Source organism: Thermomonospora catenispora, assembly GCF_006363815.1.
In the GTDB taxonomy this organism is placed as follows: Bacteria; Actinomycetota; Actinomycetes; order Streptosporangiales; family Streptosporangiaceae; genus Thermomonospora; species Thermomonospora catenispora.
This window is the reverse complement of sequence record NZ_RRYT01000023.1, coordinates 1-82826: the sequence shown is the minus strand read 5'-3', so window position 1 is coordinate 82826 and position 82826 is coordinate 1. Positions and strand designations below refer to the sequence as shown.

General features: G+C 72.8%; 62 protein-coding genes, 3 rRNA genes and 1 pseudogene. 27 read left to right on the top strand and 39 right to left on the bottom strand.

The window, feature by feature from the left end; translation table 11 throughout:
• The 3 genes and pseudogenes from EIO00_RS17755 to EIO00_RS17745 all read right to left on the bottom strand — a co-directional run.
• A pseudogene (locus EIO00_RS17755) lies at positions 1 to 348 on the bottom strand (hypothetical protein); the annotation flags it as partial.
• A 65-nt stretch (positions 349 to 413) separates the two neighbouring features.
• Positions 414 to 1793: a serine/threonine-protein kinase gene (locus EIO00_RS17750; protein WP_140180400.1), complete on the bottom strand. Its 1380-nt coding sequence runs from the start codon at positions 1791 to 1793 to the stop codon at positions 414 to 416.
• Positions 1794 to 1899: 106 nt separating this feature from the next.
• Complete coding sequence (locus EIO00_RS17745; protein ID WP_206664170.1) at positions 1900 to 3729, bottom strand: N-6 DNA methylase; 1830 nt, start codon at positions 3727 to 3729, stop codon at positions 1900 to 1902.
• A 618-nt stretch (positions 3730 to 4347) separates the two neighbouring features.
• On the opposite strand from EIO00_RS17745, the gene EIO00_RS17740 reads away from it, so the two are divergent.
• The 4 genes from EIO00_RS17740 (at position 4348) to EIO00_RS17725 (ending at position 8405) form a co-directional block, all read left to right on the top strand.
• Entirely contained in the window at positions 4348 to 4920 is a 573-nt protein-coding gene (locus EIO00_RS17740; protein WP_140180396.1) for a sigma-70 family RNA polymerase sigma factor, read from the top strand.
• Positions 4921 to 4988: 68 nt separating this feature from the next.
• Positions 4989 to 5375: an SSI family serine proteinase inhibitor gene (locus tag EIO00_RS17735; RefSeq protein ID WP_140180395.1), complete on the top strand. Its 387-nt coding sequence runs from the start codon at positions 4989 to 4991 to the stop codon at positions 5373 to 5375.
• Positions 5376 to 5528: 153 nt separating this feature from the next.
• A complete protein-coding gene (locus tag EIO00_RS17730; protein ID WP_241661435.1) occupies positions 5529 to 6356 on the top strand; it encodes a GAF and ANTAR domain-containing protein in 828 nt (275 codons plus the stop codon).
• Positions 6357 to 6506: 150 nt separating this feature from the next.
• Positions 6507 to 8405: a SpoIIE family protein phosphatase gene (locus tag EIO00_RS17725; RefSeq protein WP_140180393.1), complete on the top strand. Its 1899-nt coding sequence runs from the start codon at positions 6507 to 6509 to the stop codon at positions 8403 to 8405.
• A 64-nt stretch (positions 8406 to 8469) separates the two neighbouring features.
• Here the strand turns inward: EIO00_RS17725 and proS are convergent, their stop codons facing one another.
• From proS to EIO00_RS17710, 3 genes are all read right to left on the bottom strand, one after another.
• On the bottom strand, positions 8470 to 9918 hold the full coding sequence (gene proS, locus EIO00_RS17720; RefSeq protein WP_241661434.1) for a proline--tRNA ligase: 1449 nt from the start codon (positions 9916 to 9918) through the stop codon (positions 8470 to 8472).
• Between the two features lie 337 nt (positions 9919 to 10255).
• A complete protein-coding gene (locus EIO00_RS17715) occupies positions 10256 to 10669 on the bottom strand; it encodes a DUF2795 domain-containing protein (protein WP_140180391.1) in 414 nt (137 codons plus the stop codon).
• Positions 10670 to 10708: 39 nt separating this feature from the next.
• The gene (locus EIO00_RS17710) at positions 10709 to 10930 is read right to left on the bottom strand and encodes a DUF6158 family protein (RefSeq protein WP_140180389.1); all 222 of its coding nucleotides are present in this window, start codon (positions 10928 to 10930) and stop codon (positions 10709 to 10711) included.
• Between the two features lie 305 nt (positions 10931 to 11235).
• Between EIO00_RS17710 and EIO00_RS17705 the strand changes: the two genes are divergently transcribed.
• The 3 genes from EIO00_RS17705 (at position 11236) to EIO00_RS17695 (ending at position 13676) form a co-directional block, all read left to right on the top strand.
• On the top strand, positions 11236 to 12210 hold the full coding sequence (locus tag EIO00_RS17705; RefSeq protein ID WP_140180387.1) for an ABC transporter permease: 975 nt from the start codon (positions 11236 to 11238) through the stop codon (positions 12208 to 12210).
• Between the two features lie 10 nt (positions 12211 to 12220).
• On the top strand, positions 12221 to 13018 hold the full coding sequence (locus tag EIO00_RS17700) for an ABC transporter ATP-binding protein (RefSeq protein WP_175596265.1): 798 nt from the start codon (positions 12221 to 12223) through the stop codon (positions 13016 to 13018).
• Between the two features lie 133 nt (positions 13019 to 13151).
• Entirely contained in the window at positions 13152 to 13676 is a 525-nt protein-coding gene (locus tag EIO00_RS17695) for a YbhB/YbcL family Raf kinase inhibitor-like protein (RefSeq protein WP_140180385.1), read from the top strand.
• Positions 13677 to 13755: 79 nt separating this feature from the next.
• Here the strand turns inward: EIO00_RS17695 and EIO00_RS17690 are convergent, their stop codons facing one another.
• On the bottom strand, positions 13756 to 15096 hold the full coding sequence (locus EIO00_RS17690; RefSeq protein WP_140180383.1) for a KamA family radical SAM protein: 1341 nt from the start codon (positions 15094 to 15096) through the stop codon (positions 13756 to 13758).
• Positions 15097 to 15533: 437 nt separating this feature from the next.
• Between EIO00_RS17690 and EIO00_RS17685 the strand changes: the two genes are divergently transcribed.
• Together EIO00_RS17685 and plsX are read left to right on the top strand one after the other, a co-directional pair.
• On the top strand, positions 15534 to 15923 hold the full coding sequence (locus EIO00_RS17685; protein WP_140180381.1) for a hypothetical protein: 390 nt from the start codon (positions 15534 to 15536) through the stop codon (positions 15921 to 15923).
• 119 nt (positions 15924 to 16042) lie between these two features.
• The gene (gene plsX / locus EIO00_RS17680; protein WP_241661433.1) at positions 16043 to 17161 is read left to right on the top strand and encodes a phosphate acyltransferase PlsX; all 1119 of its coding nucleotides are present in this window, start codon (positions 16043 to 16045) and stop codon (positions 17159 to 17161) included.
• 24 nt (positions 17162 to 17185) lie between these two features.
• On the opposite strand, the gene EIO00_RS17675 is transcribed toward plsX, so the two are convergent.
• The 5 genes from EIO00_RS17675 to deoC all read right to left on the bottom strand — a co-directional run bounded on the left by EIO00_RS17675 (position 17186) and on the right by deoC (position 21230).
• On the bottom strand, positions 17186 to 17431 hold the full coding sequence (locus EIO00_RS17675) for a DUF2630 family protein (protein WP_140180380.1): 246 nt from the start codon (positions 17429 to 17431) through the stop codon (positions 17186 to 17188).
• Between the two features lie 39 nt (positions 17432 to 17470).
• Positions 17471 to 17833 carry a hypothetical protein gene (locus EIO00_RS24590; RefSeq protein WP_175596263.1) on the bottom strand — a complete coding sequence of 121 codons (363 nt, stop codon included), beginning with the start codon at positions 17831 to 17833 and terminating at the stop codon, positions 17471 to 17473.
• A 154-nt stretch (positions 17834 to 17987) separates the two neighbouring features.
• Positions 17988 to 18848 (bottom strand): aldehyde dehydrogenase family protein, encoded by an 861-nt coding sequence (locus tag EIO00_RS17665; protein ID WP_140180378.1) that lies wholly within the window; start codon positions 18846 to 18848, stop codon positions 17988 to 17990.
• Positions 18841 to 20283, bottom strand: coding sequence for an aldehyde dehydrogenase family protein (locus EIO00_RS17660; protein WP_206664169.1), 1443 nt, complete (start codon positions 20281 to 20283; stop codon positions 18841 to 18843). The genes EIO00_RS17665 and EIO00_RS17660 overlap by 8 nt, the downstream gene beginning before the upstream one ends.
• 5 nt (positions 20284 to 20288) lie before the next feature.
• Positions 20289 to 21230 (bottom strand): deoxyribose-phosphate aldolase, encoded by a 942-nt coding sequence (gene deoC / locus EIO00_RS17655; protein WP_140180376.1) that lies wholly within the window; start codon positions 21228 to 21230, stop codon positions 20289 to 20291.
• A gap of 165 nt (positions 21231 to 21395) precedes the next feature.
• On the opposite strand from deoC, the gene EIO00_RS17650 reads away from it, so the two are divergent.
• Together EIO00_RS17650 and EIO00_RS25670 are read left to right on the top strand one after the other, a co-directional pair.
• The gene (locus EIO00_RS17650) at positions 21396 to 22202 is read left to right on the top strand and encodes an SAM-dependent methyltransferase (RefSeq protein ID WP_140180373.1); all 807 of its coding nucleotides are present in this window, start codon (positions 21396 to 21398) and stop codon (positions 22200 to 22202) included.
• A gap of 1694 nt (positions 22203 to 23896) precedes the next feature.
• Positions 23897 to 26758, top strand: a complete 2862-nt coding sequence (locus EIO00_RS25670; protein ID WP_140180371.1) for a helix-turn-helix transcriptional regulator — start codon at positions 23897 to 23899, stop codon at positions 26756 to 26758.
• Between the two features lie 366 nt (positions 26759 to 27124).
• Here the strand turns inward: EIO00_RS25670 and EIO00_RS17640 are convergent, their stop codons facing one another.
• Positions 27125 to 27937 (bottom strand): class I SAM-dependent methyltransferase, encoded by an 813-nt coding sequence (locus EIO00_RS17640; RefSeq protein ID WP_140180369.1) that lies wholly within the window; start codon positions 27935 to 27937, stop codon positions 27125 to 27127.
• A gap of 242 nt (positions 27938 to 28179) precedes the next feature.
• Entirely contained in the window at positions 28180 to 28938 is a 759-nt protein-coding gene (locus EIO00_RS17635) for an IclR family transcriptional regulator (protein WP_140180367.1), read from the bottom strand.
• Between the two features lie 267 nt (positions 28939 to 29205).
• Here EIO00_RS17635 and EIO00_RS17630 point away from each other — a divergent pair, with 267 nt between their 5' ends.
• Positions 29206 to 31143: an acyl-CoA dehydrogenase family protein gene (locus tag EIO00_RS17630; RefSeq protein ID WP_140180365.1), complete on the top strand. Its 1938-nt coding sequence runs from the start codon at positions 29206 to 29208 to the stop codon at positions 31141 to 31143.
• On the opposite strand, the gene EIO00_RS17625 is transcribed toward EIO00_RS17630, so the two are convergent.
• From EIO00_RS17625 to EIO00_RS17605, 5 genes are all read right to left on the bottom strand, one after another.
• On the bottom strand, positions 31140 to 31502 hold the full coding sequence (locus EIO00_RS17625; RefSeq protein WP_140180363.1) for a MerR family transcriptional regulator: 363 nt from the start codon (positions 31500 to 31502) through the stop codon (positions 31140 to 31142). The genes EIO00_RS17630 and EIO00_RS17625 overlap by 4 nt on opposite strands.
• Before the next feature lie 104 nt (positions 31503 to 31606).
• The gene (locus EIO00_RS17620; RefSeq protein WP_140180361.1) at positions 31607 to 32044 is read right to left on the bottom strand and encodes an Hsp20/alpha crystallin family protein; all 438 of its coding nucleotides are present in this window, start codon (positions 32042 to 32044) and stop codon (positions 31607 to 31609) included.
• 182 nt (positions 32045 to 32226) lie between these two features.
• On the bottom strand, positions 32227 to 33375 hold the full coding sequence (locus EIO00_RS17615; protein ID WP_140180359.1) for an acetyl-CoA C-acetyltransferase: 1149 nt from the start codon (positions 33373 to 33375) through the stop codon (positions 32227 to 32229).
• Positions 33376 to 33601: 226 nt separating this feature from the next.
• Positions 33602 to 35635: an MFS transporter gene (locus tag EIO00_RS17610; RefSeq protein WP_140180357.1), complete on the bottom strand. Its 2034-nt coding sequence runs from the start codon at positions 35633 to 35635 to the stop codon at positions 33602 to 33604.
• A gap of 158 nt (positions 35636 to 35793) precedes the next feature.
• Positions 35794 to 36207, bottom strand: a complete 414-nt coding sequence (locus tag EIO00_RS17605; protein WP_241661432.1) for a hypothetical protein — start codon at positions 36205 to 36207, stop codon at positions 35794 to 35796.
• Positions 36208 to 36313: 106 nt separating this feature from the next.
• On the opposite strand from EIO00_RS17605, the gene EIO00_RS24585 reads away from it, so the two are divergent.
• Together EIO00_RS24585 and EIO00_RS25665 are read left to right on the top strand one after the other, a co-directional pair.
• Positions 36314 to 36478 carry a hypothetical protein gene (locus EIO00_RS24585; RefSeq protein ID WP_175596262.1) on the top strand — a complete coding sequence of 55 codons (165 nt, stop codon included), beginning with the start codon at positions 36314 to 36316 and terminating at the stop codon, positions 36476 to 36478.
• Positions 36479 to 36557: 79 nt separating this feature from the next.
• Entirely contained in the window at positions 36558 to 37358 is an 801-nt protein-coding gene (locus EIO00_RS25665; RefSeq protein ID WP_140180355.1) for a class I SAM-dependent methyltransferase, read from the top strand.
• Positions 37359 to 37364: 6 nt separating this feature from the next.
• Here the strand turns inward: EIO00_RS25665 and EIO00_RS17595 are convergent, their stop codons facing one another.
• Entirely contained in the window at positions 37365 to 39593 is a 2229-nt protein-coding gene (locus tag EIO00_RS17595) for an ATP-binding SpoIIE family protein phosphatase (RefSeq protein WP_140180353.1), read from the bottom strand.
• A gap of 159 nt (positions 39594 to 39752) precedes the next feature.
• A complete protein-coding gene (locus tag EIO00_RS17590; RefSeq protein WP_140180351.1) occupies positions 39753 to 40451 on the bottom strand; it encodes an iron-dependent transcriptional repressor DtxR in 699 nt (232 codons plus the stop codon).
• 119 nt (positions 40452 to 40570) lie between these two features.
• Here EIO00_RS17590 and EIO00_RS17585 point away from each other — a divergent pair, with 119 nt between their 5' ends.
• Positions 40571 to 41266 carry a UdgX family uracil-DNA binding protein gene (locus tag EIO00_RS17585; RefSeq protein WP_140180349.1) on the top strand — a complete coding sequence of 232 codons (696 nt, stop codon included), beginning with the start codon at positions 40571 to 40573 and terminating at the stop codon, positions 41264 to 41266.
• A 53-nt stretch (positions 41267 to 41319) separates the two neighbouring features.
• Here EIO00_RS17585 and EIO00_RS17580 read toward each other — a convergent pair whose 3' ends face one another.
• A complete protein-coding gene (locus EIO00_RS17580; RefSeq protein ID WP_140180347.1) occupies positions 41320 to 42657 on the bottom strand; it encodes an MFS transporter in 1338 nt (445 codons plus the stop codon).
• Entirely contained in the window at positions 42654 to 43325 is a 672-nt protein-coding gene (pdxH, locus tag EIO00_RS17575; RefSeq protein ID WP_140180345.1) for a pyridoxamine 5'-phosphate oxidase, read from the bottom strand. Before pdxH ends, EIO00_RS17580 begins: the two co-directional genes overlap by 4 nt.
• A 126-nt stretch (positions 43326 to 43451) precedes the next feature.
• Here pdxH and EIO00_RS17570 point away from each other — a divergent pair, with 126 nt between their 5' ends.
• On the top strand, positions 43452 to 44564 hold the full coding sequence (locus tag EIO00_RS17570; protein ID WP_140180343.1) for a citrate synthase 2: 1113 nt from the start codon (positions 43452 to 43454) through the stop codon (positions 44562 to 44564).
• Between the two features lie 294 nt (positions 44565 to 44858).
• On the opposite strand, the gene EIO00_RS17565 is transcribed toward EIO00_RS17570, so the two are convergent.
• A complete protein-coding gene (locus EIO00_RS17565) occupies positions 44859 to 47747 on the bottom strand; it encodes a type 1 periplasmic-binding domain-containing protein (RefSeq protein ID WP_140180341.1) in 2889 nt (962 codons plus the stop codon).
• Between the two features lie 148 nt (positions 47748 to 47895).
• Between EIO00_RS17565 and EIO00_RS17560 the strand changes: the two genes are divergently transcribed.
• The gene (locus EIO00_RS17560) at positions 47896 to 48189 is read left to right on the top strand and encodes a hypothetical protein (RefSeq protein WP_140180339.1); all 294 of its coding nucleotides are present in this window, start codon (positions 47896 to 47898) and stop codon (positions 48187 to 48189) included.
• A 65-nt stretch (positions 48190 to 48254) separates the two neighbouring features.
• Positions 48255 to 49376 (top strand): phosphoserine transaminase, encoded by a 1122-nt coding sequence (gene serC / locus EIO00_RS17555; RefSeq protein WP_140180337.1) that lies wholly within the window; start codon positions 48255 to 48257, stop codon positions 49374 to 49376.
• 21 nt (positions 49377 to 49397) lie between these two features.
• Here serC and EIO00_RS17550 read toward each other — a convergent pair whose 3' ends face one another.
• Entirely contained in the window at positions 49398 to 50330 is a 933-nt protein-coding gene (locus EIO00_RS17550) for a class II glutamine amidotransferase domain-containing protein (RefSeq protein WP_161602747.1), read from the bottom strand.
• A gap of 297 nt (positions 50331 to 50627) precedes the next feature.
• On the opposite strand from EIO00_RS17550, the gene EIO00_RS17545 reads away from it, so the two are divergent.
• Positions 50628 to 51620, top strand: a complete 993-nt coding sequence (locus EIO00_RS17545; RefSeq protein ID WP_140180333.1) for a TolB-like translocation protein — start codon at positions 50628 to 50630, stop codon at positions 51618 to 51620.
• A 189-nt stretch (positions 51621 to 51809) separates the two neighbouring features.
• Positions 51810 to 53663: a hypothetical protein gene (locus EIO00_RS17540; RefSeq protein ID WP_140180332.1), complete on the top strand. Its 1854-nt coding sequence runs from the start codon at positions 51810 to 51812 to the stop codon at positions 53661 to 53663.
• Positions 53664 to 54051: 388 nt separating this feature from the next.
• Here EIO00_RS17540 and EIO00_RS17535 read toward each other — a convergent pair whose 3' ends face one another.
• From EIO00_RS17535 to EIO00_RS17510, 6 genes are all read right to left on the bottom strand, one after another.
• Positions 54052 to 54483 (bottom strand): hypothetical protein, encoded by a 432-nt coding sequence (locus tag EIO00_RS17535; protein ID WP_206664167.1) that lies wholly within the window; start codon positions 54481 to 54483, stop codon positions 54052 to 54054.
• A gap of 77 nt (positions 54484 to 54560) precedes the next feature.
• Positions 54561 to 55121, bottom strand: coding sequence for an RNA 2',3'-cyclic phosphodiesterase (thpR, locus tag EIO00_RS17530; protein WP_140180328.1), 561 nt, complete (start codon positions 55119 to 55121; stop codon positions 54561 to 54563).
• Between the two features lie 75 nt (positions 55122 to 55196).
• Positions 55197 to 56825, bottom strand: coding sequence for a TerD family protein (locus EIO00_RS17525; protein WP_140180326.1), 1629 nt, complete (start codon positions 56823 to 56825; stop codon positions 55197 to 55199).
• 21 nt (positions 56826 to 56846) lie between these two features.
• Positions 56847 to 57422 (bottom strand): TerD family protein, encoded by a 576-nt coding sequence (locus EIO00_RS17520; RefSeq protein ID WP_140180324.1) that lies wholly within the window; start codon positions 57420 to 57422, stop codon positions 56847 to 56849.
• A 373-nt stretch (positions 57423 to 57795) separates the two neighbouring features.
• Positions 57796 to 59070, bottom strand: a complete 1275-nt coding sequence (locus EIO00_RS17515) for an MFS transporter (protein ID WP_140180322.1) — start codon at positions 59068 to 59070, stop codon at positions 57796 to 57798.
• Positions 59071 to 59126: 56 nt separating this feature from the next.
• On the bottom strand, positions 59127 to 59609 hold the full coding sequence (locus EIO00_RS17510) for a MarR family winged helix-turn-helix transcriptional regulator (RefSeq protein ID WP_140180320.1): 483 nt from the start codon (positions 59607 to 59609) through the stop codon (positions 59127 to 59129).
• Between the two features lie 165 nt (positions 59610 to 59774).
• Here EIO00_RS17510 and EIO00_RS17505 point away from each other — a divergent pair, with 165 nt between their 5' ends.
• Positions 59775 to 60110, top strand: a complete 336-nt coding sequence (locus EIO00_RS17505; RefSeq protein ID WP_140180318.1) for a DUF2530 domain-containing protein — start codon at positions 59775 to 59777, stop codon at positions 60108 to 60110.
• A 58-nt stretch (positions 60111 to 60168) separates the two neighbouring features.
• On the opposite strand, the gene EIO00_RS17500 is transcribed toward EIO00_RS17505, so the two are convergent.
• Both EIO00_RS17500 and EIO00_RS17495 read right to left on the bottom strand, forming a co-directional pair.
• Positions 60169 to 63168 (bottom strand): sacsin N-terminal ATP-binding-like domain-containing protein, encoded by a 3000-nt coding sequence (locus EIO00_RS17500; protein WP_140180316.1) that lies wholly within the window; start codon positions 63166 to 63168, stop codon positions 60169 to 60171.
• Between the two features lies 1 nt (position 63169).
• Positions 63170 to 63904 (bottom strand): DUF3027 domain-containing protein, encoded by a 735-nt coding sequence (locus EIO00_RS17495; RefSeq protein ID WP_241661429.1) that lies wholly within the window; start codon positions 63902 to 63904, stop codon positions 63170 to 63172.
• Positions 63905 to 64095: 191 nt separating this feature from the next.
• On the opposite strand from EIO00_RS17495, the gene EIO00_RS17490 reads away from it, so the two are divergent.
• Positions 64096 to 65451 (top strand): MFS transporter, encoded by a 1356-nt coding sequence (locus EIO00_RS17490; RefSeq protein WP_140180312.1) that lies wholly within the window; start codon positions 64096 to 64098, stop codon positions 65449 to 65451.
• A gap of 13 nt (positions 65452 to 65464) precedes the next feature.
• Here EIO00_RS17490 and EIO00_RS25660 read toward each other — a convergent pair whose 3' ends face one another.
• The 3 genes from EIO00_RS25660 to EIO00_RS17475 all read right to left on the bottom strand — a co-directional run bounded on the left by EIO00_RS25660 (position 65465) and on the right by EIO00_RS17475 (position 67283).
• Positions 65465 to 65860: a cold-shock protein gene (locus tag EIO00_RS25660; protein ID WP_140180310.1), complete on the bottom strand. Its 396-nt coding sequence runs from the start codon at positions 65858 to 65860 to the stop codon at positions 65465 to 65467.
• A gap of 72 nt (positions 65861 to 65932) precedes the next feature.
• Complete coding sequence (locus tag EIO00_RS17480) at positions 65933 to 66583, bottom strand: HAD family hydrolase (protein WP_241661428.1); 651 nt, start codon at positions 66581 to 66583, stop codon at positions 65933 to 65935.
• A 199-nt stretch (positions 66584 to 66782) separates the two neighbouring features.
• On the bottom strand, positions 66783 to 67283 hold the full coding sequence (locus tag EIO00_RS17475; protein ID WP_140180306.1) for a GNAT family N-acetyltransferase: 501 nt from the start codon (positions 67281 to 67283) through the stop codon (positions 66783 to 66785).
• Between the two features lie 166 nt (positions 67284 to 67449).
• Between EIO00_RS17475 and EIO00_RS17470 the strand changes: the two genes are divergently transcribed.
• From EIO00_RS17470 to EIO00_RS17450, 5 genes are all read left to right on the top strand, one after another.
• Complete coding sequence (locus tag EIO00_RS17470) at positions 67450 to 68067, top strand: TetR/AcrR family transcriptional regulator (protein ID WP_140180304.1); 618 nt, start codon at positions 67450 to 67452, stop codon at positions 68065 to 68067.
• A 45-nt stretch (positions 68068 to 68112) separates the two neighbouring features.
• A complete protein-coding gene (locus tag EIO00_RS17465) occupies positions 68113 to 70491 on the top strand; it encodes a helicase-associated domain-containing protein (protein WP_140180302.1) in 2379 nt (792 codons plus the stop codon).
• 670 nt (positions 70492 to 71161) lie between these two features.
• Positions 71162 to 72718, top strand: a complete 1557-nt coding sequence (locus EIO00_RS17460; protein ID WP_140180300.1) for a TROVE domain-containing protein — start codon at positions 71162 to 71164, stop codon at positions 72716 to 72718.
• 369 nt (positions 72719 to 73087) lie between these two features.
• Complete coding sequence (locus EIO00_RS17455) at positions 73088 to 74614, top strand: class I adenylate-forming enzyme family protein (protein WP_140180298.1); 1527 nt, start codon at positions 73088 to 73090, stop codon at positions 74612 to 74614.
• Between the two features lie 605 nt (positions 74615 to 75219).
• Positions 75220 to 76872, top strand: coding sequence for a DNA repair helicase XPB (locus tag EIO00_RS17450; RefSeq protein WP_140180296.1), 1653 nt, complete (start codon positions 75220 to 75222; stop codon positions 76870 to 76872).
• Between the two features lie 289 nt (positions 76873 to 77161).
• On the opposite strand, the gene rrf is transcribed toward EIO00_RS17450, so the two are convergent.
• The 3 genes from rrf to EIO00_RS17435 all read right to left on the bottom strand — a co-directional run bounded on the left by rrf (position 77162) and on the right by EIO00_RS17435 (position 82820).
• Positions 77162 to 77278, bottom strand: a 5S ribosomal RNA gene (rrf, locus tag EIO00_RS17445).
• 159 nt (positions 77279 to 77437) lie between these two features.
• Positions 77438 to 80624, bottom strand: a 23S ribosomal RNA gene (locus EIO00_RS17440).
• 668 nt (positions 80625 to 81292) lie between these two features.
• Positions 81293 to 82820: ribosomal RNA gene (locus EIO00_RS17435) — 16S ribosomal RNA — on the bottom strand.
• The 16S, 23S and 5S rRNA genes sit together here, the layout of an rRNA operon.
• Positions 82821 to 82826: the final 6 nt, after the last annotated feature.

Here is an 82826-nt window from a genome sequence, read left to right as displayed (position 1 = left end):
GTCCGCCGGGCGGGGCGAGGGCGGCGCGGTGGTCAGCGGGCGGGGGTCCCGCTCCGGCGGCGCGGTGTCCGCCGCCGAGGGCGCACCGGCCTGCGGGGCGGGTCCGGGCGGTCCGGGGGGCGGGGCGTGCGGTTCCCGCCGCGGGGTGCGGTGGGCGCCGCCGGACGGCCGGGCCGGTGCGGCGGCCGGGTCCAGCGGGGCGACCTTGACGTCGTCCGGGAGGCTCGTGGCCGGCGAGCGGCGCGGCGGGGGGTCGTCGTCGGTGACCGGGGCCCAGTCCTGCGCCGGTTCGTCGGGCGCGGAAGGCCGGTCGGCTGGGTCCGGGGTCGGGGGGCCGCCCATGTTCATGAAGTCGATCGTCGGTTCCGGTCGACGGGAGCGCAAGTCCACGTCCACAGGCGGCCGGCGGCCCGTCACCGGTACATCGGGTAGGGGGCGGGCGGCGGCTCGGGATCCAGCAGCCTCAGCCGCTGCACCGCCGTCACCACCGAGTGGAAGAACCCGCCGAACCACAGCATCATCATGAAGGCGGCGGCGACCCCGTCCAGCGGGTGCTGACCCTCGGGGATCGAGACGATCAGGCCGATCAGGGCGGCGGACAGCAGCATGTAGATCACGGAGAACGCCATCCAGGACCGCTTCTGGTGCCGGGCGCCCACGTACAGGAAGCCGACCCAGGTGAGCATCCCCAGGCTGAGCGCGCCCGGCAGCGTCCACAGCAGGTGCCGCAGCAGCCGGCCGGAGCCGCGGTGCGGCCGCGGCACGGGCGCGGGCGCCGTCCCGGGGGCGTACTGCGGGAGCCCTCCGCCGACGTCGGGCGTCGCCACGGGGACGGCGTAGGGGTTCTGCGGGGCGGGCGTCGGCGGGACCGTGCCCACCAGCTGGGCCAGGATCCGCGCATAGCCGTGGATGGCGCTGGAGGACCTGCCCACCGGGTCGATGTCGCCCAGCGGCGTCGCCTGCCCCACGTGGGGCAGCAGCCGCTCGTAGACCTCCCGGGCCGAGCCGGGCCGCTGGGCGGGGTCCTTGGCCAGCAGCTGCCGCACCAGCCAGTGCAGCTCGGAGGGGAGGTCGGTGCGCTGCAGGGGGGCCGGGGTCTCCTGCAGATGCTTGGCGATGATGGCGGGCGCGGTGGTCGCGGTGAACACCGGACCGCCGGACAGCATCTCATACAGCACGCAGCCGAGGGCGTACAGGTCGGTGCGCGGGCTGGTCTGCTCCCCGCGCAGCTGCTCGGGCGCCATGTAGGCGGGGGTGCCGATCGCCGCGCCGGTGTGGGTGATGCGGGTGAGGCCGGGGCCGCCCTCCAGCACCGTCGCCACCCCGAAGTCCAGGACCTTGACGGTGCCGTCGCGGGTGAGCATGAGGTTCTGCGGCTTGATGTCGCGGTGCACCAGCCCGCGCTCGTGCGCGATGGCCAGCACCGCGCAGACCTGGGCGGCGATCGCGGCGGACCAGCCGACCGGCAGCGGGCCGTGCGTCTTGACCAGGGCGTCCAGGGAGCGCCCCTCCACCAGCTCCATCGCCAGGTAGAGCCCGCCGGAGTAGGAGCCGACGTCGTGCACGGCGGGCACTCCGGGATGCTGCAGCCCCGCGGTCACCGACGCCTCCCGGGTGAACCGGCGCAGCAGCTCGGTGGAGTCGCCGTGCGCGGCCATCTGGTCGTCGGTGAGCAGCTTGACCGCGACCCGGCGGCCGCCGAGCCTGCGATCCTGCGCCTCCCACACCTGGCCCATGCCGCCCCGGCCCAGCGGAGCGACCAATTCGTACCGGTCGGCGAGCACCTCGCCCACGACAATCCCTTCGGCGTCACTGAACTCGCATATCGAGTCGAACTGAGCTCAGTGTGGCCGAACCGGCGGCCGGGGGCGACCGATCGGTCGGTTCCGGCCAGGGCCTTCAGCTCCGGTCGGGGCCCAGGGTGCCCGCGGTGACGCCGTCGGCCAGCAGCCGCGCCAGTTCCCCGCCCAGGTCCGCGCTCGCGCGCAGCGCCGCCGCCAGCTCGTCCATGCGGCGGAACAGCGCTCCGATCCGGCGCTGCTCCGCGATGGGCAGGCGGGGCACCATGGCCCGGCGGATGCCCAACCGGCTGCCGGAGGAGACGGCGGTGGACCGCCGGACGTTGGCCGAGCTGCGCAGCACGCCCGCCAGATAGTGCGGGTCGAGCAGGTCGGGCTCGACGCGGATCAGCACCAGGGAGGGGCCGAGGGCCGCGCCGCCCCGCTCCACCACCCGGACGGCGAGGCCGCGGTCGGCGGCGGTGACGACGACGTCCCCCGCCTCGGTGAGGATCCACCGTCCCGCCTCCGTCGGCTCCGCCGCGACACGGGCGGACGGCTCCCGGCCCTCGATCACGTCCTGCGCGGTGAGCAGCGGAACGCCGGCGTCGGCGGTGGCGGGCTCGCGGCGCAGCGGCGTCTGCCGCACGGTCAGCGCGCCGGCGCGGGCCAGCTCCGACAGCGGGACGACCGGGACGTCCGAGGCGCGTTCCGCGGGCCGGGCGGCGGGCAGCAGCGTCGTCATCCGCTCCAGGGTGTCGGCCAGGCGGGAGCGGGTCTGCAGGAAGCGTTCGGCGGTCTGCTCGGTGCCGCCCACCGCCAGATGCCGGCCGGGGGTGACGTCGACGTCCTCGTCCAGCAGCTCGATCAGCGGCACCGCACGGCCCACTCCGGGGCGGTGGAGCCCGGGGTCGTCGTGAAAGTCCCGCCAGATCGCCGTGAGCTGCGCCGGGTCGTCTCCTTCGGCCATCAGCACGGTGCTCGGGGCGGATTCGGCGCCCGGGCGGCGCAGCAGCCAGAGCTGGACCGAGCCCGGCAGCGCGAGGACCGCCCGCAGCGCGCCGCGCCGCAGCAGCTGGGCCCGGATGCGGCGGCCGGAGCGGCGGCCCGCGGCGGCCGGCGGCATCACGACCACGGCGAGGCCGCCGGGCTCCAGATGGGCCAGGGAGTGCTGCACCCAGGCCAGCTCCGGCTCCATCCGGGGCGGCAGCCCGTACTCCCAGCGGACGTCGGCGGTCAGCTCCTCATAGCCCCAGTGCCGTTCGTTGAACGGCGGATCGCAGAGCACGGCGTCCACGGTGGTGTCGGCGAAGCGGTCGACGCGCAGCGAGTCCCCGGCGGCGATCTCGGCGTCGGAGGTGCGCAGCGCCAGGCGGATCCGGGCCAGGCGGGCCAGCGTCTCGTCCCGCTCCTGCCCCAGCAGCCGTCGTGGGGAGCCCTGCCGCAGGGCCTGGACCAGCAGCGTGCCCGTCCCGCAGGCCGGGTCGAGCACCGAGGCCGTCCCCGGGTCGAGCAGGCCGGCCATCAGCTCGGCGACCGTCGCCGGGGTGGGTCCGACGCGGCGCGGCTGGACCTCCAGGAAGCGGCCGAGCAGGAACTCGTAGGTCTCGATGGGGCCGCGTTCGGCGGCCAGCTCGGCCACCGCCGTGAACGCCGGGTCGGAGGTCCGGGCGAGCAGCATCTCGCCGGCCCGGGCCAGGGTGTCGCCGAGTCCGGTGTCGTCGGCGCGCGAGCGGATCTGCTGCCAGGCGCGTTCGGCGGGCGGCACCTGGCGTAGCTTGCCCTGGGCGCGCAGCCAGGCCTCGACCTCGTGCAGCGCGAACTGCGGGCTGGTCGCCGTTCCCCCGACCGGCCGGGGGAAGTCGGGGTGGCGGCGGCGCCAGTTGCTCACCGCGGCCCTGCCCACGCCCGCCAGCCGAGCGATGTCCGCCGCGGTCACGGTGTCCGGCACGTCTGTCAGGCCTCCTATCACCCCCACCATGGGCGAGCCTAATGGCCGGTGTTCAGATGTGTCGACATCACCACTCTGTGAAGTGGATTCACTTGATCGCGGTCGACGGTGCGCCGCCGGCGCGGGCGCGCCCCGGGCCGGGGCGCGCCGGAGCGTCCGCCCTGGCACGTCCGGCCGCTCGAGCCGGCGCGGCCGGTCACCCGCTCCGGCGACCGGTCGCCGGGGCCTCGTCCGGACCGGGCGCGGCCGTCGACCACGGCCCGCCGGCGGCGGCCGCACCCGGTCGCGGCACGGGTTTTCCCTCATGTGACAAACGGCACGCAACCCTTTTACCCTGGTCAAGCGTCTTATTACGCGAGAGCGCATCCGGGTGGCGGGCCCGACCCGGCCCGTCGCGCCGGGCTCCGACTCAGGCGGCCGCCACCTGAAAGACATCCCTCCATCTCACCCGTCCACGACCGCGATCGACGCCGGAACCGGTTTCGAACCCGTGGGCCGGGCACGACGTACCTCATCACCAAGGACGACGTATTCCAGGGAACCTCACGAGTTCCCCAGGACGGCCGCGGCCACGGACCGCGGACCGCCCGGACGCTGAACCACACCACCAGGAGAGCGATGATGACTGTCGCCGCGCCGCGCACCGATCACCGCGCGCGATACGAACGCGACGTCCTTCCCTACACCGAGCCGCTCTACGCCACCGCCGTGCGGATGACCCGCAACCCCGCCGACGCCGAGGACCTGGTCCAGGAGACCCTGGCCAAGGCGTACGTGAACTTCCACCAGTTCCAAGAGGGCACCAACCTCAAGGCCTGGCTGCACCGCATCCTCACCAACAACTTCATCAACTCCTACCGCAAGCGGCAACGCGAGCCGCAGCGCGCCGGGCAGGAGGAGCTGGAGGAGTGGCAGCTGGCGCACAGCTCATCGGCGTCGGCCGGGTTCCGGTCCGCCGAGGCCGAGGCGCTGGACCGGATCCCCGACTCCCAGGTGATCGCCGCCCTCCGCGCCCTGCCCCGCGACTTCCGCGACGCGGTGTACCTCGCCGACGTCGAGGGCTACTCCTACAAGGAGATCGCCGAGATGATGGGCACCCCGCTCGGCACCGTGATGTCGCGGCTGCACCGCGGCCGCAAGCAGCTCCGCGAGGCGCTGACCGCCGACCGCGGACACGCCCTGGCCGCCTGAGCCGCGCGCCCCTTCCCTCCCGATACGGTGGGCGACGTTCCGATCACGATGAGTCCCAAGGAGCGTCGATGCCCCACCTCGCCGTCCGCATCCTCACCGGAGCGGCGCTGACCATCGCCCTGCTGCCGTCCCTGCCCGCCGCCGCGGCGACCGGGACCGATCTGCGGCTGACCCTCACCCATCCCGCGCCCGACACCTCCAGCACCCGCACGGTCACCCTGACCTGCGAGCCGCCGGGAGGCACCCACCCCCGTCCCGTGCGGGCGTGCGCGGATCTGGCCCGGTCCAAGGGCCGCTTCACCCTCCCCGCGCCGCACACGGTCTGCACGCTGGAGCACCGGCCCGTGACGGCCGCGGCGACGGGCCGGTGGCGGGGCCGCCCCGTGCAGTGGAGCGCCGCGTTCCCCAACCCCTGCGTGCTGCACGCCCGCACCGGCGCGATCTTCCGCTTCTGACCCGGCGGCGCGCCCCGGGACGGAACGTGCATGGGAACGGGCCCGGCGGGTACAGCCGGAACACGCCACGACGATGTGGACATCGGCATCGGCGCCGGCCGCTCCGCAGGGCGCCCCGACGCCGATGCCCCGGCCGGCCAAGGAACGCACGCCATGACCCACCTCGATCCGCCCTGCCGTTCCCGGCCCCCCGTGCGCCGGGCGAGCCGTCCGGCCGCGGACGCCGTGGGGCCCGTGCCCGCCTCGGACGCCGTCATCACCGACGAGCTGGCGGTGGAGATCGCCCGGCTGGGCATGGTCCGCGAGTCCTCCGACCTGGCCACCCTGCACCGGCTCACCCAGCTGGCCGCCCGCGCGGTGAGCGGCTGCGCCGGCGCCGCCGCGATGCGCTGGACGCTGGAGGAGCCGCCCGAGCCGCTGGCCTCCGCCAGCAGCCATCCCGATCTGGCCGAGCTGGTCGACCTGCAGATCGAGCGGGGCGAGGGGCCGATCTTCGACGCGGTGCGCGACCGCCGTCCCGTCCGCTGCGACGACACCCTCGCCGAGACCCGCTGGCCCGGCCATGTCGCCGCCATGCTGCGCCGCGGCGTCCGCTGCTTCACCACCACCGTGCACGAGTACGAGCAGGTGCTGGTCACGCTGACGGTGTACGGGGTGGTGCCCGGCGCGCTGGACCCCCGCCAGCAGGCCCTGGCCTCGCTGCTGCTCGCCCAGGGCGGGACCGCGGTGTCCAACACCCGCGAGTTCGACGACGTGCACCGCACCGCCGTGCAGCTGCAGCAGGCGGTGGAGACCCGCGCGGTGGTCGATCAGGCCAAGGGAATCCTGATGCACGCGCTGGGCTGCGACGCCGACCGGGCGTTCGCCGAGCTGCGCCGCATCTCCCAGACCCGGCACGTCAAGCTGACCGCCATCGCCCAGCGGATCGTCTCCGGGCAGATCCCCGACGCCGCGCTGCGCCGTCGGAATGGGTACCTATGACGATGCGGTGAACCGTGCGGCGGCGCAGCTCGCCCCCCGGCTGCCCGCCCATGACACCGCATGAGGCGGCACAAACCGCGCTGCAACGACCCGCGGCGGCGGGAGGCGGCGCCCGGTTCTTCGGGTATGGACGGTCGCGAGGGGGCACGCATGCCGGAACAGCTGGAACCGGACGTCCTGATGCGCGAGATCAACGATCTCGAGGGACGGATCGGAGAACTGCGCCAGGCCGCGGCGATGCCCGACCCGGACCTGCGGGCGACCCTGGACGCGGCGCTGGTGGAACTGGAACTGGCGCTGGCCGCGTTGCGCACCATGGGAACGGCGCAGGCCGGCGGGGAGGGCCGGACCGCCGCCGCCGAGTCCGAGCGCCGGGTGCTGCGCACGGTGTTCCAGGACGCGCCGGTGCCGCTGTTCCTGCTGGACCGGGACGCCAGCGTGCGGCGGGTCAACCGGCAGGCCGCCGCCCTGCTGGGCACCTCCCCCGGCTATGTGTCCGGCAAGCCGTTCATCGTCCTGTGCGACCTGTCCACCCGGGCGGCGCTGCGCTCGCAGCTGGCCGCGGTGGTGCGCACCGGCCGCCGGCGGCGCGCCCAGGTCCGCTTCCTCAGTCGCGACAAGCCGGTCGAGGCCGTGGTGACGCTGGCCCGGGTGTGGATCCGCGGCGAGCCCGACCCCATGGTGGTGGTCGCCGCCACCCCGGCCGCCGGTCAGCCGCCCGCGCCGGAGATCCCTCGGGGCCGGCAGGCCGAGGACGAGGCCGTGGCCACCGTCGTGCACCGGATGGACGTCCTGGCCACCGCCAGCGAGATGCTGCTGGAGGAGCCGGTGTTCAACGAGCCGGTGGCGCTGCGCCGGTGCGCCCGGCTGCTGGCCGCCGAGCTGGCCGACTGGGTCTTCGTCGACGTGGTCCCCGACCCCTCCGTCTCCGGCGACCCGGCGGGCGAGCTGCACCGCCGGGTGGTCATGGGGCCGGACGGCGAACGCACCGAGAAGCTCACCCGCCTGCTGCAGGAGCTGGATCCCGCGCCCGGCACGCTGCCCCGGTCGGTGTACGCGAGCCGTCAGGGCACCCTGCACCCTCACATCGCCGAGCCGGGCATTCTGGGCTCGCTGCCCGACGGCGGCCCGGTGTGCGGCGCGATCGGCGCCACGTCCGTGTTGTGCGTGCCCATCGAGGACGGGCGGACCTGCATGGGCACCATCACCATCACCGGCAGCGGCGAGCACGGCCCGTTCGACCTGATGGACCTGGGGGTGGTGCAGCGGCTCGGCCGCTACCTGGCCCTGGTCATGCGGGCCGCCCGGCTGTACCGGAGGCGTGCCGAGGTCGCCGACTCCCTGCAGGCCAGCCTGCTGCCGCGGACGCTGCCCGCCATCCCCGGCATCGAGGTGGACGCCCGCTACCTGGCCGCGGCGCACGGCGTGGAGGTCGGCGGCGACTTCTACGACGCGTTCGAGACCGCCGCCGGGTGGGGCTTCGTGCTGGGCGACGTGTGCGGCAAGGGCGAGGAGGCCGCCGCGGTCACCGCCGCCGCCCGGCACGGCATCCGGATGCTGTCGCGGTGGAAGGGCGATCCCGCCGAGGTCCTCACCATGGTCAACGCCGCCCTGCTCAGCGAGAACCGCTTCGTCACCGCGGTGCTGGCCGGCATGGAGGACCTCGGCGACGGGGTGCGCATCACCGTGGCGACCGCTGGCCATCCCCCGGCGATCGTCATCCGCGCCGACGGCACCATCCGCACCACCAGCGGCGGCGGCGTGCCGCTGGGCCTGTTCGAGGACTTCGAACCCGCCGTGGAGTCCATCGAGCTGAACGAGGGCGACACCCTGTTCCTGCACTCCGACGGCGTGCTGGACGCCTGCGACGCGTCGCGCACGCGGTTCGGCCCCGAGCGGCTGGCCGAGATCCTCGCCGCCGGGGCCTCGATGCCCGTCCGCGACCTGCTGATGTCGGTGGAACGCGCCCTCATCGACTTCTGCGACGGCGGCCTCACCGACGACATCTCCATCCTGGCCCTGCGCGTCCTCCCGCAGGCGTTGGACTGAGCCGGTCGCCTCGGAGACGGCCGCGGGAAGGCCGGCGCGGGGCCGTGCGGCCGCCCGGCGCCGCTCAGTACGCCTTGCCGAAGATGATCCGCTTGCCGTACGGGGAAGGACGGCCGCACTTGACGCAGACGCCCTCCTCGGCCGGTCCCTCGGCGGGGATGCAGCGGGGGGTGGCGGCGGTGTCGGCCTTGATGTCGTCCTCGCACTCGGTGCGGCCGCAGTGGAACGCCAGCGCCCAGCCGCCGGAGACCTGGGCGCCGAAGTCGTCCCAGGAGTCGACGGCGCGGGTGTGGTCGTCGCGGAACTTCTCGGCGCGGGCCAGCAGGAACGCCTGGAAGTCGGCCAGGATCTGCGGCAGGACCTCCGGGACCCGCTCCAGCGGGACGGTCTCCTTGCCCTGCCCCTCGACGGTGGGCAGCCGGCGGGCCAGCGTGGCGACGCCGTCGGCCAGGTCGCGCGGGCCGATCTCGAGGCGGACCGGGACGCCGCGCATCTCCCAGTCGTTGAACTTGAAGCCGGGCGACAGCTGCGGGCGGTTGTCGTCGACGTGGACGCGGATGCCCATGGCCTTGATGGCGGCGCCCAGCCGGCGGGCCTCGGCGGTGGTGGCCTCGCCCTGCTCCTTGCGCCCGATCGGGACGATGACGACCTGGTAGGGGGCAAGACGCGGAGGCAGCACCAGCCCGGAGTCGTCGCCGTGGGTCATGATCACCCCGCCGATCATGCGGGTGCTCATGCCCCAGGAGGTGGTGTGGGCGTACTGGAGCCTGCCCTCCTCGTCCTGGTACTGGATCTCGAACGCCTTGGCGAAATTGGTGCCCAGGTAATGGGACGTGCCGGCCTGCAGCGCCCGGCCGTCGCGCATCATGCCCTCGATCGTGTAGGTGCGCACCGCGCCGGCGAAGCGCTCGCCGGCGGTCTTCTCCCCGGCGACGACCGGCATGGCGGCCAACTCCCGGGCGACGGCGGCGTAGGTGTCCAGCGCCCACATCGTCTCGCGCATCGCGTCGGCCTCGTCGATGTGCGCGGTGTGGCCCTCCTGCCACAGGAACTCGGTGGTGCGCAGGAACATCCGCGGGCGCAGCTCCCAGCGGACCACGTTCGCCCACTGGTTGAGCAGCAGCGGCAGGTCGCGGTGCGAGTCGATCCACTTGGCCATGTACTCGCCGATGACCGTCTCGGAGGTGGGCCGCACCACCAGCGGCTCCTCCAGCTCCTTGCCGCCGGCGTGGGTGACCACCGCCAGCTCCGGGGAGAAGCCCTCGACGTGCTCGGCCTCGCGCCGCAGATACGACTCGGGGATGAAGACCGGGAAGCAGGCGTTGTCGTGCCCGGCCTCCTTGATCCGCCGGTCCAGGTCGGCCTGGAGCAGCTCCCAGATCCGGTAGCCGTACGGGCGGATGACCATGGTCCCCCGCACCGGCCCGCGATCCACGAGCTGAGCCCGGACGACCAGCTCGTTGTACCAGGCGGAGAAATCTTCGCTCTGCGGCGTCACACCTTCACGACTCACGCTCAAGAGGGTACTGAACCTCGGCGGCGGCGCCGGGTCCCGCCGGAACGTCGGGACGGCGGAGGCCTCGCCCGGGCGCGCCCCGAACGCGATCGGACGCGCTCCGGCCCCGCTCCGGGGGCGCGTGGGACGCGCTCTGAACGCGCCTCGGACGCGGCCTCGGCGCGGGGGCCTGAGCCAGGAGCGGATGCGCCCCGGACGCGCCGCGGGCGCGGTCCGGGGCGTGAGCGGCGCCGGCGTCCGCGCCGGCCCGGGCCGACCGCGCGGTCGGCCCGGGGCCCGGAGGGGCCCGGGAGGCGCGCCGGAACGCACCGGACGTCGCGCCAGATGTCGCGCGCTAGATGCGGTGCCGTTCGGTGTGGATGCCGATGGCGCGGGCGATCTCCCCCACGTTGTGGAACCGGCGGTCCTTCGGCAGCCCCAGCATCGCGGTGATGAGGGGGTCCGGGGCGTGTTCGCGCTCCAGGAGCGTCAGGATCCGGCCGCGGTCGGCCGGGTAGTCCAGCGACGCCAGCGCCTGGGCGATCCGCGAGCGCCACGCCACCTCCCCGGCGCTCATGTCGACCCCGCCGGCCTGCCGCTCCGGCGGCATCTGCACGGCGGAGCCGGGGGACTCCTCAAGCGGCTCGGGCCGCTCCCGCTCCTCGGCCTCCTCGGCGCGGGCGGGGCCCCCGCCGCGGACCATCCCTTCGGTCTCGCGCTTGAGCTCATCGTCTGTGCGCGGACCGCGTTCAGCGCTGTCTCGGGGCATGGTGCGTGCTCCCTTCGTGGGATCCCCTCGGCGCCGGAGTCACCTCGCCCGCGCGCCCTCGCGCAGCCGCTGCGGGCTCACCTCGCGGTCGGGGTGCCGCCGGATGTACTCGGCCTCCAGCTCGGCCGTGCGCCGGGTGTGCTCGGCGAGCGCGCGGTCGGAGCCGTGCCGCAGGGTGTCCATCCGGGTGTCGTACAGGCTGGACAGCTCGCGCAGCAGGTCGGTCTCGCTGAGCGCCGCGGGCTCGACACCGATCGCCATCGACTTCCCCTTTCGGCCGGAATGTTCGTGTCTGCGGACTCGGCTGAGCCCTACCCGGTCGCCGCCCGGCAAACATCGCGGGGCGGTCGCCGGCGGGCGGAGCGCCGCCCCGGCCCCGCGGGGAGGACGTCGTCGCCGCGTCCGCCCACCGCCGGCGAGGCGGATCGGAGGGCATCCGTCCGTCGAACGGCGCCGATGCCCCACAGATGACGAAACGTCCGAAGATCACAAAGAAGATCACGAATCGGTGGCCACTCACGGGCGAACGTCCCCTGCTCGTTCGCACCTGCAATAGGCTTCCGCACATGAGTCACCCGGAACGGGCCCGTCCGTCGGGTGGCGAGTCGGTAGACACGATCGCGGAGCCCCCTGCCTTGGCTGAGAAGCGCGCCGAGTCCCTGGCCGAATTCGCCGCCCGCCACGGACTGACGCAGAGCGCGGCACGCCCCCCGCTGCGCGCCTATGTCCGACAGCTGTGGCAGCGACGCGTGTTCATCTGGAACTTCGCGTCGGCCAAGAGCATGTCGATGTACACCTCGTCCCGGCTGGGCCAGGTCTGGCAGGTCCTCACGCCGCTGCTGAACGCCGGCGTGTACTTCCTGGTCTTCGGCGTGCTGCTGGGCACCAACAAGGGCGTCACCAACTACACGGCCTTCCTGATCACCGGGGTGTTCGTGTTCACGTTCACCCAGCGGTCGCTGACCGCCGGCGCCAAGTCGATCGGCAACCACCTGTCGCTGATCAGGGCGCTGCACTTCCCCCGGGCGTCGCTGCCGTTCGCCTACGTGATCGTCGAGCTGCAGCAGCTGCTGATCTCGATGGTCGTGCTGGCGGTGCTGGTGCTGGTCACCGGGGAGCCGCTGAGCCCGCGCTGGCTGCTGGTGGTGCCGGCGCTGGCGCTGCAGCTGGTGTTCAACATCGGGATCAGCCTGGTGGTCGCCCGGATGGGCGCGTTCGTGCGCGACATCCAGCAGCTGCTGCCGTTCGTGACCCGCGCCTGGCTGTACTTCTCGGGGATCTTCTTCATGATCGCCACCCTGCCCGAGCGGGAGGGGTTGCGGGACTACCCGTGGATCGGCGACCTGCTGCAGGCCAACCCGGCCTCGGTCTACATCGAGCTGGTGCGCACCGCGCTGATCGACAGCTACCGCGATGATCTGGCCGCCTACTCGTGGGGTTACGCTCACTTGTGGTGGTACGCCCTGGCCTGGGCGCTGGTGGCCTTCGTCGGCGGGTTCTGGTACTTCTACCGCGCGGAGGACAGGTACGGCCGTGGCTAAGGTCAAGGAGATGGCTCGGGTGTCGGACGCGCCCGAGGTGGTGATCGACCCGACCCGCGAGCCCATCGTGGTGGTCGACGACCTGCACATCATCTACCGCGTGTACGGCAGCGCCGGCGGCGGCAAGGGCACCGCCGCCAGCGCCCTGCTGCGGATCCTGCGTCGCCAGAACCGGCCGCAGATGAAGGAGGTCCACGCCATCAAGGGCATCTCCTTCGTGGCCTACCGGGGCGACGCGATCGGCGTGATCGGCACCAACGGGTCGGGCAAGTCGACGCTGCTGAAGGCGATCGCCGGGCTGCTGCCGCCGCACAGCGGCGGGGTCTACACCCAGGGGCAGCCGTCGCTGCTGGGCGTGAACGCGGCGCTGATGCGGGACCTGTCCGGCGACCGCAACATCGTCCTGGGCTGCCTGGCGATGGGCCTGACCCCGGAGGAGACCCGGGCCAAGTACGACGAGATCGTCAAGTTCGCCGATCTCAAGCCCGGGTTCATCCACTACCCGATGTCGACCTACTCCTCGGGCATGGGCGCGCGGCTGCGGTTCGCCATCGCGGCGGCGCGCACCCACGACATCCTGCTCATCGACGAGGCGCTGGCCACCGGCGACGCCAAGTTCAAGCGGCGCAGCAAGGCCAAGATCGATGAGCTGCGCAAGGACGCCGGCGCGGTGTTCCTGGTGGCGCACAACCTCGACGTGATCGAGGAGACCTGCAACCGGGTGATCTGGATGGACGACGGCCGGCTCCGCATGGACGGCGACCCCCGCGAGGTGATCGCCGCCTACACCGAGGCGACCGGCAAGTAGCCGCTCGCCGCCGGACCGCGCTCGGGCTCCTCGGGCGGGTCTTTCCCGGCGTCCGGCGGTACCGGTGGCGGTACTGGTAGTGGTAAGCCGACAGCAGTGTCCATGAAAGCCGCACGCAGACAGGGAGAGCGCCATGGCCGAGCAGCCGCCGCTTCCGCATGAGTTCCTGCCCCAGGTCCCCACGTTCACCGTGGAGAGCGACGACATCACCGACGGGGAGCCGCTGGACGAGCGGCACGTGTTCAACGACTGGGGGTTCAGCGGCGGGAACCTCTCGCCGCACCTGCGCTGGTCGGGCTTCCCCGCCGAGACCAAGAGCTTCGCGGTGACCTGCTATGACCCCGACGCCCCGACCGGCAGCGGGTTCTGGCACTGGGTGAAGTTCGACATCCCGGCGACCGTGACCGAGCTGCCGCGCGGGGCGGGCGCCGAGGACTCCACGATCGGGATCCAGTGCCGCAACGACTACGGGATCAAGGCGTTCGGCGGGGCCGCCCCGCCGCCCGGCAAGCCGCACCGGTACGTGTTCACCGTGCACGCGCTGGATGTGGAGTCGCTGGGGATCGACTCGTCGGTGATGCCGGCGGTGGCCGGGTTCAACATCACCGCGCACACGCTGGCGCGGGCCTACATCGCCCCGATCTACCAGTCCTCCTGAGCCCGGGACAAAGGCGCCGTGCCCGCTCGAAGCGGGCACGGCGCCTTGTCGTGTCACCTCGTCGCGTCAGCCCGTCACGTCACTTCCTGGGCGTGTAGTCCAGGTCGTCGTGCGGGAAGCGGTCGGCGAAGGCCGGCTTGAGGTCGTCCAGCCACACCGCCGTCGGGTCGTACTGGGCGAAGAACGGCTTGCCGACCAGCTCGGGGTCACGGCACTGGATGAAGTGCAAGGCGAAGACCTTCTCGCCCGCCACCTCCGTCACCCCGTCGACGCAGACCTTGCCGGGGGTCGCCGACATGGACGGCCCGCGCACGGTGCGGGCCAGTCCGGAGACGTGCTTGTAGGCGTCCCGGAAGATCTCCCACGCCCGGCCCAGCGGCACCGCGAAGTAGTCCTGCGGGCCGGTGTCGCGCTCGACGAACATGTAGTACGGCACCATGCCCATCCGGACCTGGGTGCGCCACATGTGCTCCCAGACCTTGGGGTCGTCGTTGATCGAGCGGATCAGCGGCGCCTGGGTGCGGATGACCGCGCCGGTGTCGCGGATCCGGCGGACCGCCTGGTGGACGATCGCCGGCTCCAGCTCGCGCGGGTGGCTGAAGTGCGCCATGAACGCCAGGTTCTTGCCGGACTCCACGACCTGCTCGAACAGCCGCAGCATGTCGTCGGCGTCGGGGTCGGTGACGAACTTCTGGGGCCAGTAGGCCAGCGATTTGGTGCCGATCCGGATCGATTCGATCTGCTCCAGCTCCAGCAGCGGCTCCACGTACCGGCGCAGCACCGGCTCGCCCATGATCATGGCGTCGCCGCCGGTGAACAGCACGCTGGTCACCTCGGGATGGGCCGCGATGTAGTCCCGCAGCTGGTGGGCGTCGTCACCGGCCAGCTTGAGGTCGAGGTCACCGACGAACTGGGCCCAGCGGAAGCAGTAGGTGCAGTAGGCGTGGCAGGTCTGGCCCTGCTTGGGGAAGTACAGCACCGTCTCGTCGTATTTGTGCTGCATCCCCGGGATCACGCCGTCCCCGAAAGTGGGCACGTTGAGCTTGAGCTGTCCGGCCGGATGCGGGTTGAGCCTGGCCCGGATCCGGTTCGCCTCGGCCTCGACCTCCTGCCGAGGCGCCTCCCGACGCAGCAGATCGGCGATGCGGGCCACGTCCTCGGCAGGAAGCATGTCCTCCTGCGGGAAGACCAGCCGATATATCGGATCGTCCGGCGCGGCGGACCAGTCGATCAGCTCCTCGATCACATAGCTGTTGGTCCGGAACGGCAGCACGGTGGCGACCGCCCGGACGGCGAGGCGCTGCTCCGGTGACAGCCCGGCTCGAACGGTCAGTTCGTCCAGGTGCTTGACGGTGAAGGCGCGGAACTTGCGGCCGGTGGATCGCACCGCGGTCGGCGCCGCGTCGTTGACCAAGGTCACGTGGCAGTACTCCTTGTGATCATGTAGGTGGACCCATGGGACCCTGCGCCTGTGTGCCAGTAGCCGGTTGTCTCCCCTCTACGTCCACGATAAGCCCCAATTCGGGCATAACGGTCACTTGAGCATGACCGGCGCAGTGAAGGGCCACCTGTACAACGATCCAAAGCCCGGATGGTGGCGGGCGGTTCTCGGACAATCCAGACGCTTTCCGCCGCGCACCGCCCTCCACGGGAGAGACGGGGCGTTAGGGGGCGACGCGCACCGTACCGGCGGGCACGACGACCCCGGTCACCGCCGGAGCGCCCCGGATCCTCGCCGGCGGGGCGGCCGAGGGCGGGGCGGGCGCCGTGATCCCCGCGGAATGGAACGGCCAATTCTCCGGCAAGCCTGGCCGCCGGAGCGGGTGAGCCGCCGCCCGGTGGGCGACCTTACGCAGTGTGAGACTGCTCATAGGAGCGATCGCCGCCGCCATCATCGCCACCGTGGGCGTCGGCGTGCTGGCGTACTCGGCGATGACCGACGAGAAGGAACTGCGCCACCCCACCCAGGCTCAGCTGCGCCGCGCCCTGCCGGAGCTGGCCGCCGCCGAGCTCAAGGCCCGGGGCCATCCCCTGAAAAGCCCGCTGACCTGCACGGACATGGCGGGCTGGACCGCCCGCAAGATGCGGGTGCAGTGCACCGGCCAGACGGCCGCAGGCCTGCCGGTGGAGGTGTACGGGGCCGCCGAGAAGGACACCGTGACCGAGTACTTCACGATCCTGGTCGACGGCCGCCCGGTGGTGCAGAACGCACCCTGCCTGGCCGCCGACTGCCGGTCGGAGGACTGACCGGCGCACGCGGGGCGACGGCCACCGCGCGCGGTGACCTACGATGCGTTGAGCCGACTTCGGCGAATCACTTCCACCCCCCGACCGCGCCTCTGCGGTGAACGATCCTGGAGCCCGTGATGACCGGCCATGACACGGGCGTGCAGCCGCGGCCCGTGGTGATCGACACCATGGGCGGCGATCACGCGCCCGAGGAGATCGTCGCCGGTGCGGTGGCCGCGTTCCGCGAGCACGGCGTCCGGCTGCTGCTGGTCGGCCCGGCTCCGCTGATCAGGGCCGAGCTGGACGCGCACGGCATGACCGGGGAGATCCCCGTCGTGCATGCCGAGGAGGCACTGGCGATGGACGAAGGAGCGCTGGCGAGCTGGCGCAAGCCGCGCTCCACGGTGGCCGTCGCCTGCCATCTGATCAAGACCGGCCGCGCCTCGGCGCTGGTGTCGGCCGGCACCACCGCCGGCGTGGTGGCGACCTCCAGGCTGCGGCTGAAGGCCCAGCCGGGGGTCATCCGCCCCGCCATCGCGGTCACCCTGCCCACCCGGCCCCGGCCCACGGTGCTGCTGGACTCCGGCGCCACCGCCGACGTCAAGGCCGAGTCGCTGGTCCAGTTCGCCGCGCTGGGCACCGCCTACGCCCAGGTGGCGCTGGGCGTGGAGCGCCCGCGGGTGGGGCTGCTGACCATCGGCGCCGAGCCCGGCAAGGGCAACAAGGTGGTGCGGCGGGCGCACGAGCTGCTGGCCTCCGGCCAGCAGGGGATCGAGTTCGCCGGGAACATCGAGGGCACCGACCTGCTCGCCGGCAAGGTCGACGTGGTGGTGACCGACGGCTTCACCGGCAACGTGGCGCTGAAGACGCTGGAGGGCGCCGTCCGGACCACGATGGCGGAGCTGTCGGAGACGATCCGCTCCAGCCTCCTCGCCAAGGCGGGCGCCCTGCTGCAGCGGCGCCGGCTGCGCGAGCTGAGGAGGCGGCTGGACTCGGAGACCTACGGCGGCGGCGTGCTGCTGGGCCTGAACGGCACGGTGGTGATCGCGCACGGGGCCTCCAACGCCCGCGCCGTCACCTCGGCCTGCCTGCTGGCCCGCGACCTGGCGGCCGGGCGGATCGTGGAGCGGGTCCGCGACCAGGTGGCCGCCACCCGCACCTCGCGGTTCGGCCTCCGGCTGACCGGCGACCGGGGCGATCGGGACGCCGGGTCCTCCCCCTCGCAGCCGCCCGCCCCACCGGACGCGGGCGGCTGATCCGCCGCCGGGTCCGCGGCGGGCCTACTGCAGATAGCCCTCGACCTCGTCGGTCGGACGGACGCGCGCCTGGTCGGGATCCTCCCCCGCCTGCGCCTTGGCGCGCCGCTGCCGGAGCAGGTCCCAGCACTGGTCCAGCGCCGTCTCGAGCCGGCGCAGCCGCTGCCGTTCCTCCTGCCGGGTCAGTCGCCCGCTCTCGTGCATCCCGCGCAGCCGATGCTCCTCCTCGACGAGCTCGCCGATGCGCGCGAGGATGTCCTGCTCGTCCATGCCCGCTCCCTGGGTTCGCGGTGTCTCACCCGCGTCGCATTACCCGGTCGCGGCGCTCCCACCCCTGCTGCCCGCGGTGCGTCGCGCGGTGCTCCTCCCGGCGGACTTGGCAGTCCCGGCGGCGGCCTTGGCGGTCCTGGTCGTCTTGGCGGTGCCGGCGGTCTTGGCGCGGGTGGTGCGGGCGGCGGTGCGGGTGGCGGCGCGCTTGGCGGTGGTCTTGCGGGCGGCCGTCTGCGAGCGGGCGGTCCGGGCGGCGGGACGGGCCGCGGGACGACGGTCGACGGTCAGGATCAGGCCGGTCAGGGCCTTGGCGAAACCGGCCACCGCCCTGGTCATCGACAGGGCGGTGGTCACCGTCCCGGTCGCCGCCGACATCAGTCGACCGGCCGCCGCCCTGGGCATGGATGAACGCTTGGTAGGCACTTGACAACCCCCCGTGTCGATCAGATACGGGAGGTCTATTCCACCCGCGCCTTCCCGCTACACCCTTCCGGGCCGGATGACCGCGGTGAGGCGGCCACCCGGCCCGCGACGCCCGGGTCGGCCGAGGGGCCGCTCAGACGCCGACCGGGTGCCAGACGGTCTTGGTCTCCACGAACGCGGTCATCCGGCCGAGACCGGGGTCGGCCGTCCAGTCCTCCCCCTCGGGCCGCAGCACCCGCTTGAGATTGCCGGCGGCGGCCTCCTCCAGGGAGGGCACCAGGTCGGCGGGGGCGCCCGTCAGGTCCACGGCGTTCACGTCCATGTGCGCGGCCAGCCACGGGGCCAGCTCGGCGCGCCGCCCGGTGAGGATGTTCACCACGCCGCCGGGCAGGTCAGAGGTCGCCAGCACCTCGGCGAGGGTGATCGCGGTCAGCGGGGCGGGCTCGGAGGCCACCACGACGCAGGTGTTGCCGGTCACGATCACCGGGGCGATCACCGACACCAGTCCCAGCAGCGGCGAGTCGGGGGCGATGACGGCGACCACCCCCGTCGGCTCGGGGGTGGAGAAGTTGAAGAACGGCCCGGCGACCGGGTTGGCCGATCCGACGACGGCGCCGAGCTTGTCGGCCCAGCCCGCGTACCAGACCCAGCGGTCGATCGCCGCGTCGACCTCGGCGGTGGCGGCGGCCTTGCCGGCCCCGGCGGTGCGCAGCTCCTCGATGAACTGGCCGCGCCGGCCCTCCAGCATCTCGGCGATGCGGTAGAGGATCTGCCCCCGGTTGTAGGGGGTGCGTCCGGACCAGCCGCCGAACGCCTTGCGGGCCGCGCTCACCGCGTCGCGGGCGTCCTTGCGGGAGGCCTGGGAGGCGTTGGCCCAGAAAGCGCCCTTGGCGTCGTGCACCACGTACGACCTGCCGGACTCCGAGCGGGGGAACGCGCCCCCGATGAACAGCTTGTAGGTCTTGCGCACCGCAAGCCGCGTCGGCTCAGACATCGAGGTAGGCCTCCAGCCCGTGACGACCGCCCTCGCGGCCGAAACCCGACTCCTTGTAGCCGCCGAACGGAGCGGCGGGGTCGAACTTGTTGAACGTGTTGGCCCACACCACGCCCGCGCGCATCCGCTGGGCCATCCACAGGATCCGTGAGCCCTTCTCCGTCCAGATCCCGGCCGACAGCCCGTAGGGGGTGTTGTTGGCCTTCTCGACGGCCTCGGCGGGGGTGCGGAACGTCAGCACCGACAGCACCGGGCCGAAGATCTCCTCCCGGGCGATCCGGTGGGATTGGGCCACGCCGGTGAACACCGTGGGGGGGAACCAGAAGCCCTGCTCGGGCAGCCGGCACGGCACCGACCAGCGGGTCGCGCCCTCGGCCTCGCCGATCTGCGCCAGGGTGCGGATCTTCTCCAGCTGCTCGGCGGAGTTGACGGCGCCGACGTCGGTGTTCTTGTCCAGCGGGTCGCCGACCCGCAGGGTGGTCATCCGGGCCTTGAGCCGCTCCAGCAGCTCCTCGGCGATCGTCTCCTGGACCAGCAGCCGGGAGCCGGCGCAGCAGACATGGCCCTGGTTGAAGAAGATCCCGTTGATCACGCCCTCGACGGCCTGGTCCAGCGGCGCGTCGTCGAAGATCACGTTCGCCGCCTTGCCGCCCAGCTCCAGGGTGAGCCGCTTGCGGGTGCCGGCCACCGCGCGGGCGATCTGCTTGCCGACCTCGGTGGACCCGGTGAACGCGACCTTGTCGACGCCCGGGTGCTCCACCAGGGCCTTCCCGGTCTCCCCCGCCCCGGTGACGATGTTGACCACGCCCGGCGGAAGCTCGGCCTGCCGGCAGATCTCGGCGAACGCCAGCGCGGTCAGCGGAGTGGTCTCGGCGGGCTTGAGCACCACGGTGTTGCCGCAGGCCAGCGCCGGGGCGATCTTCCAGGCCAGCATCAGCAGCGGGAAGTTCCAGGGGATGACCTGCCCGGCCACCCCCAGCGGGCGCGGGTCGGGCCCGAACCCGGCGTACGGCAGCTTGTCGGCCCAGCCGGCGTAGTAGAAGAAGTGCGCCGCCACCAGCGGCAGGTCCACATCGCGGGACTCGCGGATGGGCTTGCCGTTGTCGATGGTCTCCAGCACCGCCAGCTCGCGGGAGCGCTCTTGGATCAGCCGGGCGATGCGGAACAGGTACTTGGCGCGCTCCCGGCCGGGCATCGGCCCCCACACCGTCTCGAACGCGGTCCGGGCGGCGGTCACCGCGCGGTCCACGTCGGCGGGGCCGGCCTCGGTGATCTCGGCCAGGACCTCCTCGGTGGCGGGGTTGACGCTCTTGAAGCTGCGGCCGTCGGTCCCGTCGACCCACTCGCCGTTGATGAACAACCCGTACGCCGGCCGGATGTCGACGATCGACGCCGACTCGGGCGCCGGCGCGTACTCGAAGATGTGCTCGCTCATGGCGTTCAGTCCAAGGTGAAGTAGTCGGGGCCCGAGTACACGCCGGTGGCCAGCTTGCGACGCTGCATCAGCAGGTCGTTCAGCAGGCTGGAGGCGCCGATCCGGAACCGGCGGGGGGTGAGCCAGTCGTCCCCGGCGGTCTCCTTCACCAGCACCAGGTACCTGATCGCGTCCTTGGCGGTGCGGATCCCGCCCGCGGGCTTGACCCCGACCCGCCGTCCGGTCGCGGCGCGGAAGTCGCGGACCGCCTCCAGCATCACCAGCGTGACCGGCAGCGTCGCCGCCGGGGAGACCTTGCCGGTGGAGGTCTTGATGAAGTCCGCGCCGGCCCGCATCGCCAGCCAGGAGGCGCGGCGCACGTTGTCGTAGGTGACCAGCTCACCGGTCTCCAAGATCACCTTCAGGTGGGCGTCGCCGCAGGCCTGCTTGACGGCGGCGATCTCCTCGTAGACCTTCAGGTAGTCCCCGGACAGGAAGGCGCCCCGGTCGATCACCATGTCGATCTCGGCGGCGCCCGCCGCCACCGCGGCGCGGGTGTCGGCCAGCTTGGCCTCCAGCGGCGCCCGGCCGGCCGGGAAGGCGGTCGCCACGCTGGCCACCGCGATCCCCGAGCCGTCCAGCGCCCGCACGGCCACGTCCACCAGGTCCGAGTACACGCACACGGCCGCGACCTTGGGCACCGACGGGTCCTCGGGATCGGGCCGCATCGCCTTGGCGCACAGCGCCCGCACCTTGCCGGGCGTGTCCGCCCCCTCCAGGGTGGTCAGGTCCACCATCGAGATCGCCAGGTCGATCGCGGCGGCCTTGGCGGTCGTCTTGATCGACCGGGTGGCCAGCCGGGCGGCCCGCTCCTCGGCCCCCACCTGGTCCACCCCCGGCAGCCCGTGCAGGTAGGCGCGCAGCTCGGCGTTGGAGCCGGGCGCGTCCGTCAAAGTCTCCGTTGACACCTGCTAAGGATCGCCCATGGTCGGCACCCTCACAAAACGGGCTGCGAGTCGGCAGGAGAACGCGATGATGAGGAACGTTTCATTCGTGTCCGCAGGGGCTCGGGAAGCGAGGCGTTCCACCAGTACGATCAAGGACCGGATCACGCAACCTTCCTAGGAGTCACCGTGTCGTCGGCAGGATCGGTGCCGCCGCCTCCGGACCAGGTCGCCAGTCCGGCTCGGATACACGACTACCTGCTGGGCGGCAGGGAGAACTACGCAGTGGACCGGCGCGCAGCCGAGCATGTCCTCAACATCGTGCCGACCGCCCGGGAGGTGGTGGCCAGCAACCGGCGCTTCCTCCACCGGGCGGTCCGGTTCGCCGTGCAGGAGACCGGGATCCGGCAGTTCCTCGACCTCGGCTCCGGTCTGCCGACCCCGCAGAACGTGCACGAGACCGCGCAGCGGTTCGACCCCTCGGCGCGGGTGGTCTACGTCGACAACGACCCGGTGGTGGTGGCGCACGGCCAGGCGCTGCTGGCCGACGGCGACCGCACCGCCATGATCACCGGGGACGTCCGGGACCTGGACGCGGTGTTCGACGACCCCCAGGTGACCCGGATCGTGAACCTGTCCGAGCCGGTCGGCGTGCTGCTGGCGACGGTGCTGTCCTGCCTGCCCGACCGGGACCGGCCCGGCGATGTGGTGCGCAAGGTCGTCGAACGGGTCCCGAGCGGCAGCCTGCTGATCATCAGCCATTCCGCGGCCACCGACCAGCGGATGCGCGACCGGATGACCGAGTTCATGCTGGGCGTCACCCGCGGCATGTGGGGCCGGATGCGCGACCCCGAGGAGATCGCCGCCTGGCTGGAGGGCCTGGAGCTCGTCCCGCCGGGCCTGGTCGAGGTGTCGGCCTGGCGCCCCGACCCCGGCGAGACGGTCAACCCGCCGACCGAGGCCATGACGCTCGGCGCGGTCGCCCGCGTGCCCTGACGGGCGGGGACGCCGTCGGGCCGCGGGCCGGGGCGGCGGCGTCGCCCCCGCCCGCGACCGCCCGCCGCCCCGCCGGCGACCTCCGTGGCGTGACCGCTCCGCCGGGGGGATCGACGCCCACGGGCGGTCCGCAGCGCCCGGCGAGGAGACCGGCCGCGCCGCGTGGTCGACGGTGTCCTCGCGCCGCCTCTCCGCGCAACGCTCCCGGCGTCGTGAATCCCGTGACGGCCGGTCCGCATATCGAGCGTCGGCGCGATCTCGTTCCCGGGGGTGCGTCCGGGTGCGGGCGGAGCCGTCGCCGGAACGCCCGGCGCCTTCGGGATATATCCGTCCCGCCGTGTTCGCGGGGAGAAGTGAACATGCGGAGATCTCCGGGGGAGGTCGTACGGCTTCTGTAAAGGCCCTCTCGGCGCGATGGCATCGGCCATCGTCGCCACTGCCGCGCCGCCTGCGGTCCACGGGCCGGACCGGCCGGGAACCGCGCACCGCGACGAGGTCGGGCGGCTCCTTGCGCCCGTCCTCCGGGCACGGGCGAGCGGTCCGCGCGGCCACCTCTCCCTTCCGCTCGCCCTTTGGCTCGCGCGACCACGGCCGGGGAAGCGGCACCCGCGCCCATGCGCCGCCAGCCGGCCGGCGGACCGGGACGGCCCCCGAAAGGGCCGGGCGCCGCGACCTCGGCGACCCGCTCCCGGGGCGCCCTGGCCGGGCGCCGTCGCCGGAGGCGGCCGAACGGCGAGAAGACGATGCCGCCCTCGTCCATCACCGCCCGGAGCAGGCCCTCCAGGACCGCCGCGACCACCGCCGGCACCACCGGGGTCGGGCGGCGGACGCCCCTCGCCCGATCCCCGCCGGACGGCCCGAGGAGGATCACCGCCCCGAACGGCGCGAGCACCGTGAGGGGCGGCGGGATCGGCGCCGGCCGGCCGTGCCGGGCGGCCGACCTTCCCCCGCGTTCTCCAGCACGTCTCTCAGTGTGTTCTTCAGTGCGTTTCTCAGTGCTTTTTTCAGTGCGTTGCGCCGTGCAGTGCGCCGTGCCGGGATTTCCCGGCGACCCGGCGAAGCCGCCGGGATCATGCGAGGCCGGCTCCACGATCTGGAGAAAGCATTTCCCATCCTGCGCCGGACGGGAATCTCAGCGCCCCCCTTGCACCTCGCGGCATTCCCCTCGTCACCCGGAAGTCAAAATGGCCGACACCGGAGGAGCGCCGGCGGAGAACGGCGCCGCGCGCCGCGCAGAACCCGTTCCGAAGGATGAAGAGAATCCGAAAAGGAGAAATCCGGCATCACACCGTTCCGCATCGGCGCGGCGGCCCGCGCCGCCCCTCCGTCCGCAGGGGCGACGACCGGGCCGGACGGCCGGCGGACCCGTTCCGGGGCGGCGCGCCGCCCCGTGGCGCCGGCATGCGCCCCGGCCCTGGCCGGAGGGCATTTCCGCGCCCGAGGCCGTGGGCCGGTCCGGCTGCGGGCGCGGACACCGGAGCGGAGCCGACAAAGCGCTTGACCGGCGGCGTCCTCGCACGCTCCGTCTCCGCGCTCCACGGGAACGGATGCGGTCACCGACGGTGACCTCACGGAAACGCCGCGACCGACGGTTCGAGGGCCCCGATCCGGAGAAACCGCGCTTTGCCGTGTCCGCTGACGGCGAAACGAAAAATAAGCGGAGTTCTCCGGTTTCCAGATGGCATGCTGAGGATGTGAGCGCACGATCGGTCAGTCCCATCCTCGTCGGCAGAACGGCCGAGCTGCAGATGTTGGAGCGGGCGCTCGGCGACGCGCCCGGAGCGGTCCTGATCGGCGGGGAGGCCGGGGTCGGCAAGACCCGCCTGCTCCGCCACTTCACCGAGCGGGCGGCGGCCGGCGGCGCCCGGGTGCTGGTGGGCGGTTGCCTGGAGCTGGGCTCCGACGGCCTGCCGTTCGCGCCGTTCACGGCGGTGCTGCGCGGGCTGGTGCGGGAGATCGGCATCGACGGGGTGGCCGGCCTGCTGCCGCGTTCGGCGGCGGCCGCGGGCCTGGCCCGGCTGCTGCCGGAGTTCGGCGAGCCCGACGGCGAGGCCACCGGCGGCGAGGACCGCGCCCGATTGTTCGAGCTGGTGCTCACCCTGCTGGAGCGGCTGGCCGAGCGCTCCCCCACGGTGCTGGTGATCGAGGACGCGCACTGGGCCGACCAGTCCACCCGGGACCTGCTGACGTTCCTGGTCCGCAACGCGGGCGCCGCGCCGCTGCTGATCGTGGTGACCTTCCGGAGCGACGAGCTGCACCGCGCCCACCCGCTGCGCCGGTCGCTGGCCGAGCTGGACCGGGTGGAGCGGGTACGGCGCACCGAGCTGGAGCGGCTCACCCGGGGCGAGGTCGCCGAGCTGGTGCGCGGCCTGCTGGACGGCGAGCCGCGGGCCGGGCTGGTGGAGCAGGTGTGGGAGCGCAGCGAGGGCAACCCGCTGTTCGTGGAGGCGCTGCTGGCCCGCGACGGCACCCTGGCCAGCACGCTGCCGGACTCGCTGCGCGATCTGCTGCTGGCCGCGGTGCAACGGCTGCCGGAGGAGACCCAGGAGGTGCTGCGGCTGGCCAGCGCCGGCGGCACCCATATCGAGCACGCCCTGCTGGCCGCGGTGTCCGGGATCGACGACACCGCGCTGGCCCGGGTGCTGCGGCCCGCCGTCGAGGCCAACGTGCTGGTGGTGGACGGCGACGGATACGCCTTCCGGCACGCGCTGATCCGCGAGGCGCTGCACGACGACCTGCTGCCGGGCGAGCACACCCGGCTGCACACCCGTTACGCCGAGGCGCTGGAGAACGATCCGGGACTGGTGCCCGCCAGCCGGTTGTGGGTGGAGCTGGCGCACCACTGGTACTCCGCGCACGACCCCACCTGGGCGCTGGTCAGCGCCTGGCGGGCGGCCGGCGACGCCCGCAAGGCCGTGGCCTACGCCGAGTGCCTGGCGATGCTGTCCCGCGTCCTGGAACTGTGGGACAAGGTCCCCGACGCCGCCGAGCGCATCGGCGCCGAACGGCACGACGTGATGGAACAGGCGGTGCAGGCCGCCGAGCTGGCCGGGGAGCACGAACTCGGCATCAAGCTGGCCACCGCCGCGCTGCGCGAGATGGAGGCGCTCGGCGACGACGCCCGCTGCGCCGCGCTGCTGGAGCAGCGCGGCCGGATGGGATACCAGCTGGCCCGGCCCGACTACCTCGACGACCTGCGGGCCGCCGCGGCCCGGCTGCCCGCCGAGCCGCCCAGCATGGTGCGGGCCCGGGCGCTGGCCTCGCTGGCGTCGTTCGCCCAGCACCTGTCGGCGGTGGACGAGGCGCGTTCGGCCGCGCAGGAGTCGCTGGCCATCGCCCGCCGCGTCGGCGACGCCACGGCCGAGATCAACGCGCTGCTCACGCTGTTCTGCGTGGACATCGACTACGACGACGGGCTGGCGCAGCTGGCGGAGATCGAGCGGCTCATCCACCGGTCCAGCGACCAGCGGCATCTGCTGCGGATCGCGGTGCTGCGCTCGCACTTCCTGGAGGGCGCCGGCCGGCACGCCGAGGCGGTGGAGGTGGCCGCCCGGGGGGTCGAGCTGGCCCGCGAGCTCGGCCTGTACCGCACCCAGGGGACGTTCCTGACGATCAACCTGGCCGAGCCGCTGGTGTCGCTGGGACGCTGGGACGAGGCGCTGACCCGTCTGCGGCAGGCGATGGACCAGGACCCGCCGCCCTCCATCCGCACCTCGCTGCACGTGCTGGCCGGCGAGGTGGCGCTGGCGCGCGGCGACCTGGAGGAGGCGGAACGGCAGCTGGCGCCCGCCCGCGAGATCATGTGGCGCAAGGCCCAGGACTTCTTCGCCATGCTGCGGCTGGAGTCGGCGCTGCGGCTGGCCCAGGGCCGTCCGGCCGAGGCGCTGGAGGCGGTGGCGGGCGTGCTGGACAACCCCGGTCTGCCGGACGACGCCCGATACGCCTGGCCGGTCCTGGTGAACGGCGCGGGGGCCTGCTCGGAGCTGTCCGACCGCGCGGAGGCGGCGGGCTGGATGGAACGCATCGAGAAGCGGGCCGCCGACCTGGCCGTGCGCGGCCCGCTGCAGAAGGCCCACCGCATCACCTTCACCGCCAAGGCCGCCCTGGCCCACGGGCGCCGCGACGCCGCCGCCTGGGACGCCGCGGCCGCCGCCTGGGAGCGCGTGAACGAGCCCTACCCGCAGGCCAAGAGCCTGGCCCATGCCGCCAAGGCCGCTCTGCTCGCCGGCGACCGGGACGGCGCCCTCCCCCGCCTGCGACGCGCCGCCGCCCTGGCCGAGCGCCTGCAGGCCGCCCCGCTGCTGGAGCGCATCGCGGAGCTGTCCCGCAGCGCCGGGCTGGAGCCCGCGCCCGAGCGCCGGCCCCCCGGCCTCACCCCGCGCGAGCTGGAGGTCCTCCGGCTGGTCGCCCAGGGCCGCACCAACCGTGAGATCGCCGCGGCCCTGTTCATCTCCGCCAAGACCGTCAGCGTGCACGTCTCCAACATCCTGGCCAAGCTCGACGTCCCCACCCGGGGGCAGGCCGCCGCCCTGGCCCGCGAGCTCAAGCTCGTGTGAAGACCTCGGCGAGGGCCGCGCTCGGGTGAGGGCGCCGCCCCGACCGGCCGCCTCCGTGACGGGGACGCGCCGGGCCCGCTGAGGCGCCGCCGGGCGGTCGCCGGCGGAGAAGAGCCGGGAGGCGGTGGGGGCTCCCCTCCCAGGCCCCCACCGCCTGCTTCCTCAGGGCCGCCGCCGGCGCCGACGACCCGTCAGGAAGACGAGTCTGGCCGGGATGGGGGCCGGAGGACATCGGTAGACCTCCCGATATTCGGCGCGGAAAGCCGAGCGCCCCGTGACCGGGCGGTCACGGGGCGCCCTCCGGCATGGACGCTTTGACCGAGAACGCGACGTGTGGGGTGGTGGAGCGCTCGGGAGCGCGACGCGTCAGTGGGGGACGCGGGCGACGCAGAAGACGGTCTGCCCGAAGGGCGGGCGGATGATCCTCTCGATCACGCGGGTGGTGGGGACGACGGTGCGGTCGTAGATCTTGACCAGACGGGGGTCGGGATACCCGGCGCCGCCGCGGCGGACCGCGAACCACCAGGCGATGCCGCCGAGGAAGTTGATCGGCTTGCAGACCTCGGGGATCAGCCCGGCCGCGCGGACCGACCTGGTCAGCGTCTCAGGGGTGTAGCGGGTGACGTGGCCGACCTTGCGGTCGAAGTCGCCGTACAGCTGCATGTAGCCGGGCACCCAGATGATGATGCGGCCGCCGGGCAGGGTGACCGCGGCGAGATCCTTCAGGGCCTGCACGTCGTCCTTGATGTGCTCCAGCACGTTCATCATGACGACGGTGTCCACCTTCTGGCGGATCCGGATCTCGGTGGGCAGCGCCAGCTCGATCACCTCGACGTCGGAGTTGCCCTCATAGCGCTTGCGGAGCTGCTCCACGCAGTAGGGGTCGTTGTCGCTGACCACCAGGTAGTCCAGCCGACCGGCGAACTGCTCGGAGAAGTGCCCCAGCCCCGAGCCCACCTCCAGCATGGACCGGCCCACGTGCGGGGCCACCATCTCGTATTCGTACCTGCGGTAGTTGCGGGCCTCGTCACCGCCCAGATGATTCTCCAGGGCGCCCTCGCCGGCCGCGGGCTGGACGATCTCGCCGTCCCCGGGCGGGGGAGCGGCCGAGCCCTGCTTGGTGCCCAGCAGCTTCAGGAGGGTGCCGGCAATGGACTTGTGCTGCTTCGATGACTGCATTGGTTTCCGCTCGCTGAGTGCACCACCCGGCTGGCACCGACGTGCTGCTTGCGTTCGCTGTGCTGTTCTCGCCGGACCGGCGCGACGACCGCCGAAGGATGAGCGGCGGGCCGGTCTGGAGTGCGAAGACCGACCCAGTCTAACGGCACCGGTCCCGCTCGACCGTCGCGTCCCTCGCGCCGACCGCGTCACATCGTCACCGTGCGTGGTCTGCGCGGTCCGCCGGGCGGTGCGGCGAGCCCTCAGAGGGTCAGCGACAGGGTCCGCTGGATGCGGGCGGCGGCGGCCTGGAGGCGGTGCGCGGAGGCCTCGATGTCGGGCAGGCGGCTGGGGCGGCAGGAGACGGCCAGGGCGCCGACGACGGTGCCGGAGGCGTCGGTCACCGGGACGGCGGCGCAGCCGGTGCCCAGGGCGTACTCCTCGCGGTCGATGGCGAGCTCGGCGGGGGCCCGCAGGACGCGCAGCAGCTCGCGGGGGTCGGTGATGGTGTGCGGGGTCAGGTCGACCAGGGGGTGCCGGGCCAGGTAGTCGCGGCGCAGATCCTCGTCGAGCTGGCGCAGCACGCACTTGCCGATGGCGGTGGCGTGGGCGGCCTGGTCGAACCCGACCCACAGGTCGACGCGCGGGGCGCGCGGTCCGTCGGCGATGTCGACGATGCGGATCTCGCCGTCCTCGTGCATCCCGAAGTAGACGGCGGCCTTCAGCTCGTCGCGCAGGGCGATCAGGGCGGGACGGATCCGCGCCAGCATCGTCTGAGGCCTGCTGCGGCCCTGCAATGCCTGCAGCCGGTCGCCGAGCACCCACACGCCGTTGGGCAGGCGGTTGGCGTACCCCTCGTGGGCCAGGGTGCGCAACAGGTGGTAGGTGGTGGCGAGCGGCAGCCGCGCCTCCCTGGCGAGCTGCTTGGCGGGCGCGCCGTTGGGATGCGACGCCACCGCCTCCATCAGGTGCAGCGCCCGCTGCACCGAGGCGATGAGAGTCGGCTTCCGTGTCCTGTCCATCACGGACGGCGACCCCTTCCGACCTCGCTCGGCCAAGGCGTGTGCCGGTGCTCCCGCCCATTGGATCACTTCCTCCTCCCCCGGTACAGCCGTTCCGGGAAATTCGCCGGGGAATCGGCGCGATGGAACGGTCCGTTTTCCGTGGAGCGCAACGATCGTCCGGCTTGTCCGCCAGGTCGTGTCTCGCCGCGGAACGGGTACGACGAATCCCGCGTGAAGTTCCACACACATTCCCGATCTCGTCCGCACATCGGTGAAGGAGCCGCTATGAGCACTGCGTCCGCCTCGGGCGGCGGAGCCGCCGTCGACGAACGCACCGCCCGCCGGGTCGCCGAGGCCGCCCGAGAGAGCGAGTGGCGTCTGCCCAGCTTCGGCAAACAGCTGTTCATGGGACGGCTGCGGATGGACCTGATCCATCCCCACCCGCGACCTGCGCCGGAAGACGTCGAACGGGGCGAGGCGTTCCTGCGCAGGCTGCGGGAATTCCTCGCCGAGAACGTCGACCCGCAGCGAATCGAACGCGAGGCGCGCATCCCCGACGATGTGGTGGCGGGCCTGCGGGAAATCGGCGCGCTGGGCATGAAGATCGATGAAAAATACGGCGGGCTGGGCCTGAACCAGCTCTATTACGGCCGGGCGCTGATGCTGGCCGGATCGATCAGTCCGGCGATCGGCGCATTGTTGTCGGCGCACCAGTCCATCGGCGTTCCACAACCGATCAAAATGTTCGGCACCGAGGAGCAAAAAGCGCGCTGGTTACCCCGCTGCGTCAACGAGATCAGCGCGTTCCTGCTCACCGAGCCCGACGTGGGCTCGGACCCGGCCCGGCTGCACGCCACCGCGGTGCCGACCGAGGACGGCGGTGAGTACGTGCTCAACGGCGTCAAGCTGTGGACCACCAACGGGGTCGTCGCCGACCTGCTGGTGGTGATGGCGCGGGTGCCGGAGTCGCCCGGGCATCGCGGCGGGATCTCGGCGTTCGTGGTCGAGGCCGACTCCCCCGGCATCACGGTGGAGCACCGCAACGCGTTCATGGGCCTGCGCGGCATCGAGAACGGCGTCACCCGCTTCCACGACGTGCGGGTGCCGGCGGCCAACCTGATCGGCCGTGAGGGCTCCGGGCTGAAGATCGCGCTGAGCACGCTGAACACCGGCCGGCTGTCGCTGCCCGCGATGTGCGCCGCGGCCGGCAAGTGGGCCGCCAAGATCGCCCGGGAGTGGTGCGCCGAGCGGGTGCAGTGGGGCCGCCCGATCGGCGAGCACGAGGCCATCTCCACCAAGCTGTCGTTCATCACCGTCACCGCCTATGCGCTGGAGGCGATGGTGGACCTGGCCTCCTCCCTGGCCGACAACGAGCGCAACGACATCCGGATCGAGGCGGCGCTGGCCAAGCTGTACGGCTCGGAGATGGCCTGGCGGATCGCCGACGAGCTGGTGCAGCTGCGCGGCGGCCGGGGCTATGAGACGGCCGAGTCGCTGGCCGCCCGGGGCGAGCGCGGGGTGCCCGCCGAGCAGATGCTGCGGGACCTGCGGATCAACCGGATCTTCGAGGGCTCCACCGAGATCATGCATCTGCTGATCGCCCGGGAGGCGGTGGACGCCCATCTGGCGGTGGCCGGGGACATCATCGACCCGGAGACGGCCCCCGCCGACAAGGTGCGCGCCGCGGCCAGGGCGGGCGGGTTCTACGCCCGCTGGCTGCCCACGCTGGTGTCGGTGCCGGGCCTGAGCGGCCGGGACAGGTACGCCGGGTTCGGGCCGCTGGCCCGTCATCTGGCCTTCGTGGAGCGGGCCAGCCGGAGACTGGCCCGCTCCACGTTCTACGCCGCCGCCCGCTGGCAGGGCGCGCTGGAGCGGCGCCAGGCGTTCCTGGGCCGGATGGTGGACATCGGCGCGGAGCTGTTCGCGATGAGCGCGGTGTGCGTGCGGGCGCGGATGGACGCCGGCTCCGGCAACCGCGGGCTGACCCCCTACGCCCTGGCCGACGCCTTCTGCGAGCAGGCGCGCGTCCGCGTCGAGGCGCTGTTCGAGGCGCTGTGGCGCAACACCGACGCCCAGGACTCCCGGTTGGCCCGGCGGGTGCTGACCGGCGAGTTCTCCTGGGTGGAGGAGGGCGTGCTGGATCCGTCCATCCCCGGCCCGTGGATCGCCGACTCCACCCCCGGTCCCAGCCGGACCGCCGACGTCCACCGGCGCATCGGCTAACCGCCGTCGTCGCCGGTCCGCCGCCGGCGGCCCTCCAGCTCGCGGATCCGCCGGCGGGCCTCGGCGAGCTCGTCCTGCAGCTCGCGGACCTGCTGCTCCAGCTCCAGGATGCGGCGGATGGCGGTCAGCGTCATGCCCTGGCCGGCGAGCTCGGCCACGTATTGCACGCGCCTGATCTCGACGCGGGAGTAGCGGCGCTGGCCTCCGCTGGTGCGCACCGGGCGGACGACCCCGAACTCGTCCAGCCGGCGCAGGAACGCCTGCTGCAGCCGCAGCATCGAGGCGACCTGCCCGACCGAGTACAGGGGGGCGTTGGCGTCGTCCACCGGCAACCTGGTGTCGTCGGACGGCGAACTCATGGGTCACAAGCCAACCATCGACCGCGATGAGACCGAAAACGCGGGTGCGGCGAGTCCGCCGGGCGGCGCTCGCCGCACCCGCGGGCCGACGCGGCCGGCGGGCGTCATGCGGTGATGGACTTGCGTTCCTTGGCCCGCTTGATCTCGATCCTGCGCGGCCGGGCCTTCTCCAGCACCGGGATCCGGACCGCGAGCACGCCGTTGCTGTAGGCGGCCTCGATGTTGTCCGCGTCCAGGTGCTCCGGCAGGTAGACGCGCCGGGTGAAGGTGCCCATCATCCGCTCGCGGACGAACGGCCGTTCGTCGCCCTTGTACTCCTCCTCGCGGCGGGCGCTGACGCTCAGCACGCCGCGGTCGACGGTGACCTCGATCGAGTCGGGGTCGATGCCCGGGACGTCGAAGCGCAGCACCACCTCGTCATCGCGGCGGATGCCGTCCATGGGCATCACCTCACCGTCGACGTGCCCGAGGAACTGCCTGCTCAGCCGGTCGAACTGACGCTCGAACTCCTGCATGAAGGGGTCGATGGCGGTCAGCAGCATCTCCTCGCACCTCCGTCGCGAGCTCTGTACTTACCTCTCTGTAGAGAGCTAACTTCAAAGTCAACTTGTATATTTCCGCCAACTCCAGCTTTAAACATCGCCGGACACACGAAGGGGCGGGCCCCTGTCGGGCCCGCCCCTCACGCTCGCGCGGCCGTGCTCGGCCGCTCAGCCGGACGCGTTCACAGACGCTCGATGATGGTGGCGTTGGCCTGGCCGCCGCCCTCGCACATGGTCTGCAGGCCGTAGCGGCCGCCGGTGCGCTCCAGCTCGTGCAGCAGCTTGGTCATCAGGATGCCGCCGGTGGCGCCCAGCGGGTGGCCCAGCGCGATGGCGCCGCCGTTGGGGTTGGTCTTGGCCGGGTCGGCGCCGATCTCCTTCAGCCAGGCCAGCACGACCGGGGCGAACGCCTCGTTGATCTCGACGACGTCGATGTCGTCGATGCTCAGGCCGCTCTTCTCCAGCGCCTTCCGGGTGGCCGGGATCGGGCCGTCGAGCATGACCACCGGGTCCGAGCCGCACACCGCCAGGGTGTGGATGCGGGCCCGCGGGGTCAGGTTGTGCCGCTTGACGGCCTCCTCGGAGGCGATCAGCAGGGCCGAGGCGCCGACCGAGATCTGGGAGGACACCGCCGCGGTGAGCTCCCAGCCCTCGCGCAGCGGCTTGAGCGAGGCCATCTTCTCCAGGCTGGTGTCGGGACGGACGCCCTCGTCCCGGTCCAGCCCGTTGAGCGGCGCGATCTCACGGTCGAAGTAGCCGTTCTCCTGCGCCTTGGCCGCCCGCTGGTGGCTGGTCAGCGCGAACTCCTCCAGGTCGGGGCGCTTGAAGCCCCACTTCTCGCACATCAGCTGGGCGCCGCGGAACTGGGAGATCTCCTGCTGGCCGTAGCGCTCGCCCCAGGCGGGGCCCCACGGCAGGCCCACGGTCGGGCCCTCCGGCCCCATCGGCACCGAGGAGCCCATCGGGACCAGGGCCATGTTCTCCACGCCGGCGGCGACCACCAGGTCCTGGGTGCCGGACAGCACGGCCTGCGCCGCGAAGTGCACGGCCTGCTGGGAGGAGCCGCACTGACGGTCGATGGTGACGCCCGGCACGTTCTCCGGCAGCCCGGCCGACAGCCACGCGGTGCGGGCGATGTCCAGGGTCTGCGCACCGACCTGCATGACGCAGCCCATGATCACGTCCTCCACCGCCGCCGGGTCGACCCCTGTACGGTTCACAAGCTCCTTGAGCACATGGGCACCGAGGTCGGCGGAGTGGACGTCCTTCAGGGCACCCTTCTTGGTGCCCACGGGGGTACGGACCGCGCCGACGATGTACGCCTCGGCCACGACGCCTCCAAATTTCTCTGCGTAGGGGTTCCGTCCCGGAGCAAACCGAGCAGGATTCGGTTGTTGATACGAGGTTACATGCCGCGGCCCGCCGCGTCGCGGGCGCGCCCCGCCGAATTCACAGCCCGCGCATGTGCGCGGCTCGGCCGAAATCCGGCCGATACGTCCAGGGAAGCACGGGACGGCCCGGCCGGCAAAACGCCCCCTTCCCGGTCCGCCGCCCCGGTCACCGCCGGGCCGACTCCCGCAGCTCCGGCGGGGCGTCCAGGGAATGGCGGGCCAGCTCGGCCAGCAGCCGGGTCAGCTCGAGGTGATCCTCCGGCGACCACCCCGCCAGATGCCGTTCCAGGGCCCGGTTGCGGGCGGCGAACAGTCGTTCGGCGGTGGCCCGGCCCGCGTCGGTGATCTCCAACCGCCCATCCCTGCGCACCACGTACCCGGCCTTGACCAGCCGATCCACATACGGACGGCCCCGTTCCACCGGAACGCCCGCCCGCCGGGCCAGCTCCGCCGACGACACCGACCCCTCCTCGGCGATCCGGCACAGCGCCCACATGCTCCCCGCCGGCAGATGGACCTCGGCGAGCACCCCGAGCCGGGCGTACATCTCCCGGGCCCCCGCATCCCGCATCATCAGCCGGCTCAGCCGCCCCTCGACCTCCTGCCGGGAGGTGCGATAGGTGGGGGCGCCGGCCATGCCCTCGCCCAGGTCCGGGCCCGCCTTGGCGGTGGCGCGCAGCGGGATCTCGGGCAGCAGCAGGGCCAGCAGCACCCCGATCGCGGCGACCGGGGCGGCCCAGCCGAACACCTCGGCGATGGCGTCGTTGTAGACCTGCAGCAGCCGCTCCTGCAGGGCCGGCGGGAGGACGCCGATCACCGCCGGGTCCTCCCCCGCCGTCCGCGGATCGAATCCCGGCGGCAGCCCTCCGGCCTCGGCGACCCGGGCGAGGCCGCGTTCGAGCCGGGAGGCGAACAGGGAGCCGAACATCGCCACTCCGAACGAGCCGCCGATCGACCGGAAGAACGTCACCCCGGCCGTCGCCGCCCCCAGGTCCCGGTACGGCACCGCGTTCTGCGCCGCGATCACGATCACCTGCATGACCAGGCCCAGCCCCAGGCCCAGCGCCGCCAGATCACCGTTCAGCACCGCGGTCGAGGTGGCCGGCTCCACCCTCGACAGCAGCCACAGCGCCAGCGTGGTGACCGTCATCCCGACCACCGGGAACACCTTGTAGCGGCCGTACCGGCTGATCAGCTGCCCGCTGCCGATCGAGCCGACCAGCATCCCGGCCACCATGGGCAGCAGGTGCACCCCCGACAGCGTCGCCGACACCCCGTGCACCACCTGCAGATACAGCGGCAGGTACGTCAACGCCCCGAACATCGCGAAGCCGACCAGGCAGCCCAGCGCCGCCGCCACCACGAAGACCTCGACCGTGAACAGCCGCAACGGCAGCACCGGCTCGGCCGCCCGGCGCGCCGAGGCCAGCCAGCCCAGCGTGGCCGCCGCCGCGCCCAGCAGGCCGACGATGACCGGCGAGCCCCAGGCGTACTCGGTGCCGCCCCAGGTCGCCGCCAGCACCAGGCAGATCGTGGCCGCCGACAGCAGGGCGATCCCCGGGTAGTCGATCCGGTGGCGTTCGTGCAGCCGGTCGGCGGGCAGCACCGTCGCGATCACCGCCAGCGCCGCCGCGCCCAGCGGAAGGTTGACGTAGAACACCCACGGCCAGGACAGGTGGTCGACGAAGAACCCGCCCAGCAGCGGCCCCAGCACGCTCGACACCCCGAAGACCGCGCCGAACAGCCCCTGATAACGGCCGCGCTCCCGGGGCGGCACCACATCGCCGACGATCGCCACGGCCAGCGACATCAGCCCGCCGCCGCCCACCCCCTGCACCGCCCGGAAGGCGATCAGCTCCGGCATGGCGCGGGCCAGCCCGCACAGCGCCGAGCCCACCAGGAAGATCACGATGGACAGCAGGAAGAGGTGCTTGCGCCCGTACTGGTCGCCCAGCCGTCCCCACAGCGGCGTCACCGTGGTGGTGGCCAGCAGATAGGCGGTCACCACCCAGGACAGGTGCTCGGCGCCGCGCAGCTCCCCGACGATGGTGGGCAACGCGGTGGCGACGATGGTCTGGTCCAAGGCGGCCAGCAGCATCGCCATCATGAGCGCGCCGAGGATCGCATACAGCCGTCCCCGGCGCGGCAGCCCCGTCGGCTCGGCCGCCACGGCCGTGCCGCCCCCGACGGCACCGTGCATCGCTCGACTCCCCCCGTAGCTCGGGAGGGTGTGTACCCATCCGGCGGCGGGGAGCGAACCGGCCGGGCGGATCGACGGCCCCGGCAGGCCCGGCCGACGGCGGGGGAAGCGCCCGGCCCGCCGTCACCGGGCCGGGCGGACCGTCCTCCGCCGCCCGGTCAGCCGGTCAGGTCCTTGACGACCTTCGCCGCGCCGATCCCGGTGGCGCCCAGCGCCACGGTCGAGAACGCGGCGGCCGCCCACAGCGGCACCGCCGATCCGCGGCGGCCCCGGCGGGACTTGACCGCGGCGAGCGCGTCCAGCGCGTCCACCGCCACGCCCAGACGGGCCCACGCCGCCCGCGAGCGTCCCTTGCTGAGCAGATAGCCGAGCCCGAGCGCGATCTCCCGCGAGGCGAACAGCCGGGTCGCCAGGTCCCGCCCGGCGTCCGCGTCCCGCCCCAGCCCCAGGATCCGGGCGGTCGCCCCCGGCGCCAGGAAAGCCGTCACGCCGAGCGCCACCCGCCCCCGCGCCAGGTGCACCATCAGCGTGTCGACGCGGTCCGCCTGCTGCACTTCCGTCACATCTGCCACGTTCGAAGCGTATCCCCCGCCCGAACACAATTCGACTCCGGGTCGAACAAGACCGGTCCGTCCGCCGTGGTGGACCGCCGCCCGTTCCGCGCCGATACTGGGCCCGATGGACGTCACGGGGCTCATACTGCTGTTCTTCCTCGGGTTGATGACCGCCTACCTGCTGCGGTACGTCGCCGCGCGGCTGCGCTGGCCGGTGCCCGGCTACAAGGGCATCATCATCGTCTTCGTCATCGCCATGCTGGCCATATGGGGGCAGTCCCTGGATTGACGGCGATGTCCGAACTTCCGCGCCGAGACGGCCGTCTCACCTGAGGCAGCTGCTTCCCCGCGCGGCAAGGGAGTTCCACGTGTCCCCCACCACGGCCAAGGTCCACAGGCGACGGAGCTCGACCTCCCCTCATCTGGACCGGCTCGTGGCCTTCGCCGAACCCGGCCCCGCCGACGAGTGCCTGACCCTGGACTGCGGGAGCGACCCGCTTCCCGCGGCGCTGAGCCCGCTGGTGCGGCGGGTGACCGCCGCCGACGCCGTCCGTCCCGCCGACCACGCCGCATCCGACCCGCCGGGCCCTCCGTCCTCGACGAGCGCCCCGCCCCCGGGCGGCCGGATGCCGACCGTGGTGTTCTCCCCCGCCCGTCATCGGGGCGACGGCGCCTTTGCGACGGCCGCCGAGGGCGCCGCGCTGCCCTACCGCGACGGGGCGTTCACCCTGGTCGTCTCACGGCTTGCGCTGCGCCGGCCGGTGGACCCGGCGAGCCTGCTGCGGGAGACGGTGCGGGTGTGCCGTCCCGGCGGCCGGGTGGTGATCGCCGAGGTCGTCCGTCCCGCCCACCACGCCCCCGCGCGGGACCGGCTGGAACGCCTCCGCGACCCCGCCCACCCGGGGCTGCCCGCCCTGGACGACCTCGTCCGGCTGCTGACCGACGCGGGCGCGCGCATCCGCCGCCTGGAGCGCATCAACGTGGAACGCCCCCTGGAGCACTGGCTGGCCGACGCGACCGATCCCGCCGTCGCCGAGGAGGTCCGCCGGGCCCTGCTGGAGGAGATCGACGGGGGGTCCCGCACCGGCGCCCGCCCCCGGGTGATCGGCGGGGAGCTGTGGTACACCGACACCTGGGCCTATCTGGCCGCCGAACCCCGCCCCCGCTGACCCGGGTCAGCGGGGCAGCTCGAACCAGACGGCCTTGCCGTCGGCGGTCGGGCGGACGCCCCACCGGGTGGCGAGCTGATCGACCAGGTACAGGCCGCGACCGCCCTCGTCGGTCTCCCCGGCACTGCGGATCCGCGGCAACCGCAGGTCCGAGTCGAACACCTCGACCCAGACCGACGTGGAGCCGCGGCGCAGCCGCAGCGTGAACTCCTTGGTCGGGGGCTCCCGGCGGCCCAGCTCCATGCCGAGGTCCCACAGCTCCTCGTCCAGCAGGGAGTCCTCGTCCTCCACGCCCGCCCCGGCCAGCAGCGCCGCCGGCTCCGGCCGCGGCGCCGGGCTGCTGGCCGCGTGCAGCACCACGTTGGTGACGACCTCGGAGACCAGCAGACAGGCCAGCTCGGCCTGCTCGGGGTCCATCCCCCAGGAGGCGAACGTCTGAGCGGCCATCCGGCGCGCCTCCGACACCATGATCGGCTCGGCGGCGAAGGTGCGCTGCTCGACCGCCAGCTCCTCCGAGGAGGTGCGGATCACCACGATCGCCACGTCGTCGTCGATGTCGCCGGGCACCGCCTCGAAGGCCGCGCCGGCCACCTCCTCGACGTCGCCGTCCGCGACGGCGGCGACCGCCTCACGGACCATCCGGCGGGACTCCTCACGGGTGTAGTACTCCCCGTCGGGCTTGGGCCGCCGGTCGATCAGTCCGTCGGTGTACAGCACCAGCGTGGCGCCGGGCTTGAGCTCGCGGCTCTCCTCGTTGAACAGGATCTCCCCGCCGACGCCGGAACCGCGCACGCCCAGCATCGCGCCCTTGCTGTTGAACTCCAGCTCGGTGACCTCGCCGTCCTGGATCAGCAGCGGCGGATCGTGCCCGGCGTTGGCGAACGACAGCACCCGCGACCAGGCGTCGTAGACGAAATAGGTGCACGACACCAGCGGCGCCCGCGCCCCGTCCTCGTCGATCCGGTCCGACCGCCGGGCCGGGCTCAGGGTCCGGGTCCACTCGTCCAGCTCGCGCAGGATCTCCGCGGGCGGCTTGTCGGCCTGGGCGAACGCCCGCAGCGCCGCCCGCAGCTGGCCCATCACCGCCGCGGCGCGCGCGCCGCGGCCCTCCACATCGCCGATCACCAGCCCGACCCGGCCCGCCGACAACGGGATCACGTCGTACCAGTCGCCGCCGACCTGGGTCTGAATGCCGTGTCCGTGCGACTCCAGCGGCCGGGCCGGCTCGTACCGCCAGGCGATCTCCAGTCCGTCCAGCTTGGGCGGGACGTCCCCGGGCAGCAGGTTCTTCTGGAAGGCCAGCGCGGTCTCGCGCTCGGCCTCGAACAGCATCGCGTTGTCGACCGCCAGCGCCACCCGGCCGGCGATCGCGCCGACCAGGTCGCGGTCGAAGCCGTCGTAGTGCGGGTCGGGCCGCTTGCTCAGGTTGGACAACGCCAGCGTCATCACGCCCAGCAGCTCGCCGCGGGCCAGCAGCGGAGCGGAGATCGCCGACGTGATGCCCATGGCCTCGTCGCCGGCCTGGTCCGGGGCCGCGTAGCGGGCCTGCGCCATGTCCTCCACCAGCACCGCGTCCCGGCGCTGCATCGCCTTGGCGGCGTGGTGGCCCGGCGGGTACGACACCGGTTCGTCGACCTCCGGCCAGGTGCCCGGCGGCGGGGTCCAGCCGCCGGCGTGCCGGGAGACCCGGCGGATCAGCCGGTCCCCGCTGAACAGGTCGATGAAGCAGTGGTCGGCGAACTGCGGGACCAGCGTGTCGGCCATCTGCCGCAGCGTGGTGGCCAGCTCCAGCGATCCGGCCAGCCGCTCTCCGACGCGCTCGAGCAGCCCGTAGCGCTCCTGGTCGCGCTGGTTGCTGCGGAACGCCTCACGAGCGAAGATCACGATCCCGTCGATCGCCCCGGAGGGGTGGCGCAGCGGCACCGCGTGCGCACGGGTGTAGACGGTGGAGCCGTCGTCCCGGACGTTGCTGAACGTGCCCTCCCAGACGCCGCCCTTGAGCACGTGCCGGGCCAGCTCGGCGGCCTGGGCGTGGTCCTCTTCGGCGATGCCCAGCGACAGCACCGACCGTCCGATGAACTCGTCCCCGTCGAAGCCGAACAGCTTGCGCGCAAAGGCGTTGCCGTAGATGACGTTGCTGAACCGGTCGCAGACCACGACCGCCATCTCCATCTGGGACAGCACGGTCTCCGGCGGCAGCTGCGCCTCGATGGCGGACTCACTCCACCGCGTCATCGGACCTCAGCTTCCCCGTCGCTGCACTGGACGTGCCCTCCCAGGCGCCCGCCCGCGCCCGTCTTGTTGATGAACGACGAAAGCGCGTCCCGGATACGCGGGAATCCCTCCCCGCGGCGGAGGTCCTCGGTGCTGGGCGGCGGTGTCAACGGGAAATGATCAGCGCTTGGTGACGAACACGTGGTCGGCCAGCCGCCGGGGCAGCTCGCTGGTGGAGTCCGGCTCACCGTCACACGTCACTCGTACCCCGTCTTCACCGGTCGCCAGGATCACCTCTCGTCCGGGCCGAATGTCGAGTTCCTTGAGGATCAGCATCAGATCGCTGTCGTTTTGGACCTGCTCGCTGATCCGGCGCACCACCGCGGGCGTGCCGCCCGGAGTGGCGATGTCGGTCATCACGCTGAGCGGGCCGCTCTCCTCCCCGTCGGTGGACACCCCCAGCTCGTCCAGGCCGGGGATCGGGTTGCCGTGCGGGCAGTGCGTCGGGTTGCCGAGCAGCGAGACCAGCCGCCGCTCGACCTCCTCGCTCATCACGTGCTCCCACCGGCAGGCCTCGATGTGCACGTCCTCCCAGGGCAGCCCGATCACGTTCACCAGCAGGCACTCCGCCAGGCGGTGCTTGCGCATGACCCGGATGGCCAGCTCCCGGCCAGCGGGGGTGAACTCCAGGTGCCGGTCGCCCTCGACCCGCAGCAGGCCGTCGCGCTCCATGCGGGCGACCGTCTGGCTCACCGTCGGGCCGCTCTGGGACAGGCGCTCGGCGATGCGCGCACGGAGAGGGACGATCCCCTCCTCTTCGAGCTCGAACACCGTACGGAGATACATCTCCGTCGTGTCGATCAGGCCGTGTGAGGTCAATGCTCCCTCCGCTCTCGAAGCTTCAAGTCTACTTCGCCCGAGCCGTGGCGGGGCGCCCCTCAGCGGCTCCCTGACGCTTTGCGACGCGATGGGCGCCTGGTGGGTAGAGGAAACGCGTTATGACGGTCGAATCTTCCCACGACGCAACCCCTTACGTTCCCGAACAAGCGGATTTGACGGGGCTGGCGCGGGCGGCCGCCGGATGCCGGGGCTGCCCGTTGTACGCCGAGGCGACTCAGACGGTGTTCGGCGAGGGTCCGGCGGACGCTCGGATGGTGCTGGTCGGCGAGGCCCCCGGCGATCAGGAGGACCGGCGGGGCAGGCCGTTCGTCGGCCCGGCGGGACGGTTGCTGGACCGGGCGTTGGAGGAGGCGGGCATCGCCCGTGGGGATGTGTATCTCACCAATGCGGTGAAGCATTTCGCGTTCACCGTTCCCGCCGGTGGAAGACGTCGATTGCACAAGACGCCGAGCGCCCGTCAGACATCCGCCTGCCGGCCCTGGCTGCTGGCCGAACTCCACGTGATCGATCCGAAGGTCGTCGTGCTGCTCGGCGCCGTGGCCGGCAAAGCGCTCCTGGGATCGCGATTCCGGATCACCCCCCGCCGCGGAGAACTGCTGCCGTGCCCTCCGCCGGAGATGCTCGGCACCCCGCAGGCCGCCCGTTTCGTCGAGTCGGCCGATCCCGCCGACGCGCCCGCCCGTCTCCTGGCCACCGTCCATCCCTCGGCGGTGCTGCGCGCCGACGACCGCGAGGGCGCCTACGCCGGCCTGGTCGAGGACCTGAGGGCCGCCGCCGGGGCCCTCGACCGCTAGCGCGCCGGCTCCCCGGCGTGGCCGGCGGGCGGCGGCTCCGGCGGGGCGGCGCGTCAGCGACCGGCCGGGTCGGCCGGGCCGGCCGTGCGGGTGTCGTAGCGCAGCAGGGCGGGGACGCACAGGGACGCCACGACCACCAGGACCGCGCAGGCCAGTCCGCCGCCGACCCAGGAGACGGTGGCGCCGGCGACCGCGGCGACGGCCCCGGCGCGCAGATCGCCCAGCCGAGGGCCTCCGGCCACCACCACCACGAAGACGCCCTGCAGCCGGCCGCGCATCTCGTCCGGCGCGTACGTCTGGAGGATGGTCTGCCGGAAGACCGCCGAGACCAGGTCGGCCGCGCCGCCGACCGCCAGCAGGACGACCGCCAGCCACAGGGAGGAGGCGAGCCCGGCCGCGGCGACCGCCAGGCCCCACACGACGATGGACGCGACCAGCGCCACGCCCTGCCGGTGGATCCGCCCGATCCAGCCCGACATCAGCCCGCCCAGCACCGATCCGATGGCGATGGCGGCGAACAGCCAGCCCACCGCGCCGCTGGCGACGCCGTCCGCGGCCATCTCCCCGCCCGCCCCTCCGCCGAAGCGGGTCTCGGCCGCCTCGGGGAACAGCGCCCGCGGCATCGCCACGCCCATCGCGATGACGTCCACCACGAACGACATCAGCAGCACCGGTTGGGAGGCCAGATAGCGCAGCCCCTCGACCACCGAGCGCAGGCCGGGGCTTCCGGTGCGGTCCTCCAGCGGCGGGATGGGCGGCAGCCGCAGCGCCGCCCACAGCACCACGGTGAACAGCGCCGCGTCCAGCGCATAGGCGGCCGCGTAGTGCCACCGGGCCAGGATCACCCCGGCCAGCAGCGGCCCGGCCAGCATGCCGGCCTGGCTCGCGGTGAAGTTCAAGGTGTTGGCCGCGGCGACCTCCTCGGGCCGCATCAGCCGGGGGATGATCGCGCCGCGGGCGGGCGAGGAGACCGCGAATCCGCAGGACTGGACCGCCACCGTGGCCATGATCAGCCACAGCGCGTCCAGCCCGAGCACCGCCTGGATCAGCAGCAGCAGGGTCGAGACCCAGGTCACGCAGGAGGAGACGAACAGCAGCCGGCGCCGGTCCATGTGGTCGGCGATCGCGCCGCCCCACAGCCCGAACGCGATCAGCGGCACCAGCGCCGCGACGCCGAGCGCACCGACCCAGAACGAGGAGCCGGTCAGGTCGTACACCTGGACCGGCACCGCCACCGCGGTCACCTGGAAGCCGACGTGGGAGACGGTGTGGCCGATCCACAGCCGCCGGTAGGCGGGATTGCCCAGGGGCCTGGTGTCGATGGCCAGCCGCCGCCACCGCGAGGTCCGCGCGGTGGCGGCGGCGGGCGGGGAGTCCTTCGCCGTGGTCACGGAGAGAGTCTCTCGATGACCCACCTGTCCTTTTCACCGGGGGGTCGGCGGTAGCGGATCCGGTCGTGCAGCCGGTCCGGACGCCCCTGCCAGAACTCCATCTCCTCGGGGACCACCAGGTAGCCGCCCCAGAACGGGGGCTTGGGCACCTCGGCCGGTTCCGGCCAGCGGGCGGCCAGTTCGGCGAACCTGGCCTCCAGCTCCTCCCGGGAGGAGATCACCGACGACTGCCGGGAGGCCCAGGCGCCGAGCCGCGCCCCGCGCGGCCGGGTGCGGAAGTAGGCGGCCGCCTCCTCCTCGGGCAGCCGGTGCACCGCTCCGGACACCCTGACCTGCCGATGGAGGGGGTGCCAGGGGAACACCAGCGCGGCCCGCGGGTTGGCCGCCAGGTCCCGCCCCTTGCGCGAAGTGTGGTTGGTGAAGAACCTAAAACCGTCCGTTCCGTACCCTTTGAGTAGAACGATCCGAGCGCTGGGCTCCGCCTCCGGCGAAGCGGTCGCCAGGATCATCGCGTTGGGTTCGGGCAGTCCGGCCGCCACCGCATCGGCGAACCAGGCGGCGAACAGGTCGACCGGCTCCTCGGGCAGGTCGGCGGGAAAGGAGGACAGTCCCGGGACGGCACCGTCGTAGTCGGTGCGCAACCGGGCCGGGTCGGGATCGTGTCGCACAGTGGCAGAGCCTCTCACCTGGGCCGAGCGCACATTGCGGGGACCTGGGTACTGAGCGGTAACCCAGACAGGGTTCAATGAAGCATCACCGCCTTATCACTCTTGGGGACGAAAGGCAGGACGAACATGTCCGACTTCAAACCCGGTCTTGAGGGGGTCGTAGCCTTCGAGACCGAGATCGCGGAACCGGACAAGGAGGGCGGCGCCCTGCGGTATCGGGGCGTCGACATCGAGGAGCTCGTCGGCCGCGTCTCCTTCGGTGACGCGTGGGGCCTGCTGGTGGACGACAGCTTCGACCCGGGCCTGGAGCCGGCAGAGCCGCATGTCCTGCCACTGCGGTCCGGCGACGTCCGGGTGGACGTGCAGGGCGCGCTGCCCGCGCTGGCCACCGCCTATGGCATGCGCCCCCTGCTGGACATCACCGACGAGGAGGCCCGGGCCGACCTGGCCCGCGTGTCGGCGCTGGCACTGTCGTTCGTCGCCCAGTCGGCCCGCGGCATCGACAAGCCGATGGTGCCGCAGCGGCGCGTGGACGAAGGCCAGACGATCACCGAGCGTTTCATGATCCAGTGGCGCGGTGAGCCCGACCCCCGCCATGTGGCGGCCGTCGACGCCTACTGGGTCTCGGCCGCCGAGCACGGCATGAACGCCTCCACCTTCACCGCCCGGGTGATCGCCTCCACCGGGGCGGACGTCGCCGCCAGCATCTCCGGCGCCATCGGCGCCATGTCCGGCCCGCTGCACGGCGGCGCCCCGGCCCGGGTGCTGCCGATGATCGAGAAGGTCGAGCAGACCGGCGACGCCCGCAAGGTCGTCACCGACATCCTCGACGCGGGCGAGCGGCTGATGGGCTTCGGACACCGGGTCTACCGCGCCGAGGACCCGCGCGCCCGGGTGCTCCGCCGCACCGCCAAGGAGCTGGGCGCCCCCCGGTTCGAGGCCGCCAAGGCCCTGGAGGACGCCGCCCTGTCCATCCTCCGCGAGCGTCGTCCCGACCGCGCCATCGAGACCAACGTGGAGTTCTGGGCGGCGGTCGTGCTGGACTTCGCCGAGGTTCCCCCCGCGATGATGCCCGCCATGTTCACCTGCGGCCGCACCGCGGGCTGGGCGGCGCACATCCTGGAGCAGAAGCGCACCGGCCGCCTGGTGCGCCCCAGCGCCCGCTACGTGGGCCCGGGCCCCCGCCCGATCACCGACGTCACCGGCGCCGAGGCCGCCCTCAAGCGGAACGCCGGCTGACCGTCCGTTCCTCGACGGGGTCTTCGGGGCGCCGCCCCGAAGACCCCGTTTCCCTGCGGCGCCTTTGCACGGTCGTGATGATCACGACGGGTCGCAAAGGGTCGTGACGGGTCCTGCGCCGCATCCGGCCGGATCCGGTCGCCTGTGGCCGGATCCGGCCACGGCTGACGGCATCCGGCCACAGCTGACGGCATCCGGTCGCATCCGATCGGACCCGATCAGGCGGCATCCGGTCGCATCCGGACGCATGCGCCCGCGCGTCCGGCCGCATCCGGCCGGACGCCGGCGGCCCGGTCAGCGGCCCGGCTTCGGGCAGTCGGCGCTGCCGGTGCGACCGTCCACCAGGTGGCCGCAGACCGCGACGGCCATCCGCCGCCCCGTCTCCAGCACCTCCAGCAGCAGCACGGGCTTGTCGGGGACCAGGTGCCCCTGGTTGCGGGGACCGAAGCGGATCACCCCCGTCGCCCCCTGCATCCGGGAGCCCGGGGTGGGCTCGGTCAGCTCCGACAGCACCGCCGCCGCGGTGGGCGGCGCCCCGGCCTGATCGGCCATCACCCGCTGCGCCACCCTGATCATGGTGAACGCCGCGTCGTAGGCGATCGCCGAATGCGCCAGGGAGGGGCGTTCGGCGGGCGGGGCGTCGGGACGGACGAGGTCCTTCAGCGCGGCCCTGAAGGCCGGATAGAACGGGTGCAGCGGGTTGTCCCCCACCCAGCGGGGGTCCCAGGCCTCCTCGGCGGCCAGCGGCGTGTAGAACAGCTTGATCGACGGGGTCCGGCCGATCTCCTCGGCGTTGTCGCTGACGTACTTGGTCACCTCGTCGCCGCCCAGCACGACCCGCCGGCCGCCGCAGGGCGTGTTGACGAGCACGTTGACGAACGAGCGGAACTCATGCGACCGGCCGGCGTAGTAGAACACGTCCGCCGGCCGCCGGCAGGCCTGCAGCACCAGCCCCGGGATCTCGCGCGGATCGCGGTACCGCCGCATCCGGACCCTCCCGCCCGCCCGGCCGAACGCCTCGGCGAAGTCCTCGGCCAGGTTGGTGCTGTAGGTGTCGTCCTCGGCGGCGTCGTAGAACACGTCCGCCGAGGCGGCCCGGGCGCCGCCGGGGCTCAGCCGGCCGCTGCGCGCCCAGTGCGCCGCGTGCTCGGCCAGCCGCCGGTTGAGGGGCGCCAGCCGGAAGTAGTACGGGGAGAACCCCTGCGCCTGCCGCCCCAGGAGGTCATAGGTGCTGGTGGTGCCGATCATCGGCAGCGCCGCCTGGGACAACCGCCGGATCGCCTCCCCGGTCTGCTGTTTGCTCTCGCCGAAGCCGACCACCCCGACGATCGTGCGGTCCGACAGGGCGCGCGCCCGGATGCGCTCGGCGACCCGGGCGGCGTAGCGGAAGCGCGATCCGGCGTTGGCCACCAGCACCCGCAGCAGCGGCTCGCTGTGGGCGGCGTTGTGCAGCCGCTGGGCGACCGCCAGCCCGACCAGCTCCCCGTGCACCCCCGACAGCAGCGTGCCCGGCGGACCGCCGCCCGCGGGGTCGGTGCTGAGCGCCCCGAGATAGACGATCGTGACGTACTTCCTGCCGGTCTTGAGGACCGCCTCGTTCTGGTCCCGGATCCGGCGCTCGACCCGCTCCAGCCGCTCGTCGAAGGGGAACGACCCGTCGGTCAGGCCGACGCACTCGCCGTTGGGGGCGCGCCACACCCCGTGCGGATCGCAGTAGCGGACGCCCTGCACCGTCACCACGGTGGCCGAGGCGGCCAGCACCAGCAGCGCGCCGATCCACGGCGTGAACGGGTGCGCGAGCCAGGGCCGCCGCCGCGAGGGGAGGGCGGGGGCGGACTGGCCGTCGCCCCTGCCCAGGTCGACGGAGATGTCCCGGGTGTAGCCCAGGGCGATGGCGCGCCGCCGGTCGTCCCAGTGGTCGACGTAGGACTGCAGCGCGCCGTCCAGATCGACCGGGCGGTCCCGGGTGGCCTGCGGGCGGAGCCGGCCGGCGAACGCCGCGACCTCGTCGGCGTCGTCGCCGACGCAGGCCACGATCACCAGGGGGTCGAAGGCGATGCGCGCCGCCGCCTGCTCGGGACCGATCCGGTCGCGTTCCCGCAGCTCCTCGGCCGTCAGCGGGCCGCCGCGGTGGGCGAAGCGGCGCAGCCGGTCCGCCCGGACCCGTTCGACCAGCTCGATGAAGCGCCGGGCCAGCTCCATCCGGCGCCGGGATTCGGCCGGGTCGGTGCGGACGAGGGGGTCCATGATGACGGTCGGGTAGCGCACCCGCGCCCAGGTCGCCCGGCGCCAGCCGCGCCGGTACCCCTGCCGCAGGTCCTCCAGGAAGGCCGCGATGAACAGCTTGTCCAGCTCGTCCTCGGGCAGCCGGTTGCGGTTGATCAGCTTCACCGCGAACGTCAGGAAGTCCGGAGCGGGCCCCGGCCCGTACGGCTGCCGGGGGAACCACCGGTAGCGCCGCCGGCTCGCCCAGTCCCAGGTGACGATGCCGGCCTGGCCGATGATCACCACGACCCCGCCGAGCGCGGTCATCGCCGCCGCCGCCAGGTCCACCGCGCTGGCCGCGGTCGCGCTGACCAGGGCGATGACCGCCACCGCGATCGGGGCGATCTGCTCCAGATAGCTCAGCACCGAGGCGAACCTCGGCTTCCCTCCGCTGTTCTCGCCCGGCAGCACCCGCTGCCGCCGGCGGCGTATCCCCGCCGCCAGCACCCGACGCGCGGCCTGGGGGTCGTTGCCGCTCACCCCCATCAGCCGGGCCACCAGCTCCCGGTCCTCCTCGGGGCCGGCGCCGTCCGGCACCTGGTCGTTGTTCGCCTTCGCCGCCAGCCGCATCTCGCGCAGCGAGCTCAGCCACAACGCCATGCTGAGCAGCCGGAAGCGCAGCGGCCGCTCCAGGGGCGGGGTGCTCTCGGTGAGCCGGTAGACGATCTTGCGGAGCAGATCGGGGACGTCGGAGCCGGGGTCGCGCACCTTGGCGACGAGGCCGCCGTCACCGTCGCAGTCGTCCTTGAGGCTCTGCGCGACGGAGGTCCAGCCGCCCGCGTCCGCGGTCAGCAGCACCGGGCGCAGCCGGTCCCCGGCCCGGGCCGTGGGCCGGCGCCGGAGCTGCCGCAGCACCGCCGTCAGCTGCGGGTGCCGGTGCGCCAGATCCGGCGGAACGCCCTGGCCCGTCTGAGGCATCGCCCACCACCTCCGCCGCCTCCCGCCCGGACCCGACGGTCCCGGCCATGCAATCGGTCGACCGCCCCTCGGTGAAGGTCAAAAGACACTCAGCCCCACACAAGAGGGTGGTGCGAATTCTCGCAATGGAATTTGCCATCATGGGCGCGTGACCGACCCCGCCGCCGAGGACGAGCGCGAGGAGCTGCTGCGCCAGGAGGCCGAACGAGAGGCCAAGCGCAGACGGCGGGATGCGATCTCACGCCGGGTGGTCGGCTGGATCACGGCGGTCGCGCTGGCGTTCCTGCTGTACGACTCGGCGGGGGCGCTGGCCGAGGCCGCCCGGCGGGGCCGCCCGTGGGGCGTGCACGCGGTGTTCGCGACGCTGGCGGCGCTCGGGCTGCTGTGGCTGCTGGGGGCGCTGATCCGCGGAATCCGGGCGCGCCGCCGAAGCCCCCGCTGATGTCGCCCATCTCGGCATGTGGACGCCTTCGAAGTGAATCGCGCAGGTCAACTAAGGTGTTCGTCGTGACCGAGAACGCGAACATCGCCATTCCCGAAGACCTCAAGCCCGCCGACGGCCGCTTCGGCTGTGGCCCGTCCAAGGTCCGTCCCGAGCAGCTGCGCACGCTCGCCGAGTCGGGGGCGGCGTACCTGGGCACCTCGCACCGGCAGGCGCCGGTCAAGTCGCTGGTGCGCCGGGTCCGCGACGGGCTGGCGGAGCTGTTCTCGCTGCCCGACGGCTACCGGGTGCTGCTGTCCAACGGCGGCACCACGGCGTTCTGGGACGCCGCCGCGTTCGGGCTGGTGCGCGAGAAGTCCCAGCACCTGACGTTCGGCGAGTTCTCCAGCAAGTTCGCCAAGGTCACCAAGAGCGCCCCGTGGCTGGCCGACCCGTCGATCATCGCCGGTGAGCCGGGCTCCCACCCCGAGCCGCGCACCGAGGAGGGCGTGGACGTCTACGCCCTGACCCACAACGAGACCTCCACCGGCGTGGCGATGCCGATCAAGCGCGTCGGCGAGGAGGGGTCGCTGGTGCTGGTGGACGCCACCTCCGCGGCCGGGGGCCTGCCGGTGGACGTCGGCGAGACCGACGTCTACTACTTCGCGCCGCAAAAGTGCTTCGCCTCCGACGGCGGGCTGTGGGTGGCGCTGGTGTCGCCGGCCGCGCTGGAGCGGATCGAGGAGATCGCCTCCTCCGACCGGTACATCCCGGCGTTCTTCGACCTCAAGACGGTCGTCGAGAACTCCGCCAAGGACCAGACCTACAACACCCCGGCGGTGGCCACCCTGCTGCTGCTGGCCGAGCAGATCGAGTGGATGAACGCCCAGGGCGGCCTGGCCTGGACCACCGCCCGCACCGCCGACTCGGCGCAGCGGCTGTACACGTGGGCGGAGAAGAGCTCCTACGCCACCCCGTTCGTCGCCGACCCGGCGCAGCGGTCTCAGGTGGTGGGCACCATCGACTTCGTGGACTCGGTCGACGCCGCCGCCGTCGCCAAGGTCCTGCGGGCCAACGGCATCGTGGACACCGAGCCGTACCGCAAGCTGGGCCGCAACCAGCTGCGCATCGGCATGTTCCCGGCCGTGGACCCCGCCGACGTGGAGGCCCTCACCGCCTGCATCGACTACGTCGTCGAGCGGCTGTAGCCGCCCGTCCGGGACCGGCGGTCAGCCCACCGTCGCGAAACCGCCCGCGTCGCGTCCCGCGGCGGAGCGGCACAGGACGTGACGGAGCTGGGCCCGGTCGCGGTCCCGGTCGGCCGCGGTGAACCCGGCCCAGACCCGCTCGTCGAGGTCGGCGGGGCGCGCGGTGGGCACGAACTCGGCGCGGGCGGTGATCTGCGGCTCGGGGCGCCGGGCGATCTGCAGATAGGTGCCCTCGCGCAGCATCACGGCCGAGACGAACCGCACCCGCGTGCCGGCGCGCACCTCGCGGAACCATCGGGGGTTGGAGGCCCAGTACACGTTCCGTTCGGCGTCCACCGCGACCACCAGCGGGCTCAGCGCGGCCCGGGCCAGGTGCACCCGGTCCGGGCGGGCCCGCTCCACCCAGGCCAGGGCGGCCCGGCCGATCAGCGCCCGCAGCACCTCGCCGATCGACGCCGCGTCGGTCCGGCCGGCCAGCGCCCGGAAGATCGCCTCGCCGCCGGCGCCGTCCGGCGCGAGCGCGAAGCGGCGGCGCAGCTCGCCCGCCGCCACGTCCCCGTTGCAGGCGGCCACGATCCCCGCGTCCGCGGCGTCCGGACCGGACACCACCAGCGGCGCCGCCTCGGCCGGGCCGGCGGAGGGGCCCCGGGCGGCGCAGCGGGTGTGGCCGAGCGCGACGGGGGCGACGTCCAGCAGCGCCAGCAGCAGGTCCGACCGCCAGACCCGGCCGAACGGGCCGCGGCCCTTGACGATCCGGCAGCCGTCGATGCTGACGTCGGCGGCGTCCGGCGGCACCCGCGCGGCGGAGGTCACCGCCCGCCCGGTGAACAGCGCCGCCCCGGCGGAGTCGGTGCCGCGTTCTTCGGCCAGCATGCCGAGCAGGACGAACGCGTCCGACGCCCACTCCGGGTGCGCCGCCGAAGGGGACCGCAGCAGCCCGAACAATCCGCACATGTCCGTTGAGACGCCGGTCCGGGGGCGAGGGTTCGCCGCGGGACCGGGCATCGCCCCGCGCCGAATAGGCTTCACCCCGTGAACCGCCCATCCCGATGGCTTCTCCCGACCATCCTGACCGTGTTGATCCTCGCCGTGGTCATCGGCGCGCTGCTCGGCTGACGCGCCCTCCCCCGATCGGCGATGATCGTGGCGATGGGATGCGATGGACGGCCGCGGCGGACGACGGCTCTCGACGGTCGTCCGGCGTCGGGGGATGACGGGTCCTCCCCCGACGCGACGGGGGGGAGGCGGCCGATGAGAACGCGGTCACGGCTTGCGGCGGGGGCGCTCGCCTGCCTGTTCGCCGGAGCCTGGGCGGCGCCGCCCGCCCTGGCCGCCGACGGCGGCGACGCCGTCAAGGTGATGACGATCACCGACGAGCGGATCGTGGAGTCCAGCGGGCTGGCGGTCAGCCGACGGCATCCGGGCGTGCTCTACACCCACAACGACTCCTCCGGACGGCCGGAGATCTACGCGATCGGCCCGGACGGGCGGGTCAGGGCCGTCCTCCGGCTCGCCGGGGCGAACGCGCGCGACTGGGAGGGCATGGCTGTCGGCGTCGACGAACGCGGGCGCCCGGCGCTGTACGTGGGCGACATCGGCGACAACCTCGGCGGGGCGTGGCCGCACGTGACGGTCTACCGGGTGCCCGAGCCGGCCCGGCTGCACGACCAGACGCTGCGGGCGACGGCGTTCCGCCTCACCTACGCCGACGGGCCGCGCAACGCCGAGACGCTCATGATCAATCCGCGCACCAACCGGCTGTACGTGGCCAGCAAGCAGCTGTCCGGCGCGGTGTACGAGGCCCCGGCGCGGCTGCGCGCCACGGGCTCCAACACGCTGCGGCGGATCGGCCCGGCCCCGGCGATGGCCACCGACGGGGCCTTCTCCCCGGACGGGCGGACCCTGGTCATCCGGACGTACTGGTCGGCCCAGGTGTACGCGTTCGACGACCGGGCCGCCGAGAAGCTCACCCCCCTGGCCCGGGTGCGGCTGCCCCGGCAGGAGCAGGGCGAGTCGATCGCCTACACGGCGGACGGGCGCGCGCTGCTGGTCGGGTCGGAGGGGACCGGCCAGCCGATCTGGCGGGTGCCGCTGCCCGATCGGGCCCTGCCGAGCCCCACCTCCACCGCCGCCCCGGAGCGGGTGGCCGACCGGGACCGGCCCGACGCCCGGAAGGTCGGCCTGGCGCTGGTGATCGGGGTCGCGCTGGCCCTCGGATTCGGCCTCCTGCGGCGCAGATCCTGACCGGCCCCGCTCCGGCCGCGGGGCCGTGACGCATCCGACGGAAAGTGGGCGGCGAGAACGGCGTGGGACATGTCAGGATCGAGGATTGTGCACCCAGAGCTCGTCGGTCGGTCCTGGACGGGACCCGTGGGGCGGCGACGCCCGATCGGCCACGGGTCGTTCACCTTGGCCGCCTTGGTCGTCGCGGTCTTGCCGATCACGCCGGCCTGGCTGTGGGCGGCCCTGATCGGCGCCTGTGCGGCGCTTCCCTGGCTGCTCGGCGCGCTCCTGCCGCGACGCCCCCGACCGTACTGGCGGCTGTCGGAGGCCGGTCTGGAACGGATCGGCCCCCGCGGCGAGGTCCTGCTCCGCTACGAGCGCGAACGGATCGAGGAGCTGGCGCTGACCGCCGCGGACGGCCGGCTGACGATCTTCCACAAGTTCGGCCGCACCGCGGTCGGCGATCTGACCGCGATGGGGTTCGAGCCGCTGCCGTTCTATGTGACCGCGCGGCGGCTGGGCCTGCCGGTGCGGGTGCTGGACGAGGACGGCGGACGGAGCCTGGACCATCTGGCCGAGCAGCGGCTGGCCGCCCAGGAGGCCGAGCTGCTGGCCGCCGCGCACGAGCCGCGCCGGCTGCCCGAGGAGCGCCGTGAGCCGACCCGGCTGAGCGCCGCGCCGCCGGGGCCCGGGCGGCGCCGGGTCGGCCTGCTGTGCGCGCTGATGGGGGTGCTGGCGGCGCTGGTCGTGGCCCGGACGGCGCTGGCCGACCCGGCCGGCCCGGGCCTGACCGGCCGGCTGACCGCGGCCGGCTGGACGCTGGTCGGGGCGATCGCGCTGCACGCCGCGTACCGCCGGATGCTGCAGGACCGCCCGGTCCGCTGGACGATCACCGCGGGCCGGCTGGTGGTGCAGGGCGGGCCGCAGCGCCGTGACCGGCGGGCCTCCCGGGCGCTGCGGGTGCACGCCGCCGAGGTGGCCGCGCTGGTGGTCGGTCCGGGCGTGCGGATCGACCCGGTGAGCGGGCAGCCGGTCCCCTGCTCGCTGTCAGTGCTGGCGTTCGATCACCGGATGGGGCTGATGGCGCGGCTGCCAGCGGACGGGCTGGAGGAGTTCCAGCTGGTGCACGAGCTGCACGAGCACGGCTACCGGGTGATCACCCCCACCGCCGGCGACCCGCGGCCCTCCCGCTACGGCCTGGACGGTCTGCCGGAGGTGTTCTCCCAGGTCCCCGGAGGCCGGCTGGTGGTCACCGACGACGGGCTGGGCTGGGCGAACGCGGCCGGCGAGGTGGTGCTGCGGATGCCGGAGGACCGGCTCGGCGGGATCGAGCTGCTCACCATCGGCGGGCACGCCTGGGTCCGGCTGTACGGGCCCGACGGGGAGGAGTTCTTCGCCGCTCCGCTGTCGATGCTGCGGATCTCCCGGACCGATCTGCGCGAGTCGGCCCGCAAGGCGGGCCTGCCGGTGACCGACGCCGAGTACGACGCCTATCTGTCGGCCGCGTTCCACGGCGTGGTGGAGGCCATGACGGGACCGTCCGCCCCCGAGGGGGACGACGGACCGGCGGGGCCCGTCGAGGACGGTCCCGGCGTGCTGCTGGACGCCTCCCGCCGGTCCCGCATCGGCACCTACCTGCTGAGCGTGATCATGTGCGAGGTGGTCGCCGTGCTGGGCTCGCTGTGGCTGGGCGACGAGCTCGGCGGCACGCTGCGCACCCTGTCCTGGGCGGCCCCCGCGGGCCTGGTGATCGGCCTGGTCGGCCACTGGATCTACGACCGCAACCGCGAGCGGCTGCGCATCTCCCCGCAGGGCATCGCCGCGGTCGGCCGCCGAGGCCAGGTCTTCTGGACGCTGTCGCGCGCCACCGTGGGCGGCGTGGGGATCGACGAGTCCGGCGAGCGCCTGCCCCGTGTGGTCGTCTGGAGCCCCGCGGGCCGCGTCCTGCGCCAGGTCGCCTTCCCTCCCGATCTGGAGGAGCTGCGCCGCGCCTGCGAGCGCTACGGCCTGCCCTGGGGGCCTCCAGACGCCGACCGCCCGGCGCCTCCGCCGCCGGAGCTGTGACCGCCCCGGCAGGGCCCTGACGTCGCCCTCCGTGCGGACCCCGCGAGCCCTTCCCCGGCTCCCCGCGGGACCTTCCACGGTCCTCGGGCCCCGTGCGGCCGCTCCGCGCCGGAAAGGGCCCCGGCGGCGGGCGCACGTCCCGGCCGCCCGGGCCGGCGCGCCCGCCGCCGGATCGGGTCGAGGACGGCGCTTCCATGGGTGTTCCACGGATCGTGATCGAGCCCGGGGTCGACTCGGGTCGGGACCCCGGCCGGACGCCCGCCGCGCGACGCCCGGGCGTCGGGCCGGCGGCGGAGACCGGCCTCACCGGCCCTTCTCGGGCCCTCCTCGGACGGGTCTCCGCGCAAGGTCGACGCGGCGCGGCCGGGCGCCCGACGGCGGTGCCGGCTCAGGCGGTGCCCGGTGCGGCCGACCCGTTCGGCTCGGCCGCACCGCCCGGACCGTGCCGGGCCCACAGCACGGCGGCCAGGAGCTCGTCCAGGTCGACGTCGGCGGGCGGCTGGGCCGTCTCGTCCCGGGTCCGGTCGATCAGGGCGGTGAAGCGGGCGATGTCGGGGTCGTCGGCGTTGACCTTCAGCCAGGCCGGGCCGACGCATTCGACGATCGCGGTCAGCAGGTCGGTCAGCAGCAGGGGGGCGGCCGCCGAGGACGGGTGGGCCTCGTAGGCGTTCACGGCCTGCAGGACCTCCGCGGCGCGCTCGCGGGCCAGCGGGCCGGCCGCGTGCCGATGCACGTACTCGGCGGCGGTCCGGGTCTTGCGCAGCGCGGTCGGCAGGGCGTGCGGCAGTGCGATCATCGGGTCCACCTCCTCGTCCGGCACTGCGGCCACGGTGGGGCGCCCCAGCGAAGTTAACACTTCAGTTGCAAGTTTATCCCCGCTCCTCGAGGCGGCCGAGGTCAGCGCAGCGGCCAGCGGTGGACGGGCTCGTACCACAGCCGCCGGTCGCGTCCGCCGGGCAGATGGCTGCGCACCAGGTGCAGCGCGTCGGCGGTCCAGGTCGCCCCCGCGTACGCCGACAGCTCCTCCACCAGCGGCCGCAGGTCCATGGGGCGGCGGCTGCGGGCCAGCGTCACATGCGGGCGGAACCCCCTGTACTCCCTCAGCCGGACGCCGGCGCGGCGACCGGCGGCGTTCACCGAGGCGGCCAGCCGGCTCAGCACCCCCCGGTCGCCGTACACGCCGGTCCACAGCACCCGGGCGTGCGCGCCGCCGGGGAACGCCCCGGCCCCGGCGAACGACAGCTCGATCGCGGGATACCGTCCGGCGGCGCGTTCCAGCCGCGGCAGCAGCCGATCGGTGGTCCGCTCGTCGAGCTCGCCGTAGAACGCCAGCGTGATGTGCATCAGGTCGCGGTCGACCCACCGCAGGTCGGGCCAGGCGGATCGGTACGGCTCGAGCAGCCGGTCCAGCTCCTCCAGCACATCCGGCGGGGGCAGCAGCGCTGCGAACAACCTCATGGGCGGTTCCGAAGGGGCGCGTCCACGGGGCCTCTCGGCCGGGGCGCGGCGGTCGTCGTGGGTCGTGAGGGTGGGTTACCCGTATGAGGCGATGGCACGCGCATGCGCCCCCAGCACGTGGGCGAACAGACTGGGCGCCCGGGTGCCGTCCCCGGCGTCGGGCAGCACGTCGGGGGTGAACGTCCAGTCGACGCCCACCCACGGGTCGGCGATGGCCCCGTCCGTGGCGGGCAGGTTGTTGCACGCCTGCCGGACCCGCAGCGCCCGCACCGACTCGCTCGCCGGGGCGTCGCTCTCCACCAGCAGCACCGGGACGCCGACCAGCGGCCCGTTCTCCACCAGCCGCAGCAGGTGGTGGGCGTCCTCGCCGTCCAGCGCCGCCCCGGCGTCCATGATCACCGCCAGCCGCACCGGCGGCCCGGGGGCCAGCCCGGCGGGGGTCGCGGTCTCGTCGCCGCCGACGCCGCGCAGGTCGACCAGGTCCAGCAGGCCGCGCAGCCGCTGTCCGGCGGCCGGCCCGGTGGCCACCCCGCCGCCCAGCAGCCCCTGCACCGCGATCGGGTCGAAGCCGTTCAGCCATCCCGCCCCCGACAGCCCGGCGTGGTCGATGACCTCCAGCCCGGCCAGTCCCGGCGGGACCGCGGCCAGGAACCGGGTGATCAGCGACCAGGCGTAGGCCGCGGCGGCCCCGGGCAGCGCGCCGCGGGAGATCCACACCCCGCGCCGCCACGGCATCGGCAGGATCAGCGGCACCTGCAGGTCGGGCAGCTCGGCGACGCCGAGCCGGCCCAGCAGCACCCCCTCGGCCAGGTCCCGGCACGGCTGCCAGGTCAGCCAGTTCGGCGCGGCGAACGGCGACATCTCGGCCCCGGCCTGCGCCTCGGCCCCGGCCAGCTCGCCCGCCAGGTGGGCGGAGTCGGCGTGCAGCCGGTCGGCGGCGGCCCGCATCAGCTCGTCGTACCGCCCGCGCGGGACCCGTCCGACGACCTCGTCGTCGCGGATGCTCAGGGCGTGCTCGGTGGCCGACCGGTACGCCTTGAGGGACCGGCTGGCGTCCTCCCACACCAGCCAGCAGCGTTCGGCGTAGCCGACCTCGTGGGAGGCGGGGCCGTGCTGAGGGGGCGGCGGCGGTGGCGGCGCGCCGCCGTCCCCGCCGGAGGCGCCCAGCCGGGGGCCGGGCGGCGGCGGGGCCATCGGCTCGCCGGGGTCGTCGACCTCGATGCCGTGCGTGATCAGCAGCTCGGCCAGGCCGCCCGCGTACCCCTGTCCGAGGGCGCGGACCTTCCATCCGGTGCCGCGCCGGTACAGCTCGAACCCCAAGATCGCCTTCTCCGGTCCGAGCCCGGTCACGGTGAAGGTGGCCAGGACGGTCCCGTTGTCGGCCGTCAGCTGCAGCTGCGGAGGCGGCACCGCGCCGAACGACACCGGCCCGGTCATGCTGACGACGATCAGCACCGCGTGCGCGTCGGCGGGCACCGCGTCCAGGTCCAGGTCCAGGCGCTGCCCGCCGTCGCCGGTGGTCTGCGACCAGCGCACGCCGGCGCCCTCGGGGGCGTTGTAGAACACCAGGTCTTCGTCGGCGCGGGCCTTCAGGTCCGCGCCGACGAGGAGGGCGCTGACGTCGACCGGAACCGCGCACGACACGGTCGCGACGAGCCTGCGCCAGGGCAGGGGCGCGTTGGCCCCGCGCAGCAGTTCGGTCATGTGGGGGGAGGTTCTTCTCGCTCAGGCGTGGGCGGCGATGACCGGCAGCATGTCCTGGAACGTGCGGCCCTGGGCGGGCTCGCCGATGGCGTTCATCTTCCAGCCGCCGTTGTGCCGGTAGAGCTTGGCCATCACCATGGCGGTGTGCGCGCCGCCCCCGCTCAGGGTGTAGCGGGCCAGCTCGGCGCCGGTGGTCTCGTCGACCAGCCGGCAGAAGGCGTTCTCGACCTCGTTGAAGGTCTGCCCGTTGAAGGAGGAGACGGTGAACACCAGGGAGGTGACGTGCACCGGCAGCCGGGTCAGGTCCACGATCACCGACTCGTCGTCGCCGTCGCCGACGCCGGTGAGGTTGTCGCCGGTGTGCCGGACCGAGCCGTCGTCGCTGGTCAGCTTGCCGAAGTAGACCACGTCCGCGAGCCGGCCGTCGGCGAACAGCAGGCAGGAGGCGTCCAGGTCGATCTCGCGCTCGCGCGAGCCGAACCATCCCCGCTTCTTGACCGCGTCCCAGCCCAGGCCCATGCGCACCAGGCTGAGCCCGCCCTGCCCGCCGGGCTTCTCCAACGAGATCCGCTGGCCCTTTTGCAATGACACCGACACGGCATCGTCTCCTTCGTCCGTTCGCCTGTTCGTCCACACCACCCGGCCGCCCGCGGACATACCGGGAGCCGGGGGAGAGCCAGGCAGCTCAAGACTGTCAGCCCAGACGCGCCGTTGTCACCCCGTTCCCCGGCGAACCCTCCGGATCCCGCGCCGCGGCGCTCCGGAGCGCGGCCGGGAGGGCGGCCGCGATCGCGGCCGGCGCCGTGATCGGGCCCCCGTCGTCGGCGGTGTCCCACCGGGGGATCGAACCGCTCGCCCGTTCATCCCACCAACGGGGCGCCGGGCGGGTTGGTTCCCGCGGCCCGCGCCGCCCCTGGTCGGCGGCGTCGTCCGGTCGCCGACGGAACGCGGCGGCGCGCCGGCCGCCCCGTCACCCCTTCCGCGGGGAGAGCCGGACGCCGCGCGGCGCCCCGTTCCCCAGCGCGTCCCCCACCGCGTTCCGCAGCGTCCGCCGCAGCTCGCCGCGCGGGACGGCCAGCGCGGTCATCGCCAGCGCGGCCGCGGCGGCGATGACGCCGCCGCCGACGATGCTGGCGCGCGGGCCGAAGTGCTCGGCGGCCCAGCCGGCCAGCGGGGCGCCCAGCGGGTTGGTGCCCAGGAAGACGAACATGTACAGGCCCATCACCCGGCCGCGCATCTCCGGCGCCACGTTCAGCTGCATGGTGGCGTTGGCCGCGGTGGTGAACGTCATCATCGCCACGCCGGTGGGCACCAGCAGCGCCAGGAACGACCAGTAGGCGGGCATCAGCCCGACGGCGATCTCCAGCAGCCCGAACAGCAGCGCCGCCGACAGCAGCAGCCGCATCCGGGGCCGGCTGCGACGGGCGGCCAGCAGCGCCCCGGTGACCGCGCCGACCGCCAGCATCGTCGAGGCCAGCCCGAAGGAGGAGGCCCCGATGCCGAACACCTCCTTGACCACCAGCGCCATCGTGGTCTGGAAGTTCATGCCGAAGGTGGCCACGAACCCCACCAGCGCGAGCACCACCAGCAGGTCCCGGCGTCCGCGCACATAGCGCAGGCCCTCGCGGAGCTGGCCCTTGGCGCGGGGCACCGTCTCGGCCGGATGCAGCTCCGACCGCCGCATGGCCATCAGCCCGAGCATCACCGCGCCGAAGGAGACGGCGTTGATCAGGAACACCGGCCCGGTGCCGACCGCGGCGATCAGCAGTCCGGCCACCGCCGGCCCCAGCACCCGGGCGCCGTTGAAGCTGGCGCTGTTGAGGGCGATCGCGTTGGGCAGGTCCCGTCGCCCCACCATCTCGATCACGAACGACTGGCGGGCCGGGTTGTCGATCACGGTGGCCATGCCCAGGCCGAACGCCAGCGCGTACACGTGCCACACCCGGGCGGTCCCGGTGAGCGCCAGCACCCCGAGCACCAGCGCCAGCAGGCCCATCGCGGACTGGGTGGCCAGCAGGATGCGCCGCTTGGGGTACCGGTCGGCCAGCACCCCGCCCCACAGCCCGAACAGCAGCAGCGGCAGGAACTGCAGGCCGGTGGTGATGCCGAGCGCGGTGCCCGAGCCGCGGGTCAGCTCCAGCACCAGCCAGTCCTGGGCCACCCGCTGCATCCAGGTGCCGGTGTTGGAGACCACCTGCCCGGCCGCGAACAGCCGGAAGTTGCGGATGCGCAGCGAGCGGAACATCCCGCCCGGCCGGTCCTGCGCCTCCTCCGGTTCGGAGGGGTCGTCGGACGGGCCCGTCAGGACTTGCTCAGCCGGTCCAGGATCGGCGCCGCCTTCCGCAGGATCTCCCGTTCCTCCGGGGTCAGCTCCCGCAGGCGCTGCGACAGCCACGCCTCCTTGCGGCGGCGTTCCTCGGCCAGCAGCGTCGTGCCCCGCTCCGTCAACCGCAGCACCACCTGGCGCCCGTCGGTCGGATGCGGGGAGCGCGCCACCAGGCCCTGCTCCTCCAGGGCGGCGACGACGCGGGTCATCGAGGGCGGCTGCACCTTTTCGTGGTCGGCCAGCTCCCGCGGGGTCATCGCACGGTGCCGCTCCAGGGCCGCCAGCACGCTGAGCTGGGACAACGTCGGCCGGGGCGGCTCGTCGGGACCGACCTGCCCGGCGGCGCTCACCGACCGCAGCCGGCGCGACAGCCGCGCGACGGCGATGCGCAGCTCTTCGGCCAGCGCCGGACGGCGCCCCGGCGGCGCCGCGGGGCGCGGATGCTGTGACTTGTTCATGGTCGTTCGCAGAAGTCATTGCCTTTGCTAACAATCTACGGTCCGCGTTCATTCCCGCGGCCGCCGTCGCATCGGCGCCGACTTCGGTTTCCTCCCAGTTCACGTCGCGCTGAAGGACCATGGTCCCATCCGGGACCGGGCGGGGCCGCTCGATAGCCTGAAGCCATGAGGAGCCCACGGCGTCCGGACCCTCCGCCCCTGCGGACCGATGACCGACTGGTCGCGGCCGCAGGCACTGTCGCCTGGGCCGTCGCCCTGGTGGTGCTGCTGATCATCGGTCTTCCCGAGGACGCCCGCTGGTGGCTGTGGGTGTGCGTCTGCGGCATCGCCTGCGGCCTCTTCGGCTACTGGTACCTGCCGCGCCTGCACCGCGCCCGCGCCGCCCAGCTCCGCCGCGCCGCCCGCGCCGCCTCCCGGGAAGGGCTCCCCGGTCCCCGCCCCGACACCGACGAGGCCGTCCGCCGACGCTCCGCCGCCGAGGAGCACCGGCCGCGCGGCTGACCCGCGCCCGCGCCGCCGGGTCCGTCCGCGGCGCTCCGGCCGTCGGGCCGGGGGCGCGTCAGGGCTCCAGGTCGCGTTCGGCCAGCGTCACCGCCGCCGCCCGCGGGTCGCGCAGGACCGCCTCCACCAGCAGCCGATCCGACCAGCGGCCGGCCGCCCAGGCCAGGGCGCGGGCCAGCCCGGCCGCGTCGCAGGCGTGCGCCTCGCCGGTCTCCTCCTCGTACCACCAGGACACCGCCCGCCCGTCGACGATCAGCCTCTCGTGGGCCAGATACTCCCGGGGCGCGTCCGGCAGGACCTCCAGGGCGGCCGGGGGCACCGGACGCACCGTTCCGGCGGACCCGACCTCCCCCACGACCTCCTCGCTCGCCAGGGCCAGCTCCAGCGCCTCGGCCAGGGCGACGGCCCGGTCATAGGCGGTGATCACCAGCGGCTGGTCGGCGATCAGCGGCAGCACGGCGGGCACATCGAGCACGAGGGCGTCCTCGGCCGGAACGACCTCCGGCACCCCCTCGACCAGGGCGCGGACCCGCTCGGGCGGGTCGGGGAGGTCGTCGCCGGCGGCGAGGCGCTCGGCCAGCGCCGCCCACAGCCGGCGCAGCAGCGGCCGGGACACCTCGCGGGCGGGGTCGGCGAGCCGGTCCAGCAGCTCGGCCGGGCCGTCGGGCTCGGCCAGCAGCTCGGTCACCGACCGGCGGACCCCCAGCGCCCGCGCCAGCACCGGATCCAGCCCCTCGGGCGCCGCGTCGTACAGCCCGGCCAGCTCCTCGGCGTCGGCGGTGCGCAGATCGGCGGGGCGGCGACCGTCCAGCACCGGGTGCCGCCGCAGCCACCAGGCGGTGTAGGAGGGCACCTGCACCCGGCGGCCGTCCCCCAGCACCACGTGCGCCGGGTCCACCACCGCCCGCCGCAGCGGCGGCTCGGCCAGCAGCCGCAGCACCGCCTCCCAGTCCTCGACCAGCTCCAGGTCGCGGACGGCCACCAGCTCCGGCAGCAGCGGCGGCAGCTCCTGCTCCCCCAGGCGGGCCAGCACGTCCTCGGCCCACCGCTCCGCCCCGTCCAGGTCCAGCGTCGGGTCGTCGGCCTCGGCCACCAGATCGACGTCCTCGGCGCGGAGCAGCGCGAAGCTCCGCAGCACGCCGACGGCCTCCAGCACCTCCCCGCCCCAGCGCTCCACCAGCTCGGCGGCGACCACTCCGAACGGGGCGTCGGGGGCGACGACGTCGCGCAGCGGGCCGCCGGGCAGCAACAGCTCCCCGGCCGGGTAGAGATCGCCGTCCTCGCCGGGCAGCGCCAGCTCCGCCAGCCAGGGCTCCTCGCCGGGCTCCGGGTTCGCGGCGGCGACCAGGCCCAGCACGGCCTCGGCGATCGCGTCGGGGTCCTCGGCGTCCAGCGAGCCCTCGACCGCCGCCCGCACCGCCGGGTCGGCCAGCACCTCCCGCGGCCCGGCCTCCACCGCCCCCAGCCGCAGCAGCAGCGGATGCGCCGCCCGCGGGTGGACGAACCGCAGCCCCAGCGGCTCCAGCGCCCGCGGGTCCAGCCCCGCCCCGGCGATCAGCAGGCCGCGCGGGCCGCGCACGGTGCGCCCGTCGGCCAGCGGCACCGGCAGCGCCCTCAAGGAGTCCGGGTCGGAGGCGCCGCCCGCCAGCGCCTCATACAGCCGCCGCCACCAGTCCGGCTCCCGCTCCAGCGCCGACAGCAGGTCGATCACGTCGGCCAGCGGCAGCCGCCGCACGCCCAACGTCGCCAGCGCCGGATGGTCGGCGGGCCACCCGGCGGGCAGCAGGCCCGGCAGCACCTCGGCGAGCAGGTCCAGCAGCGGCGGGCCGCCGTCCACGGCGACCGCGTCGCGGCCCCGGGTCCGGGCGCCCTCCGCGTCGCCCGACGGCAGCAGCGGGGCCTCCGGCAGCCGCCGTTCGATCGCCCGGCGCAGCCGCGCGTCCAGCGCGCCGCCCGGCAGCCCGCGCGGGACCAGCGACAGCAGCCGCGGGGTCGGGGGGAGGGCGCGCAGCAGCTCCACATAGGCGTCGGCGGCCCGTTCGACCAGGAAGTCGGTCAGCGGCCCCGGGGCGACGTGCCGCCGGTCGGGGGCCAGCGGGAACGTCGCGATCAGCAGCGCGGGGATCTCCAGTCGCTCGTCGCTGGGCGTGGGGGCGTGCAGCACCGCCGGAACGCCCTCCGGCAGGTCCGGCGCGCCCCAGGCGGGCGCCTCGGCGGGCACCGCCCAGCGGATCCGCCAGAGGGGGCGGAGACGTTCCTCGGCGGGGCGGTCGGCCAGCAGCTCCGGATCGAGGGCCCCCTCGGCGGTGACGGTGCGCCAGCAGGTCCCGTCGATCAGCACGGTCCCGTCCGCACGGTGCTCGGCGGTGATCGTGCGGACCTCGCCGTCGAGGTCGATCTCCACCGCCTGCAGGCCGGGCAGCGCCAGCATCAGCGCCGGTCCCACGTCGGCGAGCTGTCGCCGGACCAGCTCCCGGGCGGCGGCGTCGCGCAGCGGCAGCCGCACCACCGTGTCGAACCCCGGCTCGGTCTCCTCGGCGCGAGCCGGGAACGGCAGCCGCAGCACCGGAACCTGCCCGTCACGGCGTTTCAGCTCCTCGGCCAGTTCCGGGATCGCCGCGACCAGCTCCCGGGTGCGGCGGGCGGACCAGCGCACCCCCGCCGTCCCGTCGGCGGTCAGCACGGCGGGTTCGTCGGTGACCGCCGCCACCGCGGAGAACCCGACGCCGAACCGCCCGGCCGCGGCCGGCTCGTCGCGCTTGGCCGAGGCGCGCAGCGTGGACAGCGCCTCCACCCCGGCGGCGTCCAGCGGCGCCCCGGTGTTGGCGGCGGTCAGCACCCCGTCGGCCAGCCGCAGCCGCAGCCGGCCGGGCACGCCCGCGCGCAGCGCCGCGTCGGCGGCGTTCTGCGCCAGCTCGATGACGACCCGGTCCCGGTAGCCGCCGAGGGCGTAGTCCTCCTCGGCGTTGGCGTCCTCCCGGAACCGGGCCGGGGACTGCGTCCAGGCGGCCAGCACCCGCCGCCGGATCTCGGCCGTCCCGTACGGGTCGGAGATCATCTCAGCTATGGCCGAGGGCCTCCTCGTCGGAGGAGGGCGAGACCGGCACCAGGTCGTAGCCCATCTCGTCCACGATCGGCGGCGGGACCTCCGCGCCGGAGGGCGTCGTCACCGCCTCCGAGTGCGCCCCGCAGCCGTGGTCGGCCGACACCACCCGGCCGTCGTCGGGCGCGTACTCGTTGGCGCACACGCCGAACAACTGCCGCAGCTCGCCCGCCAGCGGCAGATAGAAGCCGCAGGTGGAGCACTGGTCGGGCGCGGAGGCGGCGATGGGGGTGCGCGGCCCGGCGGCGCCCTCGTACCAGCGGGCGGCCGCCTCGGCGCGGCCCTGAGCCGACAGCACGCGGACCCGGCCCAGCCCCAGCTCCCACTGCACCTGCCGTTCGGCCTGGTCGGAGGTGTCGGTGTAGCCGGGCGCGAGCCGCGGATCGTCGGGCGGGGTGGGCAGCAGGTCGCCGGGCCCCAGGTCGCCAGGGCGCAGCCGTTCGATCCACGGCACCCACGGCGGCGGCATCAGCGCGCCCTCGCCGGGCAGCAGCACGCATTCGCTGACCGTCACGACCTTGGCGCGGGCGGCGCGGGCCACGGTGACCGCCCACCGCCAGCCCCGGTAGGCCGGATCCAGGCAGGCGAAGTAGTGGGTGAGCACTCGCTCGGCCTCCGGCTCCATCCCCAGATGCTCGCCCACCGGATGCGGCGCGGCGGTTTCCTCGGCGGCCTGACGGGCAAGGTCCACGGCGTCCGCGCAGGCGGCGTCGATGGCGGGGGGTCGGGTCCGGCGCGGTCGCCCGGCGCCGGACGCGGCGGATCTCGGCTGACGCTGTGGGCTCACCTTTCGATTCTCTCCCATCAACCGGTATGGGCAGGCCGGGGAACGGCCATGTGGACCACGGTACGCATCGCAGGTGTTCGGGGAGACTGAGGAGCATGGGGTTGCGCTCGGGCCTGGTGGGCGCCGTGCGAGCGGCCGGCGCCGGCGGCCGCCGGATCGGCGGTGCGATCCGCCGGCTGACCCACGCCCACGGCGCCGATCGCAGCGGGCTGGGCAGGCTGATCGAGACCACCGCGGTCCACAGCGCCGGTGACGCGCTGGTCGCCGTGGCGCTGGCCGGGACGTTGTTCTTCGGGCTGGACGTCACCCAGGCGCGCGGTCAGGTGGCGCTGTACCTGCTGGTCACCATGGCCCCGTTCGCGCTGGTGGCCCCGCTGATCGGGCCGGCGCTGGACCGGGTGCGGCACGCCCGCCGCTTCGCCATCGCCACCACGCTGCTGGCGCGCGGGCTGCTGTGCTGGGGCATGGCCGGGGCGGTGCTGCACCGGGACGAGGTGACGCTGCTGCCGGCGGCGTTCGGGGTTCTGGTGCTGTCCAAGGCGTTCGGGGTGCTGCGCAGCGCGGTCACCCCGCGGGTGCTGCCGGAGCAGATCACGCTGGTGACGGCGAACGCGCGGGCCTCGTTCGCCGGCCTGATCGCCGCATCGGTCGTCGCCCCGGTCGGGGTGGGGCTGGCGGCGCTGATCGGGACGGACTGGCTGCTGCGGATCGCGATGGCGGTGTTCGTGCTGGGGGCGGCGCTGGCGCTGCGGCTCCCCGCGCACGTGGACGTCCCCGACGCGGGCGCGCGGAACGCCCCGCCGGGCCAGGCGCGGCGCTGGCGGACGCTGCCGCGGGTGGGGCCGGTGGTGGCCGAGGCGATGCAGGCGAACGCCGCGCTGCGGGCGCTGTCGGGCTTCCTGGTGCTGTACCTGGCGTTCCTGCTGCGGGAGAAGCGGTTCGAGCCGGTGTCGCACACGGTGGCGCTGGGGCTGCTGGCGGCGTTCGCGGGGGCGGGCGGGCTGGCCGGGACCGCGCTGGGCGCGTGGGCGAGGGCCCGTGCGCCGCACCTCATCGTGTTCGGCACGCTGACGCTGGCGACGGCGGCGACGGCGGTGTGCGCGGTGCTCTTCGGGCTGTGGGCGGCGTTGGCGGTGGCGTTCGTCGGGGGGCTCGGCCAGTCGCTGGGCAAGCTGTCGATGGACGCGGTGGTGCAGCGGGAGATCGGCGAGGAGGTCCGCTCGTCCACCTTCGCCGTGTCCGAGACCCTGCATCAGCTGGTGTGGGTGCTCGGCGGGCTGGCCGGGCTGGGCACCTCGATCGTGGCCGACGGCCCGGTGGCGCTCGGCGGCGCCGCCGCGGCGCTGGCCCTGGCGCTGACGTGGCTGCTGACCGGACGGGCGCGGCGGGCCGGGCGGCGTCGGTCCGCGATGGCCGGGCGGCCGCCCGAGCCCCACCGGGAACCCGTGTGACGACGGTGCGCGGTCAGGGATGCAGGTCGTCGGCGACCGCGCGCAGCACGGTGGCGATCTTCTTGCCCTCGGCGGGCGTCGGGTACTTGCCGCGCCGGTAGGTGTTGGAGATGCCGTCGAGGAGCTTGATCAGATCCTCGATGATCGGCACCATCTCGTCCGGCTTCTTGCGCCGGGCCTTGGCCACCGCCTTCTCCACCGACGGCGGGGTCTCCAGCAGACGCACCGAGAGCGCCTGTCGACCTCGCCTGCCCTCGACCACGCCGAACTCGACGCGCTGGCCGGACTTCAGCGACGTCACGCCGTTCGGCAACGCCGAGGAGTGCACGAAGACCTCACTGCCGTCGTCACGGGTGAGGAAGCCGAATCCCTTGTCGGCGTCGTACCACTTGACCTTGCCAGTGGGCACAGGTGACCTCATCCAGCTCTCGCTACGAATTGGCTCAAGCCTATCCGCCCCGCCGCAAACGGGTGAACCGCGTCATGACCGCCGGGACGCGGCCCGGTGGCCCGCCAGCCACTCCGGGAAGGCCCGCAGATCGGGCAGCACCACGTCCGCGCCGTGGGCGCGCAGCTCGGCCGCCTCGAACGGCCCGGTGGCGACCGCGACGCCGAGCGCGGCGGCCGCGCGGGCGGCGTCCAGGTCGGCGATGTGGTCCCCCACATAGATCCGTGCGCCGTGCTCGCGCAGCGCGGCGGCCTTGCCGGCGCCGAACAGCCCGCCGACCACCGCGTCCAGCGGCAGTCCCAGCCGCTCGACGGTGGCGTCGGCGTGCCGCTGGTTCTTGGCCGTGACCACGATCGCCCGGCCGCCGGCGGAGCGCACCGCCTCGACCGCCTCGATCGCCCCCGGCATCAGGGCGCTGGCGGGCACCGCGATGTCCCCGTACAGGGCGCGGTAGCGGGCGGCCATCTCCGGGACGCGCTCGGCGGGGAACCAGTGCGCCAGCTCGTGCTCCAGCGGCACGCCGAGCCGGGTGAGCACCTCGTCCACGTCGATGGGCACCCCGGTCCGGGCCGACAGCGCCCGGTAGACGTCGCCGATCCCCTGCCGGGTGTCGGCCAGCGTCAGGTCGAGGTCGAAGCCCACGGTGAGGGGGGAGTCGGTGAGGGGAGAGTCCGGTTCCAGCACCCGCACAGGGTAAGCGTCGCCCCGCGCCCTCCCGGTAGTGGCGATGCGACGGGATCCGAGTGAGGAGGGCGCGGGAGTTCGGTGCGACGCGCCGGAACTAAATGTTCCGTCCGAAACCATGGTTTCGTGTCGGTATCTATACCCGCCCCGTAACCGGCCAATCACCCTCGTTCCACCGGATCCCCGGCGCCGGATCGGCTCAGCGCGCGTCCCACTCCTGCCAGGAGACGTCCACCCCCGGCTCGCACACCGTCTTGAACGGCCAGGTCACCGTGGTCCACTCGCGGACGAACTCGGCCAGCTCCCGCTCCACCTCGGTGCCCACCTGGTCGGCGCGGACCCACCAGACCACCCCGGCGTCGGCCTGCACCCCCGGTCCCGGCGGCAGGATGTGCACCCGCCCCAGCAGCCGCTCCTCATCGCAGGTCATCACCGCATAGGTGAACGACCGGCGCAGCTGCCCCTCCTTCTGCAGCCAGCCCAGGTCCACCAGCGCCTGCTCGTACGTCAGGTCCGGGGCGGGCCAGCGCCACCGCTCGCCGAAGCGCTCCCACAGCAGCTCCCGGCTGCTCATCACCGCGTCGTAGTCCTTGACCACGTCGTTCACCGTGATCGGGCGGATGCGGAACCGTTGCCCGGCGACCAGCGTGGGCACGTCGAAGTCCTCGGGCAGGAAGGCCACCTGACCGACCCCTTCCATCAAGTTCCCCAAGCCGATTGCTCCGGCCGCCACGCCGCGGCATGTTCCGGAAGCCTAGTGGCCCCGGTATCGGTGCAGTGCCCGATCACCGTTTCGGTCACGTCGGGACGGGCGGCGCGGGCGCCCGCCCCGCGGATGCCCTACTGTTCTGGCGGAGGGCACAGACATGACGACATCGACACGCGAGCGGATCGTGGCCGAGTCGCTCCGGTTGTTCGCCGACCGGGGCTACGCCGCCACCTCCGTTGCCGAGATAGAAGCCGCCGCCGGGCTGTCCCCGGGAGCGGGCGGGCTGTACCGGCACTTCCGGTCCAAGGAGGAGGTGCTGGCCGCGGCCGTCCGCGAGCACATCGCCCGCACCAAGGACCAGATCTCCAACGTGCTGGAGATCGCCGAGGAGTTCCAGGACCGCCCGCTGGAGGTCCGCCTGCGGATGGCCTGCAAGGCCGGCCTGGCCAAGATGCGCGAGGAGCAGGACCTGATCCGGGTGCTGTTCCGCGACCTGGACCAGTTCCCCGGCCTGGTCGCCGAGATGCGCGACGGCCTGGTCAACCCCCTGTACGACAGCATCGCCACCTGGCTGTCGACCCAGCCCGAGTACGCGGGCGCCGACGAGGACTGGCAGGCCGTCGCCACCGTGCTCGGCGGCGCGGTGGTCAACTACTGGCTCGCCAACGAGTCGCTGTACGAATCCCCCTCCCGCGTCGACGAGGCCCGCTTCGTCGACGCCTGGGTCCGCCTCGCTCTCGGTCTCGTCCCCTCCCCCCAGCACAGCCCCGCCTGACCGTTCCCTCGGCGGCGCCCGCAGGGCGCACTACCGTGGGAGGGGATGGACGGTTACGCCGACTGGCTGCGCGCACGCGACGACGAGGAGCTGCGCGCTCTGCTGTCCGCTCGGCCGGAACTGATCACGCCCGTTCCGGCCGACCTGACCGCGCTGAGCGCGCGGGCCGCCGCGCCCGCCTCGGTGGCGCGCGCCCTGGATCGGCTGGACCGGTTCGCCCTGGCGGTGCTGGAGACCGTGCTGGCCCTGCTCCCGCCGGTGTCCCGGCAGGACGTGGCGGACGCGGTGACCGCCGACACCGACGCCACCGCCGACGACGTCGACGCGGCGCTCGCCCTGCTGCGGACCCACGGACTGATCTGGGAGACCGAGCCCGACGGGCTGCGCGGCGCCCCCGGCCTGCGGCAGAGCCTCCCCCACCCGGCGGGCCTGGGGCCGCCGGCCGCCGAGCTCTTCGCGACCTACCCGGCCGAACGGCTGGTCGTCCTGCTCACCGACCTGGAGGGAGCCGAGCCGCGCGGCGCCTCCGACCCGGACCGCCTGATCGAGCGGCTGACCGCCCGCCTGGCCGACCCCGCCGACCTGATCGAGGACGCCGGCCCCGAGGCCCGGGCCGCGCTGGAGCACCTGGCCTGGGGGCCTCCGGTGGGCCGGGTGGCCGAGGCGCGGCGGACGGTGCGTCTCGCCACCGCCCGGACCCCCGTCGAACGGCTGCTGGCGCGCGGCCTGCTGGCCGCCGCCGACGACCGGACCGTCGTCCTGCCCCGTGAAGTGGCCCTGCACCTGCGCGGCGGACGGCTGCTGCGGGACGTCACCGCCCGCCCGCCGGCCGCCGACCCGCCCGCCCCGCGCAACCCGGAACTGGTCGTCCGCACCGCCGCCGGACAGGCGCTGACCGCCGTGCGGCTGGTGGAGGACCTGCTGGAGTGGTGGGGGGTGGAGCCGCCGGCGGTGCTGCGCAGCGGAGGCCTGGGGATGCGGGACCTGCGCGCCGCCGCCGCCCGGCTGGAGGTGCCCGAATGGCAGGCCGCCGCGCTGATCGAGACGGCGCACGCGGCGGGACTGCTGGCCCGCTCCGACGCCCTGGACGGCGAGTGGCTGCCCACCCGCGCCTACGACCTGTGGCGGCTGCGGGAGACCGCCGAACGCTGGACCGAGCTGGCCGCCGCCTGGCTGCGCACCGACCGGGTGGCGGGCCTGGCCGCCGAACGCGACGACCGGGGCCGGGTGATCAACGCGCTCGGGGCGGAACCGGTGCACGGCTCCGCCCCGCAGATCCGGCTGGCCGCGCTGCGGGAGCTGGCCGACGCCGGCGGGCCGCTGGACGCCGACGCGATCCGCGCCCGGCTGGCCTGGCGACGGCCCCGCCGCCGAAGCGCGCTGCGCGACCGGCTGGTGGGCTGGACGCTGCGCGAGGCCGAGCTGCTGGGGGTCACCGGGCTCGGCGTGCTCGCCCCCTACGCCCGCGACCTGCTGGACGGCGCGGACGCCGCCGCGGTGGCGGCGGCGCTGGCCGCCCACCTGCCCACGCCCGTCGACCGGGTGCTGATCCAGGCCGACCTGACCGCCGTCGCGCCCGGCCCGCCGACCCCCGAGCTGGCCCGCGAGCTGGCGCTGGTCGCCGACGTGGAGTCCACCGGCGGCGCCACCGTCTACCGCTTCACCCCCGAGTCGATCCGCCGGGCGCTGGACGCGGGCCGCACCGCCGATGAGCTGACCGACCTGCTCGCCCGGCACTCGGCCACCCCGCTGCCGCAGCCGCTGACCTACCTGATCGAGGACGTGGCGCGGCGGCACGGGCACGTCCGGGTCGGCTCCATGACCTCCTACGTGCGCAGCGACGACCCGGCGGTGCTGGAGGAGCTGCTGGCCGACCGGCGCGCCGCCGCCCTGCCGCTGCACCGGCTGGCCCCGACCGTGCTGGCCTCCCCGCTGGACAGCGGCCGCCTGCTGGAGGAGCTGCGCGGGCTCGGGCTCGCCCCGGTCGCCGAGTCCCCCGCCGGCGGCGTCGTGATCACCCGGCCGGACGCGCACCGCGCCGAGACGCCGCCCCTGCCCGCCGCCACCGCCTCCACCGACGACGACCGCGACCCCGCGGTGATCGCCGCCGCGGTCCGCGCGCTGCGGGCCGGCGACCTGGCGGCCCGGCAGGGCGCGGCGGCCGGACCGGACGGGACGCCGCCCGCCGACGTCCCCCGCGGCCCGTCCATGGCCACCGTGCACAAGCTGCGGGAGGCGGTGGAACGCGGCACGCGGGTGTGGATCGGCTACCTCGACCAGCAGGGCCGGGCCTCCAGCAGGATCGTCGAACCGGTCCGCGTGGACGGCGGATTCCTCACCGGATATGACGCGACCAGGGCCGCCGTGCAGCGTTTCGCCCTGCACCGCATCACCGGCGTCGCCGACGTCGATCCGGCCGAATAAATTCCGTTGCGTTCGCTTTCCGGACTGCGGCATCGTAGAGGCCGTCCCGCGACGACGGCAGAAGGGAGGACACGATGCCGGTGAATGAACCGCGACCGCTCATGGGCGCGTCCGGCAAGCCCGGCCGGTCCGTTCCCTCGCTCACGCGACGACATTCGGACATCGGCGATCCGGCGCCGGGGCGCCGGTAGGGGCGCGCACTCCCCGAAGAAGCGCGGCCCCGGCCGCCCCCGACCCGGCCCCTGTTCTTCCGGGTTCCCGGTGCGCAGGTCGTGGTTACTTCATGGATTCATGGGCTGCGGGTTCGAATCCCGCCCGGCCCTCGGGCCGGTAGCTCAAGCAGGCAGAGCAATGAACTGAACACCACGGCCGCCCTTGTCCTCGGGAACCCGCCGGACCGGGGCGCCCGATGCGAAGGCAGTGGTTACTTCCTTTCAGGAAGGGTCGCAGGTTCAAATCCTGTCCGCTCAAAATTGAGCGGTAGCTCAGTCTGGCAGAGCAACACCACCGCCGTCTTTGTTCTCGGGCGCCCCCCCTTTCGACCTTCCCCTCCCGGTGCGAAGCCCGAAGCTACTTCGCTCGCCCCTCACGAATCCCCAACAGTTCACCTTTCGGTGGGTTGAAGCCTTCGGGCGCCTTTGTTCTCGGGAGGCCAAGCCCTGGAGGGCAGATGGCGAAGTTCAACCGTGCACGCGCCAAGGGCGCGCTCAGCCCCGTCAAGACCACCAGCCGCCCCACCGCCTGCACCTACGAGGGAGCGCCGGGCTACGACCGCGACACCAAGAGCAAGCTGTTCCTGCTCGCGGTCGCGAACATGGTCGGCGAGCACACCTTCTATGAGGGCGCCGAGGACCGGGACACCCGGTTCCGCATCCTGGTCGGCGAGGTGGCGGTGCAGGACATCGACTGGCTCACCCGCATGGTCGGCTGGCTGCGCAACGAGGTCGGGATGCGCTCGGCGAGCGTGGTGGCCGCGGCCGAAGGCGTCCGGGCGCGCCTGGACGCCTCGCTCCACGGCGACAACCGGCGCCTGATCGATGTGGCGCTGGGCCGCGCCGACGAACCCGGTGAACTGCTCGCCTACTGGCACGCCCGCTACGGCCGGGCGCTGCCGCAGCCGGTCAAGCGCGGCGTCGCCGACGCGGTCCGCCGGCTCTACGACGAGCGTTCGCTGATCAAGTACGACACCGGCGCGTTCCGGTTCGGCGACGTGGTGGAACTGACCCACCCGGCACCGGTCACCCCGCGGCAGGGCGACCTGTTCCGGCACGCCATCGACCGCCGGCACGGCCGCGACCAGGAGATCCCCGCCTCGCTGGAGGTGCTGCGGGCCCGGGCCGAGCTGCTGGCGCTGCCGAAGGACGAGCGGCGTGCGCTGCTGGACCGCCCGGACGCCCCGCAGATCCTCAAGGCCGCCGGGATGACCTGGGAGTCGCTGGCCGGCTGGCTGCAGGGTCCGCTGACCGCCCGGTTCTGGGAGGCGATCATCCCGAGCATGGGCCTGCTCGCGCTGATCCGGAACCTGCGCAACTTCGACCGGGCCGGCATCAGCGACCGGGCGGCCGAGCAGGTCGCCGCCCGGCTGAGCGACGCCAAGAGCGTGCGCCGCTCCCGGGTGCTTCCGATGCGGTTCCTGGCGGCCTACCGGGAGGCGCCGTCGCTGCGCTGGGCGTGGCCGCTGCAGCGGGCGCTGGACGCGTCGCTGGCGAACGTGCCCCGGCTGCCGGGACGGACGCTGGTGCTGGTGGACCGGTCCGGGTCGATGTTCTGGCCGATGTCCCGGCACAGCAAGCTCACCCAGGCCGACGCCGCCGCGCTGTTCGGCACCGCGCTGGCGCTGCGCGCCGAGCAGGCCGACCTGGTGGAGTTCGGCACCGACCACCGCAGGGTGCGGTTCCGCCGCGGCGAGTCCGTGCTGTCGGTGATCGAGCGGTTCGGCGAACTGGGCGGCACCAACACCGCCGCCGCGGTCCGGGCGCACTACCACCGCCACGACCGGGTGATCATCGTCACCGACGAGCAGGTCTGGGGAGGTCCCAACGGTGCGGACCCCACCCGCGCCGTGCCGGACCGCGTCCCGGTCTACACCTGGAACCTGGCCGGATACCGGGCGGGCCACGGCCCGTCCGGAACCGGCACCCGGCACACCTTCGGCGGCCTGTCGGACGCCGCGTTCGCGATGATCCCCCTCATCGAACGCGGTCAGGCGGCCGACTGGCCGTTCTGACCCCGCACGGCGCCCCGTGCTCCAAAGCACGGGGCGCCGCCTTTTCCACCCCTCGCATCGTCGGCGAACCCCGCACCGGCGCCTCACGGAGCCCGCCCCGCAGCGGGCGAGACCCCGCCCACGGCCGCCGCACGCATCCGCGCATCCATCGCCTCGCGCATCCCCGCGTCCACCGCGCATGCGCCCCACCGCCGGCCCGCGGAACGGGCGCCGAGCCGCCCCGGCCGCGCCCCCGGCCGGTGACCGGCCGGGACGCGCTGGTGACGCCGCCCAATATCCGGGCCGAGGAGTTGGGCGCCGATCCCATTGACGTGACGAGCCTCACGCGATCGGCTTTCTCCGAGCACTCCAGACGAAAGGGGCAGCGATATGGAGCGCACTCTCGGCAGGCTCGCCGAACAGGCCTGGGAGCGGTTCGACGACTACGAGTCATTGTTCTTCGAGGGCCGCTGGTACCGCAGCCGGGAACTGGCCGAGCGCGCCCGCCGAGTGGCCGGAGGGCTGGTCGAGCTGGGCGTGCGCCCCGGCGACCGGGTGGTCGTGATGATGGCCAACTGCCCCGAGGTCGGCATCACCTACCAGGCCCTGTGGCGGGCGGGCGCGGCCATCACCCCGGTGGTGTTCCTGGTCTCCCACGAGGAGCTGCGGCACATCCTCCTCGACAGCGGCGCCCGGCTGATCATCACCACCAACGAGGTGCTGCCGACCGTTCAGTTCGCCGCCGACGGCCTGGACCTGCCGATCGTGGTGGCCGGCGACGCCCCCGAGGGCACGATCCCCTACTCCGACCTGGAGAAGGCCGACGAGCTGCCGCTGGTGGACCGCGCCGAGGACGACATGGCCGCCCTAATGTACACCGGCGGTACCACCGGCCGGGCCAAAGGCGTCGTGCTCACCCACGCGGGCCTGTACCAGGCGTCCCAGTCCTCCCAGCAGGCCGGGAGAGTGCCGGGCCTGACCCGGGCGCTGATCCCCCTGCCGCTGTCGCACTCGTTCGGCCTGCTGACCACCCTCGTCGGGATGCACGCCGACGAGCCGAACGTCGCGGTGCTGATGCGCTGGTTCGACGCCAAGGAGTGGATCAGGCTGGCCGCCGAGCACCGCATCCAGCGCTGCCCGCTGGTCCCGGCGATGATCCACATGCTGCTCGCCGAGCCCGAGTTCGGCCGCACCCCGCTGCCGGACCTGAAGTACGTGGTCTCCGGCGCCGCCCCGCTGGCCCGTGAAGCGCTGGAGGAGTTCGAACGGCGGGTGCCCGGCGTCCAGATCCTCGAGGGCTACGGCATGACCGAGACCTGCGCCACCACCGCCGTCAACCGTCCGGGCGACCGCCGTGTCGGCAGCGTCGGCAAGCCCCTGCCCGGTTACACCGTGACCATCCGCGACGAGGAGGGCCGCGCCCTGCCGCCCGGCGAGGACGGCGAGATCTGCATCTCCGCGCCCTCCCTGATGCAGGGCTACTGGCACGCCGAGGAGGCCACCGCCGCCGCCCTGTCGAACGGCGAACTGCGCTCCGGCGACATCGGCCACCTGGACGAGGACGGCTTCCTCTACATCGTCGACCGCAAGAAGGACCTCATCATCCGGGGCGGCTTCAACGTCTTCCCCCGCGATGTGGAGGACGCCCTCGCCGAGCACCCCGAGGTCACCATGGCGGGCGTCGTCGGCCGCCCCGACCCCAAGCTCGGCGAGGAGGTCGTCGCCTTCGTCTCCCTCGTCCCCGACGCCAAGGCCACTCCGGAGGAGCTCATCGAGTGGACCCGCCGGCGCGTCGGCAAGATCAAGTACCCCCGCGAGGTCCACATCGTGGACTCCGTCCCCGTCACCCGCGTCTTCAAGACCGACCGCAAGCGCCTCCGCGAGATGCTCAAGGAACTCCCCTCCTCCACCTCCTGACCGCGCAGTCGGCCCGGTCCCGTCCCGGCGGAGCGGAGGGCCCGCCCTCCGCTCCGCCGGGACGCGCACATCCGGCATCCAGAGGAGAACGCGACTCCCAGCGCCCGGACGCCCCCTGGTCCGGGCACTGTGCGGCGAGGCCGACGCGGCCCCTTGGGCCTCGCCCCCTTCCCATCGCCCGGCGTCCTCACCGGGACGGGCCCCGCCGGACGCCGCGGGGCATCCTCGCGGCGCCGGGACCGCAGACGCACCGTAGCCCCGCAACTCCAAGTCGCCCCGCAATTCCGAGAGGACGACCGGCCGCCGCCCCGGCGGCCTCGGAAGAACCACCGGCCGAGCCGCCGAACGCGTCCCGTGGGCCGGGACCGCCGACGTGCCGCGCTGCCCGCCGGCCCCGAGAGAGACGACCGGGCCGCTGGCCGCGCCGGCCGACCGGGACACGGACTGCGGCCCGCCCAGCGCCCGCCGCCCGTGTCCCGCCGCAAGAACGCCCTGGTGAAGGCGGCGAAGGGAAGACGAGCACGACCGGTGCTGTTGCAGACTGGGTGTTCCGGCGCCGCCCGCCGGCCCCGCCCCTCCCGCCGTACCGACCAGCGAGGTTGCCCGTGACCGACGGTCCGCTCATCGTCCAGTCCGACAAGACGCTGCTGCTCGAAGTCGACCATGAGCTGGCCGACGAATGCCGGCAGGCCATCGCCCCGTTCGCCGAGCTGGAACGCGCCCCCGAGCACATCCACACCTATCGGATCAGCCCCCTGGCCCTGTGGAACGCGCGGGCGGCCGGGCACGACGCCGAGCAGGTCGTCGACGCCCTGCTGAAGTACTCCCGCTACCCGGTGCCGCACGCCCTGCTGGTCGACGTGGCCGACACCATGGCCCGGTACGGCCGGCTGCGACTGGAGAAGCACCCGGCGCACGGCCTGGTGCTGACCTCCTCGGACCGCTCGGTGCTGGAGGAGGTGCTGCGCTCCAAGAAGGTCAAGGGCATGATCGGCGCCCGGGTCGACGAGGACACCGTGATCGTCCACCCCAGCGAGCGCGGCACCCTCAAGCAGGCGCTGCTCAAGCTCGGCTGGCCCGCCGAGGACCTGGCCGGCTATGTCGACGGCGAGGCGCACCCGATCGAGCTGGTCGAGGACGGCTGGGCGTTGCGCTCCTACCAGCGGGAGGCCGTCGAGGCGTTCTGGCACGGCGGTTCAGGAGTGGTGGTGCTGCCCTGCGGCGCGGGCAAGACCGTCGTCGGGGCCGCCGCGATGGCGCACGCCAAGGCGACCACGCTGATCCTGGTCACCAACACCGTCTCCGCCCATCAGTGGAAGCAGGAGCTGCTGCGCCGCACCTCCCTCACCGAGGACGAGATCGGCGAGTACAGCGGCGCCCGCAAGGAGATCCGCCCGATCACGATCGCCACCTACCAGATCATGACCACCCGCCGGAAGGGCGTCTATCCGCACCTGGAGCTGTTCGACGCCCGCGACTGGGGCCTGGTGATCTACGACGAGGTGCACCTGCTGCCCGCGCCCATCTTCCGGATGACCGCCGACATCCAGGCCCGCCGTCGTCTCGGCCTGACCGCCACGCTGGTCCGCGAGGACGGGCGCGAGGACGATGTGTTCTCCCTGATCGGCCCCAAGCGGTACGACGCCCCCTGGAAGGAGATGGAGAACCAGGGCTGGATCGCCCCCGCCGACTGCGTCGAGGTCCGCGTCACCCTGACCGACTCCGAACGCCTGGCGTACGCCACGGCCGAGCCGGAGGACCGTTACCGCTTCTGCGCCACCACCGAGACCAAGACCCGGGTCATCAAAGCGCTGGTCGAACGCCACCGCGGCGAACAGATCCTGGTCATCGGCCAGTACATCGACCAGCTGGACGAACTGTCGCAGCTCCTCGACGCCCCCGTCATCAAGGGCGACACCCGTATCCGGGAGCGCGAACGCCTCTTCGACGCGTTCCGTGCCGGCGAACTGTCCACCCTCGTGGTCTCCAAGGTCGCCAACTTCTCCATCGACCTCCCGGAGGCCAGCGTCGCCATCCAAGTCTCCGGGGCCTACGGCTCCCGCCAGGAGGAGGCCCAACGGTTGGGACGCATCCTGCGCCCCAAGTCCTCCGGCCGAAGGGCCCGCTTCTACGCCGTCGTCGCCCGCGACACCATCGACCAGGAGTACGCCGCCCACCGTCAGCGTTTCCTCGCCGAGCAGGGCTACGCCTACCGCATCACCGACGCCGAAGCCGTCCTGGCCGGCGAGGAGATCTGACCGGCCCGCCACAGGCCCCGCCGACACGTGCACGCGTGCCCGGCTCACTCGCCAATCACCGAGCCAGACAGCGGGAAGAAGCCCTCAGCCCGATTCCCCTCCGCGTCACGACGTCCGCGTTTCGTGTCGCCCTCCCGTCCGGACCTGCGGCCATGAAAAAGACCCGACGAACCAGCGGAGAGAACCCCCGCTCTCCCCACCGGCCCATCGGGCCACACACAAAAAACAAAAAGAAAGGGGGGGCGGAACAACCCCAAGGCCGTTCCACCCCTCCCCTTTGACGTTGAAGTCCCGGCGGCGTCCTACTCTCCCACACAGTCTCCCATGCAGTACCATCGGCGCTGGAGGGCTTAACTACCGGGTTCGGAATGAGACCGGGTGTTTCCCCTCCGCCATGACCACCGGAACACCTACACCCCAACAACCACACACACGCGCGTGGCCGGGGAAACCTTATTCACCTATCAACAACCCAGAACCACAAGGATCGTTGTTTGTTTCCTGTGAACCGCACAGGGATGCGAACACCACCCACCCCACCCCAAAAGGGAAGGACACCATGGGATATGGTAAGCCACTCGGCCTATTAGTACCGGTCCACTCCACACCTCACGATGCTTCCATGACCGGCCTATCAACCCAGTCGTCTCCTGGGGGCCTTACCCACACAACGTGGAGGGAGACCTCATCTCGAGGAAGGCTTCCCGCTTAGATGCTTTCAGCGGTTATCCCCACCGAACGTAGCCAACCAGCCATGCCCCTGGCGGGACAACTGGCACACCAGAGGTTCGTCCGTCCCGGTCCTCTCGTACTAGGGACAGCCCCTCTCAAGTCTCCTACGCGCACAGCGGATAGGGACCGAACTGTCTCGCGACGTTCTAAACCCAGCTCGCGTGCCGCTTTAATGGGCGAACAGCCCAACCCTTGGGACCTACTCCAGCCCCAGGATGCGACGAGCCGACATCGAGGTGCCAAACCCTCCCGTCGATATGGACTCTTGGGGAGGATCAGCCTGTTATCCCCGGGGTACCTTTTAGCCGTTGAGCGACACCCCTTCCACACGGAGATGCCGGATCACTAGGCCCTGCTTTCGCACCTGCTCGACACGTCTGTCTCACAGTCAAGCTCCCTTGTGCCCTTGCACTCACCACCTGATAACCAACCAGGCTGAGGGAACCTTTGGGCGCCTCCGTTACCCTTTAGGAGGCAACCGCCCCAGTTAAACTACCCACCAGGCACTGTCCCCCACCCGGATCCACGGGCGCGGGTTAGACGCTCGAAACGACCAGAGTGGTATTTCACCAACGACTCCACCCGAACTAGCGTCCAGGCTTCACAGTCTCCCACCTATCCTACACAAGCCGCTCCGCGCGCCAATACCAAGCTGTAGTGAAGGTCCCGGGGTCTTTCCGTCCTGCTGCGCGAAACGAGCATCTTTACTCGTACTGCAATTTCGCCGGGCCTGTGGTTGAGACAGCGGGGAAGTCGTTACGCCATTCGTGCAGGTCGGAACTTACCCGACAAGGAATTTCGCTACCTTAGGATGGTTATAGTTACCACCGCCGTTTACCGGCGCTTAGATTCTCACCTTCACCCCCCCGAAGAGGGGTTAAGCGGTCCTCTTAACGTTCCGGCACCGGGCAGGCGTCAGTCCGTATACAGCGTCTTACGACTTCGCACGGACCTGTGTTTTTAGTAAACAGTCGCTTCCCCCTGGCCACTGCGACCCCACCCAGCTCCCCCGGCACGCGGGTTCACCAGACAGGGCCCCCCTTCTCCCGAAGTTACGGGGGCAATTTGCCGAGTTCCTTAACCACAGTTCACCCGATCGCCTCGGTATACTCTACCTGACCACCTGAGTCGGTTTAGGGTACGGGCCGCCGACACACTCGCTAGAGGCTTTTCTCGGCAGCATGGGATCACTCACTTCGCCTAAAACGGCTCGGCATCGCACCTCACCCTGCATGCGCGGCGGATTTACCTACCACGCGGGCCACATGCTTACCCCAGGACAACCACCGCCTGGGCTGAGCTACCCTCCTGCGTCACCCCATCGCTTACCTACTACCCCCTCGGGCCCCAGCCTCCCCACAAACCCCCACCCCAAAGGAGCAGGAGGTGGTTCGGGTGGTTAGCATCAGAAGGTTCGGTATGGGCGCGTGCCAGCGGGTACGGGAATATCAACCCGTTGTCCATCGACTACGCCTCACGGCCTCGCCTTAGGTCCCGACTTACCCTGGGCGGATCAGCCTGCCCCAGGAACCCTTGGTCAATCGGCGCACACGTTTCCCACGTGTGAAATCGCTACTCATGCCTGCATTCTCACTCCTGCACCCTCCACCACACGATCACTCGGCAGCTTCACCAGGTACAGGACGCTCCCCTACCCGTCCCACCCCCTCACAAGGAGGGAGCAGAACNCGGCAGCTTCACCAGGTACAGGACGCTCCCCTACCCACCCCAGCACACAGCTGGGATGCCACGGCTTCGGCGGCGTGCTTAAGCCCCGCTACATTGTCGGCGCGGAATCACTCGACCAGTGAGCTATTACGCACTCTTTCAAGGATGGCTGCTTCTAAGCCAACCTCCTGGCTGTCACAGCAACTCCACATCCTTTACCACTTAGCACACACTTAGGGGCCTTAGCCGATGATCTGGGCTGTTTCCCTCTCGACCACGAAGCTTATCCCCCGCGGTCTCACTGCCGCGCTCAACTTACCGGCATTCGGAGTTTGGCTGACGTCAGTAACCTTGTCGGGCCCATCGGCCATCCAGTAGCTCTACCTCCGGCAAGCACCACGCGACGCTGCACCTAAATGCATTTCGGGGAGAACCAGCTATCACGGAGTTTGATTGGCCTTTCACCCCTAACCACAGGTCATCCCCCAGGTTTTCAACCCTGGTGGGTTCGGGCCTCCACACCGTCTTACCGGCGCTTCACCCTGCCCATGGCTAGATCACCCCGCTTCGGGTCTACAGCATGCGACTCCAACGCCCTCTTCAGACTCGCTTTCGCTACGGCTACCCCACCACGGGTTAACCTCGCCACACACCGTAACTCGCAGGCTCATTCTTCAAAAGGCACGCCATCACCAACCCCACCCAAGACGGATAGGGCCAACGGCTCTGACGGCTTGTAGGCACACGGTTTCAGGTACTCTTTCACAACCCCTCACCGGGGCACTTTTCACCTTTCCCTCACGGTACTGGTCCACTATCGGTCATCGGGGAGTATTCAGCCTTACCACGTGGTCGTGGCAGATTCACACGGGATTCCACGGGCCCCGTGCTACTCGGGAAACGCCCAAGAGAGCCGCCCACGTTTCACCTACCGGACTATCACCGTCTACGGTCGGCCTTTCCAGACCATTCGGCTACGCAAGCGGTTTATCACTCCCCGCCAGGCCGGCGGACCCAGCCAGGACGCTCCCACAACCCCGCACACGCAACCCCCGCCGGGTATCACACGCATACGGTTTAGGCTCCTCCGCTTTCGCTCACCACTACTCACGGAATCACATCTTGTTTTCTCTTCCTGCGGGTACTGAGATGTTTCACTTCCCCGCGTTCCCACCAACCGCCCTATACATTCAGACGGCGGCGACACCCCATGACAGGTGCCAGGTTACCCCATTCGGACATCCCCGGATCACAGCCTGGTTGCCGGCTCCCCGAGGCTTATCGCAGGCTCCCACGTCCTTCATCGGCTCCCGATGCCAAGGCATCCACCGTGTGCCCTCACCAACTTACCGACCCACGGCAAAACTCGGATGATGCTCGCACCCACTATGCAGTTCACAAAAAACAACCAACAACCACACCCAACCCCACAGCACAACCCACACAGCCGCGCTACACACGGGGCAGGGTCATGGCCCTGGCCAGGAACACACCCCCAACACGGANNNCGACCCACGGCAAAACTCAGATGATGCTCGCACCCACTATGCAGTTCACAAAAAACAACCAACAACCACACCCAACCCCAACCCCACGCTAGGGCGGGTCATGGCCCTGGCCAGGAACACACCCCCAACACGGAGCCCGTTCCCTCAGGACCCAACAGTGCGCCCAACCCACCAACCACCGAACACCGGAGGTTCCACACCCCACCCGCGAACACACTGCTCACGAGACGGGTAGTACTGACCGGGTCAATGATCCGGCGGGCTGACTAGCCAGTGCTCCACGATTCTGCGAGCCCCGGTCCCACAACACACACGGCTGTGCAAGACCGGCCCACACCCCCTTTCACCAACACCACCCACCCTCACTACGAGAGCAGACAGCGTCTAAGGGGGATCGNCGGTCCCACAACACACACGGCTGTGCAAGACCGGCCGCTGGACCCCACCGACACCCAGCACCCACCACACGACGGATGCTCCACAGATGCCAGAGGGCCAGAGGTGCTCCTTAGAAAGGAGGTGATCCAGCCGCACCTTCCGGTACGGCTACCTTGTTACGACTTCGTCCCAATCGCCGGCCCCACCTTCGACCGCTCCCCCCCACAAGGGTTAGGCCACGGGCTTCGGGTGTTGCCGACTTTCGTGACGTGACGGGCGGTGTGTACAAGGCCCGGGAACGTATTCACCGCAGCGTTGCTGATCTGCGATTACTAGCGACTCCGACTTCACGAAGTCGAGTTGCAGACTTCGATCCGAACTGAGACCGGCTTTTAGGGATTCGCTCCACCTCACGGTATCGCAGCCCTCTGTACCGGCCATTGTAGCATGTTTGCAGCCCAGGACATAAGGGGCATGATGACTTGACGTCGTCCCCACCTTCCTCCGAGTTGACCCCGGCGGTCTCCCATGAGTCCCCGGCATAACCCGCTGGCAACATGGGACGAGGGTTGCGCTCGTTGCGGGACTTAACCCAACATCTCACGACACGAGCTGACGACAGCCATGCACCACCTGTCACCCGCCCCCGAAGGGACCCCACATCTCTGCAGGTTTTCGGGTGATGTCAAGCCCTGGTAAGGTTCTTCGCGTTGCGTCGAATTAAGCAACATGCTCCGCCGCTTGTGCGGGCCCCCGTCAATTCCTTTGAGTTTTAGCCTTGCGGCCGTACTCCCCAGGCGGGGCGCTTAATGCGTTAGCTACGGCGCGGAGCCCGTGGAAGAACCCCACACCTAGCGCCCAACGTTTACGGCGTGGACTACCAGGGTATCTAATCCTGTTCGCTCCCCACGCTTTCGCTCCTCAGCGTCAGGACAGGCCCAGAGCACCGCCTTCGCCACCGGTGTTCCTCCCGATATCTGCGCATTTCACCGCTACACCGGGAATTCCATGCTCCCCTACCTGCCTCTAGCCTGCCCGTATCCACCGCAGACCCACGGTTAAGCCGTGGGCTTTCACGGCAGACGCGACAAGCCGCCTACGAGCTCTTTACGCCCAATAATTCCGGACAACGCTCGCGCCCTACGTATTACCGCGGCTGCTGGCACGTAGTTAGCCGGCGCTTCTTCTGCACCTACCGTCCGAATTCGTCGGTGCTGAAAGAGGTTTACAACCCGAAGGCCTTCATCCCTCACGCGGCGTCGCTGCGTCAGGCTTCCGCCCATTGCGCAATATTCCCCACTGCTGCCTCCCGTAGGAGTCTGGGCCGTGTCTCAGTCCCAGTGTGGCCGGTCGCCCTCTCAGGCCGGCTACCCGTCGTCGCCTTGGTAGGCCGTTACCCCACCAACAAGCTGATAGGCCGCGAGCCCATCCCCGACCGAACCCCAAAAAGGGGAACTTTCCACCCGCACATCATGCGATGACGGGTCATATCCGGTATTAGACCCGGTTTCCCAGGCTTATCCCAGAGTCGAGGGCAGGTTGCTCACGTGTTACTCACCCGTTCGCCGCTCGAGTACCCCCGAAGGGGCCTTTCCGCTCGACTTGCATGTGTTAAGCACGCCGCCAGCGTTCGTCCTGAGCCAGGATCAAACTCTCCATCAAAGGCCA

Bases quoted from the DNA above. Each gene is read 5' to 3' on its own strand.
- EIO00_RS17740 (WP_140180396.1), top strand. From the start codon at position 4,348: ATGATGACTGTCGCCGCGCCGCGCACCGATCACCGCGCGCGATACGAA.
- EIO00_RS17735 (WP_140180395.1), top strand. From the start codon at position 4,989: ATGCCCCACCTCGCCGTCCGCATCCTCACCGGAGCGGCGCTGACCATC.
- EIO00_RS17730 (WP_241661435.1), top strand. From the start codon at position 5,529: ATGACCCACCTCGATCCGCCCTGCCGTTCCCGGCCCCCCGTGCGCCGG.
- EIO00_RS17725 (WP_140180393.1), top strand. From the start codon at position 6,507: ATGCCGGAACAGCTGGAACCGGACGTCCTGATGCGCGAGATCAACGAT.
- EIO00_RS17715 (WP_140180391.1), bottom strand. From the start codon at position 10,669: ATGCCCCGAGACAGCGCTGAACGCGGTCCGCGCACAGACGATGAGCTC.
- EIO00_RS17710 (WP_140180389.1), bottom strand. From the start codon at position 10,930: ATGGCGATCGGTGTCGAGCCCGCGGCGCTCAGCGAGACCGACCTGCTG.
- EIO00_RS17705 (WP_140180387.1), top strand. From the start codon at position 11,236: ATGAGTCACCCGGAACGGGCCCGTCCGTCGGGTGGCGAGTCGGTAGAC.
- EIO00_RS17700 (WP_175596265.1), top strand. From the start codon at position 12,221: ATGGCTCGGGTGTCGGACGCGCCCGAGGTGGTGATCGACCCGACCCGC.
- EIO00_RS17695 (WP_140180385.1), top strand. From the start codon at position 13,152: ATGGCCGAGCAGCCGCCGCTTCCGCATGAGTTCCTGCCCCAGGTCCCC.
- plsX (WP_241661433.1), top strand. From the start codon at position 16,043: ATGACCGGCCATGACACGGGCGTGCAGCCGCGGCCCGTGGTGATCGAC.
- EIO00_RS17675 (WP_140180380.1), bottom strand. From the start codon at position 17,431: ATGGACGAGCAGGACATCCTCGCGCGCATCGGCGAGCTCGTCGAGGAG.
- EIO00_RS24590 (WP_175596263.1), bottom strand. From the start codon at position 17,833: ATGCCCAGGGCGGCGGCCGGTCGACTGATGTCGGCGGCGACCGGGACG.
- EIO00_RS17665 (WP_140180378.1), bottom strand. From the start codon at position 18,848: ATGTCTGAGCCGACGCGGCTTGCGGTGCGCAAGACCTACAAGCTGTTC.
- EIO00_RS17660 (WP_206664169.1), bottom strand. From the start codon at position 20,283: ATGAGCGAGCACATCTTCGAGTACGCGCCGGCGCCCGAGTCGGCGTCG.
- EIO00_RS17640 (WP_140180369.1), bottom strand. From the start codon at position 27,937: ATGCAGTCATCGAAGCAGCACAAGTCCATTGCCGGCACCCTCCTGAAG.
- EIO00_RS17635 (WP_140180367.1), bottom strand. From the start codon at position 28,938: ATGGACAGGACACGGAAGCCGACTCTCATCGCCTCGGTGCAGCGGGCG.
- EIO00_RS17630 (WP_140180365.1), top strand. From the start codon at position 29,206: ATGAGCACTGCGTCCGCCTCGGGCGGCGGAGCCGCCGTCGACGAACGC.
- EIO00_RS17625 (WP_140180363.1), bottom strand. From the start codon at position 31,502: ATGAGTTCGCCGTCCGACGACACCAGGTTGCCGGTGGACGACGCCAAC.
- EIO00_RS17620 (WP_140180361.1), bottom strand. From the start codon at position 32,044: ATGCTGCTGACCGCCATCGACCCCTTCATGCAGGAGTTCGAGCGTCAG.
- EIO00_RS17610 (WP_140180357.1), bottom strand. From the start codon at position 35,635: ATGCACGGTGCCGTCGGGGGCGGCACGGCCGTGGCGGCCGAGCCGACG.
- EIO00_RS24585 (WP_175596262.1), top strand. From the start codon at position 36,314: ATGGACGTCACGGGGCTCATACTGCTGTTCTTCCTCGGGTTGATGACC.
- EIO00_RS17595 (WP_140180353.1), bottom strand. From the start codon at position 39,593: ATGACGCGGTGGAGTGAGTCCGCCATCGAGGCGCAGCTGCCGCCGGAG.
- EIO00_RS17585 (WP_140180349.1), top strand. From the start codon at position 40,571: ATGACGGTCGAATCTTCCCACGACGCAACCCCTTACGTTCCCGAACAA.
- EIO00_RS17570 (WP_140180343.1), top strand. From the start codon at position 43,452: ATGTCCGACTTCAAACCCGGTCTTGAGGGGGTCGTAGCCTTCGAGACC.
- EIO00_RS17565 (WP_140180341.1), bottom strand. From the start codon at position 47,747: ATGCCTCAGACGGGCCAGGGCGTTCCGCCGGATCTGGCGCACCGGCAC.
- EIO00_RS17550 (WP_161602747.1), bottom strand. From the start codon at position 50,330: ATGTGCGGATTGTTCGGGCTGCTGCGGTCCCCTTCGGCGGCGCACCCG.
- EIO00_RS17545 (WP_140180333.1), top strand. From the start codon at position 50,628: ATGAGAACGCGGTCACGGCTTGCGGCGGGGGCGCTCGCCTGCCTGTTC.
- thpR (WP_140180328.1), bottom strand. From the start codon at position 55,121: ATGAGGTTGTTCGCAGCGCTGCTGCCCCCGCCGGATGTGCTGGAGGAG.
- EIO00_RS17525 (WP_140180326.1), bottom strand. From the start codon at position 56,825: ATGACCGAACTGCTGCGCGGGGCCAACGCGCCCCTGCCCTGGCGCAGG.
- EIO00_RS17515 (WP_140180322.1), bottom strand. From the start codon at position 59,070: ATGTTCCGCTCGCTGCGCATCCGCAACTTCCGGCTGTTCGCGGCCGGG.
- EIO00_RS17510 (WP_140180320.1), bottom strand. From the start codon at position 59,609: ATGAACAAGTCACAGCATCCGCGCCCCGCGGCGCCGCCGGGGCGCCGT.
- EIO00_RS17505 (WP_140180318.1), top strand. From the start codon at position 59,775: ATGAGGAGCCCACGGCGTCCGGACCCTCCGCCCCTGCGGACCGATGAC.
- EIO00_RS17500 (WP_140180316.1), bottom strand. From the start codon at position 63,168: ATGATCTCCGACCCGTACGGGACGGCCGAGATCCGGCGGCGGGTGCTG.
- EIO00_RS17490 (WP_140180312.1), top strand. From the start codon at position 64,096: ATGGGGTTGCGCTCGGGCCTGGTGGGCGCCGTGCGAGCGGCCGGCGCC.
- EIO00_RS17475 (WP_140180306.1), bottom strand. From the start codon at position 67,283: ATGGAAGGGGTCGGTCAGGTGGCCTTCCTGCCCGAGGACTTCGACGTG.
- EIO00_RS17470 (WP_140180304.1), top strand. From the start codon at position 67,450: ATGACGACATCGACACGCGAGCGGATCGTGGCCGAGTCGCTCCGGTTG.
- EIO00_RS17465 (WP_140180302.1), top strand. From the start codon at position 68,113: ATGGACGGTTACGCCGACTGGCTGCGCGCACGCGACGACGAGGAGCTG.
- EIO00_RS17460 (WP_140180300.1), top strand. From the start codon at position 71,162: ATGGCGAAGTTCAACCGTGCACGCGCCAAGGGCGCGCTCAGCCCCGTC.
- EIO00_RS17455 (WP_140180298.1), top strand. From the start codon at position 73,088: ATGGAGCGCACTCTCGGCAGGCTCGCCGAACAGGCCTGGGAGCGGTTC.